This is a genomic window from Fulvimarina uroteuthidis, assembly GCF_034321785.1.
In the GTDB taxonomy this organism is placed as follows: Bacteria; Pseudomonadota; Alphaproteobacteria; order Rhizobiales; family Rhizobiaceae; genus Fulvimarina; species Fulvimarina uroteuthidis.
Genome location: NZ_JAXLPB010000001.1, coordinates 461374 through 575405 on the forward strand (window position 1 = coordinate 461374; position 114032 = coordinate 575405).

A 114032-nucleotide genomic window follows, 5' to 3' on the forward strand; every position below is an offset into this window, starting at 1 on the left:
CTCCAGGCCGCGAACGAATTGGACAGGCTTCTCGATTACGTCATCGCGGCACGAAACGGCGAGGCGGCGGTGTCGGCGACGGCGAAGGTCCCGGTGTTCCTGAAAGTCGCGCCCGACCTCACCCTCACCCAGATCTCCGAAATCTCCGCCATCGCCCTGAAGCGGAAGGTCGACGGGCTGATCGTCTCGAACACGACGCTTTCGCGCGAAGGCGTCGACCGGTTCGTCGAGGCGCACGAAAAGGGTGGCCTGTCCGGCCGGCCGCTCCTCGGCCGTTCGAACGCGGTGCTGGCCAATTTCCGCAGGGCGCTCGGCCCGAATATCGCGCTGATCGGGGTCGGCGGCGTCTTTGATACGGCGAGCCTGGTGCAGAAGATCGAGGCCGGCGCCGATCTCGTGCAGCTCTACACCGCACTCGTCTATGGCGGTCCCGCGCTTCCCGCGCGGATCGTCCGGGGTCTCCTCGACCATGTGCGCGAGCGTGGTCTCGACAGCATCCGCCCGTTGCGCGACACGCGCGTCGAGGAATTTGCCGAAAGCCACGCCCTCGGCGCCTGACGGCGCAGCCTCGGGCAACGAACGGGCGGGCATCGAACGATGCCCCCGGACAATCATCGGCCGTATCAAGACGCCGCGCGTGCGCCGAACCTTCACGCGTCACACCCTCGGAACCTCCACCGTCGGGCGCGACACCGTCAGGCGAAGGCGTCCTGCCTCTCGCGCGCCTTGCGCACCTCGTGACGCTTGTTGAGGAGCGTCGCCACGAGGACGGCGACGGTGACGACGCCGATGAGGATCGTGCACACCGCATTGATCTCCGGCGTCACCCCAAGGCGTACCGCGCTGTAGATCTTCATCGGCAGGGTCGTGGCGGCCGGGCCGGTGGTGAAGCTTGCGACGACGAGATCGTCGAGCGAGAGCGTGAAGGCGAGAAGCCAGCCCGCCGCCACCGCCGGCCAGATGATCGGCAGCGTGATCGAGACGAAGGTGCGCGCCGGCGTCGCCCCCAGATCCATCGCGGCCTCCTCGAGCGAGCGATCGAGGGACAGGAGCTTCGTCTGCACGACGATCGCGACGAAGCACATGGAGAAGGTGATGTGCGCGAGCGTCACGGTCCAGAAGCCGCGGTCGAAATCGATCGCGACGAACAGAAGCAGCAGCGACAGGCCGGTGATCACCTCGGGCATGACGAGCGGCGCGTAGACCATGCCGGTGAACAGCACGCGCCCGCGAAACCGGGTGTAGCGGGTCAGGGCGATCGCCGCGAACGTGCCAAGAAGGGTCGCGACGCTGGCCGACAGGACGCCGACGCGAAGGGTGACCCAGGCCGCATCGATCAGACCCTCATTGCTGGAGAGCTGTCCGTACCATTTGGTCGAGAAGCCCGCCCAGACCGTGACGAGCCGCGATTCGTTGAACGAGAAGATCACGAGGATCAGGATCGGCAGGTAGAGGAAACTGAAGCCCACCACCAGCGACACGATGTTGAATGCGGTCCAGCCCTGTCTCACGTGGTCGCCTCCCGATCCTGGATCCGCTGGAAGATGACGATGGGAACGACGAGGATCAGGAGAAGGATGATCGCCACGGCGGAGGAGACCGGCCAGTCCCGATTGTTGAAGAACTCCATCCACAAGGTCTTGCCGATCATCAGCGTGCTCGAACCGCCCAGGAGATCGGGGATGACGAATTCGCCTACAGCGGGAATGAAGACGAGGAAACAGCCGGCCAAGACGCCGCGGAACGACAGCGGGAAGGTGATCGTCCAGAAGGATTTCAGCGGCGTCGAGCCGAGATCGGCGGCGGCTTCCAGCAGCTGCCTGTCCATGCGGTCGAGATTGGCGAAGATCGGCAGGACCATGAACGGCAGATAGGAATAGACGATGCCGATGAAGATCGCGGTTTCCGTGTTCGTGATGATCAACGGCGCATCGATCAGCCCGAGATACATCAGGAACTGGTTGAGCAGCCCCTCGGGCTTGAGGATGCCGATCCAGGCATAGACGCGGATGAGAAAGCTCGTCCAGAACGGCAGGATCACCAGCATCAAGAGAAACGGCTTCCACCGCGCGGAGGCCTGCGACATCGCGTAAGCCAGCGGATAGCCGATCATAAGTGTCAGCACCGTCGAGATCAGCGCGATCCGCAGGCTGGTCACGTAGGAGTTGATGTAGAGGGAATCGCTGGCGATCCACGTATAGTTGTCGATCGTGAGCTGCTGCAGCCCGCTCCACCATGTCGAGGGATCGCCGAAGGTGGGCGTGTAGGGCGGAATCGCGGTCGCGATCTGCGAAACGGACAGCTTCAGGACGATCAGGAACGGAATGAGGAACAGCGCGCCCAACCAGAGATAGGGCACGCCGATGGTGATGCGCCTGAACATCCCGCTCTTCTGGATCGCCATCCCGCCTCCTCCTCAGCCGGTCAACAGAAGGCCGGCATCCGGCTCGAAGCAGACCCAGGCCCGGTCGTCCCAGGTGAGCTGCATCGGGCTCGATCGCGCGCTGTTGACCATCGAGACCCGGATGATGTTTCCGTCGTCGAGCTTCAGGTGGAAGGAGGTCATGTCGCCGATATAGGCGATTTCCCAGACCTCGCCCGATATCACGTTGGGGCCTTCGAGCGCTTTCGACGAGATCTTCAGTTTCTCCGGCCGCACCGCGTAGGACACGCGGTCTCCGACTGCGGTCCCGACGGCGTTTTCGCCGTTCGCGTCGATCTTGAGAGCGTAGCCACTATCGGTCTCGACCGTCAGCCGGTCGCCGTTCCGGTTCGTGACCTTGCCGTCGAAAATGTTCACCGTTCCAATGAAATCGGCCACGAACCGCGATCTGGGAGCTTCGTAGATTTCCGGCGGCGTGCCGATCTGCAGAATACGGCCGTCGCCCATCACCGCGATCCGGTCGGCCATGGTCATCGCCTCCTCCTGATCGTGGGTGACCATGATGAAGGTCATGCCGAGCTCGTATTGCAGGTCGGTCAGTTCGAACTGGGTTTCCTCGCGCAGCTTCTTGTCGAGCGCGCCCAGCGGCTCGTCGAGAAGCAGCACCTTGGGGCGCTTCACCAGCGAACGCGCCAGCGCGACGCGCTGCTGCTGGCCGCCGGACAATTGATGCGGCTTGCGCTTGCCGTACTTTTCGAGCTTCACGAGTTTCAGGACCTCGGCCACCCGGTCGTCCCGCTCGGACCTGGCGACGCCGTCCTGCTTCAGGCCGAAGGCGATGTTGGCCTCCACGTTCATGTGCGGAAACAGAGCGTAGGACTGGAACATCATGTTGATCGGCCGCCTGTGCGGCGCGATCCCGGTCATGTCCTCGCCATCGAGGATGATCCGGCCGCTTGTCGGGCGCTCGAAACCGGCCAAGAGCCTCAGGAGCGTCGACTTGCCCGAGCCCGACGCCCCCAGGAGTGCGAAGAACTCCCGTTCGAAGACATTGAGGGAAAGATCGTCGATCGCCGCCGTGCCGTCGAAGATCTTCGTCACGCCCTCGAAACGGATGAAGGGCTTTGCTTCGGGATTGGTCCAGGGCGAGAAGCTTCGGCGCACCGATCCGAGGGACTGATTTTTCAAGGGCCGGGTCCTCGAGCGGGAAGGAAGGCCGCATCCGCGAGGGGTTGTCCCCCCCGCGCATGCGGCGGACGGAACTGTCCTTACTGACCGGTCACCACGCGGGTCCACAGGCGCGTCACCAGGCGCTGCTCGCGCGGCCCCTTGCTCAGCACCGCGAACAGGCGCTCACGCGTCTCCGCGTCGGGATAGATGCTCGGATCGTTGAGGATCTCGGGGTCGACGAACTCCTCCGACGCCGCGTTCCCGTTGGCGTAGTTGACCACGTTCGTCGCCTTTGCGATCGGTTCGGGACGCATCATGTAGTTCATGAATTCGAGCGCAGCTTCCGGGTGCGGCGCATCGGCGGGGATCGCCATATTGTCGACCCAGATGACGGCGCCTTCCTTGGGAATGACGTACTGGATATCGACGCCCTGTCCGGCCTCTTCCGCCCGGTCGCGCGCCTGCAGGATATCGCCGGACCATCCGTGCGCGAGGCAGATGTCGCCATTGGCGAGGGCCTGGATATATTCGGACGAATTGAACTTGCGGATATAGGGCTTGACGGAGAGAAGCAGATCCTCCGCCTTCTGAAGATCGTCCGGATCGTTGGAATTGGGATCGAGACCCAGATAGTTCAGCGCCGCCGGGACCACCTCTTCCGACGTGTTCAGCATGTAGATGCCGCAATCGGACAGCTTTTCGGCCAGCGCCGGATCGAACAGCAGATCATAGGTGTTGAGCGGCTGGTCCTCGCCGAGCCGTTCCTTGACCATCTCGGTGTTCAGGCCGAGGCCGGTCGTGCCCCACATGTAGTTGACGGCATGTTCGTTGCCCGGATCGTATCGGGCGAGACGCTTCATCACTTCCGGATCGAGATTGTCCCAGTTGGTCAGCTTCTCCCGATCGAGCTTGGCGAAAACGCCCGCCTTGATCTGGCGCTCCAGGAACGTGCCGGTCGGAACCACGATATCGTAGCCCGAACCGCCTGCCAGAAGCTTGGTCTCGAGAATTTCGTTGGAATCGAAGACATCGTAATTGACCTCGATCCCGGTTTCCTTGGTGAAATCCTCGAGGATCGACTCGTCGATATAGTCCGACCAGTTGTAGACGTTGACGACGCGGTCCTGTGCGTGCGCGGTTCCGGTCATGGTGGCGGCGAGTGCCGCGCCGATGGCGAGAAGAAAAGTCCGGTTCATCAAACAGCTGCCCCGTGTTCGGTCACAAATGGTGGCCCCTCGCGCATGGACTGGTCGCGGGCGCAAGGGCGTTTCGTGCCTTTGTATATGGACCGGAGAAACTGACGTCCATGGCAGCAACGGCGATTTTCGGATGCGACAGCGCCAAAAAGTGGCAATTCGCTATCGCGCAGCTCGTTCGGCGAAGGCTGCAAGGAGAGCCGGAAACGCATCCCTCTCAGGAAATCTCTCGAAGCTGTGGACGGCCGGGGTCTTGGCCCAGGCCAGTCTTTCGGACGTATATGTTTCGATGAACGGCTCGTACGTGTCTGCCGTGTCGAGAAGCGTCGCACGCACATTGACGAGTTCATCCATCCCTTCGATCAGGGTAAAGAGCCAGCTCTTGCAATGGTCGCAGAACTGATGGCGCAGACCGCCATGCAGTCCGCCGATCACGGTCTCGCCCTCGGTCACCTCGAAGGCCGATATCGGATAAAGGGCGCTGAGCGAGAACGCGCTCCCCGTCATCTTCTGGCATCCCGTGCAATGGCAGGCGGACGTCACGAGCGGCTCCCCCCGTACGAGAAAGCGCACGCGTCCACATCGGCATTCGCCATGGGAGAGTTTGTCGGAATTGGTCATCATCGCCTCCGCCGCAGGACTTGCGCTTATCTAGCAAACTTATCGTCCGACTTGCAGCCTCTCAGGGAAGTTTGACCGCGCTCACACCGTCCGAAAGAGCTTCATGGGGGGTGAGCTGGCTGACCATGAATCGAGCGCCCTCGCCAAAGCTGTGCAGTTTCTCGGGGCGAACGAGGTGGCCCGCATCCTCAAATCCGAAGCGGCTCCAGAAAGCGGCTGTTCCATAGACGGACACGAGACACGCCCGACGAAGGCCGGACGCAGACGCGAGCAGCTGCCCGAGCGCGGCGCCGGCAAGCGAACGCCCCCGCATCTCCGGCACGATCGCCACATCATGAACGTAGAACGCGTCGGCATCGGGCGCGAGCCGATCCATGACAGCGCCGAGGGCCGGCGGCTCGGGAAAGCGGATCGGATGGCCGATGGCGTAGCCGGCGATCCCGGCCCCGTCCTCCAGCACGAGCGTTCCCGCCGGCCAAAGGGCGAGACGATTGGCGAACACCTCCGGCGGCTCGGGCAAGGCTGGATGAACCAGATCGGCGATGCGGAGGACCGCGTCGAGATCGCCGCGTCGCATAAGCCGCCATTCGGCCGAACCGGTTCGCGTGGGGTCCGTCATGGCCGGGTCAGGCGTTCGTGGTCTCGCGCGAATGGCGCGACGCCTCGTCGCCGTCGACGCCGACGGCGGTGCGCAGGCCCATCAGGCGCGCCTTGATCGCCTCGATCTCCGCCTGCATCTCGCGCGCTTCCTGCGCACTGGACGGTCCCGTCCGCGATCCCGTCTCGCCGCTCTCGCGCCGTTCCTGCCGAAGCGCGGTCACGGCTTCCGACAGCGAGCGGGCGCGGGGCTTGCCGGCAGCCCCCTCGGCGGCCGCCGGTTGCTCTGCCGGCAATGCGGTCGCGGGCGGCAGGCGCCATTTGCGGCGCGCGGCGGGCATCGTGTCCCGGGCGCCGGCGTCTTCCCGCGCCGCGTCACGCGCGTCCGCGGAGACCTCGGCACGCTGCGTGCGCTGGTCGGGACGATGGTCGCTGCCCGCGCGCATCGCCAGCGCGTACCCGGCGGCGTCGTCGGCGTGCGGAGGTGCCGAAGCGTTGCCCGTCTCGTATCCGCCCGTGGGCAAGACCCGTTCGCCATAGCCTTGACCCTGCGCACCGATCCGGTCCGGCAGGCGCGTATCGCTCTGGCGCAAGGCGCCGAAGCCGGCCGACGACGTCGATCGTGCGGCAATGCGGTAATCGTGCGCGGCCTTTTGCAGCTCCTCGTCGTCGCGCCTTGCATAACCTGCACGATTCTGCGCCATGGCTCGCTTCACCGGGCCCCACAGGGCCCAGATGGTGGCAAGGCCGAGCCCCACGATCAGCCCGGCGAGGAAACCGATCAAAACCATGTTGCGCCGCGACATGCTCGCGGGATCGAGCGGTGCGGTCGCCGCCGAGATCACGCGCACGTTGGCGGTGTTGAGCATTTCCTGCTCGCCGGTCTCGCGGGCCCTCAGGAGAAACGCCTCGTAGATCGCGCGCGACGCCTCGACCTCGCGTTCCAGTTCGCGCAACTTCACGAAGGAGCCGCTGGTCTCGAGCTGCTTGGTCTTCAAGCGGTCGATCTGGCCGGTCAGGTCGCCATCGGTCGATTCGGCCCGGGACAGTTCGGTCTGCGTGGCGGCGACGATCCGGCCGACTTCGGCCCGTATCGCCGTGCGCGCGGCCTCGAGCGCCTGCGCATTGGCGATCATGCGCGGATGCCGCTCGCCGAGCGAGGCCGCGAGAACCGCCTGCTGCTGACTGAGTTCGGCGTAGTTGGTGCGAAGCCGGTTCAGCGCCTCGGAGGTCAGTTCCTCCGGGAACGATCCCTCGACGACGTCGTCGACGCTGGCCGAACGCATCTGCTCGGCCGTGTTGCGCAGGGCCGTGACCTCGCCGCGCGAGCGGGCAAGCTGATCGTTGATCCGCAGGATGTAGTCGTCGTCGACAAGGCGGCCGCCGACGCCGACGAGGCGGTTCTCCACCTTGTATTCCTCGACCGCGCGCTCGGCCCGGCCGACGCTTTCCTTCAGCTCCTCGAGCCGCCCGGACAGGGCGTCGCTCGCGCGCCGCGCCGTCGTCGACTGCACCTCGCCGAGCTCGGCGATGAAGGCCTGGCCGAGAAGATTGGCGAGCTGCGCCGACTTCTGCGCCGACGTCGATCGGACGCTCAGGTGCAGGACGAAGCTCTTCGGCTCGCGGAAGACCTTCATGTGCTCGCGGAAATTGCGCAGCGTCACAAGTTCGATGCGCGACAGGGGCGCGCCCTCGGGCGACGCCGTCGCCTTTTCGGTGAGGCCGAGAAAGTCCTTCACCGAGCCGAGGATGGAAAAGCCGGTTCCGTTATAGTCGGGATCGTTGAGAAGATCGGCCTGGCGGATGACTGACAAAAGGACTTCGTTCGAATGGATGACCGCCGTCTGGCTTTCGATGAGCGCAAGGGTCGCGTCGCTCGGCAGGCCGTTCGGCGTCACCTCGTTCTGGACCACCTTGATATCGCGCGGATCGACGAGGATCTGCGTCGTCGCCTCGTAGAGCTTGGGCGTCACAAGAGCGACCGCCGTCGCAAGGCCCGCGCCGATCAGCCCGCAGAGGAGAATGACATAACGTGCCCGCCAGAGTTTTCCGATGAGAAAGAGCGGGTCGACCAGCGCCCGCCCCGCAAAGGCTTCGGGCGGCTCCTGCGAAGGGCGTGCGCTCGAGGCCGACGGATTGGCGGCAGGATCTGGTTTCGCGGTGAACATGATCGTTATCGGCCCGTCAAAGTTCCGTAAGCGAGACGTACCAAAGCGTTCGGATGGTGCCTCTCGGCAACGATTGTCGCCGCTTATGCTCAAGAAACGGTTAAAACCCGAAAGTCTCAGGCGCCGGCCGCCAGACGCCGTTTCAGGAGCGCCATCCAGTCCTTGGCCTCGTAGTCGCGGGTCAGCGGCAAGGGGCGATGGGGCGTGCCGTCCGAGCGCGGCATCAGGTCCGGGATCCAGGTGTAACGATCGGTGATGCCCCAGGCGACGACCATGGCAGGTGCCTTCCAGGCAAAGACCGCGTCGAGAAGATCGTCCACCAGCCCGTAGGCGATCCGGTCCATCTCGTCCGGCCCGTCGAAGGTTTCCAGATCGATGACGTCGAGCTCCGTGACGAGCAGTTCGATGCCCATCCTGTCGAGTTCGCGATGGAACGCCTCGACCGCGTCCTTGTCGATCGTCCGGCCGGCGTAGAGATGGCCCTGGATCCCGACGCCGTCCACCCGCACGCCGCCATCCTGCAACTGGCGCACCAGATCGAGCATGACGCCGCGTCGCACGTCGTAGAGGTCGCCGACGAATTCCAGATCGTAATCGTTGACGACGAGCCGGGCACCGGGATCGGTCCGCGCCACGGTCCGCAGCGCCAGCGGAATGTGGCGCGGCCCGAGCATTCTCAGCCAGTAGGTATCGCGCAGCGGCCCATCCTCGCGCGGATCGAAGGCCAGCACCTCGTTGACGACGTCCCACCCCGTCAGCTTGCCCTTGTAGCGATCGCTCACCCGTTCGATGTGATCGACGAGGACGCGCTCGGCGTCGCGCGCCGTGTCGATCCGCTCCACCCAGGAAGGCGTCGCGCCCCACCACACGTGGCAGGTACCGCGGCTCGTCTTGCCGTTGGACAGGGCGAGATCGACGATCCGGTCGGCGGGCGCGAAATTCCATTCGTCCCGGGCGGGATGGATCAGGTCGAACTTCAGCTCGTTCATCGGCATCACGAGATCGCAATGCGCGAGGAAGGCGCCGATATAATCGGGATCGCTGTCGAGATATTCGCTCTGGATCGCGCCGCCGAAGGCGACGCTCTTTCCGGCTTGCGCGGCAGCCGGGCCGGCCGGCAGGCCCGCGGCGGAAACGCCGAGCGCGCCGGCGGCACCGAGGCCAGCCTTGAGGACGGAACGACGCGTTAACGCGTGGCGCCTATGCTGACCGAAACGCAAGCCGTTGTTATGTCTGGACTGCGCGAGATCGCCATCGCGTTCACCGGTCATCGACGCCCCTTCGAAGTGACGGAGCCATCTGCCCCATGAGTCGGATCGCAGTTTTACGCCAAACCCTTAAGGGCGACCTAAGCGCGGTGCGCGACTACGCTTCGCTGGTTTCGGGTTCGCTGGGACGCATGATCCTGTCGCTCGGCTATTTCGTGTGCGTGGCGAACGGCCTGACGATCGGCGATTTCGGACTGTTCGCGACCGCCTCCGCCACCGGCGTGATGCTGTCGCGCCTCTGCGGCTTCGGCTTCTATTCGCCCCTCTACCGCACCGCGACCGTCAGGCCACGCCTGATCGGCACCTACACCGCCGGCTATGTCGCCGCTTCGCTGGCGTCCCTGCCGCTCGTCGCGCTCGTCGCGGCCGCGTTCTACCTTGCGGTGTTCGCGGGCGAGATGGGCGCGCTCGCCTTCGCCCTCGTGCTTGGCGCGGAGATCATCGGCTGGCGTTCGCTCGAGATCGTCATCATCGTCAATAACGGCCTCGGCCGGTTCGGGCGCGGCGCGATCCTCACCATCGCCGGCACGGCCATCAAGGCGCTCGCCGCGATCGGCTTCTGGCTCCTGTCGGACGGCTCGCTCCTGACCTGGGCCGCGCTCTATCTCGGCGCGAACATCGTCTCGGCGATCGGGGCGGCCGTGCTGTGCTACCCGCGCCAGCGCCTCCGGTTCCGCCCGAAGCTCTACCTCGCCCGCTGGCGCGACAGCGTTTCGGTCTCGGGCGCCGACGTCGTCTTCTATCTCCAGTCCGATCTCGACAAGCTGCTCGTCCTCGCCTTCGGCGGCCCGGCCGTCGCCGGCATCTACGCCATCATCATGCGGCTGGTGGATCTCACCGCCCTGCCCGTGCGCTCGTTCAACACGCTGATCGTCCAGAAGATCATGAAGACGCCGGCGTTCATCGGCTCGTGGAAGAAGCGGATCGGCATCGAGGCGCTGATCGCGGCCGTCTCGACCGGCGGCATGCTGGCCCTCGGCGGGTTCCTGTGGGTCTTCCCGGCAGCGCTCGGCGCGAACGTCGCCGATGCCGCGCCGCTCATTCTGCTTGCTCTCTTCGTCCCGGCCTTCCGCAACCTCGTGGAATACGAGAACGAGCTTCTCTACGCGACCGGCAAGACCGGCATCCGCGTCTCGCTGCTCGCCGGGCTGGGCGTTGCCAAAGCCGGACTGCTCGCGGTGCTGCTCACCCATTTCGAGGCGACGCGCGACTGGGTTCTGGCGCTCAATGGCTGCTTCGCCATCCTCTGGCTCGGCGCGGCCTTCGTCGCCTACACGGCGCTCGACTGGGAAAGGCGCCGGGCGGCGCGGGCCGGGCCGTTCAGCCTGTCAGGCCTGCAACCCGGCGAATGAGCGCCGTATCGGTGCCGGAAAAGGACTGCACGCCCAGCGCCAGCTCATGCGGCTTCATGGCCTCTACAAATCCTGTCAGGCTCGTCTCGTCGAGGGTCGCATGGTCCCAATAGGTGGCCGCGAACGGACTGTTGGTCTCCACATGACGCATCCCGATGCCCTCGACCTCGTCGACATACCGGCCGAAGATCGTGCACTCGGAAATGCACCGCGTGCCCGCGAGAGCGGTGAAGGCGCTCCTGCCCGTCGTCGCCTCGATCCGCGCGTTCATGGCGCGGACGCTCTCGGTCGCCCAGGTCACCAGATTGAAGATGTAGCCGGTATCGCTCGGCGCGGGGTCCGCCAGTCCGAGTAGCTCGCCGGCCTTGCGCGACCAGGCGTAGTGGACGTCCTGATATTGTCGGAGCGCCTCGCGCACGCCGCCGGGCTTGCGGTAGAAATAGACTTTGCCCGCCTCGTTCTGGAAAATGCTCGTATCGACCGGCTTGAGGAAGACGACGTCGGAATCCACCGTCACCATCGCGGTTTCCGTCAGCTTCGTCCCCAGCACCAGGCGGCGGAGCTGCTGCGTGTGCCAGCCGTGCAGCGGCGGTCCCTTCGGCGACAGCCAGACCCGACGCTTTCCGAGACGCATCGGATCGGGAAACGCGCGCAGCCACCACGGAAACAGGTCGCGCTCGTCGACGATCTCGCGCCGCGAGCCCGCAAGGGTCTTGAAGAGGGCAAGGTCGCGCGGCTCGACGGCAATGATGTGCTTCGAATGGCCGGTGACACGGGCATCGATCGAGTCGCACAGCAGCCGGCAGCGCTCCAGGTCGCCTCGATAGCTCGATGTTACAATGACTTGGGTCACGCAGATAGCCGTCCCGTTGAACTGAAATACACCTCAGGATAGCGATATCCGCCTTGCCCTAGGCAAGTGAATCCTCACGAACCGCCAAGACGGTCCTTGAGGATGCCGGCCAGGAACCTGGGATTGCCGAGAACATAGCGCCTCCAGAGGCGGGACGGCTCGAGCCCCATCCGCCAGACCCATTCCAGGCGGACCTTGCGAACCGCGAGCGGCGCCCGCGCGACATTGCCCGCCAAAAAGTCGAACAGCGCGCCGACGCCGATCAAGATACGGCCGTGCCCGACGTTGAGATGCAGGTTCATGAACAATTCCTGGGCCGGCACGCCCATCGCGACGAGAACGACGTCGAAGCCGCCATCGGCTTCGAGTGTCGACAGGACACGGTCCCGGCCGGCTTCGCCGAAATAGCCGTCCGAGACGGCGACGAAGGCGTGGCGCGGGGTCTGCGCCTTCAGGGTGCGGGCGGCCCGTTCGGCGACGCCCGGCCTGCCGCCGACGAGCGCGACCTTCAGCGGCGTTTCGATCTCGGCAAACAGCCGTGGCACGAAATCGGTGCCGTTGAGATTTTCGACGAAGAATCGCCCATGGATGATGCGCGCGCCAATATCGACGCCGACGCCGTCCGGCAAAACCCGGCAGGAAGCAAGCGCCTCGCGGTAGGCCCGGTCCTGGCGGGCAAGGTTGACGCAGTGCGCGTTGAGAAAGGCCAGCTTGACGGGTTCGCCACGCTCCAGCGCCTGGCCAACCTGCGCAATGATGCGCGCGCCGGTCTCGTTGACCACCTCGATGCCCGCAAGGCGCAGGGTCAGCGGCTGGGCGCCGGCAAAGGGTTCGTCCCGCCGCCTCGCGCCCGTCTGGAGGTCTTCGTACTCGGCCCGCATCAGGCGCTGGCTTTCAGATCTGCTGCATAAGCCCGAAAGTCGCCGGGGCGGATCTGCGCCGTGCGCAGGCGGGCGAGCCCTGCGGCGACCGCCTCGTCCAGGCGGGCGAGCTGCGTACCGGCGAAGACGGCGCCGTCGAGACGGCCGATCCTGCCGGACCGCTCCTTGTCCACCAGATCGATCAGCGCGTTGGCGAAATCGCCGGCCCGGTCGGCCTTGCGCACGTTCGACGGCAGATAGGACACGCCGCGCAGCGCCTGGCCGGTCGCGACCGCCGGCATGCCCTCCTCGAAGGTTTCGAGGGTCTTCAACTGGATGCCGGTGCCGGCTTTTGTCGCGAGCGCCAGCACGCGCGATCCGTGCACGAAATCCTGCGCGCTCTCCACCCGGCCCAGAAACCTGACATTGCCGGCGTGCCGCGGCACGGTGCCATCGAACCGGCCGGCGATCGCGATCTCGAAGTCGAGCGGCACCAGCGGCACGACCTCGTTGAGGAACCAGTCGAGGCCGACGCGGTTCGGCGCCCAGCTCCAGGTTCCGATGAGGCCGATATCGTGCGTGCGCCGGCCATCGTCCTTCACGCTTCTTCGGCCGACGACCAGCGGCAGGTTGATGGCGCGATCGTCCCGCGCGATGCCGAGACCGATCTTGTCGTCTTCCGCCAGCGTGTGGACGACGCGCGCCCATTCGCAGGCATGGGCTTCGGCGCGCTCCAGAAGCTGGGCTTCGCGCCTGTAGAGGACGCGGTCGATGGCGCTGTGCGCATTGTCGGCGTTCTCGATGGCGGACCGGTTCTCGACATTGTGCGCGACGAAGATGCACGGATATTCGCTGAACAGGAACGGGTAGGCCGCCGCCATCGCGATCGAGGAGAACACGATGCCGTCGATCCTGCCGGCGGCCTTGATCACCGTCAGCAATTCGGAATGGGTAAGCCGGGCCACCTTCGCCGCCGTCACGGGAAGCTTGCGGCGCAGCGCGCCTGCGACCCAAGCCGCCTTGCGAAAGCTCGACGCGCCGGCGTTCTCGATCGCCAGATCGCCGAGGCAGATCGCCCCCTCGGGCACGCTCGCGCCCGGCCGCCGGAACCCCATGAGCGTCAGCTGCACGCCCTGTCGCCGATAGGCCTCGAGGATCGCCTGGTTGGCGATCTCGTAGCCGGTGGAGGGGTTACCATCGGGCAGAATGGAGACGATGACGAGAAGATGCATGGGATGCGGCTTTCGGGTCGGGCAGGTCGTGGCGGGTCTGGCCACGATTAAGCCACAAAAGCCTTGATCGAACGCTAAGCTGTTCGCGTCCGATCCTCACGCTTCGGCCGTGCGCATCAAAACCGCGTTATTTTCTCCGGCCGGGTCGCGGGGACGTGCGCTACGTCCGCCAGCGCTCGAACCGCTGCGCGAATGCGGCGGCCCGCATCTCCAGTTCGTCCGAACGGGCTCGCGCCTTCGATTTCACGAGGCAGGCCTCGGATTTGAGAATCGGCCCGTCCGACAGGAGCTTCAGGTGGTTCGCCGTCAACGTCGACCCGGTCGAGGTGATATCGACGATCATGTCGGCCGATCCTGCCGCCGGCGCCCCTTCCGTCGCGCCGAGGCTCTCGACGATGCGATAGCTCTGAATGCCGTGGAGCCGGGTGAAATGGCCCTGCGTCAGCCGCCAGTACTTGGTGGCGATGCGCAGGCGCCTGCCGTGCCGTGCCCGGAACGTGCCGGCGACATCGCCGAGATCGTCCATCGTCTCCACGTCGACCCAACTGTCCGGCACCGCCACGACGACATCGGCATGGCCGAAGCCGAGGCGGGCGACGATCTCGACCCTGGTTTCGTGGTTCGGGATCGATTCGCGGATCAGGTCCTCGCCGGTGACGCCGAAATCGATCGCGCCGTCGCGCAGTTCCCGCGCGATCTCCGAGGCCGAGAGCAGCAGCACTTCCAGACCGTCGAACCCGGACACGCTCGTGCGGTAGGAGCGCGCATTGTCCGCCGATTCCACCGCGATGCCGGCCTTGGACAGCGTCTCGACCGTCTGGTCCTTCAACCGGCCCTTGGAGGGAATACCCAGAACAATGGTCATGGCGCAGCCCTTTCGCGCGCGTTTTCGCGGTGCGCCTCGAGCCGCGCCATCCAAAGCGAGAAGCCGACGGCCGGAATCCGCTCGGCCGCGCCCAGAAGCGTCAGGAGACGGTCGTAGCGGCCGCCGCCGGCCAGCGTGATCGTCTCGCCCCGGGGGCGCAGGTCGAAGACCATGCCGGTATAATAGTCGATCGGACGCCCGAACGCGGCCCGGTAGGTGATGGCCGACAGGTCGACGCCGGCCGCCTGCAGCGCCAGATTGCGCGCCTCGAAGAAGCTGAGGGCGCGGCCGAGATCGAGCCCCGCATTTTCGGCCAGCGACCGCACGGCCCGGGCGGCATCCGACAGGGCGCAGTCGATCTCCAGGAACCTTCGCAGCAGCGCCGTCGAGGCAGGGGTCAGCTTGCCTTCGGCCGTCGCGACCTTTTCGATCAGGCGCTGGGCGACCTCCTGCGGCGAGCGGCCGGAATGGGGCGGCAGGCCGGCTTCCTCCATACGGTCGCGAATGGCGCGGATGAGCGCGCCCTCCTCGCGGGCACGGGCCAGTTCGAGAAGCGGTTCCGGAACATTGTCGATCGACGCCGAACCGGTGTTCGACAACGCCTCCATCATCCGTTCGAGCTTCCGATCCTCGCCGAAGGTGCGGATCAGCCGCCGTTGCCAGCCGTCGGGCAGGCCGAGCGCCGACAAGAACGCCTCGAACAGGCCCTGATCGCCGAGGATCACGTCGATGCCGTCGAGCGGCACCTCCAGCGCCTCGCAGGCGGCCAGCGTATCGGCAAGCGCCCGGGCATCGGCGACGGCCAGATTGGTCTCGCCCAGATCCTCGATGCCCGCCTGCTCCAGTTCGCGCGGCGCGTCCGGATAGCGCGGCTGGCGAAAGACGAGGCCGCGATAGGAATAGCGGTACGGCAGGGGCTGGTTGCGGGCGATATGGTGAAGACAGACCGGAATGGTGAAATCGGGCCGCAGGCAGAGATTTTCGCCCGCCTCGCCGCGCGTCAGATAGATGCGGCGGCGCAGCGCCTCGCCCGCCGTGTCGAGATAGGGCTCGGCCGGCTGGATGATCGGCATCGTCACCGAAATCGCGCCGCGCAGCGCAAACAGGCTTTCCAGCGCATCCAAGGGTGCGGCGGCGGCGCTCATGGGCGGGACGCGCCCGCTTGGCGTGCGAGGATCGCCGTCACCGCCTCGATCATTTCGCTCTCGTCCACCAGCTCCTGGCCGGCGCGGGCCTCGCGCCATTCGGCATTGTCGGTGATCTCGGCCGACATCTCCTTGCCGAGGGCGAGATCCTTGACCTGCACCTTGCCGGCCGCCTTCTCGTCGCCGCCCTGGATGACGACGCAAGGCGAATTGCGCCGATCGGCATATTGCAGCTGCTTGCCGAACTGCTTGGGATTGCCCTGGAAGACCTCGACCGGAACCACGGGGCCGAGGAATTCGCCGTTCCCGTCCTTCGGGTTCAAGGCCTCGCGCAGCTTGGTCGCCATCGCCTGATAGTCGGCCATCCGGTCGCGGTCCATGACCGTGACGACCACCGGCCCGGTGCGTGTCGAGGTTTCGAGCCGCCCGAGATTCTTCAAGGCCGTCATCAGGCGGGAGACGCCGATGGAGAACCCCGTCGCCGGCACCGGCTGGCTCATGAAGCGCGAGACGAGCCCGTCATAGCGACCGCCCCCGCCGACCGAGCCGAACTGGACCTTCTGGCCCTTCTCGTTGACGACGTCGAAGAGGAGCTCGGCTTCGAAGACGGGACCGGTGTAATATTCGAGGCCGCGGACGACGGAGGCACTGAATTCGATCCGACCTGGTCCATATCCAGCACCTCGGCACAACTCTTCAATCGCACTACATTCGTTTACACCTTCGGTTCCGACCAAGGACTCACCGACCGCGTTTCGCCAAAAACCAATGATCGCTCGGTTGTCACGGTATGTCTCTTCGCCCGCAATATTCCCCAAAAGCGCAGGCTCGCCTGTTTTTGCCGATTGCTCTCTGATTTCTTCGTCGTCTATCCTGAAAGAGGTGCCGACATATGAGACTAGAAGACGCTGAATCGCCGCGTCGTCCAGACCCGCTCCTGGCGTAAAGTCACCGCTCTCGTCTTTCCGGCCCTCGCCGAGCAACAGCCGCACACCCTCGACGCCGAACTTGTCCAGCTTGTCGATCGCCCGCAGCACGGTCAGCCGTCGCCCCGCGTTCTCCTCGCCGCCGAGACCGATCGCCTCGAGCACGCCGTCGAGCACCTTCCGATTGTTCACCCGGATGACATATTGCCCGCGCGGAATGCCCAGCGCCTCCATCGTGTCGGCCATCATCATCGCCATCTCGGCGTCGGCCGAGACGTTCGGCGCGCCGACGATATCGGCGTCGAACTGCATGAACTGGCGGAAGCGGCCCGGCCCCGGCTTTTCGTTGCGGAACACGTAACCCGCCCGGTAGGAGCGATAGGGCTTGGGCAGGGTCTCGTAATTCTCGGCGACGAAGCGGGCGAGCGGCGCGGTGAGATCGTAGCGCAGGCTCATCCACTGCTCGTCGTCGTCCTGGAGCGAAAACACGCCCTCGTTCGGGCGGTCGCTATCCGGCAGGAACTTGCCGAGCGCGTCGGTGAATTCGAACACCGGCGTCTCCACCGGCTCGAAACCGTAGGATTCGTAGACCCGGCGAATGGTGGCGAGCATCTTGTCCTGCGTCCGCAGATCGTCCGCCTCGCGATCGACAAAGCCGCGCGGCAGGCGCGGGGTCACACGCTGGGGCTTCTTCACCTTGGCCATCGGTCCTGTCCCGTCCATTCCATTGCGGTTTGCGGCAGGCTCTAGCCGATGGACCGTGGAGGGACAAGTTTCGGCTGATCTTGCGTGAAATCGCGGCTTGGAAAGAGCGCCTTTCGGCTGGAGGACGGGCCGGATCGCTCCCCGCCCCCCTGACCGTCAGACCTTGCGCACGAATTCCGATTTCAGCTTCATGGCGCCGATGCCGTCGATCTTGCAGTCGATATCGTGATCACCACCGACGAGACGAATGTTCTTCACCTTGGTGCCGACCTTGACCACTTGGGATGTGCCCTTGACCTTCAAATCCTTGATCACCGTGATCGTGTCGCCGTCCGCCAGAACGGTGCCATTGGCGTCCCTGATCCCGGAGCCGGTGTCGGCCGCTTGCGCGTCCGGCGACCATTCATGGGCGCATTCGGGGCAGATCAACATCTGGCCGTCCTGATAGGTGAAGGCCGACCCGCATTGGGGGCAATTGGGCAATTCGCTCATAAGATCGTCACTACGCGTTTGCAGCCGAAGGCCGGAAGGGGTGAGGCCCAGCCCTATCAGCCTTCACGATCGGGTGATACCGTTTGGCGTGCTCCTTATGCCGGTATCGTCCGCGGAACGTTTCGGCTCATGGTGTCCCATTCGTCGACACCGGTCTCTTGGCTGGCGAGCATCCTCTGACACCGTCGTCCCGGGGCCTGTCCCGGAGACCTGAGCAAGTTTCAAGATGGCCGATGTCGAGGGTAAACGCCCAAACTCCCCCCGCCTTCCGTCATCCATGCGCCCTTCCCGTCAAACTCACGCCGCCTGTCGGCCCATCTCGCCGATCTCGCGCATCGCCTCGGCGGCGATCACGTAGCTCGTCTTGCGCGCGGCGTGGTCGTGGATCTGGCTGGTGAGGATCATCTCGTCCGGGCGGTAGCGCCGGGCGAGGGCTTCGAGGGACGAACGGACGGTGTCGGGCGAGCCGACCGCGGAGATGCGGAGGGCTTCGTCGACGCCTGCCTTCACGCCCGGATGGGCGGTGCCGGCGAAATCCTCGATCGGGCGCGGCAGCTTGCCGGGATTGCCGGAGCGAAGGTTGGCGAAGGCCTGCTGCATCGAGCTCATCAGGAAGCGGCCCTCCTCGTCCGTCGCAGCCCCGAAGACATTGGCGGCGAGGATGAAATAGGGCTCGGGGAAACGCTCCGACGGGCGGAAGGTGGAGCGGTAGATCTCCACCGCCTGGTCGAGCGCGCCGGGCGCGAAATGCGAGGCGAACGCATAAGGCAGGCCGAGATAGGCGGCGAGCTGCGCGCCGTAGAGGCTGGAGCCCAGAATATAGACCGGCACTTCGGTGCCCTCGCCCGGAATCGCGCGAACCTTGTTCGGGGCGCCCTCGCCGCTGGCGAAATAGCCGATCAGCTCCATCACGTCCTGCGGGAACGTGTCGCCCGCGCTCATGTTGCGGCGCAGCGCCATCGCCGTCGTCTGGTCCGTGCCCGGCGCACGGCCGACGCCGAGATCGACCCGGTTCGGATAGAGCGTCGCCAGCGTGCCGAACGCTTCGGCGACCATCAGCGGCGAATGATTGGGCAGCATCACGCCGCCCGAACCGATGCGGATGGTCTTCGTCCGCGAGGCGACGAAGCCGAGCGCGACCGCCGTCGCGGCACTGGCGATGCCGCTCATATTGTGGTGCTCGGCCATCCAGTAGCGGGTGTAGCCGAGCGCCTCCGCATGGGCGGCGAGATCGGCGGAATTGGCCAGCGCGCGCGCGGCGTCCGATCCTTCCGGGATGGGCGAAAGATCGAGAACGGAATAGGGGATCGTCATGGTTTGCGGCCTCGGATTGGCTGGAACGTGTCGTTCACCGTCATATGGGAAGCCGCTCGCCGCATCGAAAGAACCCCGGCGTGCCCCCTTCCCGTACCACCCCCGCCTTTCCTCCGCCCTCCATCCCGGTTAGAAGCGCGGCTCGATCCTTAACCAATTCTTAACGCCAAGCTCCCGGACCGATCATGCGCCCATCCAAACGTTCCGCCGATTCCATGCGCGAGGTAAGCCTCGAAACCGGCGTCAACCGCCATGCGGAAGGCTCCTGTCTCGTCAAGTTCGGCGAAACCCATGTCCTGTGCCTCGCCTCCCTCGAAGAGCGCGTGCCGCCCTTCCTGCGCAACTCCGGCAAGGGCTGGGTGACGGCGGAATACGGCATGCTGCCCCGCGCCACGGGAGACCGCATGCGCCGCGAGGCGTCCGCCGGCAAGCAGTCGGGCCGCACCCAGGAAATCCAGCGCCTCATCGGCCGCTCCCTGCGGGCCGTCGTCGACATGGGAGCCCTCGGCGAGCGCCAGATCACGGTGGATTGCGACGTCATCCAGGCCGATGGCGGCACCCGCACCGCCGCCATCACCGGCGGTTTCGTCGCTTTGTCCGAATGCCTGAAATGGATGGAAGCGCGCGCCATGGTGAAGCGCGCCGAGGTGCTGAAGACCCATGTGGCGGCGATTTCCTGCGGCATCTACAAGGGCGAGCCGGTGCTCGATCTCGACTATGCCGAGGATTCCACAGCCGAGACGGACGCCAACTTCGTCATGACCGGCGCCGGCGGCATCGTCGAGGTCCAGGGCACGGCGGAAGGTGCGCCGTTTTCGCAGGACGAGTTCCTGAAACTGATGGCGCTCGCCCGCAAGGGCATTGGCGAGCTCGTCGAGGCTCAGACCAGGGCATTGGGAGATTCCTGACCGAGATGGCGCTTCTCAAACCCGAAGACGGCCCCCTCCTCGTCGCCAGCCACAATCGCGGCAAGATCTGGGAGATCCGCGAGCTGATGGAGCCGTTCGGCTTCGAGATCACCTCGGCGGCCGAAAAGAACCTCGTCGATCCCGAGGAGACCGGGACGACCTATGAGGAAAATGCCGAACTGAAGGCCCTCGCCTCCCACGCGGCGACCGGGCTCGCCTGCCTGTCGGACGATTCCGGTATTTCGATCGACGCGCTGAACGGCGATCCGGGCATCTATTCGGCACGCTGGGGCGGCCCCGACCGGGACTTCGCCATGGCCATGCGCAATGTCGAGGAAAAGCTTCAGGCCGCCGGCGCGACGACGCCGGACAGGCGCCGCGCGACCTTCGTCGCGGTCCTGTGCCTTGCCATGCCGTCGGGCGAGACGCATCTGTTCCGCGGCGAGGTGCATGGCCAGATCGTTTGGCCGCCGCGCGGCGATCTCGGCTTCGGCTACGATCCGATCTTCCTGCCGGACGGCCTCGATCGCACCTTCGGCGAGATGATGTCGGCCGAAAAGCATGCCTGGAAGCCCGGCCAGCCGGACGCCCTGTCCCACCGGGCGCGGGCCTTCCAGAAATTTGCGCGCCAAGCGCTGGGAACCGGGTAAACGCGGTGCGGAATGCCATGAGCCTGTTGGATGCGCCACGCCGAAACGTCCTGCCCTTCAAGCCGGTGTCGCCGGACCCCGGGTTCGGCGTCTATGTGCACTGGCCGTTCTGCGCGGCCAAATGCCCCTATTGCGACTTCAACAGCCATGTCCGTTTCAAGCCGATCGATCAGGCGCGCTACGCCGCGGCCTTCGAACGCGAACTCGTCCAGATGGGCCGGCGATCGAAGGGCGAGCGCGTTACCTCCATCTTCCTGGGCGGCGGCACGCCCTCGCTGATGGAGCCAGCGACGGTCGGCATCATCCTCGATGCGATCTCCCGAATCTGGACCGTGGCGGACGATGCCGAGATCACGCTCGAGGCCAATCCCTCCAGCGTCGAGGCCGAGCGCTTTCGCGGCTATCGATCGGCGGGCGTCAACCGGGTCTCGCTCGGGGTCCAGGCCCTCAACGACCGCGACCTGAAGCGGCTCGGGCGCCTCCACAATGTCGACGAGGCCTACCGCGCCATCCGGCTTGCGCGCGAGATCTTTCCGCGGCTTTCCTTCGACCTCATCTATGCGCGGCCCGAGCAGACCGTCGCGGCCTGGGAGGCCGAACTCCACCAGGCGATCGCGCTCGCCGCCGATCATCTCTCGCTCTATCAGCTGACGATCGAGGAAGGCACGCCGTTCCACGCGCTGCACAGGGCCGGCAAGCTGGTGGTGCCGGACGGCGACCTGTCCGCCGATCTCTACGAGGCGACACAGGCCCTGACGGCCGAGCGCGGACTGCCCGCCTACGAGATCTCCAACCATGCGGTGCCGGGGGCCGAAAGCCGGCACAACCTCACCTATTGGCGCTACGGCCTCTATGCAGGCGTCGGGCCGGGAGCCCACGGACGCCTCGCCTTCGACGGCCGCCGCTACGCCACGGCCAACGAGCCGCTGCCGGAGACCTGGCTGCAAATGGTGGAAGACTGGGACCATGGCATGGTGGTCGAGGAAGCGCTGAACACGTCGGAGCAGGCCGACGAGCTGCTTCTCATGGGCCTGCGCCTGACGGAGGGGATCGATCTGAAGCGCTGGAGCCAGCTTTCGGGCCGCAGCATCGATCCGGTCGCAGAGCGCGATCTGACGCAGCACGGCATGATCGAGCGCATCGGCGCCGATCGGCTGCGCTGCACGCCGGCCGGCATGCTGGTTCTCGATGCGGTGGTCGCGGACCTGGCCTGAGCGCGGCCGATCCTCGGCCCGCCGCCGGCCGGTGCTTCCACACCTGTCCGATCGGCCGGCCCTTCCGGGCTCAGCCCGAGGCGTCGCGCTTGGCCTCGGTCATCTGGAGGTGACGTGCGCGCAGGTCCCGCGCCCTCTCGTCCGTGAGCCGGTCGATGCAGTGGGGACAGGACACGCCGGCCTCGAAGCTGTCGGCCTGCGTCTCGTCGCCGGACAGCGGCTGGCCGCAGGCAAAGCACGCGGTCCAGGACCCCGGCGCGAGCCCGTGGCCGACAGCGACGCGCTCGTCGAACACGTAGCACTCGCCGTTCCAGCGCGAGGCGTCCGGCTCGACCTCCTCGAGATATTTCAGGATACCGCCCTTGAGGTGGTAGACCGTCTCGAAACCCTGCGCCAGCATGAAGCTCGAGGCCTTCTCGCAGCGGATTCCGCCGGTGCAGAACATCGCGACCTTGCGGTGCCTCGCCGGATCGAGCGCGGTTTCGACATAGTCCTTGAACTCGGTGAAGCTGTCGATCCGCGGATCGACTGCGCCCTCGAACGTGCCGACCTTGGTCTCGTAGCGATTGCGGGTATCGATCAGGAGAACGTCGGGATCGGACACGAGATCGTTCCATTCGCGCGCGGACACGTACTGCCCCGCTCGGCGCGTCGGATCGGCCTCGGGCGCCCGCATCGTGATGATTTCCGGGCGGATGCGCACCTTCATGCGGGCGAACGGCCAGGTGGCGGCGCTCGAATGCTTCACCTCGCCCTTGAGGAGGCCGCAGATGCCGTCGAGGCTTTCGACAAGCGCAAGGGTGCCCGCGGAAGGTCCCGCCACGGTGCCGTTGATGCCTTCGGGCGCGATCAGGATCGTGCCGCGCAAACCGGCCTTGCGGCAGAACGCCAGAAGCTGCTCGCGCAGGGCCTCGAGCCCTGCGAGCGGCACAAACCGGTAAAAGGCGACGACATCATAGCTCATGGGTCGGCCTCATAACGCCGCCCGCAGTCCAGCGCAAACGGCCGCGCCGCGTTGCCGAACTTTTGACCTGGACCCTCACCTCTTCCCTTCACCGGTTTCGCGCTTCGCGCTATGTCGGGACGAATTGCAGCCTGCCCAATCCGAAAGCCCTCCCATCACCCGACCTTCCCGCCTTTTCAGCGTTGCGCTCCTGGCAACGGCATTCTTCACCATTCTGCGCGACTGGTTCGCGGTGCCCGGCTCGGCAACGCTCGCCGCCTCCTGCGTGGGCCTTCTCCTGCTCGTCGCGGTGCCGAGCGCGTCCTGGTCGCGGCGCATGTTCGTGGCGATCGGCGCAGCGCTGGCGCTCGCCGCGATCGCGACACGGGCCGAATGGCGGACGCTTTTGCTGGACGCGCTCGGACAGGGCGCTTTCATCGCCACGTTCTTCGTCGCGCTCGCCACCTTGCGGGCGCCGGCCGCCGTCTCGCCGGCGATCATGCGCTGCGGCGAATATCTGGCGAGCCAGCCGCCGGGCAAGCGCTACATCGCGTTGACCGGTGGCGGCCATCTCTTCGCGCTGATCCTCAATTACGGGTCGATCCAGCTTCTCGGCGGCCTGACCGAGAGCATTGCCGGGCGCGAACCCAACGAGGAACTGCGCGAGATCCGCAACAGGCGGATGCTGCTCGCGATCCAGCGCGGCTTCTGCTCCTCGCTGCTCTGGTCGCCGCTGGCGTTCGCGATGGCGATCACCACCTCCATCATTCCGGGCGCGAGCTGGTCGGCGGCGGCGGGCTTCGCGCTCGCCAATGCGGCGCTCTTCATGGGGATCGGCTGGGCGCTCGATACGATCGTCAAGCCCGTCTATTCCGGCCCACCGCCGGTTTCGCGGACGGTGAAGGGTTCGATCGCGGATTTGAAGCCGCTTCTCGTCCTCCTGTTCGTGATCTTTCTCGGCGTCGGCCTTCTCGAGCTTGCCACAGGCCTCAGGATCGTATCCGTCGTCATGGTCTTCGTGCCGCTCGCCTCGCTGTCTTGGCTGATCCTCGAAGCGCTCGGCGACGCGGCACCGGCGCGGAAGGTCGCATCCCAGCTGAAGACGCTGGCGTTCCGGGAGCTGCCGTCCTACGGCTCGGAGATCGTCCTGCTCATCATGGCCGGCATCATCGGCTCGCTGGGCGCGGCGCTGGCGGTCCCCATCCTGGAGAAATCGGGGCTCGACCTGTCGGCGCTTCCGGTCTGGCTGATCGTGGCGGCCCCCGTCTGGCTGATCCCGCTCTTCGGCCAGCTCGGCATGAACCCAATCCTGTCCGTCTCGCTGTTCGCGCCGATCCTGCCCGATCCGGGCGCCATCGGGGTCTCGCCGATCGCGATCGTCTGCGCGATCACTGCCGGATGGGCGCTCGCCGGCGCCACCTCACCCTTCACCGCGACCACCATGCTGATCGGGCGACTGGGCCATACGACGGCGTTCCGGGTCGGCGCCGACTGGAACCGCACGTTCTTTCTCGTGGCCGCAAGCGCCCTGACCGTGACGGCCCTGATGATCGCAGGCCTCGCACCGGTCTGACAACACAACCGGCAGAACGCCGCCGCGGACCGGCGCCCGACCGGTCGGCGGCCGCCTTCGGGTAGATCCGGCGAACGGCTGACCATCGTCCCGAAGGACCGGAAGCGGTGTTCAAAAAGTCCGATGCGGGAGACCGACGTGCCGGCCGGACGATCGTCTAAAGCTGGTCCAGAATGTTCTGGGCCGAGGTCTTTTCGGCCTGGCCCGGCGAATCCTCGATCGCGAGCGTTTCGACGACCCCGTCCCTGACGATCATCGAGAAGCGCTTCGAGCGTGTTCCCAGCCCTCCGGCGGACAGGTCGATATCGAGACCCGCGGCCTTGATAAATTCGCCATTGCCGTCGGACAGGAACAGGATCTTGCCGGACGCCGCCTTGGCCTCTTCCCAGGCCCCCATCACGAAGGCATCGTTGACGGCCACGACCGCGATCTCGTCGACGCCCTTGGCGCGGATCTCGTCATTGTGGTCGAGGAAGCCGGGCAGATGGTTCATCGAGCAGGTGGGCGTGAAAGCGCCCGGCACCCCGAACAGGACGACGGTCTTGCCCGCGAAGATGTCGTCGGTCGACAGGTCGTTCATTCCATCCGACGTCTTGGTTCGGAAGGTGGCGTTGGGAAGCTTGTCGCCTGTCGCAATGGTCATGGATTGGCCCCTCAAAATGATCGATCGAACGCCCTGCCCGCCGGACGGCGGATTAGTCGCAGGGTAAATAGGTCGCGGACGAGGCGATGCGAGTCCCGATGTCGGATTGTCCGAACTAGCGGGTCATGGCGCATGATCGGGCGTTCGGTTCGGCGTCGATCATTCCCACGCGAGTGTTCCGAACCAAGCCGTTAGAGCTTACTGCCGAAACGTTGCACGAGTTTTCGGGTAACATCGTCCGTATCAATAATAGCTTAGAGCGCCGCTTCTTCTACCTTTACCTTCCCAGGCGCGTACGCTCGGCGCTTTCGAGCGATTCGATATTGAGCGTGCGGGTCAAAAGGGCACGAAGGACGGCGCGCACACGCTTGTTGACTCCATTGGCCAATTCCTCGTTTTCGTCAACGTCGACCGCGAGCTTGTCATAGAGGGATAGAAGTCTGTTTTGGACGGTTCGGAGGCTGACGCCTTGTCGCAATGCGATCTCCTTGTCTGGGAATCCAAGAGCGAGATCGAGCAGCACGGCGTATTCGCTGTCGGTAAGGCTTGAACCTGCCTCACTCCCGCGCGCCTGTATGCGGTGCATCTCGCGATCGATCGTGATCTGGCCGAGAACCAGGACGGAGCGCAAGGCCAGATGCAGCCGTTCGCTCGAAACAGTCTTGAGGACGTAACCGTAGGCGCAGTCCTCCGGAACGATGCGCGCGATACCGCGCAAATAGGCCTCATCGGCATAATTCGACCAGAACAGGATGCGCGTATGAGGGCGCTCTGACCATATTGTGCGGGCGGCCTCGATCCCGTTGCGGCGCTTCATCTGCAAATCCATGACGACGCCGCCCACGTCGGGCTGGCGTGCCAGATCCTCCGCCTCGGCGCCATCGCCCGCCACGATGATACTTTTTGCCTCGGGAAGCGCCCGCGCGACCTGCTCCTCGAGATAGGCCACGTGGAGAGCGTCGTCTTCGACGAGCAGGATCTTCAAAGTTCACCCGCGCCACAGGCTTGATCGTGTTCGACAACCCTTGAAACCGGAAGACACACGCGAATACGCGTTCCGCCCTCGCAATGGATGGAAAAGTCCGCAGCGATCAGGCGCGCGCGCGTCCGCATGTGAATGAGCCCTCCTGGGGCGGATCGGTCCTCGATCGATGGCAGATGGTCCGGCAACCCCATACCATCGTCGGCGACCGAGACCATAATCGCATCGTCCATGGCGCCGATGTCGACCATGATCGTCTTGGCTCCCGAGTGCCCCGCGGCATTGTTGACCGCTTCCTGCACGATGCGGAAGAGAGCCGTTCGGATCGTCTGGGCGAGTTCGTCTATGGCGCCGCCGGTGCGGTCGTCGAACCGAACCGCGATGCCGCGCCCCGCGACCGCCCGTTCCAGATGAATGCGAACCGCATGGGCAAAGCCGAACATGTCGAGGATGGACGGGACCGCCTCGTCGATGATGCAGCGGAGATCCGAGATTGCGTCGGAGAGGTACAAGATGATCTCGCCGGTATCGATCCGGCTCCCGCCCGCTTCGAGCGTCCGTAACAGCCGGGTGAGGTCGGCGAGGGTCTGGTCGTGAAGATCCATCCCGATCCGTTGCCGCTCCTGCTCCATCGCGCTCGTCAGTTCGAGCGCGCCCTGCCGCAGGCCTTCCTCCCGCGCCATCAATTCGGCGCGCCGAATGGCAGCCAAGCGGGCACGCTCGGAAATGCGCAGTGCGTGAAAATAGGGGGCGATGACGTCGGCGACGTGCCCGATCGCGGCAATGTGGCGAGCGGCGTAGCGTCCCGGACTGAGAGAGGAACAGGACAGGACGCCGATGGTCCGTCCCATCACCATCATGGCGACATTCACGCGGCTCCGCAGCTTGAGATCGAGTATCGGACCGCTGTTCGAGCCTGGAAAGAGGTAACGTTCGTCGCAAAGGGCATCGTCGGTCAGCATGAACCGGATGTCGCCTGTGAGGATCGCGCGAAGGGGCGAACAGGAGACTTTGGTGCTTTCGTGGCTCCAGTGGGTCTCGAAGCCAACTTCGTAGGAGGTGCACCAGGCTTCGGCTTCGTCGAGGAGACAAACGTCCACATGGTCGACGTCGACGATGTCTCCGATTTCCGAGACGATCGCTTCCAATGCGCCGCGAATATCCACTTGACCGGCGAGGTGGCTTGCGATGCGCAGATAGGTGCTGTCGGCAGCGATACTGGACGTCGATGGATGCTCGGCGCGCATGAACGGTTTCCTTCTCGTCGTACCGGTGCAGAGAATGGACATGGATGATGCCGATGCAACCCATTGGCCGATCGGGCTGGATGCGGGAACCCGCACATCGCTTGCGGTCCTCGGTCTTTACAGGGCGCCGGCTATCCTGCGACGATCGGACCGGCTTCGGGAGGACGAAGCCTTTCCGGATAGGGGACGGCCTTGCCCGAACGAAGGCCATGGGAGGAATTATGAAACAACGCGTCATCCTAACGGCGTCCGCTGCCGTCATCCTTTGCCTCGGCGCTGCGGGCGCGAACGCGCAGAGCGCCGGCAAGTCGATCGCGCTCTCCAATAATTATGCCGGCAATTCCTGGCGCCAGGCGATGATCGAAAGCTGGGAAGAGACCACGAGCAAAGCCGTCGAGGAGGGCGTGGTCGGCTCGGCCGACGCCTTCACCACGGCCGAGAACTCGGCCACCGAACAGGCCGCGCAGCTGCAGAACATGATCCTGCAGGGCTACGACGCCATCGTTCTCAACTCCGCCTCGCCGACGGCCCTCAACGGTGCGGTGAAGGAAGCCTGCGACGCGGGGATCACCGTCGTCTCGTTCGACGGGGTGGTCACCGAGCCATGCGCATGGCGCATCGCGGTCGACTTCAAGAAGATGGGCACCGACCAGATCGACTATCTTGCCAAGCGCTACCCGGATGGCGGCAAGCTCTTGGAGATCCGCGGCCTTCCGGGCACTTCCGTCGACGAGGAGATCCATGCCGGTATCGTCGAGGGCGTGAAGAACCATCCGAATTTCGAGGTGGTGCGCGAGGTGCAGGGCGACTGGACCCAGACCGTCGCGCAGAAGTCGGTGGCAAGCGTGCTTCCGAGTCTTCCCGACGTCGTCGGCGTCGTCACGCAGGGCGGCGATGGCTACGGGGCTGCCGAAGCGTTCAAGGCCGCGGGCCGCGAAGTGCCGACCATCATCATGGGCAACCGCAGCGACGAACTCGGCTGGTGGAAAGAGCAAAAGGACGCCAACGGCTACGAAACCTTCTCCCAGTCGATCGCCCCCGGCGTCTCGACGCTCGCCTTCTGGGTCGCCCAGGCGATCCTCGACGGCAAGGATGTGCCGAAGGATCTCGTCGTCCCGACCCTGCGCATCGATCAGGACGGCCTCGCCGAGGGGATCGAGATGACCCCGGACGGTGGCGTCACCAACCAGGAATACACCCGGGAGCAGGCGGCCGAGCTCGTTTCCTCCGCGAAGTGAACGGCTCCTCGCAAGACTGAACCATGACCCTGCCCGCCTCCGGATGGATGCGGCCAGGGTCACGGCACCCGCCCGACGTGCCCGTCGTCGGGCGATGGTCCTCGCTTTACTGCCTGTTTCCTGGAGATGCCGATGTCTGGACCAATCGAGGATGTCGCGCTCGTCGCGCTCTCCGGCGTGACGAAGTCGTTCGGCGCGGTGCGTGCGCTCGCGGGTGTCGATCTTGCCGTGCGGCGGGGCGAATGCGTCGGGCTCGTCGGTCACAACGGGGCCGGCAAGTCGACGCTGATGCAGATCCTTGCCGGAACGCGGACCCCGACGGACGGGCGTTTCGCGCTGGCCGGCAAGGACATACCCATCGCCGACGTGTCGGTTTCGAGGGCGCTAGACGCCGGCATCCGCTGCGTTTTCCAGGAACTGTCCCTTTGTCCGAACCTCACGGCGACGGAAAATGTCCGCGTCCGTCATGCTACGCTTTCGGGCTTTGGATGGCGACGCAAGGCTTCGCGGCTCCTGACGGAGGCGCTCGACTCGATCTTTCCCGGCCACGGCATCGCACCGGCAGCGACCGTCGGCGATCTGAGCCTTGGACGCCGGCAGATGGTGGAGATCGCGATCAACTTTATCGTAACGGATGCCGCGGAGCCGAAGCTCGTCATTCTGGATGAGCCGACCTCCTCGCTCGACCAGAGCGTCGCCTCGCAGCTTCTCGCCTTTGCCCGCCGGTTCGTGGAGCGAGGCGGCAGCGTCATCCTCATCTCCCATATCCTCGGGGACATCTTCTCGACCGCGAACCGCATCGTCGTGATGCGGGACGGAGCCGTCGTCGCGGACCGGCCCGTCGCGGCATTCGATCGGGCGGGGCTCGTCGCGGCGATGGGCCACGTAGCCGAAGACAGGGATGGACGAAGAGAGGCTCCGGCCAAAAGCCTTCGAGAAGGCGAGCCGATGGTGGTCGCGATGCCGCCGCGCCAAGAGGACGAGAGCCGCGTCGCAGTGCATCGCGGCGAGATCGTCGGCCTGGCAGGGCTTGCCGGCCACGGCCAGACCGCGCTCCTCCGCCTCGTGCACCATGCCGTCCATCACCGCTCCCGCTACGCAACGGTCAAGGGGCGCATGGCCTTCGTCGCCGGCGACCGGCAGAGCGACGGCGTCTTTCCGCTGTGGTCGATCGGCGAGAACGTGACGGTCCGGTCGCTGCCGTCCCTGTCCCGGTTCGGCCTCGTCTCCTCCAGGCGCGAGGCTGCGATGGAACGGGAATGGAAGGAGACGTTGAAGATCCGCACGCCAGACATGGACGACAATATTCTGACCCTGTCCGGCGGCAACCAGCAGAAGGCGCTTTTTGCAAGGGCGCTCGGCTCCGATGCAGAGATCATCTCCATGGACGATCCCATGCGCGGCGTCGATGTGGGCACCAAGCGCGAGGTCTATGAGCGCATCCGCCAGGAGGCCGGCAGGGGGCGTAGTTTCCTCTGGTACACAACGGAGTTCGACGAATTGCTGCACTGCGATCACGTCTACGTTTTTCGGGAGGGACGCATCGTCGCCGAACTCGGGCGCGGCGAGTTCGACGAGGAGAAGGTGCTGCAGGCCTCCTTCGAGGAGGCTGCAGCATGATCGGCCATCCCGATCCCAAGCTTCTGCGCGCAGCCGTCCCGGCCCTCTCGCTCGCCCTTCTCCTCGTCGCAATCTTCATCATCCAGCCGCGCACGATGAGCTATTTCGGCTTGAACCTGATGCTGAACCTGGCTTTGCCGATCGCATTCGCGACCATGGCGCAGCTCTTCATCCTGACGGTCAACGATCTCGATCTCTCGATCGGCGGCTTCGTCTCGATGGTCGCCTGCATCGCGGCCACGTGGCTGAACGAGACGCCGCTTCTCGGCATCGCCGCGCTGATCGCCTCGATCGCAGCCTACGCGGCGCTCGGAGCGCTCATTCACCTGCGCAATCTGCCCTCGATCGTCGTGACGCTCGGCATGTCCTTCGTCTGGCTTGGCTGCGCGGTGCTCATCCTACCGAGCCCTGGCGGAGCTGCACCCGCCTGGCTGACGGCGATCGTCAAGTTCCAGATGCCGTTCGTCCCTCTGTCAATCGTCGCTTGCGCTGGGCTGGGGCTCATCGTCCATCTCGGTTTGATGCGCTCGGCGGGTGGCGTCGTCCTGCGCGCCTCCGGCGGCAATCCCCAAGCCGTCGCGCGGGCGGGCTGGTCGCTCCTGAAGCTGAAGGTGACCATGTACGCGCTCGCCGGCACCTTCGGCGTCATTGCCGGCCTCATTCTCGTCGGCACCACGACCTCGGCGGATGCGAATATTGCGCTTCGTTACACACTGCTCTCGATCGCGGGCGTGATTCTCGGCGGCGGCGAGTTCACCGGCGGGCGCGTCTCGCCGATCGGCGCCGTGCTCGGCGCCCTGACACTTGCCCTCGTAGGCTCGCTTCTCTCCTTCCTGCGCATCGCGCCGGAATGGCAGATCGGCGCCCAGGGGCTCATGCTGATCGTGGTCCTCGCACTGCGCTCCCTCGTCAACCAATTCGAGGAGCGAGCCGCATGAGCAATTCCCTCGCACGGCTCCAGTCAGTCTGGCAAAGCGCGCCGTTCGCCTTCGCCTTCGTCGGCGCCGGCATCATCTTCGCGGTGACGCTGGCCGCCAATCAAGGAAGCGGAGCCGGCCAGATCGTTTCGGCCGCGCTCGCCTTCGGCAGTTTCTATGCGCTGGTCGGCATCGGCCAGATGTTCGTCATCACGTCGGGACCCGGTAATATCGACTTGTCGGTGCCGGCGAACATCGCGCTCTCGGGCGCCGTCGCCATGAAGGTCATGGCGGGATCGGATGCCATGATCGCGGTCGGCGTTCTCGCGGCGCTCGGCTGCGGGACCGCCATCGGCACGGCGAACTATGCCCTCATCTCGGTCCTGCGCATTCCGCCGATCATCGCGACTTTGTCGTCGAGCTTCGTCGTCCAGTCGCTTGCCATCGTTTATGGGCGCGGCCTGCGCATCTCGCCGCCGCCCCTGCTCGCCGATATTGCGACGAACCGCGTCGCTGGCCTGCCTATCCTTTCGATCCTCGTCATCGCACTTGCAGCCGTCATGGCGATCGTCCTCCACCGTTCGGTCTATGGACGGTTTCTGACCGCGATCGGCCAGAACATGAACGCGGCGAATCTCGCCGGCATCCAGGTCGGGCTGGTCCGCTACGCAACCTACGTCCTCTGCGCGCTCTTCGCGGCTCTGTGCGGCGTCATGCTTGCGGCCTTCTCCGGAGGCGCTTCCCTGAACATGGGCGAGGAGTATCTCCTCGCTTCGATCGCCGTCGTCGTCATCGGGGGCACGTCGGTCGCCGGCGGCTTTTCCAACGTCTCCGGCGTCTGGGGCGCTGCACTCTTCCTCTATCTCCTCGTCACCATGATGAACACTTTCGGCGTCGGCTCGGGCCTGCGGCAGATCCTGACCGGTCTCATCATCGTCGCGGTCATCACGCTCGCCGGCGGCAAGCGCGGCGCCCGAGACTAGCAAGGCCCCTGACATGCGTATCCGCGAACCCTACGAAATCCGCGACGAGCGGTTCCGCTCGATCTGCCTTGCAAACGTCGACCTCCACCAGATCGACGATACCAGTCACTGGGCCGAGGGACCCGTCTGGTTCGGCGATGCGGATTGCCTCCTGTGGAGCGACATCCCGCAGAACCGCATCATGCGCTGGACGCCGACCGGTGGCGTCTCGATCTATCGGGCAGCCTCGAACTTCGCGAACGGCCACACCCGCGACCGGGAGGGACGCCTCGTCTCCTGCGAACATCTGACGCGCCGTGTCACCCGCACCGAACGGGATGGGCACCTGACGGTTCTCGCGGACCAATTCGAAGGAAAATGCCTCAACTCGCCGAACGACGTCGTCGTGCGGCGCGATGGTACGATCTGGTTCACGGATCCCACCTACGGCATCCTCACAGATTACGAGGGCGACAGGGCTATGCCCGAGCAGACGGCGAACGGGCTCTATCGCCTTGATCCGCAGACCGGGAAGCTCGAACGCATGATTTCGGACTTCGTCCAACCGAACGGCCTTGCCTTCTCGCCCGATGAGCGCACCCTTTACGTCGCCGAATCCGGAGCGTCCCATGATCGGAATGTGCCGCGGATCATTCGTGCCTTCGAGATCGGCGCAGACGGAAACGCCTGGAATGGACGCACCTTTACTGAGATCGACGCCGGCATTCCGGACGGAATCCGCGTCGATACGGAGGGGCGTCTCTGGTCGAGCGCCGCCGACGGCGTCCACTGCTTTGCGCCGGACGGTGCTCTTCTCGGCAAGATCCTTGTGCCGGAAGTCGTCGCGAACCTCTGCTTCGGCGGCATCAAGCGCAACCGTCTTTTCATCGCCGCGACACGCTCAATCTACGCGATCTACGTGAACGCCGAAGGCATTCCGATGACGTAGGTTTCGTTGAAGGGCGTGTCGCAACTTTGCTCCTGAGAGACCGTTTGGGAATGGGTTTTGCCTGGGTCTGATCTGTGATTCACACTCTGGATGTGGACATGACAGACCCGAGCGAGAATGGCTTCGATCGAGCGAAAGACGAAGCGCTATCCGACTGATCTGACGAATGCGGCGTGGACGACGCTCGCGCCGTTTCTCCCGAAGCCGTCGAACTTTCTCGACTTCGTCGTCGAGATCGTGCGCCGGATCGACAAGGAGGAAGGCTTCAAGGTCGTGCCGCGCCGATGGGTGGTCGAGAGAACCTTCGGGTAAATGATCGGCTCGCGACGCCTCGTGCGCGACCATGAACAGCGCATCGACGTCTCGGAAGCTATGATCCACGTCGCCATGGCAAGCTTCCTACCCCAGCGCATCAGCCATTGAGCCCATTCCCAAACGGACTCTTAGACCCGTGCCATCAACGGCATCGACAAGAATGTCGGCCTCAACCGTGCACTCTGGACGCTGGCGGAGGGTATGCAGCGCTTCGACCTGACCTCTCGAACCGCCGTGCGGGACCTCGGCGAAGTGGAGGCCTGGCTTGAAGAACGCCGCAGGGCCTCCAGAGCGAAGACGGCCAAGCGCGCCGGCGGCCGACGCGATGGTCGGGAAGACCCGACCGGTCGCGGGCCAGGCTCCGGGGCTGGAAGGTCCATGGAAGCTGGATAGGGCATCGGGGTGTGCTTCCGGCCGCCGACCCTTGCGTCGATGCGATTGGCCCGTTGCTGCATCATGTGGCGGCGCCAAACGGTCTGCTACCCCGCTTCGCGGCCGTCTTCGGCCCTGGTCAGAATCCACGCGGTCAAGGTGTCGAGCGCACCGGGGGCGAAGGCATACCGTCCCTCGACAAGAAACCGCGCGACTGCAAGCCACGACCAGCCGTCGGTCAGCTGCCAGTTGTAGGCGGAGGACTTCAGAAGGCCGTGCGTGGCGTCCGACCAGATGACAATCCGGCTACGGCCATCCCGCCTTGCGACGAGGTCGCGATAGATCGCGGCATTGCGCTGCGGATCGACATTCAGATCCTCCGCACCCCAGATTGCAAACAGCGGCAGGTCGAGCTTGGAAAGCGCAGCGCGCGCGTCGGCGTCTCGATTGATCCGAATGAAATTCCAGCGATCGGGCGACATCCCGGCAGGCGCTTTCGCCACCTTCGCATCCTGTTTGAAGATGCGGTCGTCTTCGAGGTTCTGATTCGCAATCGCTTGATCGACAGTTCGCGGATCAAGCCCCTCCCGGGCGAGCCGCACGCGCGTGAAATATTCGCCCTGATCCTGCCACGACACCGCGGCGCCGATCAGCACAAGAAAATCCGCGTCGCCGCGCGTCAGATCCGGCAGGACCCATCCGGCCTGCGAAAACCCGACGGCACCGCGCGCAAGACCATCGAAACGACGTGCCAGGACCCGGAGGGCCGCGCGGGTCTCGGCTGTGCGCTCCCCCATGGTTTGGTGCAGCCAGTTTCCCTGTGACGCACCGACGCCGGGCTTGTCCCAGGACGCCACGGCAATACCGCGATCCAGCATGGCGTTGATCATAGGCGCGTATCCGCCCGACGACGTGCGATCCTGCGCCCCGTCCCCATGCACGAAGACAACGGCCGCCCGAGGCGCCTCGTCGGGAAGCCAGAGCGTTCCCGAGATGGAAGCACTCGCGCGGGCGAAGTCGAAACTCTCGCTGTTGCGCCGATCAAGGTCATGGTCGGCCAAGCGCCATAGGAAGAAACCCGCAGCGGCGGCCAGAAGGAGAACGATTGTCAGAACCGGGCGCAATCGCAATTGTATCCCTCTCCATATCATACCATCTGATAGGATATCCATGGAGGCGGTGCAATGGTGACAGATCGTGACATGCTATCGTTTGAGATCGAGGCCGGCTTTCGTCCTGTGCACCGCCAACGCGCGGCACAAGGATACTGGCGCGCATTTTCGCGCAAGCTGCGCTATCCGCTCGGTCCCGAGGGGAAGGCGGTCGATTTCATCAGCCGTGTGATCGATCCCGAACATGCGATCAGTGCGGTGTCGCACGATGGAGACTTCCTTGGCGTAGCCGGCTTCAAGTCGCCGGAAGGGGCGTTCATCGACGGTGGTTTGAGGGATCTCGTCGCGACGTACGGATGGATCGGCGCGGCGTTTCGCGCCCTGTTGATCAGCACTCTGGAGCGAGATTGTGAGCCGGACAGCCTGCTTATGGACGGGATTTTCGTCGAACCGCACGCCAGAGGCAAGGGAGTCGGGAAAGCCCTGTTGAAGGCGATCGAGACGCAAGCCGTATTGATGGGCCTTCGGAAGGTTCGACTTGACGTTATCGACACCAACCCGCGCGCCCGCGCTCTTTACGAAAGGGAAGGCTTCGTCGCGACATCGGTTCTGCCGCTTGGGCCGCTGGGTCCGGTTTTCGGTTTCGCGAGAGCGACACGAATGACGAAGCCGGTCGGGATCTGACAAAAGCGTCATCACGCAAGCGGCCAAGGATCGACGGCGGTTTCCGCCGGTCCGCCCGTCCGTTCACAAGGCTCAACGAGCCGGAACGTGCCGGACTGCGTGTCCGATCGGGGGCGGATGAGGAGGTGTGCCGGTTCCTGTTTCGAAACCGATTCCCCCTGCCCCATCCCATCTCCGTCCGGGCCGGACGCTATGAAGCGCAGCGTCCATATCCTTGTGCGAAGCCCGATGACCCCGCGGTGCATGCCCCAAAGCGGCCTAGGGATTTCGGACCAAACGCGCAGCGCAACCCGTCATTCCCACTCGATCGTGCCGGGGGGTTTGGAGGTGACGTCGTAGACCACGCGGTTGATGCCCTTGACCTCGTTGATGATGCGCGTCGCGGCTTGGCCGAGGAAGTCCATGTCGAAATGGTAGAAGTCGGCGGTCATGCCGTCGACCGACGTGACCGCGCGCAGCGCGCAGACGAATTCGTAGGTGCGCCCGTCGCCCATCACGCCGACGGTCTGCACGGGAAGCAGCACGGCGAAGGCCTGCCAGATCGCGTCGTAGAGCCCCGCCTTGCGGATCTCGTCGAGATAGATCGCGTCGGCTTCGCGCAGGATGCGCAGCTTGTCGCGGGTGATGCCGCCCGGGCAGCGGATGGCGAGCCCCGGCCCGGGGAAGGGCTGGCGACCGACGAAGCGGTCCGGCAGGCCCAGTTCGCGCCCGAGAATGCGCACCTCGTCCTTGAAGAGTTCGCGCAAGGGTTCGACCAGCTGCATGTTCATGCGCTCGGGCAGCCCGCCCACATTGTGGTGCGACTTGATCGTGACCGAGGGCCCGCCGGTGAAGGACACGCTTTCGATGACGTCCGGATAGAGCGTGCCCTGGGCGAGGAAATCGGCGCCGCCGAGCTTCTTGGCCTCGGCCTCGAAGGTCTCGATGAAGAGCCGGCCGATCGTCTTGCGCTTGACCTCGGGATCCATCTCGCCCTCGAGGGCGTCGATGAACAGATCCTCGGCCGCGACGTGGACGAGCGGGATATTGTAGTGGTCGCGGAACATGGTCACGACCTCCTCCGCCTCGTTCATGCGCAACAGCCCATGATCGACGAAGATGCAGGTGAGCTGGTCGCCGATCGCCTCGTGGATGAGAACGGCGGCCACGGACGAATCGACGCCGCCCGAAAGCCCGCAGATCACCTTCCGGTCGCCGACCTTCTGGCGAATGTCGGCGATCGCCTTGTCGCGGAAGGCCGCCATCGTCCAGTCGCCCTTGATGCCGGCGATCTTGTGGACGAAGTTGGACAGAAGCCTTGCCCCATCCGGCGTATGCACGACCTCCGGATGGAACTGGACGCCGTAGATGCGGCGCGCCTCGTCGGCGATCACCGCATAGGGTGCGCCGGCCGAGGCGGCGATGATCTCGAACCCCTCGGGCAGCATCGTCACCCGGTCGCCATGGCTCATCCATACCTGATGGCGCGTGCCCTCGGCCCAGATGCCCTCGAACAGCGGCGAGGCCTTCTGCACCTCGATGAAGGCGCGCCCGAATTCGCGGGTGAGCCCGCCCTCGATCTTGCCGCCGAGCTGCTCGCAAAGCGTCTGCTGGCCGTAGCAGATGCCGAAGATCGGCAGGCCGGAGGACAGGATGGCGTCCGGAATGTCCGGCGCGTTCTCGTCGGTCACCGAGGCCGGCGATCCGGAGAGAATCACCGCCCGCGGCCTCAGCGTCGCGAAGGCCGCCTCGGCGGACTGGAACGGAACGATCTCGGAATAGACGCCAGCCTCGCGCACCCGGCGCGCGATAAGCTGTGTGACCTGGGAGCCGAAATCGACGATAAGAACGGTGTCTGGGTGCGCTGTCATGATTTATGCCATAGTGTTTCCATGAATGCGGTGCAACACGCGCGTCACGGGCCGGCCTGTCGGCGGCTTTGAAATCCATGCTCTTCATTTGGGATACCAGACTTTGTCGACGCGTCTTCCTGCCCTTCTCGCGTTGTCCGCGCTTCTGCCGGCCGTTCTCGCTGGCTGCCAGAGCGAGGGATCGGGCGCGGCCCTTCAGGAAGCGTCGGCCTCCATCCAGCCCGCCGCCCCGCCGGAACCGTTCCAGTACACCTCTGTCACCCAGACGAAGTACAATCCCTTCACCGTGGACTACACGCAGCCGAGCGCGGCGGCCGGCGGGCCGGCGAAATCGTTCGTGCGCGTCTCCTCGCCAGGCATCTCGATCGGCAGCCCGCAGCACGAGGCCGTCGCCCGCGCGGTGGTCGTCGAGGTCGCGAGCGAACGCCTGTGCCAGCCGGGAACCCAGCCGCAGTTCCAGAAGCAGTATGGCCGCGAGGTCTATCTCAACGAACGCGTCCAGAAATGGGGCGCCATCGTCTATTGCGACGCAGCGCCCGCCTATCCGCCCATGAACGGCGGGGCGATGGCCAGCGCTTCGGGATCGATGAACAACGCCGCCGGCGGCTATGGTGGCTCGACCCAGCCGCAATATGGCGGCGCGCCCGCGCCCATGGCCGGCGCGCCGATGCCGCCCCAGCCGATGAGCTCCGTCCAGGATACGCTCATGCCGCTGCCGAACGCCGGCAACTCTCCCCTGCCCCTCTCGATGATGAGTTCGGACGCCTACCGTTAGAACGCGCAATGAAACCGCGATCTCTGAAGGCCTGAGGCGCAGGGGCGTCGCTCCGCGCGTCATCCGCATGTCACCGGGCGGGTGGCATGGTCGGTCCTATCCGTGAAGAACGAAGGACCCGATCCATGACCCGTCCGCTGAGCGCCGGTTTGCTCGTCACCCTCTGCCTGTCCGTCCTGCCGGCCGCCGCGCAATCGGGCGACGGGCGCGAATTTCCCGCAACGCTCGCGGGCCAGGTGGTGCTTGCCGCCGATTCGATCGTGCCCGCTCCGGACGACGCGCCCGACGCGCTGAAGAGCGCGGGGACATTCACCGGCGCGACCCGTCGCCGGACGCTTGAGCCCGGATCGGTTCCCGGCATGGACGGGCTTCGCCCGACCGGGTTCGCCACGCCGATCGAAGGCCAGAGCCTCCAGGGATTTTCCGGCATCAAGGCGATGCAGGACGGGACCTACTGGACGATGTCCGACAATGGCTTCGGCGCCAAGGCGAACTCCGCCGACGCCATGCTGATGCTCCACAATGTCGCTCTCGACTGGGAGACCGGAACGCTCGATCGCCGCGAGACCGTCTTCCTCAGCGATCCGAACGCGGTCGCACCGTTTCCCATCGCCATGGAAGGCACGCCGACGCGCTACCTGACGGGCGCCGACTTCGACGTGGAATCGATCCAGCCGGTGGAGGATGGCTTCTGGGTGGGCGAGGAGTTCGGCCCCTATCTCCTGAAGTTCGACAGGCAGGGCCGCCTCAAGGCCATGCACGACACGATGATCGGCGATACGGCCGTCTCCTCGCCGGACCATCCCGATCTGCGACTCCCCGCCGATCCGGCGAGCCCGATGCCGGCCTTCAACCTGAAGCGCTCGGGCGGGTTCGAGGGCCTGGCGCTCAGCCCCGACGGCGCCAAGCTCTACGGCCTCCTCGAAGGCCCGGTCTTCGTGGACGGACAGGCGGAGGCGACGGATGACGGGCGAGACGCGCTGCGGATCGTCGAGTTCGACGTCGCATCGAACGAATGGACCGGCCGCTCCTGGCTCTACCCGCTGGCCGAGGGCGCGACGGCGATCGGCGACTTCAACATGATCGACGACAGCCACGCGCTGGTGATCGAACGGGACGGCGGGGCGGGCCTGCAGGACCAGGCCTGCGCCGGGGAACCGGCCGCCGACTGCTTTGCGACACCGGCAAAGCTCAAGCGCGTGGCGAAGATCGCGATGAGCGACGAGAGCGTGGGCGGCCCCGTCGCCAAGCTCGGCTATATCGACCTTCTCGCCATCGAGGATCCGGACGCGAAGGCCCGGCAGGGCGGCGCGAACGGGCGCTACACCATGCCCTTCGTCACGATCGAGAATGTCGACCGGGTCGACGAGACCCATATCGTCGTCGGAAACGACAACAATTTTCCGTTCTCCGCAGGCCGGTCGCTCACCAAGGCCGACGACAACGAGTTCGTCCTTCTCGAAGCGGGCGAACTGCTCCGCGCCGAATGACCGCCGACCGTCACGGCAGGGCCCGCCGAACGCGGTCGGCCTTCTTCAGGCCGTGCGGGGATCGAAGGCGCCGCTTTCGATCTCGGCCGCCAACCTGTCGATCGCATCGGCCAGCTTCTCGTCGATGACGTGGAGAAGCTGCGTCCAATCGTCGAAATGGTGAAGGTCGGCGGCCCCGTCGGAAATGCCCCGCAGCCCGATCATCGGCAACTCGAAGCGCTGGCAGGCGCGCAGCACGGCAAAGCTCTCCATGTCCACCATCTCGGCATCAATGCCCGCGTAGGCGGCGCCCGAGACGATGTTCGCGCCGGTCGAAAGCCGCGCCGTCGCAAGGCCTGGAATGGGGGTCGGCAGCGCGGTGTGCACGGGATGGTCGAGGAATGGCGTCACGCCCCTGGTGAAGCCGAGCGGCGAGGCGTCGATGTCGCGCCAAGCAACGGACGAGGCCTGGTAGACGGCGCCCTGTTCCAGGACCCGCGATCCGGCCGAGCCGAGCGAGACGACGAGCCGGGGCAGCCGGCCCCGCGCCTTGAGGCCTTCGAGGGCGATACCGGTCGCGAGCGCCGATTCGATCGGGCCGACGCCGGTCATCAGCGGCGCGATGCGCGCCTTCAGATGCACGCCATATTCGGCGTTCGCCGCCATCACGAACAGGACGGGGACGCCGGAAAGCCCGGCGACTTCAAACTGGTCCCCTACCATCACCGGTTCATCCACCAGATGGCGATGTTCAGGGCGCTCGCATAGCCGGTCCACAAGGCATAGGGCACGAAGAGCAAGGCCGCGATCCGCTCCCTTGCCCATGCCCTTGCGATGAACAGGACGATCAGCACGTCCAGGGCAAGGATCAGAGCGATCGCCAGCGCGAGCGCCTGTGCCGCGAAGAAGACCGGCGGCCACGAAAAGTTCACGACGAGCTGTGCCCACCAGAGCGTCTGCAGGTCCCCGGCGCCGGCGCGCCAGACCCGCCAGCCGGCAATGCCGATACAGATGTAGAGGATGGTCCAGACCACGCCGAACGCCCAGTCGGGCGGATTGAACGAAGGCTTGTCGAGGCCGGCGTACCAGCCGCCGGTTTCGACGGTGAGGCCGATCAGGCCGCCGCCGCCGAGCGCGAGAAGCACGAAGAGGACGAGCGGAAGAACGCGGCCGAGGCTCATGCAGGCCGCTCCATGACGCAGACGAAGAAGCCGTCCGTTCCGGTCTTGAGCGGCGTCATCATCAGGGCGGTTCCGGCGGACAAAGCGAGGCGATGCACCTCGGCGTTCCCTTCCGCGCCGGCCTCCGGCGACGCGCCCGTCGCCATGGCACGCTCCCAGATCCCGCCGAGGTCGAGCGGCACAAAGCCGCCCGCGCCGCCGAGGAAGGCCTCGATGCGCTCGGCATTCTCGTCGGGCAGGACCGAGCAGGTGACGTAGACGAGCCGTCCGCCCGGCTTCACGTACCGGGCGGCCTGGTCGAGAACGGCGTCCTGCTCGGCGATGCGCTTTTCGAGATTGGCCTCCGACAGCCGCCATTTCGCGTCCGGGCGGCGGCGCCAGGTGCCGGTGCCCGAACAGGGCGCATCGACGAAGACGATGTCCATCGCGGCCTCGAGTTCGGCCAGCTCGTCGCGGGGATCGTGAACCTGCACGTTGCGGCAGCCGGCGCGGGCCAGGCGATCGTAGATCGGCGCGAGGCGCTGGCGGTCGCCGTCATAGGCATGGATCTGCCCGGTGTTTTCGAGCGCGGCCGACAGCGCCAGGGTCTTGCCCCCCGCCCCCGCGCAATAATCGAGGATCTGCATGCCGGGCTCGGCGCCCGACAGGAGCGCGGCGAGCTGCGAGCCCTCGTCTTGGATCTCGAACCAGCCCTTGAGGAAGCCGGCCTCCACCTGAACGTTCGGATGGCGGCCATCGCCCTCGATCGGCGCGATGCGGATGCCGGTCGGCGTCAGACCGGACGGCTCGGCATGGAACGGGCTGAGCGCTTCGAGCACCTTGTCGTGGCTGGCTTTCAGCGTGTTGGCACGCAGGTCGAGCGGCGGCCGGTCGGAGAGCGCGGCCGCCTCCTCCACCCAGCTCTCGCCGAACAGGACTTCGAACCGGTCCGCCAGCCAGTCGGGAATGTCGGCGCGCACGGCGCCGGGCGCATCGAGCGCGCGATGCTCGGGGAACGCGCGCAGGGTTTCGGGATCGGGCAGGTCCGGCGCGAATTTGTCGCCGTCGATCGCCTTCGTCAACGCCTCGGCATCCAGCGACAGGCCTTCCATCGCAGCCGCCGCGACGATCGCGTTCGGCGCGTCGCTGCCCATCCGGTGGCCGTAGGAGCGCTTGCGGCGAAGCGCGTCGTAGACAAGATTGCCGATGGCCGACCGGTCCTTGGACCCTGCGAAGCGATGGGAGATGCCCCAGTCCTTCAGGGCCTGCGCGACGGGCCGATGGCGCGTCTCGATGTCGGTCAGGATTTCGATGGCTGCGGACAGCCGGCCGCCAAGGCGCATGGGAAAGCTCTTTTCAAGGATCGATCGGTCTTCGTCGCGGCGCTTCGGGCCGCACGTATCGAACGGCCTGCCGCGTCTTGGACCCGGCGTCAAGCGCGCAGGCGCGTCGGTTTTCGTTCCGCCCCGTCCGTCAGCGCAGTGCCGACGCCCCGACCGCAGGTCTCGTCCGGGCTCGGTCGGCGTCCGTCGCGAGGTCCCGGTCGACGAAGCGATCGGCGATCGCGCCGCCGGCGATCATCGCGGCGAGGCCGAGGAGCGAGGAGATGGCCAGCACCGAGCCGCCGGTAAAGCCCGCCCCGATCGTGCAGCCGACCGCGAGAATGCCGCCGAAGCCCATCAGGACGCCGCCGGCGGTGTAGCGCACGATCGAAGGGGTGCCCGGCTCCGAAAAGGTCTGGATCCGGAAACCGCCGAACAGGACGGATGCGAGGAAAGCGGCGGCGAGCGCGCCGATCAGGACGCCCTGGTCGAGGCCGGGAATGCTTTCGCGTCCCGTCGCGAGCGCTCCGGTCGTTGCGAGCGGGCGGATGAAGGAGAGGCTTTCGGCCTGGATCGGATCGAACAGCTGAAGCGACAGCGTATAGGTGAAATACCAGCCGAGAACGATGCTGAGGCCGACGCCCGCGCCGCCAAGCACGCGCCAGAGCGAAATCCGCGTCTTCGCGATGCCGATCACGGCGAGAAGCACGAGAACGCCACCGATCGCAAGACCGGTTTCCTGGGCAAGACCGAACTGTGCGAGAAGATCGTTGCCGCCGATCGCGGCGGTCGACCAGAGCCCGCCGATCGCATCCCGGAACGGCACGAGAACCCCGGCATAGGTCGCATAGCCGGCCAGCGCGACGACAAGCGCGGTGTAGACCGCGCGCAGGTTTCCCGATGCCGAAAGAACCAGCATACGCGAGACGCAGCCGCGCGACAGCACCATGCCGATGCCGAAGGCGAGACCGCCGACGAGCGCGCCCGACAGGGATTGGGCGGTGGAGAAGAACCGCGTCTCGCGGGCATCGATCAGGCCGTAGGACAGGAGACACTGGACGCCGAGCACCGCAACCGCGAACCCTGTCGTCCATGTCGCGAGCGATCGCAGGTCGCGTCGGCGGGTGACGTCGAGGACGGCGGCCCGGGTGCAGAAGGCGCTGCGCTGGGCCGCGAAGCCGAACAGCGCGCCGACGACGGCGCCGCCGAGAACGGCTGTCGCGGCTTCGCCGATCGCATCGATAAGGGGAACGAAATCCATTGCGTCAGTCGCATCCATCGTTTGGTGTCGCGCCACCACAGGGCAGAACCATGCGGTTCTGCCGATCCATTCCCGACGCGACCGGTTCTTCAGAACGGAAAGCCGTTGTTCAAGGGTGAAGACGCCGATCTACGGCTTGACGATCGTATAGCCGTCCTCGTCGAGACGGATGAGTTCTGCAACGCCCGCCTCGACGACGCTGGCGAAGGGCACGATCTCGGGCCGCTTGCCCTCGCTGCGCTCGATCGTGTCCATCGTGTTGCCGCAGGCGGCGAAGCTCACATTGGGCATGGATTGATCGAACGCGGTCAACCGCTCCATCACCGGCGTCCTGTCCGGGCGCAACATGGCGAGACCGGGGCCGTAGACGACGATGGTGATCTCCACCTCCTCGGCCTTCGCCGTATAGAATCGGGACACGTTCGCCGCGATCTCGAGCGCCGAGCGCATTGCCGCCTCGTCGTCGTCGGAGACCTGTAGCGCGAGCTTGTGGGTCACGAACCCGCCATCGTCCTCGCTTTCGCCCTCCTGCGCGAGCGCCGGACCCGAGGCAAGCCCGACGAGGGTCATGCCGGGTCCGAGCAGGCCGATGCTCAGCACGAGGTGGCTAAGGGCGGATGCGAATGGCGTTGCGGTCATGATGTGACGTCTCCCGGACAGAAGCTCAGACTGGCGTCTGACGCCGTGTCTGGCAAGCATTTCCTCGGACGGTGCGAGGCACAGGTGGCATCCCCTCCCGCAGCCATGGGAGCGGATGCGGACGGACCGGTCATGAGGCGATCTCGACGCTGCGGTTCCTCGTCGGCGTCACGACCGGATGGGCGGCGAGATAGCTCTCGCACACCTCCCAGATCGGCGGTCCTTCGGTGCCCTCGTTCACCGAAGCCCAGCCGGCCACGACATAGTCGCGTGCCGGATCGACCGCCTCTCCGGTTGCAAGAACCGTCATCTTCGAGATGCGCGAGCCGATCGGCTTCGCCGGATCGATGGCGTAGCCCATGCCGCCGACGCGCACCATGTCGCCGCCCTGCTGGTAGTAGGGATCGGGGTTGAAGAGATTGTCGGCGACGTCTTCGAGGATCGCCCGGATCGTCTCGCCGGTCATGGTGGAGCGGTAGGCCGCGGGGTATGTCATGGCGACGGCATTGTGCAGCTGCTCCACCGTGATGTCCTCGCCTGCCGGAAGCGACGTGCCCCAGCGAAAGCCCGGCGAGAGGGCGATCTCGGCATCGCGCTCTTCGAGAAGCGCATCGAGGATGAGATCGTCCCAGGTGCCGTTGAAATTGCCGCGCCGGTAGAGAAGCCCTTCGGTCTGTCCCAGAACGCGGGAAAGCTCGGTTTCGTAGGGCGCGCGCACCGCATCGATCTCGGTCGACATCGCCGCGTCCGGTGCGATGATATCGGAAAACACCGGGATCAGCGTATAGCGGAAATCCTTGAGAGCGCCGCCGGACACGTCGAGATCGAGCCGGCTGACGAACTTGCCGTTCGAACCCGACGCGATCAAAAGGGTCTGGCCCACCAAAACAGGTTCCGGCAGCGCATCGTGGGTGTGGCCGGTGAGGATGATGTCGATGCCCTCGACCTTCGCGGCAAGACGCCGGTCGACGTCGAACCCGTTGTGGGACAGGAGCACCACGAGGTCGGCGCCGGCCGCTCGCGCCTCGCCGACGTGGCGGGCGATCTCTTCGTCGCGAATGCCGAAGGACCATGTCGGGATCAGCCAGGACGGGTTGGCGATCGGCGTATAGGGGAAGGCCTGGCCGATGACGGCGACCCTTGCGCCGCCGCGCTCCAGCATCCGCCATGCCTCGAAGGCCGACTCGTTCCATTCCTTGTCGAAGATGTTGGAGCCGAGGAAGGGAAAGCCGAGCCCTTCGATCGCCTCGTTCACCCGTTCCGTGCCGTAGGTGAACTCCCAATGGCCGGTCATCGCATCGGGCTTCAGCAGCGCCATGGTGCGGATCATGTCCTGGCCGGCGGTGGCATTGGCGGTGTAGCTGCCCTGCCAGGTGTCGCCGCCGTCGAAAAGCAGGACATTGTCTTCGCCGCGCTCGGCCCGTGCCCGCCGCACGATGGTGGCGATGCGATCGAGCCCGCCCATCTTGCCGTATTGCCGGGCAAGCGCCGAATAGTCGTCGGAGGTCAGCGCGTAGGCGTCCCGACTTCCCGGTTCGATTTCGTAAAGCTTCAGAAAATCCGCACCGCTCACGTGCGGCGGCAGGCCCGCCACCGCGCCGACGCCGATATTGACCGCCGGCTCGCGGAAATAGACGGGCTTCAGCTGCGCATGGATATCGGTGACGTGAAGGAGCGTCAGATTGCCGAAATCGGCGGCTCCCAGCAGGTCGTCCTCGCCGACGCGCTGCTGCGCGGCCGCCCTCGACCAGCGCCCGGTGAGGGCCGCCCCGGTCAGGCCCGATAGCGCCACGGTGGCGGTGAGAAATTCGCGGCGTGAGACCATGGGTGAGCTCGTGTGTGATTGCGTATGGTGGTCGGCGTGTGCGCGGGAACCGCATCGGATGCTCAAAGCCGCCCTCCGGCGACTGCCCCCCGATCCCCAACCCCAAACGCCGTCATCCTCGGGCCCCGTCCCGAGGATGACGGCGGGGTGAGATTGTCCTGCCCCCGAAACGACGCCCCGGAATGCCGGACGCCGGCCGTGAAACCTACTGGCGGACCGCCGGCGTCTCGACCGACAGATTCTCGCCGCGCCAGGCGGTGTAGACCTCGAGCGCCATCAGCTCGTCGGAGAACGCGTCCGGAAATTCGGCCCGTGTGTCGCGGATGCAGCCGCGGAAGCGGTTGTGCAACGAGACGAGGTTGCCCTGCTTCAACCGGTAGGTCGGAAAACCGTTGGTGTTGCCCTGCGACAGATGATCGGCGCGGATGTAGCGGCCGTTATAGCCCTCGTGGCAGGTGGCGCAGGACAGGTTCAACTGCCCCGTGCGCAGATAGTAGCGGTCCTTGCCCCGGTTCCACCAGCTCATCATCTCGCCGGCCGCAAGGTCGATCGTCACGGGCACGCCCAGCGACTGGTGCTTCACGTAGGCCGTGAGATCCTTCTGGTCCTGCGCGTCGAACGCGTAGGGCTCGGCCTGCATGTTCTCGGCGCGGCACCGGTTGATCTGCAGCTCGACATTGATCGGCTTGCCGGTCGCCTCGCTCCACTTCGGGAAGGTCGCGCCGACGCCCTGCATGGTCTCGCTTGCATCCTCGTGGCAGGACGCACACGACTTGCCGGCCTCGCCCTCGACCGTGTTCCAGATCTCCTCGCCGCGCTCGACGTTCAGCATGCCGGGATTTTCGAAGCTGTCGGCCTCCATCGCCCTGGTGTCGGGCTCGCGGTAGAGCCAGCCGGACTTCACCTCCTCGAAGGGATGGCCCTCGGGCTGGCTCGGCGCGGGCGCGACCGTGGTGATCGCAACGCCGTCGATCTCGAGCGTCTCGTCCACCGGATCGGCGAAGGCCCGGGTGCCGAGCGTCGCGCCGGCGAGCACGATCGCGGCCGAGAGCAGGAATGCTGATGTCTTCACGCGGGGGCTCCTCCCAATGTTCCATGAATGTCCGGCGGCGGTGCGGAGCCCTGAAGACACCCTTACCCGCACCGGCCTCTGCCGCAAGCCTCAGGCGACCTCGATCGTTTTCTCGTCGGTGTAGGTCGCGCCATTGTCGTCCTTCCAGGTGAAGGTGAACGTGCCGCTCTCGGGGACCTTGGCCGAAAATTCGAAATAGGGATTGGCCGCGACCGCCGGGTCGAGATCGCACTCGAAGACCTTGGTGCCGTTGAACGAGCAGGTGAAGGTGTTGATGATCTCGCGCGGGATCAAATTGCCTTCCTTGTCCTTGCGCTGGCCCGATTCCATGTCGTGGCTGATCAGGGTCTTGATCGTGATGACCTCGCCGGCGGCGGCGGTCTTGGGCACTTTCACGCGGGGTTTGGGCGTTGCCATGTCGTGTCTCTCCTTGAAGGCGCTGCGAACCGGCACGAAGGGCCGGCGAGCGCTAGAAATGTCCAGCTGTTCGGGGTTGTCCGGCGAAAAGGCTTGCGCCTCAGCCGCCGCAGCCGCCGATGGTGACCTTCACTTCCTTCGAATCGGAATAGGTCGCGCCATCGCTCATCTTGGCGACCGCGACGACGGTCTGGGTCTTGGCGAGGCGAATGCGGGTGGTCGCTTCCGCCTTGCCGCTCATGGGCGTGAAATGGAACGTGGCGACCTCCGGATTCGGATTGCCTTCGGCCATCACCGTGACGGATTCGACGTAATCGTCCTCGCTCATCGGGCTTTCGACGGAGATCGAGATCGGCACGGTGTTGCCGTTCTCCGCGATCTCGGGCGCCGTCAGGCTGATCCGGCCGGTTTGCGGGCTCGTGCCGCCGGTGAATTCGGCGATCGCTTCCCTGGCCGCTTCCGGCGTCGCGAGGGCGGCCCGCGGCACAAGACCGGCAAGGCCGAGCGTTCCGGCGCCCGCGGCCAGCGTGAAGAGCTTGCGTCGGTTGAGTTGCGTCATGAGATTACTCGTCCTTGAGCGTTGTGAGATAGGCGACGACGTCTTCGACCTGACCGGCCGACAGGATCGTCCGGCCCTTGAATTCCTCCGCGACATCCACCCCCACATCGAGCGTGTAGAAGCCCGGCATGATGGTGTCCGGACCGAACACGGCCTTGGCGTTGGCAAGGATCGCGCGGAGCTGCGCCGCGCTCCAGCGGTCGGCGACACCGTCCATCGACGGCCCGACATTGCCGGGGAACTGGGCGTCGGCGATCTCGGAATTGGCGTGGCAGGCAAGGCAGTTGCCGAGCCCCCGGTCGGCGAAGACTTCGCGGCCCGCGACCGGATCGCCGGGCTCGCTCGACAACGGCGTTTCGACCGACATGTCGGAGAACGCGACGTCGCCGGGCGCGATATCGGCGGCGAAAGCCCCGGCCGGAGCGGCCAGAAGCGCCACGCCGAGACCCGATGCGAGCATGTGGACGCGTTTCATGTTCAAGACATTCCTCCGTTCGTCGGCCTTGTTTGACCGATCTTGGGTCCGTTTGGAAGCAATCCTGCCCTGGCGGAACGAGGAATTGCAGCATATTATTTCCGCGCGGGCAAAGCGCCGGTCGTATCGTCCGCCCGCATGGCAGGCGCTTCGACGGGCCGGCCGTCCCCCTGTTGCGCTGGCACGATGGTCTCGCGCAATGGTGATGAGACCGACCGCCTTGCTCCCGGCAGAGCGGCGTACGATATCCACGCCATACGCACGATCGTTCGTCTGGATGACAACAGAATGCCCATAGCATCCCGCACGAAAAAAATCCCGCACGGCGCAAGAGGCATCGCCGTTTCGGCGTGGGTGGCAGCGTTCGGCTTTCTCTGTTCCTTCGCGAACGACGCGCGGGCTGCCGAACTGATCATGCTGGAACAGCCGGGCTGCGTCTGGTGCAAGGCCTTCGACGAAGAGATCGCACCGGCCTATGCCAGATCCGGCGAAAGCCAGATCGCGCCCCTGCGCCGTGTCGACATCACGCAGGACTGGCCGGCGGATCTTGAGGACGTGCGCAAGGAACGGCTGACCCCGACCTTCGTCCTCCTCGACGATGGCGGGACGGAGGTCGACCGGATGCGCGGCTATCCGGGCGACGAATTCTTCTGGGGGCTGCTCGGCGAGATGCTGGCGAAGCTTCCCGCCGCCGGCGCGGCACCCGGCCCGGACGCGCCTCGCCGAGACTGACGTCACCGCGCCGTCGCCGACGGGGAACACACCGGCCTGCCCCGCGAGCTCTTGCGGGAAGACAGACATGGCCGGGGTCGCTATACCGATCGCACGAAGGACCGAAGACCGGCCCGCCCCAGACGAAGCCACGCAGCGGAAGGACCAGCACCGATGGCAAGCACACTCGACCAGCTCAGAGACATGACGACCGTGGTCGCCGATACCGGCGACATGGCCGCGATCAAGGCATTGAGGCCGATCGACTGCACGACCAATCCGAGCATTCTCCTCAAGGTCATCCAGTCGCCGGCCTCCGAAGAGCTGGTGGCCCGCGAGATCGAAGCGGGCAAGGCGCATGGCAGGACACCGCTTCAGGTCGCCGACGCGCTGACCATCGGGGTGGGAGCCCAACTCGCCCAGCTCGTTCCCGGGCGCGTCTCGACGGAGGTCGACGCCGACCTGTCCTTCGACCGGGCACGGTCGCTCGAAAAGGCGCGCGACATCGTCAGGGCCTACGCGGAAAAGGGCGTTCCGCGCGACCGGATCCTGATCAAGCTCGCCTCCACCTGGGAAGGCATCCGTGCTGCCGAAATCCTCGAGGCCGAAGGCATCCAGTGCAATCTCACCCTCCTGTTCTGCCTGGAACAGGCGGTCGCCTGCGCCGAGGCCGGCGTCTTCCTGATCTCGCCCTTCGTCGGTCGGATCACCGACTATTACGCAAAGGCGGAAGGCAGGACATTCTCGGCGGAGGAGGATCCGGGCGTCCTCTCGGTCAAGCGGATCTACGACTATTACAAGTCGAACGGCGTGCAGACGATCGTGATGGGCGCCTCGTTCCGCAACACCGGACAGATCACGGCGCTGGCAGGTTGCGACCGGCTGACGATCTCGCCGGCGCTCCTGCACGAGCTGGCCGGCGACGAGAGCGAACTGACGCGCCGGCTCTCGCCGGACACGGCCCGCCCCATGGACAGACTGCCGATGGACGAAGCAAGTTTCCGCTGGGGTCTCAACGCCGACCCGATGGCGACGGAAAAGCTTGCCGATGGCATCCGCAATTTCGACGCGGATCACAAGAAGCTTCTGGCGCTCCTGGCCGACAAGCTTGCGGCCTGACGCGCGCCGCGCACATGACCGTCCGGTCGCGCCGCGCAAGGCAAGACCGGACGTCGATCACGCGTGAGCACGAAGCGCCCTGGAGGTCGGTACCGGACACCATCGGCCGGATCGGGCGCCGGGAGCGGCGAAAGCGCTGCGGCCGCCGGCCCGCTCACCGGCCAGGCTTGCCTCCGTCGACTTCGTCGTGTGGAAACGGCAAGGCGCGCTCAGCACCGCGCGGCCTGGCCCGATTGCCGGAACGGCCCGATGATGCGTTCGTACTCGACCTCCGGCATGCCGTACGCCCCGCCGGTCAACCGTTGCAATTTCTCGCGCTGGACGATGGTAATCCGGCCGCGCTGGGCGCGGATCAGCCCGGCGCCCTCCAGATGATGTGTCGCGAGCGTCACGGTGGAGCGCCTGACCGAAAGCATGGTGCCCAGGAAATCATGGGTGAGTTCGATCTCGTTCCCGTCGATCCGGTCATGGCACATCAGCAGCCACCGCGCGAGGCGCTCTTCCACCGTGTAATTGGCGTTCGCGAGCGCGGTCTGGATCGCCTGCGTCGCCAGCACGTGCTGGAACCGCGAGATCAGCCGGTTGACCTCGGGACGCCGGTCACAGATGTCGCGGAGAATCTCCGCACTGATCGTCAGGCAGGTTCCCGGCACCTGCATGAGGCTGGAATGGGGAAGCGTGTCGACGCCGAAGGCCGCCGCCCCGCCGACGACGCCTTCCCGCCCGACAATGCCGATTTCCGCGCTTCTGCCGTCGTTGGACGTCAAAACGAGCGAGCAGATGCCGCTTTCGGGAAACCAGACATGTTCGATGTGCGTGGAGGCCGAGATCACCGTGTCTCCACGCGCGCGGTCGATCCGTTCGAGATGGGGCCGCAAGACCTCGAAATCCGGTTCTTTTAGCTGGCTAATTAATAGGTTTCGACAATTTTCTAGCGAAAGTTTCAACATTGCCTCCCTCGTCGCCAATGTGTTGCGAGGCGGAAGGCACGCGGCGCTGATGTCCGCTGTCGCCCGATGCATTCCCCGGTCATGTCTGGTTGGTCTTAGGCAGTGGTTCAAGAAAAAAAAAGCAAGTGTTCGATTCCACACCAAAGGTCTCGATTGGAGCGCGGTGGGAAAACCGGAAACGACGTCACATGCCGGTGACCATTTACGGTGAACGAAAAGCAAACCCTGCCTTCAAGACATAATGATCGATTAATAAATTACGATGCCTGGAGACTATGTCTCGAATTTTTTCTGTTCTCGGCGAGCAGAATGACCCCATTTTCGAGCATAAACGTCTTTCAGCGAAGGCGTTCGGACACTCGCGGATCGCCATCCGCACGTCGAGATAGAATCCGTTAAATCGAAAGGTGCACGAATCCGGTTCGATAGCGCGATCGTGCGAACAAGCTCACGGGTGATCTTGACGCTTCCCGATTCCCTTCTGGGCGGAATGCGATGGGGAACCGATCGGACGGACCGCGCGAATCATGCCCGGTCGGGCGATCGGGACAAGCGCCGCGACGCCCTGCCGGCAGCGCGCGCCGGACCTGGAGGATCGTGCGTCTGTTCAGACGCAGGATGCTGCAGCGGTTTTTTCGGTCTCGCGCAGAGGGCTTTCCGACAATCGCTTCCGATGTTCGGGCCGGTGTTTCAGGACCAGAAGCTCGGTATCGTCTCGCTCAAACGGCCGCCAACGCGCAGCGGTTCGACCCGTTCGGCAAGGCCCGTGCGGTCCGAGATCTCGACGGCGAGCCCGCAGACGGTCGCAGGTCCCTGTGCGGCCTCGAAACGCCCCTTCGGGATCTTGCTGACGAAGCGGTTGAGCGGTTCTTCCTTTTCCATCCCGAGGGAGGAATCGTAATCGCCGCACATACCCGCATCGGACTGGAAGGCCGTGCCGTGGGCGAGAATCTGATGGTCGGCGGTCGGAACATGCGTATGGGTTCCAACGACGACGCTCGCCTGCCCGTCCAGAAAATGGCCCATGGACTGTTTCTCGCTCGTTGCCTCGGCGTGGAAATCCAGAATGATCGCATCGGACTGTTCCCCCAACGGGCAGGATGCGATGAGGTCGCCCGCACAGGCGAAGGGATCGTCGAGCTCGGGCGACATGAAGACCCGGCCCATGATGTTGGCGACGAGGACGCGCGCCCCGTTGCGCGCCTCGAACAGGCCCGACCCGTTGCCCGGCGCGCCCTTGGGATAGTTGAGGGGTCTCAGGAACTGCGGCTCCTGGGGTGCGAACTGCAGGGCCTCGCGCTGATCCCACACATGGTTGCCGGTCGTCACCACATTGGCGCCGGCATCGATCGTGTCGATGAAGATCTGCCGCGTAATGCCGAACCCGCCTGCGGCGTTCTCGCCGTTCACGACGACGAAATCGAGCCGGAAATCGGAAATCAGTCCGGGCAGGCGATCGGTGACGGCGGTCCGACCGGACCGGCCGACCATGTCGCCGAGAAAGAGAAAGCGCATCGAGAAGATCCGTCGCGAGGAACAGGCGGGCGGCGCGTGTCGGCGTGCCTTGCCGGCAGCGCGGCGCAGCCCTTGTCATGTCATGGTGCCTGATGGCGTCAGCCGTGGCGGGCTTTGGCATCCTGCAGCTTTTCGAGGGCGGAGCGGACCGCCGGGCGCTGGCCGATCCGCTCGACCCATCCCGCCAGCGCATCGTAGCCTTCGGCGCCGTGGCCGGAGAGTTCCCGCAGGCCGGCGCGCGCCCAGCTGTAATTGATCATGTCGGCGATCGAATAGTCGCCCGCAAGCCAATGGTTCGTCCGCAGGTGCTTGTCGAGGACGCCGAGGACGCGCACCGACTCGGTGCGATAGCGCTTGATCGCATAGTCGATCGTCTCGTCCGCGGCATCGTTGAAGTGGTGATATTGGCCGATCATCGGCCCGGTATTGGCGACCTGGAAGAAGGTCCATGACAGGCACTTGCTGCGGGCCGGCGACGAACGCGGCAGGAACTGGCCCTTCAGCTCGGCCAGATAGATCATGATCGCACCCGACTCGAAGATCGTTTCGGAATGCCCGCCGCGCGACCGGTCGACGAGAACGGGAATCTTCTCGTTGAGATTGAGACCCTTGAACCGATCGGAATGCTGCTCGCCGGCGCCGATGTCCACCATATGCAGGTCGTAGGCCATGCCGCACTCTTCCAGCATGATGATCGGCTTCTCGCCGTTCGGCGTCGTCCACGTATAAAGTTCGATCATGAGCCTGCCCTTAAATTGCCGCGTGCCGATGTCCAATAGGTCACGATAATAGGACAGAAGCGGCGGGAAGAAACAGGGCGACCTTTTGCCGATCCCCCAATGCGCGACGAGGCCGACGGGAATGCTCCAGAAAACACGGATGTTTTGTATCGCCATCATGGGCGTGCTCGGGCTTGGGCTCGCCGGGTGCGCGGGTTCGCCGGGATCGGTGGACGTATCCGGCACGCAGGCGATGCAGGTCGATCGCGGCTATGCCCTGGCGAGCGTCAACCAGTTCCGCGCACAGAACGGGCTTGGACCCTTGCGCTATTCGGCAAAGCTCGACCAGGCCTCCACCCGGCAGGCCAGGGCCATGGCGGCGGAAGATCGCATGAGCCATTCGGTCGAAGGCAAATTGTCGAGCCGGGTGTCCCAATACGGTTACAGCTGGGGCTCGATCGCGGAAAACATCGCCTACGGATATCCCGACACGGCGCGCGCCATGACCGGGTGGAAGAATTCGGCCGGACACCGCAAGAACATCCTCAATCCGCGCGTCACCGAAATGGGCTTTGCCATGGCCGCCGGCCCGAACGGCATTCCCTACTGGGCGATGATCTTCGGCACCGAAAACAAGCGGATGCTGGTCGACCGATAGAGCCGCGAAGCGATCATGCGACCGGCGCGGCAGTGCGTCCGGTCTCGATCACGCCGGCCTCGGTGAGGATCGCATGGAGATGGCGATCGTGCTCGGCCATCGGTGCGGCCGCGATCTCCTGGCAGGCGAACGCGGTGCCGACGAGGCGCGGCGCGATGCCTTTTTCCGTGATGCGCTGGATCGCCCTGTCGTAGAAGCCGCCGCCATAGCCGATGCGCCCGCCGCGCCTGTCGAAGGCCGATAGGGGCACCAGCATCAGCGAGGGATCGAGGACGGCCGCATCCGCCCCGGGCGCGACCGTTCCGAAGCCCTGCGACACGAGTTCGGCGCCGCGCTTCAACTCGCGAAACTCCAGATTGCCGGCAAGGATCGCCGGCACGCAGAGCCGCGCGCCGCGATCGGCCAGACGCATCATGAGGGGACGCAGATCGACCTCGGAGCGGATCGGCAGGAAACCGGAGACGATCGTTCCAGGTTCGAGGTCGCGAAGATAGTCATCGCCGTGCTCGGCAAGGCGAAGGGACGCCTCGATGCGATCCGCCTCGTCCATCTTATCGCGAAGCGCGAGCGCCCGAAGGCGCAACGCCTTCTTGTCCTCTTTGAAATCCGTCATCCCCCGGTCCCTTCGACAGTCTGCCCGCTGGCATCATCTAGGGCGCCGGACACCTGGCTTAAACGCCCGCACGCATGACGTCGGGCGTATCGCCAAGCGCAGCATCCCGCGACCCGTTTCGCAGGGGCCGTCGGAAGATCGTGTGAATGGGGGAGAAAGGCGGCGAGCCAACCGGCCGATGGTCGAAGTCGATCCCGGGAACCTACAAAGTAGGTGGGCGCCATATGCCCTGGCCCACGAGCCAAGGCAGGGACAGCTCCCAAAGGAATGACTAAGGCCCCGGGGAATAGTTACGCCTGTCGAACCGGGCAGCCCGCCTGCAACAGATATAGGCTATGGACGCCCTCAGCGAAAGGGCTAACGACACCGATATTCTCCGCCCTCGCATTCCCGAAGCGAACCGGGGCATCGCCGCCTGTGGCGGTCGCCCCGCCGCCGGCGATCGCCAATCTTGAACCCGTTCGTGCGACGCGGTAGGGAGCGCGGACCAGAACGCCGGGTCAACGGCGCTGGGATCGGGAAAGCACAAAGCATGACCCTCCTGCGGCTCGCGGCGTACGAGCAGACGATGAAATGGTTCGCCGTCCTTCTCGGAATCCTCAGTACGATATGTCTGGTTCAGGGCTGGCCGCTGGCCGCCATGATCCTCAACCTGCCCTTCTGCCTGATCTGGGCCTATTGCGGCTGGCTCCATACCGAACCGCAACTGAAATATCTCAACATCTTGTTTTCCGCCCTCTACGTCTACGGGATCGGCCGCGCCGTTCTGACGATGGTCTAGATCCGCGCCGAAGCCATCTCGTCCAACGCCGTCTCGCATCGCGGCGGCCACGGCAACAGCGCCCATCACCGCCTCGCCCGTGCCGCCGAACCGATGGTATGGGGGCCGGCCGGCCTTTGGCGCCCGGACCAAGCCGCGGGTTTTCACCGGCTGCGCCATCGCGATGCCCGCTCCGGGGCGGGCCCAACTTCCTATCCGGGCGTTGCCTCCCCACATGGGCGGACATGACGAACGAAGCGGTCTCACGCCTCGCACACTACGAAACACGGAAAACGACAGACATGATGGACAGCCACAAGCCCGATCAGATGTACGGAACCACCATCGTCACCGTCCGCAAGGGCGGCAAGGTGGTGATCGCGGGAGACGGCCAGGTTTCCCTCGGCAATACGATGATCAAGGGCAATGCGCGCAAGGTGCGCCGGATCGGCAAGAGCGGCCAGGTGATCGCCGGGTTTGCCGGAGCGACCGCCGATGCCTTCACCCTCCTGGAACGGCTCGAGGCCAAGCTCGAGCAATATCCCGACCAGCTGATGCGCGCCTGCGTGGAGCTTGCCAAGGACTGGCGCACGGACCGCTATCTGCGCCGCCTCGAAGCCATGATGATCGTCGCCGACAAGTCCGTGACGCTGACGCTGACCGGCAATGGCGACGTTCTGGAGCCCGAGGAAGGCGTGATGGCGATCGGCTCGGGCGGCAATTTCGCGCTCGCGGCCGCCAAGGCGCTCGCCGAGACCGATTTTCCGGCCGAGGAGATCGCCCGCCGCGCGATGAAGATCGCCTCCGACATCTGCATCTACACCAATGCCAACGTCATCGTGGAAACCATCGACGAATGAGGCCTGCGTCCGGTCGCATCAAGCGATCGGACGGCGCCGGCCTCAGCGGTCGGACGGCGAAACCTTGCGGCCTTGCCCGGCCGCGCCCAGTCAGGCGGTTTCGGGCGCTCTCACATAAGGGAGCGCCCACCAGGGCGTCCACGGCGATGTGTGATGTTCATGGTGATAGCCGAAGTGGAAGCAGGTGAAGAGCGAGGCGATGTAGCCGAACTGCGTCGACCGCGTGTTGTGCTCGTCGACGAAACCGCCCGCCGCCTCGTGCCGATGCGGCCGATAGGTGCCGAAATAGAAGAGCTGCAGCGACGAAAGCAGCGACGGCATGCCGTAGAACAGGACGACGTTCTCCACCCGGACGCCGAAGACCAGAAGATAGGCCGAAACGACCGTCGAAACGAAGAGAACCGAGCGAACGCCGAAATAGCGCGAGAAGAAGGTCCTGAACCAGGGCCAGAAATTCTCCGGATCGCCGACGAAGAAATCGGGATCGCTCTCGGTGCCCGGCGCGTCGTGATGGGCGAAGTGCGCGTCGCGCACCTTGCGCCAGGCGAACCCGGCATAGACGAACAGGATGAACGCGCCGATGGCGGCGTTCAGTTTCGCGTGCCCGGGGGCGAGAGAGCCGTGCATCGCGTCGTGCGCCACGATGAACAGTCCCACCGTCAGCCAGCACTGGAACGCAGTGATCAGCGGAACGAAAATCAGCGTCCCCCAGGTCACCTCGAAGAAGAACACCGCGCCGATATGGATGGCGAACCAGGCCGCGATCACCGCGACACACAAGGTCAGCCCGATCGCCGCCTGAAACGGCCGCACCTTGGGGCGGACCGGTCCGCGCGGGGCGTCGGGCGCTCGGGGGTCATGCTGCGAGGGTGTCGAGATCGTGCTCATGACATGGCAGATAGTTCACGGGGACGATGATCGGAATCGTTCGCCGCCGTTTTTGCCGCGTCAAAACGTCTTTCGATCGGCCGCCCGACAGTGCGCGCGATCAGATCGTCGATGAGGTCGGCGGCCCGCTCCGTCCCACCCGCACTCTCGATCTCGGCACGGATGGGCGCGATCCGGCGGGCATAGTCGGCGCGGTGCGCCAGGAGATCGGTCAGCGCCTCGGAAAAATTGCCGGGGCGCACGCGGCGGCCCGCGATCGTTCGGCCGATCCGGTGATGGGCGATGCGGGCGCCGATGCCGGGCTGGTCGAAGCTGATCGGCAGCGCCAGCATGGGGGTCGACGATGCGAGGCAGTCGAGCACCGTGTTGAGGCCAGCATGGGTCACGCAAAGATCGGCCCGCTGCAGGATCGCCTGCTGGTCCACGAAATCCACCACCCAGTCCGCATCCAGCCGTTCGGACTGCGCCCGGCTCAGCCCCCCGCAATGGGCGATCATCAGCTGGACGTCGAACCGGGCGCAGGCGGCGGCGATCGTCTGGAAGAGATCGAACCGATGGCCCTGCACCGTGCCGAGCGAGGCGAAGACGAAGGGCCTGTCGGGCGCGATCGCGAACGGCAGATCGGCGCCGGTGCGCGCCGTGGCCGGCGCCCGCACCGGTCCGACCGGCGTCAGCCTCGCATCCGAGGGCCGGGGAAAATCGAATCCCGGAACCGTCTGCGACAGGCGCAAGGCGGGAGACAGGCAGGCGACATCGTCGGCGCGGATGCCAAGACCGAAGCGTTGCGACCAGCGCCTGATGACGGCGCGCTGGCGCGCCATGAACAGGCCCCCGACCAGTTCGCCGCCGCGATTGCGCGAAAGCCCCGCCTCGCTCGCATCGTACGGCCAGTCGAGAAACGGCAGCGGCATCGCCGGGTCGCGTTCGATCGGCAGCGCGCATGCGAGGGAGACATGGGCAAGTCCCAGGCAGGAGGCGACGAGGCCGGCACCCGGCTCGAGTTCGTCGGCGACGATCGCCTCGATGCCCTCCTGTCGGAAGAGACCGGGTGCAAGACGGCAGAAACGATCGGTGTTGGCCGCCTGCTCGCCGACAGCCTTCAGGATTCCCGACACGCCCGTGATGCCCGAAGCCCGGCCGATCAGGGCGCGAACCCGCGAGACGGGCTCGTGCGGCAGGAGGATGGTGGCCGGCGATGCGTGTTCCAGCATCGTCTCGGCGCCCTCGGGCAAGACGTAGACCGGCATGTGGCCCAAGGCCGAAAGCCGCTGACCCAGCGCCTCGAACGCTCGCAGATGACTGTAATAGGCCGGGCAGACGAGGGCAATGCGCGCCAAATTGAACAAATCCTTCGGGGAGCGGAGCGAATCGCCAGCAAACGGGACGATCGGCAATGCGCGCCTTATCTTAGTCAAATCCGATCGTCGGCGGACAGGGCAAGCCGAACCGCCCCGCCCCGATGCCTTCCGTTCCTGCCCTAAATGTCCTCTTTCTCGCTTTCCTCAACGACCATAATCCACCGCCGGCGACGACCCTCGATGATTGACCACAGTAAACCCGAGATCGTCAGCGCACGCTACCGCGTGCCGGCGGCGATCGCCTGCATCCTTCTCCTCAACGCCGCCCTTGCCTCCTATCTCGCCTTGACCGGCCGTCCGCTCCTGACGCCCGACCATCCGTTCCAGCTCTGGAGCACGGCGCTCGGCGCGGGCGACAACTCGCTCCATCTGACCGATCCCTATTCGCTCTCCCACGCCTTGTTCGGCATCGGGCTGTTCTTTCTCGTCGACGGGCTGAAGCCCGGCTGGCCGCTGGCGCCCAAGCTGGTCGTCGCCGTCGCCGGAAGCACGGTGTGGGAACTGGTCGAGAACACGCCCTTCGTCATCGACCTCTTCAACGATGCGAGCAAGGAAGGCGCCTACCAGGGCGACAGCATCGCCAATGCGCTCGGCGACACCGCGTTCGTGATGCTCGGCTTCCTGTTCGCCGCGCGCGTTCCCGTTGTCGTCGCCCTCGCCGCCGGGCTCGGGCTCGAAATCGCGGTCGGCGTGCTGATCGACGACGGGCTTCTCATCGGAACGCTGAAGTTGCTGGGTCTTTATCCCTGATCAACGGCGCGGCTTTTGCGCGCTCCCGATTGCAAAACCCCTGTCTTGCCCGCGCGGAAACGTTATAGTCGGAAGGCAACTGGACCAATGATGACCGAAGCCGCGCAGCCATGACGATCAGCACCCTCTATTACGTCGCCATCACCCTCGTCACCGTGGGCCTCATGGAGGTTTATGCCTGGTGGGCTCACAAGTTCATCATGCACGGGAATTTCGGCTGGGGCTGGCACAAGTCCCATCACGAGGAGACCGAAGGCTGGTTCGAGAAGAACGATCTCTACGCGGTGGTCTTCGCCGGCTTCGCGATCGCCCTGTTCACGGTCGGCCACTATCTGTCGCCGACCCTGCTTGCGATCGGCTGGGGCATCACGCTCTACGGCCTGTTGTACTTCGTCGCCCATGACGGGCTCGTCCACCAGCGCTGGCCGTTCAACTACGTGCCGCATCGCGGCTATGCCAAGCGTCTCGTCCAGGCCCACCGCCTCCACCATGCGGTCGAGGGCCGCGAGCACTGCGTGTCGTTCGGCTTTCTCTACGCGCCGCCGATCGACGTCCTGAAGCGCAAGCTGCGCGAATCGGGCGTTCTGGAGCGCGAGCGGATCGAGCGCTCGATCACCGAACAGGGCTCGTCCCACGCGCCGGTGCGCAACTGAGCTTCGGCCCGCGCGCTCCGGGCCACCCGTTCCGCCTTCAGTGGAGAGCGGCCAGAAGCGCCGCCACCCGTTCTCCGATCCAGCCTGTGACGCCCCTGTCCTCGTCCGTCTCCGTCCCGATGATGACGGACACCGTCTGGCCGGCGATCAGCGGAACGTCGTTCGGACGCTCCAGAATGTCGATCTGGACGGGAATGCGCTGGGCGAGCCTGATCCACTGGAACGAGGGCTCGGGCGCCTCGAGAAGCGCCGACGAATTGGCCTCGGCCCGGTAGATGCCGCGCGCGATCCCCTGCACCCGTCCCTTCAGCACATGATCGCTCGCCATCAGGCGGATGCGCGCGTTCGCACCTTCGCGGATCTGCGGCAGCTTGGTCTCCATGAAATAGGCGTCGACCCGGAACGAGGTCTCGTCGATGACCGCCAGGAACGGGTTTCCCGCCGACACGAAGTCGCCGGTGTCGGCGGTGAGATTGGCGACATAGCCGTCGGCCGGGGCGCGGATCGTCGTGCGCGCGACATCGAGTTCGGCGGCCCGCAATTGCTGCCGCGCGGCCTCGAGGGCGGCCTGCGCCGCCGACGTCCGAAGCCGGGCGTTGGCGACGTTGACGTTGGCCACCGCCGCCTGATCGCGTGTTTCGAGTTCGGTGAGGCGGGCAGCCTGTTGTCGCTGGAGCTCGTATTCGGCGTCCGCTTTCGCGACCTGGGCCCTTGCCCGCTCCACCGCCGTCTCGTAGCCCTTGCGATCCACCTGGACGAGCAGATCACCCTTCTTCACGCGCTGATTGTTGACGACGTTCAACTGCGTCAGCACTCCCGGAACGTAGCTCGCGATCTCGATGACGTCGGCGCGCACATAGGCGTCGCGCGTCCACGGATCCTCGAAATAGGTCGTCCAGACATAGGTGATGCCGAACACGGCGCCGACGACGATCGCGGCGGTCAGGAGAAGGCGAAGGATGATCATGTGGATACCGGTCCCCGGTCAGAAATCGGGATAGAGCGCCGAAACGGCGCCGAAGAGAACGAAGTAGAGGGCCAGCCGGGCGAGCGGCGGGTGCCAGAAGAAGCGCCAGAGCGCGCCTTTCAGCATCAGCCAGTCGGCCAGGAACCAGAGGGCCGCCGCCAGGAGGGCGCACAGGACGAGGGACGGCGCGTAGACACCGAGCAGGGACAGTTCGTGCCTCATCGGCTCCTCTCCGCAGGAAGGGCGATACGGCCCTGGACGATCACCGTTCGCAAGAGCGCGAGCGCGAGCGCGTAGCGCAGCATCGCCGTCCGCATCACGCTCGGCCCCTCGAAGAGCGCCAGCGCCGCCGCCGCCCGCCCGCGAGCCTCGTCGAGCGCTTCGACCTCGCGCGCGGGATCGGCGACGCCGCGCTTCTTCACCGCCGACACCACCGCCGCGCGCACCGTCGCGATGTCGCCCGCCAGCGCCTCCGGCAGGTGTCCGGTGCGCGACAGGCGGTCGATCGCGATCATCTCGTGGCCCGCATGGGCGACCGCCTTGACCCGGTTGACGAGCTGCGCGTCCGCTTCGTCGTCCATGTCGAGATCGCCGCCATAATCGGCAACGACGTCGATGGCCTTGGCGATGAAGCTGTCCTCGTTCTTCACGTCGCCATCGGCGGCCGCACGCATCAGCGAAGTGCCCGCCCGTGCCAGATGGCGGCGCAGCCAGGGCTTGTCCTCGGGCAGGACGATGAGCATGGCGGACACGAACGCCGCCGGCATGATCGACAGGGTGACGACGATGTTGAACAGGCGGACCGCGTCATAGGTCTGGTCGTTCGCCGGCTGGAGCGCGATCGCGATCATGATCGTCGCCCCGAGCGCGATGGCGCGGTTCGGCCCCTTGCAGACGTAGAAGGTGACGAAGATCGTCGGCAGGAACAAAGCGAGGAACCCGGTGAAGCCGTTCATGTGCGGCAGGAGCAACAGGAGCATGAACGCCAGCGCCCCGCCCGCCATGAAACCGAGAAAGATCTTGATGCCGGCCGTGGCAAGGATCGCGCGCGGCAGGATCGTCGGGATCAGAAGCGAGAGCGCGCCGGTGATCAGGGCAAGGATCGCGCCGTTGCCCGAACCGGAGAAAATCCAGAACATGGACACGGCGAAGAACGCCACGGCCGGGCGAAAGCCCCGCTGGATCGCCGCGCTGCGGTCGGCATAGCGACTGTCGAACGCGCGGTCCGGCAAAGGCGCCCGCTTCGGATCGGCGACGATGACGGCCGCATCGAGATAGTCGGCGAGCGCGGCGGCCGTCTCGCGCATCCGATAGGTCAGCAGGCCCTCGATCCGCTCCGGCTCGCCCGACCCGAGCGCGGCCTTCGCCATTGCTTGGCCGCGCTCCAACTCGTCGGCAAAGCCGCGAAGGTCCGCAATGCGCGCAAGGCTCGCCGCGATGTCATCGCTCGGTTTCGGCAGATCGGCGACCAGCCCTTCGAGCCGGCGCCGCTTCGCCTCCAGATCGCCGATGAGGATCGCGTGGTGAGCGGCCCGCGAGACCGTCGCCGACAGCCCGCCCGAATCGATGAAGACACGGTTGAGCCGCACCGTCGCCGACCGCAGGCGGGCGAAATCCGGTCCGACATGGTTGCGTTCGAGCTTCTGGGCCCGCAGCAGCGTGTAGAGGCCGGTGAGGCTCGTCGCGGCGCCGAGCCGCGCCTTGGCGCCCTGCTCCTCATTCAACGCGGCCGCGTCGCGCACGAGATCGAACACCCTGGTCGTCGCATCGTCGAAGCTTGCGACGAGGTCGTCGCGCACCGATCGCGGAAAGAGGGTCAGCAGCACCACGAAGCTCGCGATCACCGCGATGATCGTCTCGGTGGTGCGCCAATAGGCGAAGCTGAACGCCATATCCGCGTTCGCGCCGGTATCGATGCACACCACGAGCGCCGTCAGGCCGGCGGTTCCGTAGGCATAGCCGTCGAAGCCGAGCTGGGAGCGGGCATTGTAGCCGCAGCCGAAGATCCAGAGCGCCAGGCAAGCGATCATGACGAGACCGTTCTGGGCGAACATGCCGACGAAGGCGAGCCCGGCGACCGCGCCCACCAGCGTGCCGCCGACGCGCGCGGCGCTGCGCCACACCGTCATGCCCGATTGCGGCGTGACGACGAGCGGCAGGGTGAGAAGCGCCCAGTAGGTGTAGGGAAGATCGATGAGGAAGGCGAGGAACATGGTGAGGCCGGCCGCGGTCGTCACCTTGAACGCGTAGAGCGCCTGCTCGCCGTCGAGGCCCGCCGCGCCAAGGACGTGCGTGAGCCGCGCCTCCCAGCTCGCATGCCCCGAAAGGATGGAGGCCTCACGCATCAGGGGTCTCGATCCTCACGAGGATGCATTCGAAGATGTCCGGTGCGGGGCGAACCGCATGTCTGCGGCGCGTGCTTTCAACGTGTAACCGGGCCGGAACGATTTGCCAGGTGGCCGGAGAGGGATCTTTCGACCGATCGATCCCCGACGAGAAAAACCCGGCTGGCGTGGCGCCTGCCGGGTCGAAACCTGAAAACACACAGCTCGGGAAGCCGCGTCCTAGATGCCGAGGCCTTCATAGCGCTTCTTGAAGCGCGAGACGCGGCCGCCGCGGTCCAGCATCTGCTGGTTGCCGCCGGTCCAGGCCGGGTGGCTGGTCGGGTCGATGTCGAGGTTCATCTTGTCGCCTTCCGAACCCCAGGTCGAACGCGTCTCGTATTCCGTGCCATTCGTCATGACCACGGTGATCGCGTGGTAGTCGGGATGCAGATCTTTTTTCATAACCATCGTCCTTGGCTGCGCCTTGATCCCCGTCCATAAAGCCTCAAGGCGGGAAATCGCCTGAAAACCCTGGATATGGCGGGGACGAGAAAGCCGTTCAGAGCTTTCAAATTCAGGGGCGAGCCTATACACAAGCCCCGCGTCCGGCACAAGACCGTGCGCCGCGCGATGTCGCACCAAACTTGATTCGCGTCATCTGGGAACGGACATAGAGCCCGCAAGGGAAAGGCGTGACGGTGAGTTCGATCAGACAGACCAAGCCCGCGGACGACAAGAAACGGCGCAATCTGCGTCCGCTGAACCGTCTCGTTCCCTATGTGAGGAATCATCGCGGCATGGTCGCCGGCGCCGTCGTGTTCCTGACGCTCGCGGCGCTGACGACGCTGTCGCTGCCGCTGGCGGTGCGGCGCGTCATCGACGAGGGCTTCACCGGGGCGAGCACCCAGTTCATCGACGCCTATTTCGCGATGCTGCTCGCGCTGGCCGCTCTCCTCGCCGTGTCCAGCGCATGCCGCTACTATTTCGTCATCAGCCTCGGCGAGCGCGTCGTCGCGGACCTTCGCAAGGATGTCTTCGCGCACCTGACCAAGCTGTCCCCGAGCTTCTACGACCGGTCGTTGTCGGGCGAGATCGTCTCGCGCCTCACCGCGGACACGACCCAGATCAAGTCCGTCGTCGGTTCGACGGCCTCGATCTTCCTGCGCAACGCGATCCTCTTCATCGGCGCGCTCGCCATGATGATCATCACGAGCGCCAGCCTTTCGCTGATCGTGATCTCCGCCATCCCCTTCATCGTCCTCCCCCTCGTCGCCTTCGGACGGGGCGTGCGCCGTCGCTCGCGCGAGGCGCAGGACACGCTCGCCGACGCCACCGCCTACGCCTCGGAGGCCATCGGCGCGATGCGCACCGTGCAGGCCTTCACCAGCGAGGGCGCGGTCTCGAACCGCTACGGCAGCGCGGTGGACCGTGCCTTCGGGGCCGCCCGCGCCTCCATCAAGGCGCGCTCGTTTCTCACCGCCTTCGCCATCTTCCTGATCTTCGCCTCGGTGGTCGCCGTCCTGTGGATCGGCGCGAGCCGCGTGGCGCTCGGCACCCTGTCGCCCGGCACGCTCGGCCAGTTCCTGCTCTACGCCGTGTTCGCCGCCGGCGCGCTCGGCCAGCTCTCCGAAGTCTGGGGGGAACTGGCGCTTGCGGCGGGGGCCGCGGAGCGCCTTGGCGAACTTCTGGCGGAGGAGCCGCAGATCGAGGCACCGACGAGCCCCGTGCCCCTCCCCTTGCCCGCAGAAGGGCGCATCGCCTTCGACCGCGTGACGTTCGCTTATCCGAGCCGGCCCGATCTCGCGACGGTCGACGAACTGAGCTTCGACATCGCGCCCGGCGAGACGGTCGCGATCGTCGGCGCGTCGGGCTCCGGCAAGTCGACCATCTTCGGCCTCATCGAACGCTTCTACGACCCGACCGCCGGCCGGATCGTCGTCGACGGCATCGACATCGCCCATGCCGATCCTGCGGAACTGCGCGCACGCATCGCATTCGTGCCGCAGGACACGATGATCTTCGCCGCATCCGTGATCGACAACATCGCGTTCGGAAAGCCCGGCGCGCACGAGAACGACATTCGTGCGGCGGCGCAGTCGGCGCTGGCGACCGGGTTCATCCAGGCGCTCGAACACCAGTACGAGACCCGGCTCGGCGAGCGCGGCGTGACCTTGTCGGGCGGCCAGCGCCAGCGGATCGCGATCGCCCGCGCGATCCTGCGCGATGCGCCGATCCTGCTTCTCGACGAGGCGACCAGCGCGCTCGACGCCGAAAGCGAGGTCCTCGTCCAGCAGGCGCTCGACAAGCTGATGGTGGGCCGCACGACGCTCGTCATCGCGCACCGCCTCGCCACGGTCCTCAAGGCCGACCGCATCCTGGTCCTCGACGGCGGCCGGATCGTCGAGGAAGGCACGCACCAGACGCTGATCGAGAAAGGCGGCATCTATGCGCGCCTCGCCCGCCTGCAGTTCGAGGCGGGACATATCAGCGAAGCGGCCGAGTAGGGAACGTTTGCGCGGCATCGAACGTGCGCCGCGCCGCGCGAACGGCCCCTGTTGGGCGGGCCTTCGGACGGATGGGAAGACGCAGCACCCGACAGGCGGGGCGCGCGTCTGTCCTCACCGAAGGGCAAGGCGGGCACCAGGCGCGATAACGGCCACGTGATCGTGCGAAACCATCGAACGATCGTGATCGTATCTTCCTCGAACATCAACGTTCACCAATCGGAGGATGACTTCATGACACGTACATTGATCGCACTTCTTGCCAGCGCAGGCTTCGCAACGGCAGCGTTCGCCCAGTCCGACATGGCGCCGGGCGTCACCTCGATGGATCAGGACGTCTCGGGCGGCACCGTCTCGGCATCGTCCGTGACGGCACCGGAAAAGGGCTGGCTCGTCGTCCACCGCACGGATGCCGACATGAAGCCCGGCCCGGTCGTCGGTCATGCGCCGCTTGAAGCCGGCGTCAACGAGAACGTCTCGGTCGAACTCGGCGAGGACGTCGCCAGCGGCGACATGCTGATGCTGATGGTCCACTCCGAGGCCGGCGGCAACGAGGAAGGCGTGTTCGAATATACGCTCGGCGCCACCGAGGACGGTCCGATCCGCGTCGATGGCGAACTCGTCACGCAGACCATTACCGCGCAGTAGGACGAGGCTCGGCAGTCCGCTTCGCGGGAGCGGGTCTCCGCTTTCGTGAAGCGCTGCAGAGCGCCTGGCGAATGCGTCCGGCGGTCGGCGCCGGACCCATGCTTTCGGGCATTTCGCAGAACTGATGCCAAGGAAAGGGCTGCCCCGGGGCGGCCCTTTTTCGTATCCCGCAACGGGGCCGAAGCCCGGTCGCGGAACGGAGACCTCATCGCAGCCGGCGGTGCCGGTGCCCTCCGCGCTTTTCCTCTCGACACTTTCGCCCTGAACGACCTATTCGGCGGGCGGCGTCGCGGTGATTTCGATGGCGGCATACCAGGCGGCGAGATCGGCGATCTCCTCGTCGCTCAGTCCCTCGGCGATGATCGACATCTGCTGGTGCTGGCGCGCGCCGGACTTGAAGGCCTTCAACTGTGCCGCGGTGTAGATCGGACTCATGCCGGCAAGGTTCGGCGCATCCGGCGCGACCGCGATTCCGTTCTGGCCGTGGCACGTCGCGCACATCCCGGCCGCGGCCCGGCCCGCCGAAACACTGGCGGCGGTGGCGGGCCCGGAGGCGAGGATAAGAATTGCGAGCACGGAACGGGCGGCCGAACGCGAGGTGATCATGATCTGGACTTTCGAGCGTTGAGGACGGGAACGGCGGTGCGTGCCATCGGCCGCACCGCCGCGCCTTTCAGCGGACCGTTCCCGCCGCGATGGCGACGGAAACGCTCCGGAGCGGTGGCTTACTTGTCGTAGGAGATCCGGTAGAGGGCTCCGGCAAGATCGTCGGAGACCAGCATGGAGCCGTCCTTCATGACCGCGACGTCGACGGGGCGGCCGAGATATTCACCCGAATCGGTCAACCAGCCATCGGCGAAGACTTCGGTTTCGCCCGCAGTGCCCTCTTCGGTCAGCGGCGTGAACATGATCCGCGCGCCGACCGGCTCGGTGCGGTTCCACGAGCCGTGCTGGGCCGAGAAGATGCCGCCCTGATATTTCGCCGGGAAGCTGTCCGCGCCGTAGAAGTCCATGCCGAGATCGGCGGCGTGGGCAGCCATCTCGACCTGCGGCATCACGACGTCGGCGGGAATCTCCTCGGACTTGAACTCCTCGGTGCGCACGTCGCCGCCACCGTAATAGGGAAAGCCGAAATTCTCGCCCGCCTTCGAGGCCATGTTCAGTTCGCCCGGCGGAATGTCGTCGCCCATGCCGTCGACCTGGTTGTCGGTGAACCACAGCTTGCCGTCGTCCGGGTTGAACTGCATGCCGACGGAATTGCGCACGCCGGTGGCATAGACCTTCCGGTCGGACCCGTCGCGGTTCATCGAGATGATGCCGCCGATGCCTTCCTTGTTGTAGAGATCGAGCTTTTCGGCCGGCGGGACGTTGTAGGGCTGGCCGAGCGAGATGTAGAGCCGGTCGTCCGGACCGATGCGGCAGACGCGGGCGGTGTGGTTGAAGCTTTCTTCCGACGTCGGAACCAGCTCGCCCTGGTCGACGACGACGCCGACTGCGACGTCCGGGCTCTCGTAGAAGAACTCGGCGGCCGGCAGCACGAGCACGCGGTTCTGCTCGGCGATGTAGAGGAAGCCGTCCTTGGAGAAGCAGACGCCGTTGGGGATCGCGAACTCGATCGAGGGCGCGAATTCCTTCACCTCGTCGCCGACGCGGTTTTTGTCGCGATCGGTCACCACCCAGACGTTCTGCTTGCGGGTTCCCACGAAGGTCGCGACGCCTTGCGGGCCGACGGCGATGTGGCGCGCATCGGGCACGACCGCGTAGAGCTCGATCTTGAAGCCGTCGGGCAGGTTGATGTTTTCGAGGTTCTTCTTGAGCTGATCGGCATATTCCCCGGTCTGCTCCACGGTCCTGAAGTCCATCGAGGTGCCGGTCGACTGCATGCCCTGCAGCTTCTTCATGTTGTCGGTGGCGTCCTGCGCGCTCGCACCGGACGCGACCATCAGGCCGAGCGTTGCCACCGAGGCCAAAAGCCAGGTTTTCATGTATATCCTCCCGTGCCGAACTTTTCGGCGATTGAAGCGGCTCCCAACCGCTCCCCCGCAATGCTGACGTCCAACCTCCCCTACGTCAATCAGCTGTTGCGTGCAGGCGACACGCCACCCGGACGGAAGTCCGTTCCGGCCCCGCCGATCCCTGATGCCGCCCGAATTTGCGGCAGGCGCGGGCGTGCCGTCGTTCCGGTCGACAGGCACAGCGCATGTTCGGAAACAGGGTGCATCGACGGGGGTGCCTGCCATGGCGACAGCGGTCTACCGCTCGGTGAGCTTGAACTCGATGCGGCGGTTGCGGCGGCGGACCTCCGGTGTCGAGCCCTCTTCGATGGGCTGGAACTGGCCGAAGCCTGTGGCGGCGAGATGTTCCGCCGGAACGCCTTGGCTCACCAGATATTTGACGACGGCGCTCGCGCGCGAGACCGACAACTCCCAATTGTCCGCGAACGAGCCCGTCCCGGACAGGGGAACATTGTCGGTGTGGCCGTCGACGCGTACGATCCAGTTGATGTCGGAGGGGATTTCGGCGGCAAGCTCCTTGATCGCGGCCGCCATCTGGTCGAGTTCGCCGGTCCCCGCATTTTGCAGGTTCGCGCTTCCGGATGGAAACAGCACTTCGGACTGGAAGACGAACCGGTCGCCGACGATCCTCACATTCTCGCGGTCGGCGAGAATCTCGCGCAGGCGCCCGAAAAAGTCCGAGCGATAGCGGTTCAGCTCTTGGACGCGCTGGGCGAGCGCGACGTTGAGGCGGCTTCCGAGATCGGCGATCTTGGTCTGGCTTTCCCGGTCGCGGCTCTCGGAGGCCTCCAGCGCCGATTCGAGCGCGGAGATCTGCTGGCGCAGCGCCGAGAGCTGCTGGTTGAGAAGCTCGACCTGGGATCTGGCTCGCTGCGAGATGGATTCCTCGTCCGCAAGGCTTTCGGTCAGGGCGCCGATCGCCGCGCTCTGCGCCGCCGCGTTGCCGCCATTGGATTCCAGGGCCGCCTGAAGCCGGGATCGATCCTCCTCCAGCGCACCGAGCGAGGCGCGCAGGGACGCGATCTGGTCCTCGCTGTCCTGCGCGTTGGACTGCTCGAGGGCGAGGAGCTGGGTGAGTTCGGCGATCTGCCCGTTCAGCCGGTCGAGCACGGCGTCCTTGCCGGAAATCTCGCGGCTGAGAAGAAACTGCGCGAGGACGAAGACCGACAGGAGAAACATGATGGCCAGAAGCAACGTCGACAGCGCGTCGACGAAGCCCGGCCAGTAATCGGCATTCCCGCCGCCGCCACGCCTGTTGCGGGAAAGCGCCATGGGTCAGTCCTCCCGCGGGGCGAGCGTGCCGCTGCGCGATAGCCGATCGAGAACCTGACGCAGCTGGCGCTGCTCGTCGGCCTGGGTCTCGACGAAATCGCGCATGATCTGCTGCTCGGAGCGCATGTGCTGCACGAGGCCCTGAATGCTCTCGGCCAGATTGGCCATGGCCGCGCTCGTCTTCGGCGAGGAGGCCTGGTCCTGGATCAGCCGGTCGAGCCGCTCGGTCAGACGCCTGAACTCCTCCGTGCCGCTCGCCGCGACCGGCGCGCCCGCCGTGGGCGGCAGCACCATGTCCGAGCCGACGTCGGTGACGGAGGAAAGCCAGTTCTCGAGTTCGGTGTAGAAGCGGTTCTGCGCCCTGCCGATCTGGAGGTCGAGAAAGCCGAGCACCAGCGATCCCGACAGGCCGAACAGGGAGGAGGAAAACGCGGTGCCCATGCCGGCGAGCGGCGCGGCAAGCCCGGCCTTGAGCGAATCGAGCACGCCCGCCGCATCGCCGCCGGTCGGATCGAGACCCTGGATGGTGGCGCCGATCGAGCCGATGGTGCGCAACAGGCCCCAGAACGTTCCAAGCAGGCCGAGAAAGATCAGGAGACCGATGAGGTAGCGGGCGATGTCGCGGGTTTCGTCGAGCCGCGTCGCGATCGAATCGAGGATCGAGCGCATGGAGGTGGTCGAAAGGGAGATCGTGCGGCGCGAACCGATCAGCGCCCGCATGGGCGCCAGCAACACCGGATCCTTCATCGCGCCGAAATTCTTGTCGCCGTCGCGGTAAGCGTTGACCCAGCGCACCTCGCGCGAGAGCCGCCAGACCTGGAGGAGCGCCAGAACGACACCGACGCCGAGCACCCCCACGATCAGTCCGTTGAGGCCCGGATTGGTCGCGAACGCCTGTGCGACCTGCCGGCCGAGGATGAGCACCACGAACCCGACCAGGGCCAGGAAGACGAGCATCGACCACAGGAACACCATCGGGCTGGAGAGCCGCGTCGGATCGTAGGCCCTCGGTCGTGCGTCCGTCTCGGTCTTCGACTTGAAGAACTTCATCCTGCCCCGCTGATTTGCCGTCTACGCCGTCTCCATGAGCGTCCGAACGATTTCCGGATTTTCGAAACACGAAGGACGTGCGGCATCGTCATGCCCCCGACAATAGGCAATTGCGCCGGCATTTGAAACCGCCGGCCCGCCCCGGACGCCTGCCCCGCCCGATTCTCGCAAGCCTGGCGAAAGTCATCATGCCGCGCTGTTCGGATCGACCTCGCCGGTCTCGCGGGACTCGCCTGCCCTACGCGCCGCCTGGCGCTTGCCGGACGCCTGTTTCAACTGGCCGATCAGGAGCTTGTGGATAAATTCGTTGCCGCAGGCGATATCGCCGCGAATATGGTCGAATGCCTCGCCCTCGAGCCCGGTGACGAAGCCGCCGGCTTCCTTCACCAGCAAGGAGCCGGCCGCCAGATCCCATGGCTTCAGCGTCCGTTCCCAGAAACCGTCGAGACGGCCCGCCGCCACGAAGGCAAGGTCGAGCGAGGCGGCGCCATAGCGCCGGATGCCCGCGCTTTCGCCCATCAGCTGGCGCAGTTCGTAGAGAAAGCCGGGATGGTCGCCTATTCCCAGGAACGGGATGCCGGTGCCGAAGAGCGCCTCGGGCAGGCTCTTTCGCGCGGCGACGCGAATGCGTCGATCGTTCAGATAGGCCCCACCGCCCTTTTCGGCCGTGTACATCTCGTCGAGCGCCGGATTGAAGACCACGGCCGCGACGATCTCGCCGTCGCGCTCCAGCGCGATCGAGACCGCGAACATGGGCAGGCCATGCAGGAAGTTCGTCGTGCCGTCGAGCGGATCGACGATCCAGCGATGCTGCGGGTCGCGGCCCTCGACCGCGCCGCGCTCCTCCATCAGGAAGCCCCAGTCGGGCCGCACCCTGGAAAGCTCCTTGAAGACGACGTCTTCCGCCTTGCGGTCCGCCGACGAGACGAAATCCGCCGGACCCTTCATCGACACCTGCAGATGCTGAACCTCGCCGAAATCACGAACGAGCCCGCGGCCCGCCTTGGTCGCGGCCTGGGACATGACGTTGAGTAGCGCGGAACGGGCCATGGGATTCCTGTCTGTATCGAAGGCGAAGGCACGCCTGTCGGCGTCCCTTCGAGAAAGAAGACGGGCGCAGCGCGATGAGATCGCCGCCGTCCGTCGAGAAGTGGAACGCCGCGATCCTATTCGGCGCGGCGCAGATAGGTGATCTCGTTGGTGTCCACCAGGATCCGCTCGCCGGCGGAGATGAAGGGAGGCACCATGACGCGCACGCCGTTCTCCATGAGGGCGGGCTTGTAGGACGAGGTCGCGGTCTGGCCCTTGACGACCGGATCGGCCTCGGTGATCTCGAGCACGACCTGGTCGGGAAGCTGGATGCCGATCGCCTTTTCCTCGTAGAGCTCGACCGTGACCGTCATGCCGTCCTGAAGAAATGCGGCGCGATCGCCGACGAAATCCTTCATCAGTTCGAGCTGCTCATAGGTTTCGGAATCCATGAAGACCAGCATTTCGCCTTCGGCATAGAGGAACTGGTATTCCTTCTGCTCGAGGCGGACCTTCTCGACCGTCTCGGCGGCGCGGAAACGCTCGTTGAGCTTCGTGCCGTCGATCAGGTTCTTCAGCTCCACCTGTGCGAAGGCGCCGCCCTTGCCCGGCTTGACGTGCTGGGTCTTGACGGCGGCCCACAGGCCACCCTTGTGCTCGATGACGTTGCCGGCGCGGATTTCGTTTCCGTTGATCTTCATGTCTGTCTCAAAACCATTTCGCTTGGACGACCGGTGGCGCCTGTTTCGTGGATCGCGGCCCGATCGGGAAAAATCTCTCGCGGCCAACGGATCGATCCCGTTCGCCACCTTTCGTCCGCTCAACACCACAAATCCGGTTCTGCATCAAGCTGGCCGCCCGATTTGCAGGACGAACGGATGCGTCGAGGCCCGGCCCGGCGTTGACGCCACCTGCGTGCCTCACGTCACCGAGAGGATCGCGCGGGCGGGGAGAAGGCCCGCCGCCCGCACCGGCCGAAGCGTTTGTCAGCCGGTGCGGAAGCGATTGGCCTCTTCGAGGGCGGCTTTCTGAGCCTCGTCGCTCAGGCCCTTGAAGAAGTCGTCGAGCACCGGATCGCTGTTGTCGAGACGTTTGGCGATCACCGCCCATTTCGCCGCCTCGGCGATGTCGGGCTTGGTGCCGAGGCCGTCCTTGTAGAGATGGGCGACACGGTTGATGGCGATCGCATTGCCATCGAGGGCGGCCTTGCGAAGAAAGTCGAACCCCTCCTCCGACCGCTTCGGCCCGCCGCGGCCGTTGAGAAGCCAGATACCATATTCGATCTCGGCGATGCCGAAGCCGTTGACGGCGGCGCGGCGCAGCCAGTCGCGCGCGTCCGTCTCGCTCTTCTCGATCCCCTGGCCGGACGCAAGAAGCTGCGACATGGCATATTGGGCGTCGGCGATGCCGGCATTGCCGGCGGAGCGGAAATAGGGAACCGCCGCGGCAAAGCCGCTGGCCGGCGAGGTCTGCACCAGAAGCTGGGCATAGTTGAATTCGGCGAGCGGCAGCTTGGCGTCGGCCGCCTGCTTCAGGAGTTCGAGCGCGCGGGCCTCGTCCCGGGCGATGCCGGTGCCCGACAGGAGCAGCATGGCGAAACTGAACTGGGCCGCGGGGTCGCCGCTCTCTGCCGCCGCCTCGAACCAGCGCGCGGCCTGATCGACGTCGACGGGAACGCCGAGACCGTTTTCGTAGATCTCGCCGAGCAGGGCCTGGGCGGCCGGGTCGCCGAGCTTGGCGAGCGGCTCGGCGATCTCCATGGCGCTGAGATAATAGCCGCGCTGGAACGCGGCGTAGGCGCTGGCGCTCGAACCCTGGCGGTTCGCGGCGCCCCGATCCGGGATCGCCGCGCCCGCATTCTCATCCTCGCCGGCCTCGGGCGCGAGCGAGGGCCGAAGGTCCGGCACGGGAAGCGTCTGGTCGGGGCGCGCGGCGTCCGGCGTCATCGGCTCGTTCTGCGCAAGGACCGGCCCGGCCGCCGCGGCGGCGAGAAGTCCCGACAGGAGAGCGGCGCGCGGCGCCCATCGCCCGGCGTCGAACCTGATCACGCAGTTTCCCTCATGCGCGCTTTTTCCTTTTCCCGCTGGAAGCGATCCTCCAGAATGGCGTTCACCTCGGCCACCCGATCGGCTTCCCGCCCGGGCTCGTCGAAGATGGCCGAGGACAGCGCGATGAACTCCGCTCCGGTCTCCGCGACGATCTCGACGGCCTCGATCGCGTTCGAACCGAGCGCGATGCAGGGCAGTTCCACCATGTCCGCCCACCATTCGGCCATGGCGAGGGTCTTGGGATGCGGCTCGGGGACGTTGTCCTGACCGAGGCGCCCGAAGAAGAGGTAATCCGGCAAGGCCTCGCCCGCGACGAGGGCTTCGTGGCGTGTCTTGAAGCCGGAAGCGCCGATGATCATGCGCGGCGCATGGGCCTCGATCGCCTCGCGCAGCGCGTCGATCTTGCCGGCCGTCAGATGAACGCCGTCGGCGCGGACACGCCCCGCGCATTGTGTATCGTCGACGACGAGCGCCGCCGCGCCCGCCTCCTGCGCGAGCCTGACGAGCGGTTCGGCATAGTCCTGGAACGCTGCATGCTCGCGGCCCGCCGGATCGATCAGGACGGAGGCGACGTCCCCGCCCGACAGGGCGCGGCCCAGAGCCGTTGCGGCCGTGTCGTCGGCGAGGCAGGAGGTCAGGAGGACCAGGCGCTGGCGGATGGGATCGTCGGAGGTCATGGGAGGGTCTGTCCTGATGAAGATGTCACGCTGTCGCCACGCTTAGGCCCATCACAGTGTGATGAAAACCATGGCAGTTCAAGATCGGTCCGGATCCGTCCCGATTTTCCCGCCGGTCCGGGCAAACAGCCGTGCGGCGGCGACGAACCGTCCGGATCAATCGCCGGTGTCGGCCTCGGCGAGATCGGACAGCAGGATCTCGACCTCCGCATCCTCTCCGGCCTTGACCGTGAACGTCCGCTGATACGTCGTGTCGCGGTTGCGCGCGATCGCCGTGTAGTCGCCCTCGTTCAGCACCATCGAGGCGAAGGCGCCCGCGCTCTTGCGCAGAATGTCGCCGGACGTGCTGGCGATCGTCCATGCGGTGCCGGCGATCGCCTCTCCCCCCTTCTCGCGCACGAGCTTCAGGGTCTGCTGGGACGCGTGGTGCTGAAGCGTCGCTTCCGTCAGCTTGCCGGCTTCCACTTTGATGTCGCCCTGGGTCTGGGCGTTCACCGACCCGTAGGTCGAGACGACGTGGTAGAGCCCGGCATTGAGGCGCACCGTCTCTCCCGCCGCAACGCCGCTCGCGATCAGTTCGCGGTCGCTTTCCAGCTCCGGGTCCGAATAGATATCGAATCGGAGACGCGATTTCGGAACCTCGGCTCCGTCCGCGGACGCGGTCGCGTTGAGCTTCAGACCGCCGGCACCCAGAACGATGACCTCCTTCGCGCTCACCCCGGAAAAGTCGATCCGCTTGACGATCCCGGCCCGTCCGAAGATCGCGTGGACGATGTAGGCGCCGGGCGGCACGTCGAAGCTGGGCTGCGCCTCCTTCGACGTCGCGATCAGCGCGGAGCGCCCGTCGAGTTGCGGGACGGCGGAAAACAGACGCCAGACCAGCCCGTTCGGTACGGGTTCGCCGTCGTCGACCAGCCGCGCCTCGAGAACCAGCTCGGCGTTCGGCCGGAAGGCCTTGGGCTCGACGTTGAGTTGCGGGGCGTAGGCGGGAAGGTTCGGCAGGTCGAGCGCGGAGGTGCCGCGCGGGCTCGCTCGCTCCGGCAGTGCGATCGGGTCGAAGGTTTTCAGGGACCGGTTCTGCGGCACGCCCACATCGGCCGCATCCGGCAGGAGTTCGATGGCCGAGGGCGAGACATAGACGTTCGGACCCGGCTTCTCGTCGCCGCCGAAGAGCCCTTCCAGACCCCCGAAGCCGCCACCACCGAACAGACCGCCGCCGCCTTTGCCGGCATCCTGCGCAAGCGCCGGCCCGAGGGCGACGCCCAGGGCGAGCAGCGCCATGCCGAGGAAGCTTGCGGCGGCGCGAACGAAGGCGCCAGGACGCGACACGATACTCATCACTACCCCCTTACGCTCGAACGGCACGCGAATCGGACGATCGACCTCGTCGTGCGGAACCCTTGGCGCGCGATCATGGCAAAGTCGCGCCGAACCGATCGCGGCATCGCCTTTGAAACGGACGTCGCGCGCCTTATAGCCTTTTCGTGGACTTCGAGCCACAGGGCGGCGGGCCATGTCCAACGCCCAACCTTCATGTCAGTCGACCGAAAGACCCGCCGTGCCAGATCTTCTCGCCCACCTTACGACCCGTCGCTCCCTGCCGCTGCCGGCGCTCGTCGAACCCGGCCCCTCGACGGAGCAACTGAACGACATGCTGACGATCGCGGTGCGGGTTCCCGATCACGGCAAACTTGCGCCCTGGCGATTCATTCTCTTCAGCGGCGATGGAGCGGTGAAGGCGGGCGCAGCGCTCGGCGCGCTCGTGGCCCGCCGCGAAGGCCCGCTCAGCGAGACGCGCCAGCGCGTCGAGGACACCCGCTTCACCCGCGCGCCGCTCGTCGTCGCCGTCGTCTCCACGGCCGCCGACCACGTGAAGATCCCGATCTGGGAGCAGCAACTGTCGGCCGGGGCCGTGTGCCTCAACCTCATTCACGGGGCCAATGCCAAGGGCTTTGCCGCCACATGGCTGACCGAATGGCCCGCCTACGACATCGAGGCGAAAGCGCTCCTCGGCATTGCCCCGCACGAGGCCGTCGCCGGCTTCATCCATATCGGCACGCCGGGCGAGCCCCCGTCCGAGCGTCCCCGCCCGGCGCTGGCGGATCTCGTCTCGGTCTACGACGGGGGAACGGCCTGATGTTCTACCGCACGGACACGAACGATCACGGGCTTGCGCACGATCCGTTCAAGGCGATCGTCTCGCCGCGGCCGATCGGCTGGATCTCGACGCTGTCGGCGGACGGCATCGCCAATCTCGCCCCTTACAGCTTCTTCACCGCGATCGGCGATTCGCCCAAGCTGGTCATGGTCTCGTCCTCCGGTCTGAAGGACATGGCGCGGACCGCGATCGAGACCGGCGAGTTCGTCTGCAACCTGGCGACGCGCGCGCTCGCAAGGCAGGTGGTGCGGACGTCGGCGCAAGCGCCCTCGCATGTCGACGAGTTCGAGATGACGGGCCTGACCAAGGCCGACTGCCGCATCGTCAAGGCGCCAAGGGTCGCGGAAAGTCCCGCCGCGCTCGAATGCGTCGTCACCCAGAGCTTTCATCCCAAAACGCAGGCCGGCCATTCGAACAATCTCGTCATCATCGGCGAAGTCGTCGGCATTCATCTCGACGAGGCGATCCTGAAGGACGGGCGGATCGACATGGCCCTCGCCGCCCCGCTGGCGCGGCTCGGCTATCTCGATTACTCCGTGTCCGACGAGGTGTTCGCCATTCCCCGGCCCCGCACGCCGGACGGAAGCGACATCTGACCCGGCGCCCGTCGACGATTTCGGGCGGAACCGCCGGTGTGCCGCAATGCGGGCACGCAGACGCCCGATGCGATCGGCGGCCTGCCCCACACCATCCCGTGACGGACGGCAGGTTTGATTCAACTTTAACAAACATGGTGAACCGAACCTTAAGGCTTTTGTCCCAGACTGCGTAACCAGAATGGTCACAGCGTCTGGAGTTTTGCCCGATGGCTCAGGAAACAGCAGCGAGCTGGTGCGACGCCGCCCCTGCCGGGCAGCGCGCGGAATGGGCCGGACGGTTGGCACGCGCCCTGATCGACGGCATGACGCCAAAGGCCGACCGGGACGACATCGAGGCGATTCTGTTCCAGATCGCAGGTGACCCCGCCGCCTCGGTTCGCCGGTCACTCGCGGTGGCGGTGGCCGAAGCGCCCGACGTCCCGAAGCGGCTGATCAAGCAGCTCGCCCGCGACACCGACAGCGTTGCGGCGCCGGTCATCATGGGCTCCAGCCATCTCGACGATACGGATCTCATCGAACTCGTCCTGACCGCGCGCGAGAAGCCGCTGCAGGCGGTTCTAAGGCGCGCAACGCTTTCCTGCGCGGTCTGTGCGGCGATCGCGGGCCTCGGGACGAATGCGCTGATCCTCGATCTTCTCGACCATCCCCATGCCGATATCGGCCCCGACACCTTGCGCGGCATCGCCGAGGCGTTCGGCCACGTCGCCGAGATCCGCGGCGCACTCTTCGATCGGGCCGATCTTCCCGCGACCATTCGCCAGGCGCTCATGAAGACGGCAAGCCAGGCCGTCGCCGCCTCGCCGCTGGCGCAACTGGCGCTCGGCGCACGTCAGAGCGCACGGGTCGGCGAGGAAGCCTGCCACCGGGGCACGGCGGCGATCGTCGGCAATGCGCCGCGCGGCGAACGCGCACGGCTCATCGACGACCTCGTCGCGGCCGATCAGCTCTCGCCCGCCGTGATGCTCCGCCTTGCCTGTTCGGGCTTGCTGGAAGCCCTGACGGAAGCCCTGTCGCGGCTTTCGGGCGTTGCGCCCAGACGGGTACGTGCGGTGCTGGTGGAAGGCCGGCGCATTCCGTTCGTCGCCCTTTGCGCGCGAGCCGGCCTGCCGGACGCCTCGGTGCCGATCCTCTTTCACGCCGTCGACGTCTGGCGCCTCGCCGACGAACGGGGCGAGCCGCTGCACGCGGCGGAGGTCGCCGCGCGGGTGATGGGACGCATGCGCGACGACCTGTCTGACGGCGAGACGCGCACCTTGGAGCCGGCGCTTGCCTTCCTGCGCGGTCTTGCCCGCGAAATGGCCTCGCCCGTCGCACCTCTGGACAGCGCACCGGCGATCGCGGCCTGATCCGTCAGGCGCCTGCGACGATGCCGTGGCGATTCCTCAGATATTCTGCATTGAGCGTTTGCATTGAGCGTTCGGAAGATCGATTCCGACCTGCGGGCAAACGCTCTGGCCGGCGGACCCGGGGCCGGAGGTTTCGTCGGGCCTTGGAGCCGGCGCGTCGTTCGCAGCCCTCGAAATGGCATCGCGAACCCGATCGTTCAGGCTTATGTTCTCCGCCTTCGCCTTCACGACGGCAGCATGGTGGAGGTCAGGATCGAGCCGGACGTTGAACTTGCCCGAAGAGTGCCGAAAGGGCTCCAGACCCCGCTCGGCGCCCATGTCGAGGAACACCTTGAGCGACATACGCCCCTCGGCCTCCAGATCGGCAAGGCTCGACGCGTAGAAATCCGCGCCGCCGTTCAGCCCGACAAACTCTCCGCGCAACATGGCGATCTCGCGATCCTAGGAAATGACGGCCTTCCGGCCATCGATGTCCATCAGGTTTTGGGTCATGGGGCAGTTCCGTTGCTTTCCACCCATTTACGAATGCTGGCGACCGCGCCCTCGTCGGTGTCGCGCGAGGGATGCGGACGGTGGAAATCCCGTACCGCCTCGAAAAGCCACACACCGATGCGCGAGCCGTCCCGCTCGTCGGCCGCGAAAAGACGGACTGAAGCGTTCGCAAGCTTCTTTCCTGCATGACTCCAAGCACTATACAGCGGTACCAATTCCGAGACCCGCCCGGCTCATGCCTTGACGCTCTCCACCGCCTGCAGCACCCGTTCCGGCGTCGCGGGGGCGTCGAGATCGGGGAAGCGCCGGCCGCCGCCGGCCGCCAGCACCGCGTCCGAGAGGGCGCAGAACACCGAGATCGCCAGCATGAAGGGCGGCTCGCCGACGGCCTTGGAGCGATAGATGGTCTCGGAAAGGTTCTCGCCCTTGTCCCAGATCGCGATCCGCAGATCGTCGGGCCGGTCGTTGGCGGTGGGGATCTTGTAGGTGGAGGGCGCGTGGGTCTTCAGATGACCCTTGGCGTCCCACCACAACTCCTCCATCGTAAGCCAGCCCATGCCCTGGATGAAGCCGCCCTCGATCTGGCCGCGATCGATCGCCGGGTTCAGCGACTGGCCGCAATCGTGCAGGATATCGGCGCGCAGGAGCCGGTGTTCGCCGGTCAGCGTGTCGACGAGAACCTCCGAACAGGCCGCGCCGTAGGCGAAATAGTAAAACGGCGTGCCCGATGCGCGCTCCCGGTCGTAGGCGACGCCGGGCGTTGCGTAGAAGCCGGTCGAGGAGAGCGGGACGCGGGCGAGATAGGCCTCGCCGACGAGGTCCGAGAAGCGTTTTTCGGTCTCGCCGATGACGACGCGGTTCGCCTTGAAGGCGATGGCCTCCTTCGGAACGCGATAGCGCGCCGATGCGAAATCGACGAGCCGCCGCCTGATGGTGCGGGCGGCGGCCTGCGCCGCCATGCCGTTGAGATCTGAGCCTGAGGAGGCGGCGGTGGCCGAGGTGTTGGGGACCTTGGCGGTGGACGTCGCGGTGATCTTCACCCGTTCGAGATCGATCTGGAATTCCTCGGCGACGACCTGCGCGACCTTGGTGAACAGCCCCTGCCCCATCTCCGTGCCGCCATGATTGAGATGGACCGAGCCATCCTTGTAGACATGGACGAGCGCGCCCGCCTGGTTGAGATGGCTGGTCGTGAACGAGATGCCGAACTTCACCGGCGTGAGCGCCAGTCCCTTCTTCAGGATCGCGCTCGAGGCATTGAATTCCGACACCGCCTTGCGGCGCGCGCGGTAATCCGAAGACGCCTCCAACTCGTCGACGATCTCGGAGATGACGCAATCGGTGACCGCCATATGATAGGGCGTCGTGCCCGGCGTCTGACCCGGAGGGGCATAGAAATTGGCCTTGCGCACATCCAGCGGATCGCGGCCCGTCAGGTGGGCGACCCTGTCCAGCGCCCGTTCGATGCCGACCATGCCCTGCGGGCCGCCGAACCCGCGAAACGCGGTGTTGGAGACCGTGTTGGTCTTCACCCGGCGCGAGTGGATGCGGGCCGCCTTCAGATCGTAGGCATTGTCGGCGTGAAACATCGCCCGGTCGGCGATGGCGCCCGACAGGTCCTTGGAGGCCCCGCAGCGCACGACATGGGCAAAATCCGCGCCGGCGATCCGGCCGTCAGCGTCGAAGCCGAGCCGGTAGTCGATGCGCACCTCGTGGCGCTTGCCGGTCATCACCATGTCGTCGTCGCGGTCCAGCCGGCACTTGGCCGGGCGTCCCGTCTTCACCGCGACGAGGGCGGCAAGACAGGCGAACAGCGCCGGCTGGCTTTCCTTGCCGCCGAATCCGCCGCCCATGCGCCGCACCTCGACGGTGACGGCATGGTCCGGCACGCCCAGCATCTTGGCGACATTGTGCTGAACCTCGGACGGGTGCTGGGTGGAGGAGCGCACGAAGACGTCGCCGTCTTCGAGGGGGGCGGCGGTCGCGATCTGGCCTTCCAGATAGAAATGATCCTGCCCGCCGACCTCGATGCGGCCGTCGATCGAACAGGCGGCGGACGCGATCGCCGCGTTCCAGTCCCCAAGCTGCATGGTATGGGCCGGCAGCAGATCCTCGTTCGCGAGATCCGAGGCCCGGATCGCCTCGTCGATAAGGATCGCGTGCGGCAGCACCTCGTATTCGACGATGCCGAGCATGGCGGCCCTGCGGGCCAGATCGCGGCTGGTGGCGGCCACCGCGAAGACCGGCTGACCGATGCAATGCACCTCGTCTTCGGCCAGAATGGGATCGTCGCCGAACACGGGCGAATAATCGTTCTGGCCGGGAATGTCGTCCGCCGTCAGGACGCAGGCGACGCCCGGCGCCTCGCGCACCTTCGCAACGTCCAGCGACACGATCCTCGCATGGGCATGGATGCTCTGTGCGATGTAGATGTGGAGCGTGCCCGGCAGTTCCGGCTCGTCGTCGGTGTAGCGCGCGGTGCCGCGCACATGCATCGCGCCGCTGTCATGGGGGCGCGGCGTCCTGACGCCGCCGCTGATCGCGGCTTGCCGGGTCGGCGCCGTCTCTTCGAGATCGGCGATGCTGGGCTCGCCGGCACCGGAGCGATCCTGGATCCGGGTTTCGTCCATCTAGGCAACTCCTCGCGTCCGGGGTCCCGTCTCGAAGGCCGACAGCCGCGCAGGCGCGCCGTCCCCGAGCTCCAGCCGAAACCGCTCGACGAGGTTCTGCGCCGTCTTCAGGCGATAGGCGCTCGAGGCCCGCATATCCGACAGAGGCTGGAAATCGTCGGCCAGCGCGACCTGCGCGGCCCGCACCGCGCCCTCGTCGAAGGGCCTGCCCAGAAGCGCGGCCTCCGCGGCCTCCGCCCGCTTCGGGGTTCCGGCCATGCCGCCGAACGCCAGCCGCGCCTCGGTGACGAGGTCGCCGTCGAAGGTCAGGCGGAACGCGGCCATGACCGCGGAGATATCGGAATCGAAGCGCTTGGAGATCTTGTGCGCGAAGAACCGCTGGTTGGCATCGAGACGCGGCGTCTCGATCGCGACGACGAACTCGCCGGGCGCGCGGTCCTGCCTGCCATAATCGAGAAAGAAATCCTCCAGGTCGATGGCCCGGATATCGTCGGCCTTTCGCAGATAGACGCGGCTCGCCAGCGCGATCAGGCAGGGCGGCAGGTCGCCGATCGGCGAGCCGTTGGCGATGTTGCCGCCCATGGTTCCGGCATTGCGGGTCTGCGCGCCGGCAAAGCGCCGCATCGTCTCGCCGAGGTCGCGATGGATGTCGGCGAGCGTCGCGAAGGCTTCGGCATGGGTCACGGCGGCGCCGAAATAGACGACGTTGAGGCGTTCCTCGATCATCTGCAGATCCTGCACCTTCGACAGGTCGATGAGGATCGGAAGATCGCGGTGCTGCTTGGTCACCCAGAGACCGACATCGGTCGCACCGGCGACGAGGGTCGCGTCCGGATGCGCGGCGTAGAGATCGGCGAGATCATCGACATTCTCCGGCGCGAACCAGAGCTGGCGGCCAGCGGGACCGTCCGCCTCGTAGCGGAAGACCGCGCCGTTCTGGATTTGCGAGAGCTGCCGGGCGAGCGCCAGGTCCTCGCCGAGCACGTCGGCGCGCGGCACCTGCGCAAGCGCTTCGCCGGCCTCGACGATCGGGCCGTAGCCGGTACAACGGCAGAGATTGCCGGAGATCTGATCCTTCACCGACTGGCGATCCGAAAGCTTGCCGGCGTCCCAGGCGGCGAAAAGCTGGACGACGAAGCCGGGCGTGCAGAACCCGCACTGGCTGGCGTGCATGTCGACCATGGCGTCGCGCAAGCTAGCCGCGCCCGCCGCGCCGCGATGGGCGCCGAGCTTCTCCACGGTCTCGACAGCCCGCCCGTTCATGGCCGGCAGAAACTGAATGCAGGAATTGAGCGCGCGGCGCTTCAGCCCGCCGGACGCGTCGGCCTCCGACACGAGCACCGTGCAGGCGCCGCAATCGCCTTCCGCGCAGCCCTCCTTGGTGCCGGTCAGATGCTCGCTCTCGCGCAAGTACTGGAGCAGCGTCGTCGTCGCGGCGACGCCCGAAACCGCGCGCGGCTCGCCGTTGAGAAGAAAGCGGATCGTCCCCGTGCCCGTGTCGCTCATCAGCTTCCCCGATAGGTCGAGTAGCCGAAGGGCGAGATCAGGAGCGGCACGTGATAATGCGTCGGCTCGTCCATGCCGAACCGGATCACGACCTCGTCCAGGAATTTCGGATCGGGAAGATCGAGCCCCATGCGATCGAAATAGCGTCCGGCGCCGAAGACAAGTTCGTAGCGCCCGGCCTGGAAATCGTCCCCCCCCAGGATCGGGGCGTCGCAACGACCATCCTGGTTCGTCTCGACGTCCGCCAGCGTCTCGCGCGAACCGTCGGCCGACAGCCGATGAAGCACGATCCGAAGCCCGCCGGCCGGCCGGCCGGTCGCCGTGTCGAGAACATGGGTCGTCAGAAACCCGCCATCCTGGTTCGCCATGAAGCGCCTCGCATTCGTTTGCCGCCCGGATGATGCACCGCAACCCCCCGCACCCGCAAGGGATCTACCCGCAATGACCCGAGTGTCCCGCAAAGTGCGTGCCGCGCACGAACGAGAAACGGGCGCCCGAAGGACGCCCGCTCGTTCATGCCGTCAGGCCTGCCCGGTTCAGCGGACGATGTAGACGATCTGACGGGTGGTCGGATCGACCAGCACCTGCTGGCCGTTCACATTGGCGTACTGATACTCGTATTCCGGGATCGCAGCGAGCGATACGTTCTCGGGAATGCCCGCACCGACGACGGTCTCGCCTTCCAGATAGACCGGATCGACGGGGTTCGAGCGCACATATTCGATGCGCGGCTCCGGCGGATTGGCTGCGGCACCAGCCACGAGGCCGATACCACCGCCGACCGCGGCGCCGACGGGGCCGCCGACGAGCGCACCGATGGTCGCGCCGGTCGCGGCGCCGGCAAGTTCGCCCGCCCCGCCCTCGTCTTCATAGGTGACGACCGGGATCGATTCCGGTGCGGCCTGGCGGCGCTGCACCACGACGACGGTCTCGCCTTCCACTTCGGTCGTCAGATATTGCGCCGACGCCCAGCCCTGCGTGCCCTCGACGGTGACGCGGCACCAATCGCCGGCATCGTTGCAGCCGTCGAGCGTTGCGGCATCGCCGGTCGGCAGCACGCCGACGATCGGGAAGTTCGAGCCGGGTCCCGCACGGACGTTGAGGTCGGTGGTCGACGAGATAGCGGTCTGCGCCAGCGACGGCGAGACGGACAGGGCGGCGAACGAGGCGCCGGCTGCGGCGAGAATCATGAAGCGTTTCATAGGTGAACTCCCAAGTTGATGTCCGCCGTCATTGGCGATCGGCGCGATGGGGGAACAAGCCGCTGAACGGGTGTTCGGTTCCCGTTTTTCTTCTGAATACAATGTATAGACGTCATTCATCCTGCGTTCATGTCCGAACGATACCTCGCACAGGCGATGTTTCAGGCATGACCGAACCATCGCCAAGTGCCACTCCAAGTAAAACCACCGCTTCATCTTGTTTCAGGACGGGCTTCGAGAGCGGTTCCGGAGGGCCGGCCGGGCGCGCCACCGCAGTTTGCGGCGCTTTCTGGTGCACCGCACGCATCCGCGTTGCCCGACCGCGATCGCGTGGGCTAGAAAGGGGGATATCCCAGCGCTTGGACGGCCCATGACGAACCCTTCCTATCCCCGCGATCTCAAAGGCTACGGCCAGATCCCGCCCGATCCGAACTGGCCGAACCCGAACGGCACCGGCCCGGCGAAGATCTGCGTCCAGTTCGTCGTCAATTACGAGGAAGGCGGCGAGAACGCGGTCCTGCACGGCGATGCCGCGTCCGAGGCGTTCCTCTCGGAAATCGTCGGCGCCAGCGCCTGGCCGGGCCAGCGCCACATGAACATGGAATCGATCTACGAATACGGATCGCGCGCCGGCTTCTGGCGGCTGCACCGCATGTTCACCGAGCGCGCAATGCCGGTCACGGTCTACGGCGTCGCAACGGCGCTCGCCCGCAATCCGGACGCCGTATCGGCCATGCGGGCCGCCGGATGGGAGATCGCGTCGCACGGGCTGAAATGGATCGAGTACAAGGATTTCTCCAAGGAAGCCGAGCGCGAGCACATGGAGGCGGCGATCCTTTTGCACGAGGCGGTGACCGGCGAGAGCCCGAAAGGCTGGTATACGGGCCGATCCTCGCCGCACACGCTGGAACTGGCGGCGGAAAACGGCACGTTCGCCTACGCCTCCGACGCCTATGCCGACGATCTGCCCTACTGGCAGGAGACGGCAACGAACCCGCTTCTCGTCATCCCCTATACGCTCGACACCAACGACATGCGCTTTGCCACGCCGCAGGGGTTCAATTCGGGCGACCAGTATTTCACGTTCCTGAAGGACGCCTTCGACACGCTTTATGCCGAAGGCGAAGCGGGCGCGCCGAAGATGCTGAACATCGGGCTGCACTGCCGTCTGGTGGGCCGGCCCTCCCGCGCCGCCGCGCTGACGCGATTCCTCGACCATGTCCAGTCGAAGCCCGACGTCTGGATCGCGCGGCGCATCGAGATCGCCGAACATTGGCGCGCGCACTTTCCCTACAGGGCGGAATTTCGCCCGAGCCGTCTGAGCCGCGCAGCGTTCCTCGGCCTTTTCGGCGGCACATATGAGCACTCGCCCTTCATCGCCGAGCGTTGCTTCGATTTCGGCCTTTCGCCCGCCTTCGACACGGCGGAGACCCTTGCCGCCGGCATGGCGCGGGAGTTTCGGCTTGCCAGCGAAGCCGAGCGGCTCGGCATCTTGAAAGCCCATCCCGATCTTGCCGGCAAGCTCGCCCTTGCAGGCGGGCTGACGGAGGAATCAAGAGCCGAACAGGCCGGTGCCGGCCTCGATCGCCTGTCGAGCGCCGAGTTCGAGCGCTTCACGGCGCTCAACGCCGCCTATCAGGCCAGGTTCGGCTTCCCGTTCATCATCGCGGTGAAGGGCAAGACCAGGGACGATATTCTGACCGCCTTCGAAACCCGCCTCACCCATGATCGCGATACCGAATTCCGGGCGGCCTGCGCCGAGGTCGAGCAGATCGCCGCTCTGCGCATCGCCGCGATCTTCGCCAACAATGCCGCCATGACACCGAAAGACTGAAAATCATGAGTTCCGAACGTTTCATCCCGTCCGTGCCGCTTGCCGAAGAACCCGATCTCCTGCGCGCCTTCGTCGATCTCGCCCATCCGCGCCTCGGCACCGAGGTGACGCATGCGAGCGACGATTTCTTTGCCGACAAGTCGCGCATGATCGCGCCGGAGCCTCCGGTCTTCTATCCCGACCGCTTCGACGATCATGGCAAGTGGATGGATGGCTGGGAATCGCGCCGCAAGCGGGAGCCCGGCCATGACTGGGCGATCGTGAAGCTCGGCCAGCGCGGGCGGATCGCGGCGATCGACATCGACACCTCCTTCTTCACCGGCAACTATCCGCCCGAAGCCATGATCGAGGCCGCCGATACCGTCGGGGAACCGAAGGATGGCGACTGGTACCCGCTCGTCCCCAAGCGGGCGCTCGACGGCAATGGGCACAATCTCGTCAGGCTCCCCGAACCCGTGCCGGCGCGCTGGCTGAAGCTGCACATCTTTCCCGACGGGGGCGTTGCGCGCCTGCGCGTCTACGGCCGGATCGAGAAGGACTGGAGCGAGGTCGGCGCGGACGAGACCGTCGATCTGGCGGCGCTCGTCAATGGCGGCGCGGCGATCGCCTGGAACGATGCCCATTACGGCTCGCCGGCCAACATGCTGGCCCCGGGGCGCGCACCGGTCATGGCCGATGGCTGGGAGACCGCGCGGCGGCGCCGGCCCGGCAACGACTGGTGCGTCCTGAAACTTGGAACGCCCGGCACGATCGAGCGCATCCTCGTCGACACCCGCCACTTCAAGGGCAACTATCCCGATCGCTTGACCCTGCGCGGGGCCAAGCTCTCCGAACATCCGGTCGAAAGCGAGATCGAGGCCCTGTCGTCGCTCTGGCCTGAGATCGTGACATCGACCAAGCTCGAGGCCGATGCGGAACTCGAGATCGCCGATATCGTGCCTCACGGCGCGATCAGCCATGTGCGCCTCGACATCTTCCCCGACGGCGGCATCTCCCGCCTGCGGCTTTACGGCAGGAAGGCGTCATGAACACCCTCGACACCCGGCCCCTCACCGCCGATGCGTTTCGCCCGTTCGGCGAGGTCGTCGAAACCGACAATGCGTCCGAGATCCGGCTGATCAACAAGGGCACCACGACCCGCTATCACGACATCGCCCCGGTGGACGTGACGGCCGAGGGCGGCACGGCGCTGATCTCCATCTTCCGGGGCAAGCCGTTCGCGTTTCCGGTGACAATCACGATGATGGAGCGCCATCCGCTCGGCTCCCAGGCCTTCGTGCCCCTCTCCGGGCGGCCCTATCTGGTGGTGGTGGCGGCCGACGAGGGCGGCCGCCCGGGCGAGCCGGTCGCGTTTCTGGCAAGGCCCGACCAGGGCGTCTCCTACCATCGCAACGTCTGGCACCATCCGCTGATCTCGCTCGAGGACGTGTCGGATTTTCTCGTGGTCGACCGGGGTGGCGGGGGAGAAAACCTTCAGGAAGCGGACTTCGCCGCGCCGTTCGAGATCGGCCGATAGGCGCAGGGCGGGCAGCGTCTCACCTGCGATAGAACAAGCCTTCCCCGCACCGTGCGCGCAGAGCGCGAAAGATCGATAAGTGCCTTTGACGTTCTCGTCAGCGTGCTGTTAGATCGCCCCGACACGACGATTCGACTTTGGGAGGAGTTTGATTTGCCGAGCGCCGATTACGCCATCGAGACGCGTAATTTAACCAAGACGTTCAAAGGTTTCACGGCGGTCGACGACGTTTCCCTGAAGGTCGAACGCGGAACCATTCACGCCCTGATCGGCCCGAACGGGGCCGGCAAGTCGACGATGTTCAACCTGATCACGAAGTTTCTCGAGCCGACGAGCGGCGCGATCCTCCTGAACGGCAAGGACATCACCCGGGAGAAACCGGCACAGATCGCACGCCGCGGCGCGGTGCGCTCGTTCCAGATCTCCTCGGTGTTCCCGCATCTCACGCTTCTGGAGAACATTCGCGTCGCCCTGCAGCGCCGGATGCACAATTCCTACCATTTCTGGAAGCCGGAATCGCGGCTCGACGTCCTCAACGAGGACGCCCGCAAGATCCTGCGGCAGGTCGATCTGGAGGATTCCGAACATGTCCTCGCGACAGAGCTTCCCTATGGCCGCAAGCGGCTTCTGGAGCTTGCGACGACGCTGGCGCTGGAGCCCCAGGTGATGCTCCTCGACGAGCCGATGGCGGGCATGGGCACGGGCGACGTCTCGCGCGTCGCCGACATCATCCGGCGCGTGGCCGAGGGGCGGACCGTGCTGATGGTCGAGCACAATCTGAACGTCGTCGCCGACCTTTCCCACAGGATCACGGTGCTGCAGCTCGGCGCGGTGCTGGCCGAAGGGACCTACGACGAAGTCAGCCGGAACAAGCAGGTCCGATCGGCCTATATGGGCGAGACCGATGACTGAGACCCTTCTCGATATCAAGAATTTGCAGGCCTGGTACGGCGAGAGCCACATCCTGCACGGGGTGAATTTCGAAGTGCCGAAAGGCCGGATCGTCACCCTTCTGGGGCGAAACGGCGCCGGCAAGACGACGACGCTTCGCTCCATCATGGGGCTCGTCAGGAAACGCACCGGATCGGTCGCCCACGACGGCACCGAAACCATCAGGCTCTCGGCCAACCAGATCGCCCGCACCGGCATCGCCTACTGCCCGGAAGAGCGCGGCATCTTCTCCTCGCTCAACGTGAAGGAAAACCTGATGCTGCCGCCGATCATCCGCGACGGCGGCATGAGCGAGGAGCGCATCTACGAGCTTTTCCCGATCCTGAAGACGCGCGGCAGCAGCCAGGGCACGAAGCTGTCGGGCGGCGAGCAGCAGATGCTGGCGATCGCGCGCATCCTGCGCAGCGGCGCGCAGCTCCTGCTCCTCGACGAGCCGACCGAGGGGCTTGCCCCGGTCATCGTCCAGCATATCGGCGAGATCATCAAGCGCCTGAAGGCGGAGGGCTTCACCATCCTCCTGGTCGAGCAGAACTTCCGCTTCGCCGAGAAGCTCGGCGACGTCCACTACGTCGTCGAGCATGGCGAGGTGATCGACCGGTTCGAGCGAGAGGAGATCGCGTCCAACCGGGACAAGATCACCGGCTATCTCGGGGTCTGACGCGATGACGGCGTTCGGGGCGCAGCCCTTTCGCAAGGGCGGCGTGACCCGCCGCCGATCCCTGCCCCATCCGGCGCGGCGAACCGGTTTGCCGCGTTGCCTTTCAACCTGACACGCATCGCCCGCGACGAACGAAGAAGCACGAAGAACACGAACCCGCGGCGCGGCATTAGAGGGAACACGAAGCGAATGGACTTTCTCGGGGTCCCCTTTCCCGTCTTTGCGGGACAATTGCTGATCGGGCTGATCAACGGCGCCTTCTACGCGGTTCTCAGCCTCGGGCTGGCGCTGATCTTCGGCCTTCTCAACATCGTCAACTTCGCCCATGGCGCCCTCTACATGGTGGGCGCCTTCGTCGCTTTCCTGCTGCTCGACATTCTCGGCATCGGCTACTGGCCGGCGCTGATCATCTCGCCGATCATCGTCGGCTGCTTCGGGATGCTGATCGAGCGCTTTCTCCTGCGGCCCATCGCCGATCTCGACCATCTCTACGGCCTTTTGCTGACGTTCGGCCTTGCGCTCCTTCTCGAAGGCGCGTTCCGTCAGGTCTACGGCGCATCGGGCGAGACCTACGCCATTCCGGCCGCGCTGCAGGGCGGCTTCAATCTCGGCTTCATGTTCCTTCCCACCTACCGGGCCTGGGTCATCGTCGCCGCCGCCGTCGTGTGTGGCGCGACCTGGTTCCTGATCGAGCGCACACGGCTCGGGGCGACCATGCGCGCGGCGGTCGAGAACGCCGATCTCGTCCGGGCCTTCGGGGTCAACGTGCCGTTGCTCGTCACACTCACCTACGGGCTCGGCGTGGCGCTCGCGGCGTTCGCAGGCGTCCTGGCGGCCCCGATCTATTCGGTGAACCCGCTGATGGGCTCGAACATCATCATCGTCGTGTTCGCGATCGTCGTCATCGGCGGCCTCGGCTCGATCAAGGGCGCGATCCTGTCCGGCTTCATGCTGGGCGTCTTCGAGGGGCTGACGCGGGTCTATTATCCCGAAGCCTCGAACATCGTCATCTTCGTCGTCATGGCGATCGTCCTCGTCGTGCGCCCGGCGGGACTGTTTGGAAAGACGGCATGAGCGATATGAGCAAGACCGACAGCATGGCAAAACCCGCGAGCGCTGCCGGCACGGCTCCGCCGCCCAAGGCCGGCATTCTGGGCGATGTGCGCCTGTGGGCCGCCATCGGCCTCGTCGCCCTCCTGATCATGCCGCATTACGTCTATCCCGTCATGATCGCGAAGGTCCTGTGCTTCGCGCTGTTCGCGGCGGCCTTCAACCTCCTGCTCGGCTTTGCCGGGCTCCTGTCCTTCGGGCACGCCGCCTTCTTCGGCATGTCGGCCTACGTCACCGGCTACTGCCTGCAATCGCTCGGGCTGACGGCCGAGCTCGGCATCCTGGCCGGCACGGCGACCGGCGCGCTGCTCGGCCTCCTGATGGGTCTCCTCGCGATCCGCCGGCAGGGCATCTATTTCGCGATGATCACGCTCGCCCTGTCCCAGATGGTCTATTTCGTCGCGCTGCAGGCGCCCTTCACCGGCGGCGAGGACGGGCTGCAGGGCGTTCCCCGCCGTCCGCTGTTCGGCGTCGTCGACATGACGAGCAACATGAACGTCTACTATCTGACCCTCGCCATCTTCTGCCTCGGCCTCTTCATCGTCTACCGGACCGTGCATTCCCCGTTCGGCCAAGTGCTGAAATCGATCCGCGAGAACGAGCCGCGCGCGATTTCCCTCGGCTACGATGCGGACCGCTACAAGCTGATGGCCTTCGTCATCTCGGCCGCGCTCGCGGGCCTTGCCGGCTCCACCAAGGTGATGATCTTCCAGCTCGCCTCGCTCACCGACATCCAGTGGCAGATGAGCGGCGAGGTCGTTCTCATGGCGGTTCTGGGCGGCATCGGCACGATGCTGGGACCGATCGTCGGGGCGACGATCATCATCACGCTTCAGAACGAGCTCGCCCAGGTCGGCTCGGTGTCGACCATCGTCCAGGGCGCCGTCTTCGTCTTCTGCGTGCTCGCCTTCCGGCGCGGCATCGTCGGCGAGATCTCCCACTGGATTGCCCGCTGGCGCGGCAGGTCCTGAATGCGCATCATTCCTTCTTACGGCAGGGGCCCCGCACGATGACCCCGTTCGCATTCCATACGCCCCCTTCGATCGTCTTTCGCGACGGCGCGGCGCGCACTCTGGCGGAGATTGTCGGCGCGCGTCTGGGGCCCCGCATCCTCCTCGTCACCGATCCCGGTCTGCGCCGGCTCGGGCTCTGCGATCCGGCGATCGCGTCGATCAAGACCTGCGGGATCGCGGTCACGATCTTCGCCGAGGTCGAGGCCGACCCGTCCGAAGCGACCCTCGAACGGGCGGTCGCGGCAGGCCAGGAGGCGGGCGTCACCGGCGTCATCGGCATGGGCGGCGGATCGTCGCTCGACATCGCCAAGCTCGCCGCGCTGCTGCTGGGCTCCAACGAGGCGCTCGAAGAGGCCTGGGGCGTTGCCAACGCCAAAGGTCCGCGCCTGCCGCTGGTGCTCGTTCCCACCACCGCCGGCACCGGATCGGAGGTCACGCCGATCTCGATCATCACCGTCGGCGAAAACGAGAAGCGCGGCGTGTCGAGCCCTCTGATCATCCCGGACATCGCGGTTCTCGATCCCGACCTCACCCTCGGACTGCCACCGCAGATCACCGCGGCGACCGGCATCGACGCCATGGTTCACGCGATCGAGGCCTATGCCTCGGCAAGCCCGAACAACAATCCGCTCTCCCGCAATCTGGCGCGCGAGGCCCTTCGGCTGCTTGGGGCCCATATCGAGACGGCGGTGAAGGAGGGCGGCGACCGGACGGCGCGCGGCGCGATGCTTCTGGGCTCGATGCTGGCGGGACAGGCCTTCGCCAATTCTCCCGTCGCCGCGGTGCATGCCCTCGCCTATCCGATCGGCGGCATCTTCCACGTCCCGCACGGCCTGTCGAACGCCCTGGTTCTGCCGGCGGTGCTGCGCTTCAACATGCGCGAGGCCGCCGCGAGCTATGGCGAGATCGCCGCCGATGCGTTCCCGCATCTGGACGAGATCGGCACGCAGGCGCGCGGCGAGGCTTTCGCCGAAGCGTTGGAGGCCCTGCGCGAGCGGCTCGGCATGCCGACACGCCTCAGGGACGTCGACATTCCGCGCGACGCGCTCCCCCGCATGGCGTCGGAGGCGATGAAGCAGACCCGGCTTCTCGTCAACAATCCGCGCGCGGTGACGCAGTCGGACGCGCTCGCCATCTACGAGGAAGCCTGGTGACGAAGACGCCTGGCGACGAAGCCAAGAAGTGACGGGGCGCCGCCCCCGCCGCCTCGATCAGGCGGCGCGGGCCTTCCGGCTCGTCTCGGCCAGCTTCACCGTGTCCATCAGCTCGGCGATATTGTCCATCACGTGATCGCGCAGGTCCGCGCGCGCCAGCGCGAAGGCGACGTTCGCCTCGATGAAGCCCTCCTTCGAACCGCAGTCGAAGGTGCGGCCGGCGAACGGAAACGCCGAGAAGGTCTGCGTTTCCATGAGCTTCGCCATGGCGTCGGTCAGTTGGATCTCACCGCCGGCACCTGCTTCCTGGGTCTTCAGAATATCGAAGATCTCGGGCTGCAGAATGTACCGGCCCGAGATATAGGCGTTCGAGGGGGCGTCCTGCGGCGCCGGCTTCTCGACCATCGCATTGATCTCGAACCCGTCGCCGACGGCCCGCCCCTTGCCGACAATGCCGTATTTGTGGGTCTGCGACGGATCGCAGGTCTCGACGGCCACGACATTTCCGCCGCTCTTCCCGTAGAGCGACATCATCGAGGCGAGACATCCCGTCTCCGCCTGCATGATCATGTCGGGAAGGAGAAGCGCGAAGGGCTCGTCGCCCACCAGTTCGCGCGCGCACCACACCGCATGACCAAGGCCGAGGGGTGCCTGCTGCCGCGTGAAGCTCGTCGTTCCGGGGGCAGGCTGCAGTTCGTTGAGCAGCGCCAGCTGGTCCAGCTTGCGCCGCATGGCAAGCGTGTTGGACAGTTCGAGCTGGATATCGAAATAGTCCTCGATGACACCCTTGTTGCGTCCCGTGACGAAGATCAGGTGCTCGATGCCCGCCTCGCGCGCCTCGTCGACCACGTACTGGATCACCGGGCGATCGACGACCGTCAGCATCTCCTTGGGAACCGACTTCGTGGCGGGGAGAAAGCGGGTCCCGAGACCTGCGACGGGAAAGACGGCTTTGCGGACGCGACGCATGACGGTGACTCCAGAACTTCGAAAAACGGCCAAGCTCTCAATGCGGAACCCTCTGCGAAGTTCCGATCGATGGACGTGGGCCGCTTATAGAAGCAAACGGACCGATTTTGCATGACGCTGCCGGACTATCCGCAAAGACGATTAATTCTCCAGGAACAAGATTTTCCGGATTTGGACCATTCGAACGTGGCGTGAACCATCACGGACAGGTGAACGACGAATTTTCCGCTGCGGCATGCGCAGGATCCCGCCGCGCTCGACCAGCCCGACCGGACGCCTCGTTGCCCATCGAAATCGCGCCGGACGGCCCGCGATACGGGATATCGCTGGCTCCCGACGTCGACGCCGCGAACGAGAGCACAAACGCAAAAGGCCGCCTCCTTGCGGAAGCGGCCCCGTGATTTTCGAGCCGGCAGAGCCATCGACGCGCGATGAAACCCGGTCGTAAATCCTCAGACGAAACGAAGAGGCTGCTCTCCGCGCACTGTAAGATTCAAAGACCCAACCAGCTGCTGATAACCACTCGACATTGGATCACCTCCTTTCGTTTCGTTAAACACAAGGCGGAATATGCGGGCTATCCAATTGGCATGCAAGGGTAAATTTTCGGCACCAACTGGTCGTTTTCGCCGCAGGCCGGCTATGCGCCCGGGCCCGGGTCGCATGATGCCGCGTCCCGCCCGAGCCGGCGGACCTGCCTCACCTGTCCTGCGCGGACGACGCGACCGGCATCGCCCGCAAGGCGGACAGGATCTCGCGAACCCTCCTGCGTGCGGGCTCGAGGCCCTGCGCGGTGTCGATGACGAAATCGGCCCGCGCGCGCTTTTGCGCGTCCGGAAGCTGTGAGGCGAGAATGGCGTCGAATGCCGCCTCGCTCATGCCGGGCCGGGCAAGGACACGGGCACGCTGCACGGCTGGCGGCGCCGAGACGACGAGCACCTTGTCGCAGCGCGTCTCCGCGCCGGTCTCGAAAAGCAGGGGAATGTCGAGAACGACCATGTCGGCGCCCGACCTGCGGGCCGCGTCGATGAACGTTTCCTCTTCCTCGCGCACCAGCGGATGGACGATCGCCTCGAGCCGCCGCATCGCCTCGCGATTTCCCACGACGGCCGCCCCGAGGCGGCGGCGGTCGACGACGCCTGCGGTCACCGTGCCGGGAAACGCAGCTTCGATCAGTGGCGCGGCAAGCCCCGCATAGAGCCGGTGCACCGCCGCGTCCGCCGAATGGACCGGCACGCCTTCGTCCGCGAACATCTCAGCCGTGGTGGACTTGCCCATGCCGATGGAGCCGGTGAGCCCGAGAACGATCATCGCGCCGGCATCCGGGCCGTCATGGCGAGACGCCGAGGTCGCGCAGCACGAGCGTGCGCAGTTCCTCCGTCACGTCCGGCCGTGCCCCGAACCAGCGTTCGAAGCCCGGCACGGCCTGATGAAGGAGCATGCCCAGCCCGTCGCAATGCCGCAGCCCGGCCTTCTCGGCGCCGAGAAGCGTCGGCGTCATCAGAGGCGAGTAGACGATGTCCGTCACCATCGCGTCCGGCTTCATCATGGATAGATCGGGCAGCTTGACGGGAAACCAGTCGGGCACCTCCGGGTCCTTTTCGGGAACCGGGGCCGTGTTGACCAGAAGATCGGCGATCGCCAACAGATCGTCGCGCTCGTCCTCGCCGTGGGCCGAAAGCTTCGGTCCGAAATCGCGGACGAGATTTTCCGCGCGCGAAACGGTGCGGTTGACGACGAAGACATGGCCCACCCCGCGCTCGAGAAGCGCGTGTATGACCGCGCGGGCCGCGCCCCCCGCGCCGATGACGACGGCATTCCCGGCCTTGTCCCAGCCTTCGAGCCGTTCGTCGAGATTGGCGGCGAAGCCGTAGGCGTCCGTGTTGCCGCCGACCATGACGCCGTCCTCGAACCAGATCGTGTTGACGGCGCCGATCGCCTCGGCCGCGCCATCGCGCCGTTCGACCCCCCGGAAGGCGGCCTCCTTGTGCGGGATCGTGACATTGCCGCCGGCGAAACCGCCGTCACGCAGGGCATCCAGAAACGCCGCGAACTCCTCCGGCGGAATGCCTTGCCGGATGTAGGCGCCGTCGATCCCAAGCGTCTTCAGCCAGTGGCCGTGGACGAGCGGGGAGCGCGAATGCCAGACCGGCCAGCCGGTGATGAAGGCCTTGGGACCTTCGACCTTCGGCTTGTTCAGATTGGGGTCGAACACCGAATTGTCGCCGCGCACGCGGGCCTCGCCGCTCACATAGGGCTTCGGCGTCCATTCGGCGTCACGCTCGGAAATCGTCTTGCCGCCCGATCCCGCCTTCGTTTCGTCAACCATCGATTTCACCCCGGGCTCGCAGTTCCTTCAGAAGCGGCAGCAACGGCAGGCCGATGATGGTGAAATAGTCCCCGTCGATCGCCTCCATCAGCTGGATGCCCTCCCGCTCGATCTGGTAGCCGCCGACGCTCGTCAGGGCCTTCTGGCCGGCATGGGCGAGATAGCGGCCGATGAAGCCGGGATCGAGCTTGCGCATGGTCAGCGCGGCGATCGATGTATGGCGCCAGATGACCGCGCCGTCGAGAACCAGAACGACCGCGCTGTTGAGATGGTGGGTCTGGCCGGACAGGCTCAGAAGCGCACGGCGCGCCTCTTCCATGTTGGCCGGCTTGTGAAACACCTGGTCGCCCAGCGACAGGGTCTGGTCCGCGCCGATGACGAGGTGGCCGGGATGGCGTTCCGACACGTCCACCGCCTTTGCTTCGGCGAGAATCTGCGCGATCTCGTCGGGGGAAACGCCGCTGCCCTTCAGCGGCGCCTCGACATCGCGCTCGTCGATGTCGGAGGCTTCGGCGGTAAAGTCGACTCCCGCATTCTTCAAAAGTTCGCGGCGATGGACGCTCGACGATGCGAGCACGATGCCTTTCGACATGGGATGGTTTCCTTCCCCAAAATCTTTGCCGGTCGTTTCGCGGTGCCGACCGGTCGTTCTCAAGCGGTTCGGCCGATCCCTGCGAACCGGCGGGCGTCGAAGTCCCCTCGATCGCGGCACGGACCCGCAGACGCCGGCCGGCCGGTTCGATCGGGCGGCGCCCGTTCCTCGTTTCGCTTGTCCCGATTTTCTGAAGAAGGCGCAAGGGGCGGCTTCACCCTTGCATTCCCTTCTGATTTCCTGCGCCATGTTCGATAGACGGGATCATGACACGCGGCGCGGTGCGCCGTTGGCGACGAAGGAATGGCAGGAATGGCGGACGGGTCTGGGGCAAACGGGGTCTACGATTTCTGGATCGATCGCGGCGGCACGTTCACCGACGTCATCGCGAAAGCGCCGGACGGCACGCTGAGCCCGCTCAAGCTCCTGTCGGAGAACCCGGACGCCTACGACGATGCGGCGCTGGAAGGCATCCGGCGCGCCCTCGGGCTTGCGGCGAGCGACGCGATCCCGCCCGGACGCGTCGGCACGGTGCGGATGGGAACGACGGTCGCCACCAACGCACTGCTGGAGCGCAAGGGCGACCGCACGCTTCTTCTCATCACGCGCGGCTTTCGCGATGCGCTGAAGATCGCCTATCAGGCCCGGCCCGACATCTTCGCCAAGGAGATCCTCTTGCCCGAGCAGCTCTACGAGCGGGTGGCGGAGATCCCGGAGCGGGTGCTGGCCGACGGGACCGTCGAGACCGGCTTCGACGAGGCCGCGGCGCGCGAAGCGCTCGGTGCGGCGAAGGCCGACGGCATCGACGCGGTGGCGATCTGCTTCATGCACTCCTGGCGCTACCCCGCGCACGAGAAACGGGCCAGGGCGCTGGCCGAGGAAGCGGGATTCAGCCAAGTCTCCACCGGCCACGAGGTCTCGCCGCTGGTCAAGCTCGTCGGCCGCGGCGATACGGCGGTCGTCGACGCCTATCTCACGCCGATCCTGCGCCGCTACGTCGACAAGGTCGCCTCGGCGCTCGGCGCCCAGACCGGGGACGACACGGCGCCCTCGCTCCAGTTCATGATGTCGTCGGGCGGGCTGACGGCGGCCGAAATGTTCGACGGCAAGGATGCGATTCTGTCCGGCCCGGCCGGCGGCGTCGTCGGCATGGCGGAGACCGGAAAGGCGGCCGGCTTCGAGAAGATCATCGGCTTCGACATGGGCGGCACGTCCACCGACGTCACCCACTATGCCGGAAGCTTCGAGCGGGCACTGGATTCGGAAGTTGCGGGCGTGCGCATCCGCGCGCCGATGATGCGCATTCACACGGTTGCGGCGGGGGGCGGCTCGATCCTTGCCCTCGATCAGGGACGCTTTCAGGTGGGGCCCGCCTCCGCGGGCGCAAATCCCGGCCCCGCCGCCTACGGCAAGGGCGGCCCGCTCACCGTGACGGACGCCAACGTCATGCTGGGCAAGCTGCAGCCCCATCTCTTTCCCGCCGTCTTCGGCCGGAACCAGGACCAGCCCCTCGACGCGGGCGCGGTTCGGGAGAAGTTCGAGGCGTTGCGTCGCCAGATCGGCGGCCAGCGCAGCCTCGAGGAGATCGCCGAAGGCTTCCTCACCATCGCCGTCGAGAACATGGCGAACGCGGTGAAGAAGATCTCCGTCCAGCGTGGCTACGACGTCTCGACCTACCTCCTGAATTCGTTCGGCGGTGCCGGCGGCCAGCATGCCTGCCTCGTCGCCGACGCGCTGGCGATGGAAACGGTTCTGATCCATCCGATGTCCGGGCTCCTGTCCGCCTACGGCATCGGGCTCTCCTCGCTCTTCGCCAGCCGCTCGCAGGCGCTGGTGGCAGAGCTCGGCGTGCCCGCCCGCGGCCAGATCGACGCGCTCGAACAGCGCCTCACCGAAGCAGCGACGGCGGAGCTGACGAGCCAGGGCCTCGGCACCGATCGCATTGCCGTCCGGACGATCCTGCAGCTTCGCTACGACGGCACGGACACGACGCTTCCCGTGGTCTGGACGAAGGACTTCGATGCGGCGCGCCAGGCGTTCGAGGCCGCCCACCGCGCCCAGTTCGGCTTTGTCTATGACGGGCGTGCGATCACGGTGGAGACGGTTTCGCTGGAAGCCTCCGAACTGCGCGATGCCGAGGAGACGCGCCCCCGCGAGGCCGCATCCGGCAACGCTGCGCGATCGTCGGAGACGATCGCGATCTTCACCGGGGGCACGTGGCGCGACGCCGGCGTCTACCGCTCGGACGAACTCGGGGCGACGACCAGCCTCGCCGGTCCCGCCCTGATCATCGAGCCGAACCAGACCATCGTCGTGGAACCGGGATGGCGCGCCGAAAAGACGGAAGGCGGCGACATCCTGATGCGGCGCACCGAAAAGAAGCCGCGGCTGGCCGCCCTCGGCACGGGCACCGGGTCCGGCGAGGACGGCGCGGACCCCATCCTTCTGGAGGTCTTCAACAATCTCTTCATGTCGATCGCCGAACAGATGGGCGTCACGCTGCAGAACACCGCCTCCTCGGTCAACATCAAGGAGCGGCTGGACTTTTCCTGCGCCGTCTTCGACGCCTCCGGCGCGCTCGTCGCCAACGCGCCGCACATGCCGGTGCATCTGGGCTCCATGGACCGTTCGGTGGAAGCGATCATCAAGGCGAACGAGGGCCGGATCCGCCCCGGTGACGTCTATGCGCTGAACGCGCCCTACAATGGCGGCACCCATTTGCCGGACATCACGGTGGTGACGCCCGTCTTCGACGCCGACAAAACGGCCATCCTGTTCTACGTCGCCTCGCGCGGCCACCATGCCGATGTCGGCGGCATCGCGCCGGGCTCGATGACGCCGCGCGCGACGCGGGTCGACGAGGAAGGCGTCCTGTTCGACAATCTGAAGCTCGTCTCGGAAGGCGTGTTCCAGGAGGAGACCGTGCGCGCCGTCCTCACCGACCACCCCTATCCGGCGCGCAATCCCAACCAGAACATCGCCGACCTGAAAGCCCAGATCGCCGCCAACGAGAAGGGCGTGGCGGAACTGCGCCGCATGGTCGAGAATTTCGGGCTTGGAACGGTCGAGGCCTATATGGGCCATGTCCAGGACAATGCGGCGGAAGCCGTGCGCGAGCTGATCGCGCAGCTCGACGATTGCGCATGCGACTATCCGACCGACACCGGCCAGACGATTCGCGTCAAGATCACGATCGACAAGGCGAAGCGCACGGCGACGGTCGACTTCACCGGCACCTCGGCCAGCACCGACAACAATTTCAACGCGCCCGAGCCGGTCACCCGCGCCGCCGTCCTCTATGCGTTCCGGGTGATGGTCGAAAAGCCGATCCCGATGAATGCCGGCTGCCTGAGACCCGTCGAGATCGTGGTGCCGGACGGTTCGATGCTGAAGCCGGTCTATCCGGCGGCGGTGGTCGCCGGCAATGTCGAGACCTCCCAGCACGTCACCAATGCCCTCTTCCAGGCATTCGGCGCGCTGTCCAACCATCAGGGCACGATGAACAACCTGACCTATGGCAATGCGACCCATCAATATTACGAGACGATCTGCGCCGGCTCGCCCGCCGGCCGGATGAACGACGGCACGAGCTTCGCGGGCACGTCCGGCGTCCATTGCCACATGACGAATTCCCGCCTGACGGACCCGGAAATCCTCGAAATGCGCTATCCGGTGGTGCTGGAGGATTTCCATATCCGCAGCGGCTCCGGCGGGGACGGCGCCCGGCGCGGCGGGGACGGCACGCAACGCACCGTCCGGTTCCTGGAAAGGATGGATTGCGCCATTCTCTCCTCCCACCGCACCCGCCCGCCCGAGGGGATCGAAGGCGGCGGACCAGGCGAGAAGGGCGCGACCTTCGTCCGCCGCCTTTCGGGCGAGATGGAAGAGCTGCGCCCCTGCGACCAGACGGTGGTCGAGGCCGGCGAGGCGGTGATCGTGCGAACGCCGACATCCGGCGGTTTCGGCAAGGCGACCTGAAGGACAAAGGACGCGGCTCCCATGAGCGACGGCAAACTGCGGTGGGCGATCATCGGCACCGGGCATATCGCGCGCAAATTCGCCTCCGATCTTCGGTTCTCGAAAACCGGGCGCCTTGCGGCCGTCGGCTCCCGTCGGGCCGCGCGCGCCACGGCCTTCGCCGAGGCGATGGGCGGCGGCGTCACCGGCGGCGAGACGGCCGCCGTCCTCGGCCGCGACGACGTGGATGTGGTCTATGTCGCAACGCCCAATGGCGACCATGTGAACGTCGCGCTTCAGGTGATCGCGGCGGGCAAGCCGGTTCTCATCGAAAAGCCCGTCGCGGTTTCTGCGGACGAGGCCCGCACGATCCGCGAGGCGGCTGCGGCAGCCGAGCTGCTGGCAATGGAAGCGATGTGGATCCTCTTCACGCCGGGAATCGTGCGTCTGCGCAGCCTCCTTGCCGAAGGCCGCATTGGCGACCCGTCGAATTTCAACGCAAGCCTTTCCTATGCGCGGCCCTACCGCGAGGGCGACAAGCTGTTCGATCCCCGGTCGGGCGGCGCGCTTCTCGATCTCGGCGTCTATCCGATCGCGCTCGCCCAGAACCTTTTCGGCGCGCCGGACGACACATCCGGCATCGCGCAGAGGCTCGGCAATGGCAGCGTTCGGCAGGCGGCTCTCTCTTTGCGGTTCGCAGACAGATTGGCCACGATTGCCTGCGGCTTCGAGGCCGAGGGGCCGAACCAGGCGGTGGTCATGGGCACCCGCGGCTTCATCACGACGAAGGGGCCGCTGCTTTGCCCGCCCGCCCTCGCGATCCGGGCGAAATCTCCCCCCGGCCCTTATGTTCCCGCAGACGACGGGCAGGTCGAACCGCTGGAGAAACCTTCACGCCTGGCTGCCCTGTCGAACCTTCGCAAGCTCGCCTCCGCCTACCGCGAACGACTGGTGATGACCCCGTTCGTCGGGACCGGGCTGCAATATCAGGCCGACCATTTCGCCGAATGCCTGCGAGACGGACTGACGGAAAGTCCGGTTCATCCGATGGCGGCGAGCGAGGCCGTGCTGAGAACGATCGAGGTTGTCGGAAGGCGGGGCTGAGGGGACGCTGTCTGAGGTGGTGCTTGAGTATCGGATCGGCGGGGCATTCGACGGGCGATCGCTGGCATTCCGGATCCTCGGGACGGGGCCCGAGGATGACGACCTTGGGCGGGTGATGGGGCTTGATCACGCCGCTCGGTCCACGCTGTTCTGTCAAACTGCGCGGCCAAAGCCAGGAGCCAGGAGCCAGGAGCCAGGAGCCAGGAGCCAGGAGCCAGGAGCCAGGAGCCAGGAGCCAGGAGCCAGGAGCCAGGAAAAGCGCCTGAAGTCACGGAAAGAATCGAGCCTTTCCGTCCTCCTCGGGCGCCGACCCGAGGATCCGGCCATGGCGGCGTCAAAACCGCTCCGAACGCGTTGAGCACCAATCCTGCAAAACGGCCGGCTCAAGACCGAGCCCCCTTCACCTCGCCCGCGCAAAACTCGACTTCGGCCTATAGGGCATCGGCGTCCTGTCCGCGTTCTGGATCATCAGGGCCAGTTCGGTGACGTGCAGCGCAAAATCCGCGCCGAATTCGAGTGGTTTGCCCGCCTTTGCCGCGGCCGCGATGGCGGCGGGACCACGCGAGAAATCCATCTTCGAGTTCGTGGCCGGCAGCTTGCCGCCCGACCGCTCCGTCTTGACGCGAGCGCCGAACCAGTGGCGCGCGGGAAGCTTCGCCTGCAGCCGTTTCAGCACCTTGCCGAGGATCGCCGGCGTACTGTTCCAGTGCCCGAGGACATCGCGCCGATAGATCGGCGAACGATAGTCCCAGCCGTCGGAGACCGAGAGCATGCCGTTCGTGCCGACGACGTGGAACGAGCGGTCCTTGGGCGCGGCCAGCCCGCAGGTCAGGCGCGCGGTCACGCCGTTCTCGAACGTCATCACGGCGACGGAGAAATCGTTGGCCAGGGTCTCGGGCGCCTGCCCCGTGCCCTTGTCGGGAAAGGTCAGCGCGGCGAACGCCGTCAGCTGGCGGACGGGGCCGAAGAACGCGCAAAGCCAGGTGAGATAGTAGCCCGCATGTTCGAGGGTCGCGCCGATCTCGAACTCGTGCGCGGCAGGCCAGGGCGCGCCGGACGGGCTTCGCCACAGATGGTAGCGATCGCGAAACACCATCGCGTCCTCCATCTCGGCATAGACGAGCCTCGGCTCGCCGATCGCGCCGGATCTGATTTCGGCATCGAGCGACCGCGCCGCCTCGCCGAGATGGGAACAGGGCGCGGCCGCCAGCATCAGCGCCTTTTCCCGCGACAGTGCGACCAGCGCCTCGGCATCGGCGAGCGTCATGGCCAGCGGCTTTTCCGAATAGACGTGATGGCCGGCCTCGAGCGCGGCCCGGCTGATCTCGTAGTGACTTTCCGGCGTCGTCAGATTGAGGACGAGTTCTAGACCGGGGGCTTCAAGCAGCGCCTCGAAGCTCTCGAACATCGGGACCTTGAAATGGGCGGTGAACCGCTGCGCGGCCGCCGGATCGCGGTCGTAGGCGCCGATCAGCTCGAGGTCGGGATGGTTGGCGAGCGTCAGCATGTAATAGTCGGCCACATAGCCGCAGCCGACGATCGCAATTTTCATGAAAGGTCCTTCACGCTTCCGGGCGCCCCCAAGTTTAATCGGACGCGTTGAAGAAAGCGTGAAGTCTTGATCGGTCGAACGGTGAGAGGGGGGCGCCCCGGTCGCGCCGCCCTCAGGCTTCAGGCCCCCATCGGATAGTTCGGGCTTTCGCGGGTGATCGTCACGTCGTGGGCGTGGCTTTCCTTGAGGCCGGCGTTCGAGATGCGCACGAACTCGGCCTTGTTGCGGAAATCCTCGAGATTCTTTGCCCCGACATAGCCCATGGCCGCGCGAAGGCCGCCGGTGAGCTGATGCAGCACCTGCGAGACCGGGCCCTTGTAGGCGACCTGGCCCTCGATGCCTTCGGGCACGAGCTTCAATTCGTCGCGCACCTCGGCCTGAAAATAGCGGTCGGCCGAACCGCGCGCCATCGCGCTGACCGAACCCATGCCGCGATAGGCCTTGAAGGAGCGACCCTGGTAGAGATAGACCTCGCCCGGGCTTTCGTCCGTGCCGGCCAGCAGCGAGCCGACCATGACGCCGGCCGCGCCCGCCGCGAGCGCCTTGGCCAGATCGCCGGAGAACTTGATGCCGCCGTCGGCGATCACCGGAACGCCCTGCTTGGCCGCTTCTTCGGCCGCGCCCAGAACCGCGGCGAGCTGCGGCATGCCGACGCCGGCCACGATGCGCGTGGTGCAGATCGAGCCCGGTCCGATACCCACCTTCACACCGTCCGCACCCGCATCGATCAGCGCCCTGGTGCCTGCGGGCGTCGCCACGTTGCCGGCGATGATCTGGACGCTGTTCGACAGCTTCTTGACGCGGGTGACCATATCGAGCACCCGCTGGGAATGGCCGTGCGCGGTGTCGATGACGAGAAGGTCGATGCCGGCATCGATCAGCCGCTCGGCCCGCTCGAAGCCGTCTTCGCCGACGCTCGTTGCGGCCGCCGCGAGCAGCCGGCCCTGCGAATCCTTGGCCGCCTGCGGGTTGAGCTGGGACTTCTCCATGTCCTTGACCGTGATCAGGCCGATGCAATAGCCGGCCGCGTCCGTGACGAGGAGTTTCTCGATCCGGTGATGGTGGAGGAGCCGCTTGGCCTCGTCCTGCGTCACGTTCTCGTTGACCGTCACGAGGTTCTCGTGGGTCATCAGCTGGTGGACCGGCTCGCGGTCGTCGGAAGCGAACCGCACGTCCCGGTTCGTCAGGATGCCGACGAGCTTGCCGCGCGCGGCCCCGTCGTCATTGCCCTTGTCGACCACGGGGATGCCGGAGATGCGGTGGCGGGCCATCAAGGCGCGGGCGTCGCCGAGGGTCTCGTCGGGCCCGATCGTCACCGGATTGACGACCATGCCGCTCTCGAACTTCTTGACCTGACGCACCTGTTCGGCCTGCTCGCTTGGCGTCAGATTCCTGTGGATGACACCGATGCCGCCGGCCTGGGCCACGGCGATCGCGAGACCCGATTCGGTCACCGTGTCCATGGCCGCCGAAAGAATGGGGATGTTCAGCGCGATTTCGCGGGTGATCCGCGTCTTCACATCGACCTCGCCGGGCATCACTTCCGAGTGGCCGGGAAGAAGCAGGACGTCGTCGAATGTGAGAGCGGTGCCGCCTGAAGCGGTTTCGATGATGCGGGCCATGCCAGTCCTTTCGAAGTACCCATGACCGCCCCGCGGGCGACCCGCGTGCGGTGCAAAAGGATGGCGCTGACGGCTAGCACGCCTCCATGTCGTTTGGAAGATCGCCGCGAACGCGAAAGCTCGGACGCTCCGCTTGGAAAGCGTGCCGCGCGCATCGTTCAAAAGGTCGGCCGGCTGCGTCGGGCGGACCGTTCTCTGCGCCTAGCCATCGCCGCGCGGCTTCGCTAACAGGGACGAAACCTTCATGCGCCCATCGTTGGGCGGACGCGGCCTCGCCCGGCGACAAGGAACAGGATCTCCATGGCTGAATACGACCTTCTGTGCATCGGCAACGCCATCGTCGATGTGATCTCCCCGTGCGAGGAGGAGTTCCTCGTGGAGAACGCGATCCAGAAAGGCGGCATGACGCTGATCGATACGGAACGGGCCGAGGCGCTTTATGCCGCGATGTCGCCGGGCACCGAGGCTTCGGGCGGCAGCGCCGCCAACACCATCGCCTGCTTCGCCAGCCTCGGCGGCAAGGGCGCCTTCATCGGCAAGGTCGCGGACGACCAGCTCGGCACGATCTTCAACCACGACATCCACGCCACCGGGATCACGTTCGAGACCGCGCCGAACGCCGGCGACGGCGCACCGACGGCGCGCTGCCTGATCCTCGTGACCCCGGACGGCGAGCGATCCATGAACACCTTCCTCGGCGCCTGCACGGAACTTGGGCCGCAGGACATCGACGAAGACCTCGTGAAGGCGTCCAAGGTCACCTATTTCGAGGGCTATCTCTGGGATCCGCCCAAGGCCAAGGAAGCCATCGTCAAGGCGGCGCACGCGGCGCATGCGGCGGGCCGCCAGGTCGCGATGACCCTGTCGGACGATTTCTGCGTCGCGCGCTACCGCAACGAATTTCTCGATCTTCTGCGCTCGGGCACCGTCGATATCGTCTTCGCCAACGAAACCGAGGCCCTGGCCCTCTACGAGACCGACAATCTCGACGAGGCGCTCGACCGGCTCGGCCGCGACGCGCCCAAGCTCGCCATCGTCACCCGCGGCGAGAAAGGCTGCATCATCGTCGAGGGTCAGGCGCGCACCGTCGTTCCCGCGAGCCCGGTCGACAAGGTGGTGGACGCGACGGGCGCGGGCGACGCCTTCGCCGGCGGCTATCTGATGGGTCATATCGCCGGCATGCCGCGCGAGATCTGCGGACGCCTCGCGGTGGAATCGGCCGCTCACGTCATCGCGAAGATCGGCGCGCGCCCGCAGAGGCCCCTGAAGGATCTTCCCGCGATCGCGGAGATCCTCGCCAGCTGATCTACGCCCACCGGTCATCCTCGCGGCGTCCTGACAATGCCCGATCGCCGGACGAATGGCCCGTCATCGTTTCGACGTTTCCGTGAAGCACCTGAGCCGGCACGACTTGCGACACGCCGCGTCCCGATGGGCTCGGCCGAAGCGCCCACGGGCTTCGTCGCGGCATTGAGAAACGAGGCGGATCATGAACGTCATGAAGATTTTGCGGGTTCTGTCGCGGACCGCGCTGGCTTGCGGCGCGCTTGCCGCGGCGGGTGGACCGGCCGTTGGGCAACCGGCTGCCAAGACCCTTTTTTCCGAGGCCAGCACGCCGGCCCCGTTGCCCGCCGAAAGCCTCGGCTTCTACTCCAAGGGGTGCCTTGCCGGCGCGGTGCAACTGCCGGCCGACGCGGACGCCTTCCAGGCGATGCGGCTTTCGCGCGACCGGCGCTGGGGCCATCCGGTGATGGTGGACTATCTCGAAAGGTTCGCCAGCGAGGTGAAGCGTCGGGGCATCTGGCCGGGCGTTCTCTTCGGCGACATCTCCATGGTGCGCGGCGGGCCGATGCCGTCTGGGCATTCCTCCCACCAGATCGGCCTCGATGCCGATGTCTGGCTGCGGCCGATGCCGCGGGAGCGGCTGAGCACGCAGGCGCGCGAGGATTTCCCCTTCCGCTCCGTCCTGAAGGAGGGCGGCGTCACCGCCGACGACCGGATCTGGGACGACAGCTACCGCGAGCTCATCAAGCTGGCGGCGAGCGACGCGAAGGTCCAGCGCATCCTCGTCCATCCGGGCATCAAGAAGAAGCTCTGCGAGACGGCGGGCGGCGACCGGGACTGGCTCAACAAGGTGCGTCCCTATTACGGGCACGACAGCCATTTCCACATCCGCCTCTTCTGCCAGGAGGGATCGCCGAACTGCGAACCCCAGCGCTCGACCGGCAAGGGCGACGGCTGCGGCGATCTCGACTACTGGTTCGACGTGGCGCTGCAGCCGCCGCCGCCTGATGCCAAGCCCTACAAGAAGAAGCCGGATCTGACGATGGCGGACCTTCCGGCCAGTTGCCGCAAGGTTCTGACCATCGGCGAAGGCGGCGGCGAGGCGCTGGCCGCCATGGCCACCCCTCCTGGCGACGTGCCGCGCCCCAGGCCCCGCCCGGCGCGCTGAACGGGGCCGCCGCGCCGGCCGGCCTTGATCCCCGGCGTTTCCGGCCTGCCCGCGAAGATTGCACCTTCGCCATGCCCGATCTTCGCCGCGCCCGCTTTGCCTTTGCCGGCGGCGCGGCTAAGTGTCGGGGAGGCGAATCCGGAGGGGAAGACAGACCAATGGCAGCACGGCGTCAGCCCGACACGTTTCTGAAGTTCCCGATCCTGATCGGCGACATCGGCGGCACCAACGCACGGTTCGCGATCCTCAAGGACGCGTTCGCCGAGCCGAAATTCTTCGAGACGGCCGAGACCGAGACATTCCGGACCATCGACGAAGCGATCCAGGTCCACGTTCTCGACCAGACCTCGATCCAGCCCAAGAGCGCCGTTCTGGCGATCGCCGGCCCCATCGACGGCGACGAAATCGACCTGACGAACTGCCATTGGGTGATCCATCCTCGGCGGATGATCGCCGAACTCGGCCTCGACGAAGTGGTCGTCATCAATGATTTCGAAGCCCAGGCGCTCGCCATCTCCTCGCTCGGCGACGGCGCGCGCGAGGAGATCGGGCGCGGCGTCCACCGCGAGGGCGCCAGCCGCGCCGTGCTCGGGCCCGGCACCGGTCTCGGGGTCGCGGGCCTCGTGCGGGCACGCAACATGTGGATTCCGGTCGCGGGCGAAGGCGGCCATATCGATCTGGGCGCGCGGACCGATCGCGACCGGATGATCTGGCCTCACCTGAAGACGATCGAGGGGCGCGTTTCAGGCGAGCAGATCCTGTGCGGGCGCGGTCTCGTCAACCTCTACCAGGCGATCTGCAAGGCCGACGGCGAGACGCCCCGCTTCACCAAACCCGCAGAGATCACCCAGGCGACCGAGACCGGCGGCGACGCTCACGCGCGCGAGGCGATCGACCTCTTCTCGATCTATCTCGGCCGGCTCGCCGGCGACATCGCGCTGGTCTTCATCGCCCGCGGCGGCGTCTACATCGCGGGCGGCATCTTCAAGCGGATCCTGCCGCTGATCGACCGGACACGGATGCGCGAGGCTTTCGAGGACAAGGCGCCGCATTCGGCGCTGATGCGGGAAATCCCGCTCTACGTCATCACGGAAGAGCAGCCGGCGCTGGCCGGTCTTGCCGCCTTCGCCCGCTCGCCGCGCTTCTTCGGTCTCGAGACGACCGGCCGTCACTGGAAGAGGTGAGAGCCGGCCCATGCTGCCTTGGATTCATCTTGCGAGCGCGCCCGCCCCGGACGGCGAGACGTTGAGGCTCCTGCGGCGGGGAGACGAGTTCTCGATCCAGATCTCGCAAGGCAACGAGCTGATGAACAGCCGCCTCGGCGGCTCGGAAGAGGCGCTCGCGACGCTCGCCCTGGCAAGACTGGGAGGGTGCAAGGCCCCCCGGGTGCTGATCGGCGGGCTCGGCATGGGCTTCACGCTTCGCGCAGCGCTCGACTGCACGAACGCGGACGCCCGTATCACCGTCAGCGAGATCGTGCCGGCGCTTTGCGACTGGGCGCGCGGCGACATGGCGGCGGTGTTCGGCACCTGCCTCGACGATCCGCGCGTGCGCATCGAGATCGGCGATGTCGTCCGACATATCGGCGAGGCGGAAGCCGGCTACGACGCGATCCTCCTCGACGTGGACAATGGCCCGGACGGCCTCACCCGCGAGGGCAACGACGCGCTCTATTCGCTCGCGGGCCTCGGGGCCGCGCGCCGGGCGCTGAAGCCGGGCGGCGTCCTCGCCGTCTGGTCGGCCCATGGCGATGCGGGTTTCACCCGGCGGCTTTCGGCGGCGGGTTTTTCGACATCCGTCGAGACCGTTCGCGCCGGGCGGACCAGACGCGGCGCCAAGCACACGATCTGGCTCGCCGCGAAACCGCGGTGACAAGAGCCCGGCCGCAACCGCCGGGCGATCGAGTGTCGCAAGACCTCGCCGCGCGGCATCGTCAGGCCCCTGCGGCGTGTTACGGGAGAAGGCCCGTCAGGCCGCTCCCCCCATGCGGTTGTAGGCGTCGAGAGCGGCGATCTTGTAGGCTTCCGCGAGCGTTGGATAGTTGAAGGTGTTCTCGACGAAATAATCGAGCGTGCCCTTGAGGTTCAGCACCGCTTGGCCGATGTGGATCAGCTCGGTGGCGCCCTCGCCGACGATGTGACAGCCCAGAAGCCGGCGCGTCTTCAGGGAAAACAGCATTTTCAGCATGCCGTTGTCGATGCCCATGATGTGACCGCGCGAGGTTTCGCGAAGCCGCGCGACACCCACCTCGTAGGCGATGTCGCGGTCCTGCACTTCCTTTTCCGTCATGCCGACCGTCGAGATCTCCGGCACCGAATAGATGCCGTAGGGAAAGAACTCCGGCGGCTGATGGGTCGGCGCCTCGAGCGCGTGGCAGGCCGCGATGCGCCCCTGTTCCATGGAGGTGGAGGCAAGGCTCGGAAAGCCGATCACGTCGCCGGCGGCGTAGATGTGCGGCACTTCGGTCTGCAGCGTCTTCGGATTGACGGAAAGCCGCCCGCGATGATCGGCCGTCAGCCCGCAGGCATCGAGATTGAGGGTTGCCGTCGAGCCGATGCGCCCGGCCGCGAACAGGACCATCTGCGAGCGCACGGTGCGCCCGCCCTCGAAGCGGATCTCGCAACCATCGCCGATGCGCGAGACCGCCGTCACCTTCTGGCCGAACCGCATGGCCATGCCGCGGTCGCGCAGATCGTAGGTGAAATCATCGAGAATGTCGGCGTCGATGAAGTCGAGCATGGTGTGACGCGGCTCGACCAGCGTCACCTTCACGTCGAGCGCGTTGAAGATCGAGGCATATTCGACGCCGATGACGCCGGCCCCGATCACCGCCATGGAGCGCGGCAGTTCGGGAAGGTCCAGGATCTCGTCGCTGTCGAAGACATGGGTGCCGTCGAAGGGAACGTAGTCGGGGCGGAACGGCTGTGTGCCGACCGCGATCATGAACCTGTCGGCGGTGAACGTCCTGATGTCGCCGTCGTCGCCGGCGACCTCGACGGTGTGGCGATCGAGAAACCGCCCTTCGCCGCGCAGGATCGACACCTTGTTGCGGGCGAACTGGTGTTCGAGCACTTCGATCTCGTGATTCAGCGTCTTGTGCAGCCGCTCGCGCAGATCGTGCGCGGTGATATCCTTCTTTACCCGATAGGAGCGACCGTAAAAGCCGCGCTCGCGCCAGCCGGACAGGTTCAGGGCGGTCTCGCGGATGGTCTTGGACGGGATGGTTCCGGTATGCACCGACACGCCGCCGACGCGGCGTCCGCGCTCGACGACGAGGACGCTCCGATTGAGCTTGGCGGCCTGGATCGCGGCACGCCGGCCCGACGGCCCCGAGCCGATGACCAGAAGATCGAAATGGTTCAATGCACTTCCCTCGAGCTTCGATGAACGACGCCTCCCGCCACTCGCTTGTTCGACGGGAAAGGCCGAATTACACGGCGAAGGGCCCTTGAACCTTGACGCCCCATTGCCACCGGAAGCTCTGGGCCTTACCTCGGCTGTCAAACAGGCGGCCCGCACGAAGGATGGTGTCCATGTCTCTCAAAGTCGCGGTTCAGATGGACCATGTCTCCTCGATCTCGATCCGGGGCGACTCGACCTTCGCGATCGGCATCGAAGCGCAACGGCGCGGATACGAACTCTGGCACTACACCCCCGACCGGCTCTCCATGCGCGGCGCCACCGTGACCGCACGGGCCGAGAAGATGGAACTGCGCGAGAGCGAGGGCGATCATTTCACCCTGCGGGCGACCGAAACGATCGACCTTGCCGAGATGGACGTCGTGCTCCTGCGGCAGGACCCGCCGTTCGACATGGCCTACATCACCTCGACCCACATGCTGGAGCGGGTGCACCCCGGAACCCTCGTCGTCAACGACCCGGCCTCGGTGCGCAATGCGCCCGAAAAGATCTTCGTGACGGAATTTCCCGACCTGATGCCGGAAACCCTGATCACCCGGGATCCGGAAGCGGTGAAGGCGTTCCGCGCCGAATTCGGCGAGATGATCATGAAGCCGCTCTACGGCAATGGCGGCGCCGGCGTGTTCCACGTCACCCGGGACGACAAGAACCTTTCATCCTTCGTCGAGATGTTCGGCCAGCTCTCCCGCGAGCCCTTCATCTGCCAGCGCTACCTGCCCGATGTCAGGCAGGGCGACAAGCGCATCATCCTCGTCGATGGCGAGATCGCGGGGGCGATCAACCGGGTTCCGGCCGAAACCGACACCCGCTCCAACATGCATGTGGGCGGCAAGGCCGTGGCGACGCAGCTGACGGAGCGCGAGCGCGAGATCTGCGCCCGGATCGCGCCGGCACTGAAGGAACGGGGCCTGATCTTCGTCGGCATCGACGTGATCGGCGACATGATGACCGAGATCAACGTCACCTCCCCGACCGGCATTCGGGAGGTCAAGCGCTTCGGCGGCAACGATATCGCCGCTCTGTTGTGGGACGCGATCGAGAACCGGCTGGGCTGAGACGCGAGCCGGGCAGCGCGCGCGTGTCGGCCCTGTCGATTTGCGACGGCCGCGATGCCCGCGAACGCGGAAACACGTTCAGGTCCCGGGTGGGTGTGAAGCCGGGAACGATCTGAAGGCGAGACCGTCTGCCGGTGGTCCCGCGTTCTTTTCGTTCTTGTTTTATTCCCGCAATCATGCTTACCTTGAGTGGCAATTGATCGACCCTTGGCATGGAAACGGGTCGCCTCGGTCAGGGGAAGCTCGCCATGGTCGCGCGCGTCAGGACGGTCGCATTTCAGGGTATCGAGGCGCGGCCCGTCGATGTTCAGGTGATGGTCGCGCCCGGCAAGATGGGGATCCAGATCGTCGGACTGCCGGACAAGGCGGTCGCCGAAAGCCGCGAACGGGTTCAGGCCGCCCTTCATGCCTCGGGCCTGTCCATGCCGCCCAAGCGGGTCACCGTCAACCTGGCGCCCGCCGACCTGCCCAAGGAGGGCAGCCACTACGATCTGCCGATCGCCCTCGCCCTCATGGCGGCGCTCGGCGCTCTACCGGCGGACGCGGTGGCCGACTACATGGTCCTCGGCGAACTCTCGCTCGACGGCGCCATCACCTCCGTCACCGGTGTGTTGCCTGCTGCCATGGGGGCGAACGGCCTCGGCCTCGGTCTCATCTGCCCGGCGGAATGCGGGCCGGAGGCCGCCTGGGCGGACCCCGACATGCCGATCATCGCCGCAAGGAGCCTGATCCAGATCGCGAACCATTTTCGCGGAACCCAGGTCGTCGCCCGTCCCGAACCGGCCGTCCGGGCGCTGCCCGCCAACGTGCCGGATCTTGCCGAGATCAAGGGCCAGATCGTCGCCAAGCGCGCCCTCGAGATCGCGGCGGCCGGAGGGCACAATCTCCTGATGGTGTGTGCTATATAACCTGATCCCTTCTGGCGTTCATCAGGTGTGACAATGCCCTTAGCCTACAGCTACATTCGCTTCAGCACTCCTGACCAACTTGCAGGAGACAGCCTTCGACGGCAAACAGATGCTACCTCAGATTATTGTAGTCGAAAGGGCCTACAGTTAGCCGAAGAAAACTATGCTGATCTTGGCGTTTCAGGCTTCTCTGGAAAGAACCTACAGGAGGGTTACGGCCTAAACGCCTTCCTAGAGGCTGTTAAATCAGGAGCAATTCCTTCCGGTTCGTATCTACTTATCGAGGCTCTAGACAGACTTACGCGCCTCAATCCCCTTGATGCTCTCGATCTCCTCCGTCGCATTTTAGAGAGCGGGGTAAATGTGGTCACGCTACAGGACGAACGGGAATACACGCATTCATCCCTCATGGGGGATATGTCGCAACTCATGATGTCCCTGATGTCTTTGTTCGTAGGACACGAAGAATCCAAGCGAAAGAGTCTGCGACTCTCTCAGGTTTGGGATCAGAAGAGGAAAAACGCCGACACGAAGATTGCACTACCGTTCTGGCTTACACGCGGAGAAAATGGCCAGCTCGTTGAAATAGCTAAGGAAGCAAAAGTCGTGCGCTTGATTTTTGCACTTGCTGTTGACGAGGGCTTGGGTGCGAGAGCCATAGCCCGGCATCTCAATGATCATCGATATCTGCCACCACGAGGGACCCGCTGGCAACATAGCTCCGTGGCGAGAATCCTCCAGAACCAATCTGTGATCGGAGTTTATCAGCCTCATCAGGGTTCTAGGGGCGTGAACCGGAAGCCGATAGGACAGCCAATAAAGGATTTCTATCCAATGGTCGTGGATGAGCTTTCATTCATCAAAGCCAACCGGACTAGACGTTCCTCAGGCCCAAAACCAGCAGCGACGGGACCTCGAAATCTGTTCTCCAGCTTAGCGTACTGTTCATGCGGCTCTTCGCTACATTTCAAACGGTTGTCCATCAGGGACAAAGAAGACCGATTAGTTTGCGCTGTTCGTTGCGGCGAACCGTCATTGAAGTACGGAATCACTGAAGCACTTTTCATCAATGGTTTCAGCGAGTTGCTAGATCAGATACACAATCGTAGCTCTGATAATTCGAAAGACATCGCAGAGATAGAGCTTGCCATCGAGAGTAAGAGAAAAGCCATTACAAACATCGTTGCTGCAATTGAGCAGGGCCTTGAAATCCCCGATCTTATTCAGAGGGCAAAGGCGCTCCAGGTAGAGGAGCAAGAACTTCAGGCTACTATTGATGAAATGCGTGTCAGTCAGTCCACATTTTCAGGCTCCAAAAATCCGATTGTGGATTTCTGGATGGAGGCAAACAATCCGATCTACAGGAGAAGGCTCTCAGCGGAACTGACACGATGGGTAGAGCGAATTGACCTCTGCAATAAGGAAACCCCGCGCTCCTTTGCGGTCCATCTGAAACCTGCAATTCGCTCACGGCTTTACGAGGATGCGTCGGGACGTGAAGCTCAGCATGACGGG

The 114032-nt window shown here is 65.8% G+C and carries 106 protein-coding genes, 1 other RNA gene and 2 pseudogenes (2 of these 109 only partly in view); 45 read left to right on the forward strand and 64 right to left on the reverse strand.

Going from position 1 to position 114032, the window contains the following annotated elements; all coding sequences use genetic code 11:
• On the forward strand, window positions 1-558 hold the 3' portion of the coding sequence (locus U0C82_RS02075) for a quinone-dependent dihydroorotate dehydrogenase (protein WP_322185393.1). The gene continues 543 nt to the left of window position 1, outside the view; the window shows 558 of its 1101 coding nt (coding positions 544-1101); its start codon lies off the left edge, out of view; its stop codon occupies window positions 556-558.
• Window positions 559-695: 137 nt separating this feature from the next.
• On the opposite strand, the gene U0C82_RS02080 is transcribed toward U0C82_RS02075, so the two are convergent.
• From U0C82_RS02080 to U0C82_RS02115, 8 genes are all read right to left on the reverse strand, one after another.
• Window positions 696-1511, reverse strand: coding sequence for an ABC transporter permease (locus tag U0C82_RS02080; RefSeq protein ID WP_322185394.1), 816 nt, complete (start codon window positions 1509-1511; stop codon window positions 696-698).
• Entirely contained in the window at window positions 1508-2404 is an 897-nt protein-coding gene (locus U0C82_RS02085) for an ABC transporter permease subunit (RefSeq protein WP_322185395.1), read from the reverse strand. Before U0C82_RS02085 ends, U0C82_RS02080 begins: the two co-directional genes overlap by 4 nt.
• A 12-nt stretch (window positions 2405-2416) precedes the next feature.
• Window positions 2417-3571: an ABC transporter ATP-binding protein gene (locus U0C82_RS02090; RefSeq protein WP_322185396.1), complete on the reverse strand. Its 1155-nt coding sequence runs from the start codon at window positions 3569-3571 to the stop codon at window positions 2417-2419.
• An 80-nt stretch (window positions 3572-3651) separates the two neighbouring features.
• Entirely contained in the window at window positions 3652-4749 is a 1098-nt protein-coding gene (locus U0C82_RS02095) for a polyamine ABC transporter substrate-binding protein (RefSeq protein WP_322185397.1), read from the reverse strand.
• Between the two features lie 162 nt (window positions 4750-4911).
• Entirely contained in the window at window positions 4912-5370 is a 459-nt protein-coding gene (locus U0C82_RS02100) for a GFA family protein (protein WP_322185398.1), read from the reverse strand.
• Between the two features lie 61 nt (window positions 5371-5431).
• A complete protein-coding gene (locus U0C82_RS02105) occupies window positions 5432-5989 on the reverse strand; it encodes a GNAT family N-acetyltransferase (RefSeq protein ID WP_322185399.1) in 558 nt (185 codons plus the stop codon).
• A 7-nt stretch (window positions 5990-5996) separates the two neighbouring features.
• Window positions 5997-8135 carry a GumC family protein gene (locus U0C82_RS02110; protein WP_322185400.1) on the reverse strand — a complete coding sequence of 713 codons (2139 nt, stop codon included), beginning with the start codon at window positions 8133-8135 and terminating at the stop codon, window positions 5997-5999.
• Window positions 8136-8251: 116 nt separating this feature from the next.
• Complete coding sequence (locus U0C82_RS02115) at window positions 8252-9406, reverse strand: endo-1,4-beta-xylanase (protein ID WP_322185401.1); 1155 nt, start codon at window positions 9404-9406, stop codon at window positions 8252-8254.
• A gap of 35 nt (window positions 9407-9441) precedes the next feature.
• Between U0C82_RS02115 and U0C82_RS02120 the strand changes: the two genes are divergently transcribed.
• Window positions 9442-10755 carry a lipopolysaccharide biosynthesis protein gene (locus U0C82_RS02120; RefSeq protein WP_322185402.1) on the forward strand — a complete coding sequence of 438 codons (1314 nt, stop codon included), beginning with the start codon at window positions 9442-9444 and terminating at the stop codon, window positions 10753-10755.
• Here the strand turns inward: U0C82_RS02120 and U0C82_RS02125 are convergent.
• The 8 genes from U0C82_RS02125 to U0C82_RS02160 form a co-directional block, all read right to left on the reverse strand.
• Window positions 10724-11608: a DUF6492 family protein gene (locus U0C82_RS02125; RefSeq protein ID WP_322185403.1), complete on the reverse strand. Its 885-nt coding sequence runs from the start codon at window positions 11606-11608 to the stop codon at window positions 10724-10726. The two genes, U0C82_RS02120 and U0C82_RS02125, sit on opposite strands and share 32 nt — an antisense overlap.
• Window positions 11609-11682: 74 nt before the next feature.
• Window positions 11683-12489, reverse strand: a complete 807-nt coding sequence (locus U0C82_RS02130; protein ID WP_322185404.1) for a WecB/TagA/CpsF family glycosyltransferase — start codon at window positions 12487-12489, stop codon at window positions 11683-11685.
• Window positions 12489-13700, reverse strand: coding sequence for a glycosyltransferase family 4 protein (locus U0C82_RS02135; protein WP_322185405.1), 1212 nt, complete (start codon window positions 13698-13700; stop codon window positions 12489-12491). Before U0C82_RS02135 ends, U0C82_RS02130 begins: the two co-directional genes overlap by 1 nt.
• Before the next feature lie 160 nt (window positions 13701-13860).
• Window positions 13861-14565: an ATP phosphoribosyltransferase gene (hisG, locus tag U0C82_RS02140; protein WP_322185406.1), complete on the reverse strand. Its 705-nt coding sequence runs from the start codon at window positions 14563-14565 to the stop codon at window positions 13861-13863.
• A complete protein-coding gene (locus tag U0C82_RS02145; RefSeq protein WP_322185407.1) occupies window positions 14562-15710 on the reverse strand; it encodes an ATP phosphoribosyltransferase regulatory subunit in 1149 nt (382 codons plus the stop codon). Before U0C82_RS02145 ends, hisG begins: the two co-directional genes overlap by 4 nt.
• Window positions 15707-17341: a histidine--tRNA ligase gene (gene hisS / locus U0C82_RS02150; protein WP_322185408.1), complete on the reverse strand. Its 1635-nt coding sequence runs from the start codon at window positions 17339-17341 to the stop codon at window positions 15707-15709. The genes U0C82_RS02145 and hisS overlap by 4 nt, the downstream gene beginning before the upstream one ends.
• Window positions 17342-17497: 156 nt before the next feature.
• Entirely contained in the window at window positions 17498-17833 is a 336-nt protein-coding gene (locus tag U0C82_RS02155) for a zinc ribbon domain-containing protein YjdM (protein WP_322185409.1), read from the reverse strand.
• Between the two features lie 297 nt (window positions 17834-18130).
• Window positions 18131-19147: an LLM class flavin-dependent oxidoreductase gene (locus U0C82_RS02160; RefSeq protein WP_322185410.1), complete on the reverse strand. Its 1017-nt coding sequence runs from the start codon at window positions 19145-19147 to the stop codon at window positions 18131-18133.
• A 185-nt stretch (window positions 19148-19332) separates the two neighbouring features.
• Between U0C82_RS02160 and rph the strand changes: the two genes are divergently transcribed.
• Genes rph through hemW form a run of 3 tightly spaced genes read left to right on the forward strand, consistent with a single transcriptional unit; the run spans window position 19333 to window position 21919 of the window.
• Window positions 19333-20055: a ribonuclease PH gene (rph, locus tag U0C82_RS02165; RefSeq protein WP_322185411.1), complete on the forward strand. Its 723-nt coding sequence runs from the start codon at window positions 19333-19335 to the stop codon at window positions 20053-20055.
• A gap of 5 nt (window positions 20056-20060) precedes the next feature.
• Window positions 20061-20705 (forward strand): RdgB/HAM1 family non-canonical purine NTP pyrophosphatase, encoded by a 645-nt coding sequence (gene rdgB, locus U0C82_RS02170; protein ID WP_322185412.1) that lies wholly within the window; start codon window positions 20061-20063, stop codon window positions 20703-20705.
• Between the two features lie 17 nt (window positions 20706-20722).
• Entirely contained in the window at window positions 20723-21919 is a 1197-nt protein-coding gene (gene hemW, locus U0C82_RS02175; protein WP_322185413.1) for a radical SAM family heme chaperone HemW, read from the forward strand.
• Between the two features lie 70 nt (window positions 21920-21989).
• Here the strand turns inward: hemW and trhO are convergent, their stop codons facing one another.
• Entirely contained in the window at window positions 21990-22883 is an 894-nt protein-coding gene (gene trhO, locus U0C82_RS02180) for an oxygen-dependent tRNA uridine(34) hydroxylase TrhO (protein WP_322185414.1), read from the reverse strand.
• Between the two features lie 124 nt (window positions 22884-23007).
• Here trhO and U0C82_RS02185 point away from each other — a divergent pair, with 124 nt between their 5' ends.
• The gene (locus tag U0C82_RS02185) at window positions 23008-24435 is read left to right on the forward strand and encodes a hypothetical protein (RefSeq protein ID WP_322185415.1); all 1428 of its coding nucleotides are present in this window, start codon (window positions 23008-23010) and stop codon (window positions 24433-24435) included.
• Window positions 24436-24592: 157 nt separating this feature from the next.
• Here the strand turns inward: U0C82_RS02185 and U0C82_RS02190 are convergent, their stop codons facing one another.
• The 3 genes from U0C82_RS02190 to U0C82_RS02200 form a co-directional block, all read right to left on the reverse strand.
• On the reverse strand, window positions 24593-25078 hold the full coding sequence (locus U0C82_RS02190; RefSeq protein WP_322185416.1) for a peroxiredoxin: 486 nt from the start codon (window positions 25076-25078) through the stop codon (window positions 24593-24595).
• A 277-nt stretch (window positions 25079-25355) separates the two neighbouring features.
• Window positions 25356-26063, reverse strand: coding sequence for a response regulator transcription factor (locus tag U0C82_RS02195; RefSeq protein ID WP_322185417.1), 708 nt, complete (start codon window positions 26061-26063; stop codon window positions 25356-25358).
• Window positions 26060-27307: a sensor histidine kinase gene (locus U0C82_RS02200; protein WP_322185418.1), complete on the reverse strand. Its 1248-nt coding sequence runs from the start codon at window positions 27305-27307 to the stop codon at window positions 26060-26062. The genes U0C82_RS02195 and U0C82_RS02200 overlap by 4 nt, the downstream gene beginning before the upstream one ends.
• Before the next feature lie 221 nt (window positions 27308-27528).
• Here U0C82_RS02200 and U0C82_RS02205 point away from each other — a divergent pair, with 221 nt between their 5' ends.
• The 6 genes and pseudogenes from U0C82_RS02205 to U0C82_RS02230 form a co-directional block, all read left to right on the forward strand.
• A complete protein-coding gene (locus U0C82_RS02205; protein ID WP_322185419.1) occupies window positions 27529-28545 on the forward strand; it encodes an ABC transporter substrate-binding protein in 1017 nt (338 codons plus the stop codon).
• A gap of 132 nt (window positions 28546-28677) precedes the next feature.
• Complete coding sequence (locus tag U0C82_RS02210) at window positions 28678-30165, forward strand: sugar ABC transporter ATP-binding protein (RefSeq protein WP_322185420.1); 1488 nt, start codon at window positions 28678-28680, stop codon at window positions 30163-30165.
• Complete coding sequence (locus tag U0C82_RS02215; RefSeq protein WP_322185421.1) at window positions 30162-31103, forward strand: ABC transporter permease; 942 nt, start codon at window positions 30162-30164, stop codon at window positions 31101-31103. The genes U0C82_RS02210 and U0C82_RS02215 overlap by 4 nt, the downstream gene beginning before the upstream one ends.
• Window positions 31100-32065 (forward strand): ABC transporter permease, encoded by a 966-nt coding sequence (locus U0C82_RS02220; protein ID WP_322185422.1) that lies wholly within the window; start codon window positions 31100-31102, stop codon window positions 32063-32065. The genes U0C82_RS02215 and U0C82_RS02220 overlap by 4 nt, the downstream gene beginning before the upstream one ends.
• A 13-nt stretch (window positions 32066-32078) precedes the next feature.
• A complete protein-coding gene (locus tag U0C82_RS02225) occupies window positions 32079-32993 on the forward strand; it encodes an SMP-30/gluconolactonase/LRE family protein (RefSeq protein WP_322185423.1) in 915 nt (304 codons plus the stop codon).
• 213 nt (window positions 32994-33206) lie between these two features.
• A pseudogene (locus U0C82_RS02230) lies at window positions 33207-33416 on the forward strand (transposase); the annotation flags it as partial.
• 371 nt (window positions 33417-33787) lie between these two features.
• On the opposite strand, the gene U0C82_RS02235 reads toward U0C82_RS02230, so the two are convergent.
• Window positions 33788-34804, reverse strand: coding sequence for an alpha/beta hydrolase (locus tag U0C82_RS02235; RefSeq protein ID WP_322185424.1), 1017 nt, complete (start codon window positions 34802-34804; stop codon window positions 33788-33790).
• Between the two features lie 78 nt (window positions 34805-34882).
• Between U0C82_RS02235 and U0C82_RS02240 the strand changes: the two genes are divergently transcribed.
• A complete protein-coding gene (locus U0C82_RS02240; protein WP_322185425.1) occupies window positions 34883-35476 on the forward strand; it encodes a GNAT family N-acetyltransferase in 594 nt (197 codons plus the stop codon).
• A gap of 293 nt (window positions 35477-35769) precedes the next feature.
• Here U0C82_RS02240 and guaA read toward each other — a convergent pair whose 3' ends face one another.
• Window positions 35770-37326, reverse strand: a complete 1557-nt coding sequence (guaA, locus tag U0C82_RS02245; protein WP_322185426.1) for a glutamine-hydrolyzing GMP synthase — start codon at window positions 37324-37326, stop codon at window positions 35770-35772.
• Window positions 37327-37429: 103 nt separating this feature from the next.
• Here guaA and U0C82_RS02250 point away from each other — a divergent pair, with 103 nt between their 5' ends.
• Both U0C82_RS02250 and U0C82_RS02255 read left to right on the forward strand, forming a co-directional pair.
• Complete coding sequence (locus U0C82_RS02250) at window positions 37430-38101, forward strand: hypothetical protein (protein WP_322185427.1); 672 nt, start codon at window positions 37430-37432, stop codon at window positions 38099-38101.
• Between the two features lie 137 nt (window positions 38102-38238).
• Window positions 38239-39591, forward strand: a complete 1353-nt coding sequence (locus U0C82_RS02255; RefSeq protein WP_322185962.1) for an esterase-like activity of phytase family protein — start codon at window positions 38239-38241, stop codon at window positions 39589-39591.
• Window positions 39592-39636: 45 nt separating this feature from the next.
• On the opposite strand, the gene U0C82_RS02260 is transcribed toward U0C82_RS02255, so the two are convergent.
• The 10 genes from U0C82_RS02260 to soxX all read right to left on the reverse strand — a co-directional run bounded on the left by U0C82_RS02260 (window position 39637) and on the right by soxX (window position 48300).
• Window positions 39637-40293, reverse strand: coding sequence for a 5'-methylthioadenosine/S-adenosylhomocysteine nucleosidase (locus tag U0C82_RS02260; protein ID WP_322185428.1), 657 nt, complete (start codon window positions 40291-40293; stop codon window positions 39637-39639).
• A complete protein-coding gene (locus U0C82_RS02265) occupies window positions 40293-40751 on the reverse strand; it encodes a TspO/MBR family protein (RefSeq protein WP_322185429.1) in 459 nt (152 codons plus the stop codon). The genes U0C82_RS02260 and U0C82_RS02265 overlap by 1 nt, the downstream gene beginning before the upstream one ends.
• A complete protein-coding gene (locus tag U0C82_RS02270) occupies window positions 40748-42073 on the reverse strand; it encodes an RsmB/NOP family class I SAM-dependent RNA methyltransferase (protein WP_322185430.1) in 1326 nt (441 codons plus the stop codon). Before U0C82_RS02270 ends, U0C82_RS02265 begins: the two co-directional genes overlap by 4 nt.
• A gap of 130 nt (window positions 42074-42203) precedes the next feature.
• Window positions 42204-43313, reverse strand: coding sequence for a YeeE/YedE family protein (locus tag U0C82_RS02275; protein ID WP_322185431.1), 1110 nt, complete (start codon window positions 43311-43313; stop codon window positions 42204-42206).
• A gap of 129 nt (window positions 43314-43442) precedes the next feature.
• Complete coding sequence (locus U0C82_RS02280; protein ID WP_322185432.1) at window positions 43443-43952, reverse strand: DsrE family protein; 510 nt, start codon at window positions 43950-43952, stop codon at window positions 43443-43445.
• A gap of 130 nt (window positions 43953-44082) precedes the next feature.
• Complete coding sequence (gene soxB, locus U0C82_RS02285; protein ID WP_322185433.1) at window positions 44083-45777, reverse strand: thiosulfohydrolase SoxB; 1695 nt, start codon at window positions 45775-45777, stop codon at window positions 44083-44085.
• A gap of 205 nt (window positions 45778-45982) precedes the next feature.
• Window positions 45983-46849: a sulfur oxidation c-type cytochrome SoxA gene (gene soxA / locus U0C82_RS02290; RefSeq protein WP_416186604.1), complete on the reverse strand. Its 867-nt coding sequence runs from the start codon at window positions 46847-46849 to the stop codon at window positions 45983-45985.
• A 90-nt stretch (window positions 46850-46939) separates the two neighbouring features.
• Window positions 46940-47266 (reverse strand): thiosulfate oxidation carrier complex protein SoxZ, encoded by a 327-nt coding sequence (gene soxZ, locus U0C82_RS02295; RefSeq protein WP_322185434.1) that lies wholly within the window; start codon window positions 47264-47266, stop codon window positions 46940-46942.
• 100 nt (window positions 47267-47366) lie between these two features.
• Window positions 47367-47825, reverse strand: coding sequence for a thiosulfate oxidation carrier protein SoxY (gene soxY, locus U0C82_RS02300; RefSeq protein ID WP_322185435.1), 459 nt, complete (start codon window positions 47823-47825; stop codon window positions 47367-47369).
• A gap of 4 nt (window positions 47826-47829) precedes the next feature.
• The gene (gene soxX / locus U0C82_RS02305; RefSeq protein ID WP_322185436.1) at window positions 47830-48300 is read right to left on the reverse strand and encodes a sulfur oxidation c-type cytochrome SoxX; all 471 of its coding nucleotides are present in this window, start codon (window positions 48298-48300) and stop codon (window positions 47830-47832) included.
• A gap of 288 nt (window positions 48301-48588) precedes the next feature.
• Here soxX and U0C82_RS02310 point away from each other — a divergent pair, with 288 nt between their 5' ends.
• Window positions 48589-49032, forward strand: coding sequence for a transcriptional regulator (locus tag U0C82_RS02310; RefSeq protein WP_322185437.1), 444 nt, complete (start codon window positions 48589-48591; stop codon window positions 49030-49032).
• A gap of 153 nt (window positions 49033-49185) precedes the next feature.
• Window positions 49186-50130 (forward strand): transaldolase, encoded by a 945-nt coding sequence (tal, locus tag U0C82_RS02315; protein ID WP_322185438.1) that lies wholly within the window; start codon window positions 49186-49188, stop codon window positions 50128-50130.
• Window positions 50131-50339: 209 nt separating this feature from the next.
• Here tal and U0C82_RS02320 read toward each other — a convergent pair whose 3' ends face one another.
• The 3 genes from U0C82_RS02320 to U0C82_RS02330 form a co-directional block, all read right to left on the reverse strand.
• On the reverse strand, window positions 50340-51008 hold the full coding sequence (locus tag U0C82_RS02320) for a Crp/Fnr family transcriptional regulator (RefSeq protein WP_322185439.1): 669 nt from the start codon (window positions 51006-51008) through the stop codon (window positions 50340-50342).
• A 762-nt stretch (window positions 51009-51770) separates the two neighbouring features.
• On the reverse strand, window positions 51771-52595 hold the full coding sequence (locus U0C82_RS02325; RefSeq protein WP_322185440.1) for a TIGR00282 family metallophosphoesterase: 825 nt from the start codon (window positions 52593-52595) through the stop codon (window positions 51771-51773).
• Window positions 52596-52693: 98 nt separating this feature from the next.
• Window positions 52694-53335, reverse strand: coding sequence for a glutathione binding-like protein (locus U0C82_RS02330; RefSeq protein WP_322185441.1), 642 nt, complete (start codon window positions 53333-53335; stop codon window positions 52694-52696).
• A 139-nt stretch (window positions 53336-53474) separates the two neighbouring features.
• Here U0C82_RS02330 and U0C82_RS02335 point away from each other — a divergent pair, with 139 nt between their 5' ends.
• A complete protein-coding gene (locus U0C82_RS02335; RefSeq protein ID WP_322185442.1) occupies window positions 53475-53972 on the forward strand; it encodes a CAP domain-containing protein in 498 nt (165 codons plus the stop codon).
• A gap of 13 nt (window positions 53973-53985) precedes the next feature.
• Here U0C82_RS02335 and U0C82_RS02340 read toward each other — a convergent pair whose 3' ends face one another.
• Window positions 53986-54585: a 5-formyltetrahydrofolate cyclo-ligase gene (locus U0C82_RS02340; RefSeq protein ID WP_322185443.1), complete on the reverse strand. Its 600-nt coding sequence runs from the start codon at window positions 54583-54585 to the stop codon at window positions 53986-53988.
• Between the two features lie 160 nt (window positions 54586-54745).
• A non-coding RNA gene (gene ssrS / locus U0C82_RS02345) (6S RNA) lies at window positions 54746-54903 on the reverse strand.
• 214 nt (window positions 54904-55117) lie between these two features.
• On the opposite strand from ssrS, the gene U0C82_RS02350 reads away from it, so the two are divergent.
• Together U0C82_RS02350 and hslV are read left to right on the forward strand one after the other, a co-directional pair.
• Window positions 55118-55366 carry a peptidase gene (locus U0C82_RS02350; RefSeq protein ID WP_322185444.1) on the forward strand — a complete coding sequence of 83 codons (249 nt, stop codon included), beginning with the start codon at window positions 55118-55120 and terminating at the stop codon, window positions 55364-55366.
• Between the two features lie 284 nt (window positions 55367-55650).
• Window positions 55651-56205 (forward strand): ATP-dependent protease subunit HslV, encoded by a 555-nt coding sequence (gene hslV, locus U0C82_RS02355; protein WP_322185964.1) that lies wholly within the window; start codon window positions 55651-55653, stop codon window positions 56203-56205.
• A gap of 90 nt (window positions 56206-56295) precedes the next feature.
• Here the strand turns inward: hslV and U0C82_RS02360 are convergent, their stop codons facing one another.
• Window positions 56296-57018, reverse strand: coding sequence for a fatty acid desaturase (locus tag U0C82_RS02360; protein ID WP_322185445.1), 723 nt, complete (start codon window positions 57016-57018; stop codon window positions 56296-56298).
• Between the two features lie 71 nt (window positions 57019-57089).
• The gene (locus tag U0C82_RS02365; protein ID WP_322185446.1) at window positions 57090-58430 is read right to left on the reverse strand and encodes a glycosyltransferase; all 1341 of its coding nucleotides are present in this window, start codon (window positions 58428-58430) and stop codon (window positions 57090-57092) included.
• Between the two features lie 201 nt (window positions 58431-58631).
• Between U0C82_RS02365 and U0C82_RS02370 the strand changes: the two genes are divergently transcribed.
• A complete protein-coding gene (locus U0C82_RS02370) occupies window positions 58632-59201 on the forward strand; it encodes a DUF2585 family protein (RefSeq protein WP_322185447.1) in 570 nt (189 codons plus the stop codon).
• A gap of 110 nt (window positions 59202-59311) precedes the next feature.
• Complete coding sequence (locus U0C82_RS02375) at window positions 59312-59854, forward strand: sterol desaturase family protein (protein WP_322185448.1); 543 nt, start codon at window positions 59312-59314, stop codon at window positions 59852-59854.
• A gap of 37 nt (window positions 59855-59891) precedes the next feature.
• On the opposite strand, the gene U0C82_RS02380 is transcribed toward U0C82_RS02375, so the two are convergent.
• From U0C82_RS02380 to rpmE, 4 genes are all read right to left on the reverse strand, one after another.
• Window positions 59892-60821, reverse strand: coding sequence for an HlyD family secretion protein (locus tag U0C82_RS02380; RefSeq protein ID WP_322185449.1), 930 nt, complete (start codon window positions 60819-60821; stop codon window positions 59892-59894).
• 18 nt (window positions 60822-60839) lie between these two features.
• Window positions 60840-61043 (reverse strand): DUF1656 domain-containing protein, encoded by a 204-nt coding sequence (locus tag U0C82_RS02385; RefSeq protein ID WP_322185450.1) that lies wholly within the window; start codon window positions 61041-61043, stop codon window positions 60840-60842.
• A complete protein-coding gene (locus U0C82_RS02390; RefSeq protein WP_322185451.1) occupies window positions 61040-63166 on the reverse strand; it encodes an FUSC family protein in 2127 nt (708 codons plus the stop codon). Before U0C82_RS02390 ends, U0C82_RS02385 begins: the two co-directional genes overlap by 4 nt.
• 219 nt (window positions 63167-63385) lie before the next feature.
• Window positions 63386-63607 (reverse strand): 50S ribosomal protein L31, encoded by a 222-nt coding sequence (rpmE, locus tag U0C82_RS02395; RefSeq protein ID WP_322185452.1) that lies wholly within the window; start codon window positions 63605-63607, stop codon window positions 63386-63388.
• Window positions 63608-63852: 245 nt separating this feature from the next.
• Between rpmE and U0C82_RS02400 the strand changes: the two genes are divergently transcribed.
• A complete protein-coding gene (locus tag U0C82_RS02400; protein WP_322185965.1) occupies window positions 63853-65649 on the forward strand; it encodes an ABC transporter transmembrane domain-containing protein in 1797 nt (598 codons plus the stop codon).
• Window positions 65650-65883: 234 nt separating this feature from the next.
• Window positions 65884-66297 (forward strand): DUF7282 domain-containing protein, encoded by a 414-nt coding sequence (locus tag U0C82_RS02405; protein ID WP_322185453.1) that lies wholly within the window; start codon window positions 65884-65886, stop codon window positions 66295-66297.
• A gap of 270 nt (window positions 66298-66567) precedes the next feature.
• Here U0C82_RS02405 and U0C82_RS02410 read toward each other — a convergent pair whose 3' ends face one another.
• The 9 genes from U0C82_RS02410 to U0C82_RS02450 all read right to left on the reverse strand — a co-directional run bounded on the left by U0C82_RS02410 (window position 66568) and on the right by U0C82_RS02450 (window position 75726).
• Window positions 66568-66903, reverse strand: a complete 336-nt coding sequence (locus U0C82_RS02410; protein ID WP_322185454.1) for a c-type cytochrome — start codon at window positions 66901-66903, stop codon at window positions 66568-66570.
• A 119-nt stretch (window positions 66904-67022) separates the two neighbouring features.
• Window positions 67023-68282, reverse strand: a complete 1260-nt coding sequence (locus U0C82_RS02415) for a PQQ-dependent sugar dehydrogenase (protein ID WP_322185455.1) — start codon at window positions 68280-68282, stop codon at window positions 67023-67025.
• 267 nt (window positions 68283-68549) lie between these two features.
• The gene (locus tag U0C82_RS02420; RefSeq protein ID WP_322185456.1) at window positions 68550-69584 is read right to left on the reverse strand and encodes a peptidoglycan -binding protein; all 1035 of its coding nucleotides are present in this window, start codon (window positions 69582-69584) and stop codon (window positions 68550-68552) included.
• Between the two features lie 3 nt (window positions 69585-69587).
• A complete protein-coding gene (locus U0C82_RS02425) occupies window positions 69588-70634 on the reverse strand; it encodes a MotA/TolQ/ExbB proton channel family protein (protein WP_322185457.1) in 1047 nt (348 codons plus the stop codon).
• Window positions 70635-70820: 186 nt separating this feature from the next.
• The gene (locus U0C82_RS02430; protein WP_322185458.1) at window positions 70821-71684 is read right to left on the reverse strand and encodes an inositol monophosphatase family protein; all 864 of its coding nucleotides are present in this window, start codon (window positions 71682-71684) and stop codon (window positions 70821-70823) included.
• 116 nt (window positions 71685-71800) lie between these two features.
• On the reverse strand, window positions 71801-72364 hold the full coding sequence (gene efp / locus U0C82_RS02435) for an elongation factor P (protein WP_322185459.1): 564 nt from the start codon (window positions 72362-72364) through the stop codon (window positions 71801-71803).
• A gap of 285 nt (window positions 72365-72649) precedes the next feature.
• Entirely contained in the window at window positions 72650-73711 is a 1062-nt protein-coding gene (locus tag U0C82_RS02440; protein WP_322185460.1) for a tetratricopeptide repeat protein, read from the reverse strand.
• On the reverse strand, window positions 73708-74388 hold the full coding sequence (locus U0C82_RS02445) for a thiamine phosphate synthase (RefSeq protein ID WP_322185461.1): 681 nt from the start codon (window positions 74386-74388) through the stop codon (window positions 73708-73710). Before U0C82_RS02445 ends, U0C82_RS02440 begins: the two co-directional genes overlap by 4 nt.
• Window positions 74389-74544: 156 nt before the next feature.
• Window positions 74545-75726 (reverse strand): hypothetical protein, encoded by a 1182-nt coding sequence (locus U0C82_RS02450; RefSeq protein WP_322185462.1) that lies wholly within the window; start codon window positions 75724-75726, stop codon window positions 74545-74547.
• A gap of 175 nt (window positions 75727-75901) precedes the next feature.
• Here U0C82_RS02450 and U0C82_RS02455 point away from each other — a divergent pair, with 175 nt between their 5' ends.
• The 3 genes from U0C82_RS02455 (at window position 75902) to U0C82_RS02465 (ending at window position 78491) form a co-directional block, all read left to right on the forward strand.
• Window positions 75902-76525, forward strand: a complete 624-nt coding sequence (locus U0C82_RS02455; protein ID WP_416186605.1) for a nitroreductase family protein — start codon at window positions 75902-75904, stop codon at window positions 76523-76525.
• A complete protein-coding gene (locus U0C82_RS02460) occupies window positions 76525-77142 on the forward strand; it encodes a flavin reductase family protein (protein WP_322185464.1) in 618 nt (205 codons plus the stop codon). Before U0C82_RS02455 ends, U0C82_RS02460 begins: the two co-directional genes overlap by 1 nt.
• A gap of 209 nt (window positions 77143-77351) precedes the next feature.
• The gene (locus tag U0C82_RS02465; RefSeq protein ID WP_322185465.1) at window positions 77352-78491 is read left to right on the forward strand and encodes a DUF2336 domain-containing protein; all 1140 of its coding nucleotides are present in this window, start codon (window positions 77352-77354) and stop codon (window positions 78489-78491) included.
• A 36-nt stretch (window positions 78492-78527) separates the two neighbouring features.
• On the opposite strand, the gene U0C82_RS02470 is transcribed toward U0C82_RS02465, so the two are convergent.
• On the reverse strand, window positions 78528-78833 hold the full coding sequence (locus tag U0C82_RS02470) for a type II toxin-antitoxin system HicB family antitoxin (RefSeq protein WP_322185966.1): 306 nt from the start codon (window positions 78831-78833) through the stop codon (window positions 78528-78530).
• Between U0C82_RS02470 and U0C82_RS02475 the strand changes: the two genes are divergently transcribed.
• Complete coding sequence (locus U0C82_RS02475; RefSeq protein WP_322185983.1) at window positions 78729-79172, forward strand: hypothetical protein; 444 nt, start codon at window positions 78729-78731, stop codon at window positions 79170-79172. The genes U0C82_RS02470 and U0C82_RS02475 overlap by 105 nt on opposite strands.
• 44 nt (window positions 79173-79216) lie before the next feature.
• Here the strand turns inward: U0C82_RS02475 and xdhB are convergent, their stop codons facing one another.
• The 4 genes from xdhB to U0C82_RS02495 form a co-directional block, all read right to left on the reverse strand.
• On the reverse strand, window positions 79217-81613 hold the full coding sequence (gene xdhB, locus U0C82_RS02480) for a xanthine dehydrogenase molybdopterin binding subunit (RefSeq protein ID WP_322185466.1): 2397 nt from the start codon (window positions 81611-81613) through the stop codon (window positions 79217-79219).
• Entirely contained in the window at window positions 81614-83119 is a 1506-nt protein-coding gene (xdhA, locus tag U0C82_RS02485) for a xanthine dehydrogenase small subunit (protein WP_322185467.1), read from the reverse strand. It lies immediately after the preceding gene.
• Window positions 83119-83487, reverse strand: coding sequence for a hydroxyisourate hydrolase (gene uraH / locus U0C82_RS02490; protein WP_322185468.1), 369 nt, complete (start codon window positions 83485-83487; stop codon window positions 83119-83121). The genes xdhA and uraH overlap by 1 nt, the downstream gene beginning before the upstream one ends.
• Before the next feature lie 168 nt (window positions 83488-83655).
• Complete coding sequence (locus tag U0C82_RS02495; RefSeq protein WP_322185469.1) at window positions 83656-84321, reverse strand: DUF1236 domain-containing protein; 666 nt, start codon at window positions 84319-84321, stop codon at window positions 83656-83658.
• Between the two features lie 370 nt (window positions 84322-84691).
• Between U0C82_RS02495 and puuE the strand changes: the two genes are divergently transcribed.
• The 8 genes from puuE to U0C82_RS02535 all read left to right on the forward strand — a co-directional run bounded on the left by puuE (window position 84692) and on the right by U0C82_RS02535 (window position 92557).
• Window positions 84692-86155: an allantoinase PuuE gene (puuE, locus tag U0C82_RS02500; protein WP_322185470.1), complete on the forward strand. Its 1464-nt coding sequence runs from the start codon at window positions 84692-84694 to the stop codon at window positions 86153-86155.
• A gap of 5 nt (window positions 86156-86160) precedes the next feature.
• Window positions 86161-87183, forward strand: coding sequence for an allantoicase (alc, locus tag U0C82_RS02505; protein WP_322185471.1), 1023 nt, complete (start codon window positions 86161-86163; stop codon window positions 87181-87183).
• On the forward strand, window positions 87180-87671 hold the full coding sequence (locus U0C82_RS02510; protein ID WP_322185472.1) for an ureidoglycolate lyase: 492 nt from the start codon (window positions 87180-87182) through the stop codon (window positions 87669-87671). The genes alc and U0C82_RS02510 overlap by 4 nt, the downstream gene beginning before the upstream one ends.
• 153 nt (window positions 87672-87824) lie before the next feature.
• On the forward strand, window positions 87825-88583 hold the full coding sequence (locus tag U0C82_RS02515; RefSeq protein ID WP_322185473.1) for an ABC transporter ATP-binding protein: 759 nt from the start codon (window positions 87825-87827) through the stop codon (window positions 88581-88583).
• Entirely contained in the window at window positions 88576-89280 is a 705-nt protein-coding gene (locus U0C82_RS02520) for an ABC transporter ATP-binding protein (protein WP_322185474.1), read from the forward strand. The genes U0C82_RS02515 and U0C82_RS02520 overlap by 8 nt, the downstream gene beginning before the upstream one ends.
• 189 nt (window positions 89281-89469) lie before the next feature.
• Window positions 89470-90354, forward strand: a complete 885-nt coding sequence (locus tag U0C82_RS02525; protein WP_322185475.1) for a branched-chain amino acid ABC transporter permease — start codon at window positions 89470-89472, stop codon at window positions 90352-90354.
• Complete coding sequence (locus tag U0C82_RS02530) at window positions 90351-91361, forward strand: branched-chain amino acid ABC transporter permease (RefSeq protein ID WP_322185476.1); 1011 nt, start codon at window positions 90351-90353, stop codon at window positions 91359-91361. The genes U0C82_RS02525 and U0C82_RS02530 overlap by 4 nt, the downstream gene beginning before the upstream one ends.
• A 38-nt stretch (window positions 91362-91399) precedes the next feature.
• Window positions 91400-92557 carry an iron-containing alcohol dehydrogenase gene (locus U0C82_RS02535; RefSeq protein WP_322185477.1) on the forward strand — a complete coding sequence of 386 codons (1158 nt, stop codon included), beginning with the start codon at window positions 91400-91402 and terminating at the stop codon, window positions 92555-92557.
• A gap of 57 nt (window positions 92558-92614) precedes the next feature.
• Here the strand turns inward: U0C82_RS02535 and galU are convergent, their stop codons facing one another.
• The 4 genes from galU to U0C82_RS02555 form a co-directional block, all read right to left on the reverse strand.
• On the reverse strand, window positions 92615-93526 hold the full coding sequence (galU, locus tag U0C82_RS02540) for a UTP--glucose-1-phosphate uridylyltransferase GalU (RefSeq protein ID WP_322185478.1): 912 nt from the start codon (window positions 93524-93526) through the stop codon (window positions 92615-92617).
• Window positions 93527-94225: 699 nt separating this feature from the next.
• On the reverse strand, window positions 94226-94837 hold the full coding sequence (gene coaE / locus U0C82_RS02545; protein ID WP_322185479.1) for a dephospho-CoA kinase: 612 nt from the start codon (window positions 94835-94837) through the stop codon (window positions 94226-94228).
• Window positions 94838-94856: 19 nt separating this feature from the next.
• A complete protein-coding gene (locus tag U0C82_RS02550) occupies window positions 94857-95855 on the reverse strand; it encodes a shikimate dehydrogenase (RefSeq protein ID WP_322185480.1) in 999 nt (332 codons plus the stop codon).
• On the reverse strand, window positions 95848-96447 hold the full coding sequence (locus tag U0C82_RS02555) for a Maf-like protein (protein ID WP_322185481.1): 600 nt from the start codon (window positions 96445-96447) through the stop codon (window positions 95848-95850). Before U0C82_RS02555 ends, U0C82_RS02550 begins: the two co-directional genes overlap by 8 nt.
• Before the next feature lie 312 nt (window positions 96448-96759).
• Here U0C82_RS02555 and U0C82_RS02560 point away from each other — a divergent pair, with 312 nt between their 5' ends.
• Together U0C82_RS02560 and U0C82_RS02565 are read left to right on the forward strand one after the other, a co-directional pair.
• Window positions 96760-100425, forward strand: coding sequence for a hydantoinase B/oxoprolinase family protein (locus U0C82_RS02560; RefSeq protein ID WP_416186606.1), 3666 nt, complete (start codon window positions 96760-96762; stop codon window positions 100423-100425).
• Window positions 100426-100446: 21 nt separating this feature from the next.
• On the forward strand, window positions 100447-101508 hold the full coding sequence (locus U0C82_RS02565) for a Gfo/Idh/MocA family protein (protein ID WP_322185483.1): 1062 nt from the start codon (window positions 100447-100449) through the stop codon (window positions 101506-101508).
• A 400-nt stretch (window positions 101509-101908) separates the two neighbouring features.
• Here U0C82_RS02565 and U0C82_RS02570 read toward each other — a convergent pair whose 3' ends face one another.
• Together U0C82_RS02570 and guaB are read right to left on the reverse strand one after the other, a co-directional pair.
• The gene (locus tag U0C82_RS02570; protein ID WP_322185484.1) at window positions 101909-103060 is read right to left on the reverse strand and encodes a Gfo/Idh/MocA family protein; all 1152 of its coding nucleotides are present in this window, start codon (window positions 103058-103060) and stop codon (window positions 101909-101911) included.
• A 119-nt stretch (window positions 103061-103179) separates the two neighbouring features.
• Window positions 103180-104682 (reverse strand): IMP dehydrogenase, encoded by a 1503-nt coding sequence (gene guaB / locus U0C82_RS02575; RefSeq protein ID WP_322185485.1) that lies wholly within the window; start codon window positions 104680-104682, stop codon window positions 103180-103182.
• A 300-nt stretch (window positions 104683-104982) separates the two neighbouring features.
• On the opposite strand from guaB, the gene U0C82_RS02580 reads away from it, so the two are divergent.
• The 4 genes from U0C82_RS02580 (at window position 104983) to U0C82_RS02595 (ending at window position 109006) form a co-directional block, all read left to right on the forward strand.
• Window positions 104983-105987 carry an adenosine kinase gene (locus tag U0C82_RS02580; RefSeq protein ID WP_322185486.1) on the forward strand — a complete coding sequence of 335 codons (1005 nt, stop codon included), beginning with the start codon at window positions 104983-104985 and terminating at the stop codon, window positions 105985-105987.
• Window positions 105988-106171: 184 nt separating this feature from the next.
• Window positions 106172-107134, forward strand: coding sequence for a penicillin-insensitive murein endopeptidase (gene mepA, locus U0C82_RS02585; protein WP_322185487.1), 963 nt, complete (start codon window positions 106172-106174; stop codon window positions 107132-107134).
• Window positions 107135-107292: 158 nt separating this feature from the next.
• On the forward strand, window positions 107293-108318 hold the full coding sequence (locus tag U0C82_RS02590; RefSeq protein ID WP_322185488.1) for a glucokinase: 1026 nt from the start codon (window positions 107293-107295) through the stop codon (window positions 108316-108318).
• Between the two features lie 10 nt (window positions 108319-108328).
• Window positions 108329-109006: a spermidine synthase gene (locus U0C82_RS02595; RefSeq protein ID WP_322185489.1), complete on the forward strand. Its 678-nt coding sequence runs from the start codon at window positions 108329-108331 to the stop codon at window positions 109004-109006.
• A 96-nt stretch (window positions 109007-109102) separates the two neighbouring features.
• On the opposite strand, the gene sthA is transcribed toward U0C82_RS02595, so the two are convergent.
• Window positions 109103-110497 (reverse strand): Si-specific NAD(P)(+) transhydrogenase, encoded by a 1395-nt coding sequence (gene sthA / locus U0C82_RS02600; protein WP_322185490.1) that lies wholly within the window; start codon window positions 110495-110497, stop codon window positions 109103-109105.
• A gap of 170 nt (window positions 110498-110667) precedes the next feature.
• Between sthA and gshB the strand changes: the two genes are divergently transcribed.
• The 3 genes and pseudogenes from gshB to U0C82_RS02615 form a co-directional block, all read left to right on the forward strand.
• Window positions 110668-111609, forward strand: coding sequence for a glutathione synthase (gene gshB, locus U0C82_RS02605; protein ID WP_322185491.1), 942 nt, complete (start codon window positions 110668-110670; stop codon window positions 111607-111609).
• A gap of 248 nt (window positions 111610-111857) precedes the next feature.
• A pseudogene (locus U0C82_RS02610) lies at window positions 111858-112505 on the forward strand (magnesium chelatase domain-containing protein); the annotation flags it as partial.
• Between the two features lie 45 nt (window positions 112506-112550).
• A protein-coding gene (locus tag U0C82_RS02615) for a recombinase family protein (protein ID WP_322185492.1) crosses the window boundary here: on the forward strand, window positions 112551-114032 show its 5' portion. The gene runs 27 nt beyond the window's last position; 1482 of the gene's 1509 nt are visible here — the first part of the coding sequence; it begins with the start codon at window positions 112551-112553; its stop codon lies beyond the right edge, outside the window.

Coding starts and splice junctions, on each gene's coding strand:
- U0C82_RS02325 (WP_322185440.1), bottom strand. CDS start 52,595: ATGCGCTTTCTCTTTCTCGGCGACATGGTCGGCCGGTCCGGTCGGACC.
- U0C82_RS02200 (WP_322185418.1), bottom strand. CDS start 27,307: ATGCGCGCCGAGCATCCATCGACGTCCAGTATCGCTGCCGACAGCACC.
- soxZ (WP_322185434.1), bottom strand. CDS start 47,266: ATGGCAACGCCCAAACCCCGCGTGAAAGTGCCCAAGACCGCCGCCGCC.
- alc (WP_322185471.1), top strand. CDS start 86,161: ATGAGTTCCGAACGTTTCATCCCGTCCGTGCCGCTTGCCGAAGAACCC.
- U0C82_RS02380 (WP_322185449.1), bottom strand. CDS start 60,821: ATGATCATCCTTCGCCTTCTCCTGACCGCCGCGATCGTCGTCGGCGCC.
- U0C82_RS02425 (WP_322185457.1), bottom strand. CDS start 70,634: ATGAAGTTCTTCAAGTCGAAGACCGAGACGGACGCACGACCGAGGGCC.
- U0C82_RS02210 (WP_322185420.1), top strand. CDS start 28,678: ATGTCTGGACCAATCGAGGATGTCGCGCTCGTCGCGCTCTCCGGCGTG.
- soxX (WP_322185436.1), bottom strand. CDS start 48,300: ATGAAACGCGTCCACATGCTCGCATCGGGTCTCGGCGTGGCGCTTCTG.
- U0C82_RS02280 (WP_322185432.1), bottom strand. CDS start 43,952: ATGACCGCAACGCCATTCGCATCCGCCCTTAGCCACCTCGTGCTGAGC.
- U0C82_RS02470 (WP_322185966.1), bottom strand. CDS start 78,833: ATGTCGCTCAAGGTGTTCCTCGACATGGGCGCCGAGCGGGGTCTGGAG.
- hslV (WP_322185964.1), top strand. CDS start 55,651: ATGGACAGCCACAAGCCCGATCAGATGTACGGAACCACCATCGTCACC.
- U0C82_RS02085 (WP_322185395.1), bottom strand. CDS start 2,404: ATGGCGATCCAGAAGAGCGGGATGTTCAGGCGCATCACCATCGGCGTG.
- uraH (WP_322185468.1), bottom strand. CDS start 83,487: ATGGCGAACCAGGATGGCGGGTTTCTGACGACCCATGTTCTCGACACG.
- U0C82_RS02530 (WP_322185476.1), top strand. CDS start 90,351: ATGAGCGATATGAGCAAGACCGACAGCATGGCAAAACCCGCGAGCGCT.
- U0C82_RS02430 (WP_322185458.1), bottom strand. CDS start 71,684: ATGGCCCGTTCCGCGCTACTCAACGTCATGTCCCAGGCCGCGACCAAG.
- U0C82_RS02145 (WP_322185407.1), bottom strand. CDS start 15,710: ATGAGCGCCGCCGCCGCACCCTTGGATGCGCTGGAAAGCCTGTTTGCG.
- trhO (WP_322185414.1), bottom strand. CDS start 22,883: ATGAGCTATGATGTCGTCGCCTTTTACCGGTTTGTGCCGCTCGCAGGG.
- coaE (WP_322185479.1), bottom strand. CDS start 94,837: ATGATCGTTCTCGGGCTCACCGGCTCCATCGGCATGGGCAAGTCCACC.
- guaA (WP_322185426.1), bottom strand. CDS start 37,326: ATGACAGCGCACCCAGACACCGTTCTTATCGTCGATTTCGGCTCCCAG.
- soxY (WP_322185435.1), bottom strand. CDS start 47,825: ATGACGCAACTCAACCGACGCAAGCTCTTCACGCTGGCCGCGGGCGCC.
- U0C82_RS02525 (WP_322185475.1), top strand. CDS start 89,470: ATGGACTTTCTCGGGGTCCCCTTTCCCGTCTTTGCGGGACAATTGCTG.
- U0C82_RS02310 (WP_322185437.1), top strand. CDS start 48,589: ATGCCCATAGCATCCCGCACGAAAAAAATCCCGCACGGCGCAAGAGGC.
- U0C82_RS02465 (WP_322185465.1), top strand. CDS start 77,352: ATGGCTCAGGAAACAGCAGCGAGCTGGTGCGACGCCGCCCCTGCCGGG.
- U0C82_RS02590 (WP_322185488.1), top strand. CDS start 107,293: ATGGCAGCACGGCGTCAGCCCGACACGTTTCTGAAGTTCCCGATCCTG.
- U0C82_RS02390 (WP_322185451.1), bottom strand. CDS start 63,166: ATGCGTGAGGCCTCCATCCTTTCGGGGCATGCGAGCTGGGAGGCGCGG.
- U0C82_RS02100 (WP_322185398.1), bottom strand. CDS start 5,370: ATGACCAATTCCGACAAACTCTCCCATGGCGAATGCCGATGTGGACGC.
- U0C82_RS02330 (WP_322185441.1), bottom strand. CDS start 53,335: ATGATCGAACTTTATACGTGGACGACGCCGAACGGCGAGAAGCCGATC.
- U0C82_RS02595 (WP_322185489.1), top strand. CDS start 108,329: ATGCTGCCTTGGATTCATCTTGCGAGCGCGCCCGCCCCGGACGGCGAG.
- U0C82_RS02550 (WP_322185480.1), bottom strand. CDS start 95,855: ATGGTTGACGAAACGAAGGCGGGATCGGGCGGCAAGACGATTTCCGAG.
- U0C82_RS02385 (WP_322185450.1), bottom strand. CDS start 61,043: ATGAGGCACGAACTGTCCCTGCTCGGTGTCTACGCGCCGTCCCTCGTC.
- U0C82_RS02450 (WP_322185462.1), bottom strand. CDS start 75,726: ATGAGTATCGTGTCGCGTCCTGGCGCCTTCGTTCGCGCCGCCGCAAGC.
- mepA (WP_322185487.1), top strand. CDS start 106,172: ATGAACGTCATGAAGATTTTGCGGGTTCTGTCGCGGACCGCGCTGGCT.
- rpmE (WP_322185452.1), bottom strand. CDS start 63,607: ATGAAAAAAGATCTGCATCCCGACTACCACGCGATCACCGTGGTCATG.
- galU (WP_322185478.1), bottom strand. CDS start 93,526: ATGCGTCGCGTCCGCAAAGCCGTCTTTCCCGTCGCAGGTCTCGGGACC.
- U0C82_RS02135 (WP_322185405.1), bottom strand. CDS start 13,700: ATGCATCTTCTCGTCATCGTCTCCATTCTGCCCGATGGTAACCCCTCC.
- U0C82_RS02520 (WP_322185474.1), top strand. CDS start 88,576: ATGACTGAGACCCTTCTCGATATCAAGAATTTGCAGGCCTGGTACGGC.
- U0C82_RS02120 (WP_322185402.1), top strand. CDS start 9,442: ATGAGTCGGATCGCAGTTTTACGCCAAACCCTTAAGGGCGACCTAAGC.
- rph (WP_322185411.1), top strand. CDS start 19,333: ATGCGCCCATCCAAACGTTCCGCCGATTCCATGCGCGAGGTAAGCCTC.
- xdhB (WP_322185466.1), bottom strand. CDS start 81,613: ATGGACGAAACCCGGATCCAGGATCGCTCCGGTGCCGGCGAGCCCAGC.
- U0C82_RS02560 (WP_416186606.1), top strand. CDS start 96,760: ATGGCGGACGGGTCTGGGGCAAACGGGGTCTACGATTTCTGGATCGAT.
- U0C82_RS02580 (WP_322185486.1), top strand. CDS start 104,983: ATGGCTGAATACGACCTTCTGTGCATCGGCAACGCCATCGTCGATGTG.
- U0C82_RS02510 (WP_322185472.1), top strand. CDS start 87,180: ATGAACACCCTCGACACCCGGCCCCTCACCGCCGATGCGTTTCGCCCG.
- U0C82_RS02455 (WP_416186605.1), top strand. CDS start 75,902: ATGTCCAACGCCCAACCTTCATGTCAGTCGACCGAAAGACCCGCCGTG.
- U0C82_RS02220 (WP_322185422.1), top strand. CDS start 31,100: ATGAGCAATTCCCTCGCACGGCTCCAGTCAGTCTGGCAAAGCGCGCCG.
- rdgB (WP_322185412.1), top strand. CDS start 20,061: ATGGCGCTTCTCAAACCCGAAGACGGCCCCCTCCTCGTCGCCAGCCAC.
- U0C82_RS02190 (WP_322185416.1), bottom strand. CDS start 25,078: ATGACCATTGCGACAGGCGACAAGCTTCCCAACGCCACCTTCCGAACC.
- hisG (WP_322185406.1), bottom strand. CDS start 14,565: ATGACCATTGTTCTGGGTATTCCCTCCAAGGGCCGGTTGAAGGACCAG.
- U0C82_RS02535 (WP_322185477.1), top strand. CDS start 91,400: ATGACCCCGTTCGCATTCCATACGCCCCCTTCGATCGTCTTTCGCGAC.
- hisS (WP_322185408.1), bottom strand. CDS start 17,341: ATGGCCAAGGTGAAGAAGCCCCAGCGTGTGACCCCGCGCCTGCCGCGC.
- U0C82_RS02495 (WP_322185469.1), bottom strand. CDS start 84,321: ATGAAACGCTTCATGATTCTCGCCGCAGCCGGCGCCTCGTTCGCCGCC.
- U0C82_RS02375 (WP_322185448.1), top strand. CDS start 59,312: ATGACGATCAGCACCCTCTATTACGTCGCCATCACCCTCGTCACCGTG.
- U0C82_RS02370 (WP_322185447.1), top strand. CDS start 58,632: ATGATTGACCACAGTAAACCCGAGATCGTCAGCGCACGCTACCGCGTG.
- U0C82_RS02260 (WP_322185428.1), bottom strand. CDS start 40,293: ATGGTAGGGGACCAGTTTGAAGTCGCCGGGCTTTCCGGCGTCCCCGTC.
- U0C82_RS02335 (WP_322185442.1), top strand. CDS start 53,475: ATGTTTTGTATCGCCATCATGGGCGTGCTCGGGCTTGGGCTCGCCGGG.
- U0C82_RS02205 (WP_322185419.1), top strand. CDS start 27,529: ATGAAACAACGCGTCATCCTAACGGCGTCCGCTGCCGTCATCCTTTGC.
- U0C82_RS02445 (WP_322185461.1), bottom strand. CDS start 74,388: ATGACCTCCGACGATCCCATCCGCCAGCGCCTGGTCCTCCTGACCTCC.
- efp (WP_322185459.1), bottom strand. CDS start 72,364: ATGAAGATCAACGGAAACGAAATCCGCGCCGGCAACGTCATCGAGCAC.
- U0C82_RS02240 (WP_322185425.1), top strand. CDS start 34,883: ATGCTATCGTTTGAGATCGAGGCCGGCTTTCGTCCTGTGCACCGCCAA.
- U0C82_RS02460 (WP_322185464.1), top strand. CDS start 76,525: ATGTTCTACCGCACGGACACGAACGATCACGGGCTTGCGCACGATCCG.
- U0C82_RS02415 (WP_322185455.1), bottom strand. CDS start 68,282: ATGAAAACCTGGCTTTTGGCCTCGGTGGCAACGCTCGGCCTGATGGTC.
- U0C82_RS02565 (WP_322185483.1), top strand. CDS start 100,447: ATGAGCGACGGCAAACTGCGGTGGGCGATCATCGGCACCGGGCATATC.
- puuE (WP_322185470.1), top strand. CDS start 84,692: ATGACGAACCCTTCCTATCCCCGCGATCTCAAAGGCTACGGCCAGATC.
- U0C82_RS02270 (WP_322185430.1), bottom strand. CDS start 42,073: ATGCGCCTTGGCGGCCGGCTGTCCGCAGCCATCGAAATCCTGACCGAC.
- tal (WP_322185438.1), top strand. CDS start 49,186: ATGGCAAGCACACTCGACCAGCTCAGAGACATGACGACCGTGGTCGCC.
- U0C82_RS02555 (WP_322185481.1), bottom strand. CDS start 96,447: ATGTCGAAAGGCATCGTGCTCGCATCGTCGAGCGTCCATCGCCGCGAA.
- xdhA (WP_322185467.1), bottom strand. CDS start 83,119: ATGAGCGACACGGGCACGGGGACGATCCGCTTTCTTCTCAACGGCGAG.
- U0C82_RS02155 (WP_322185409.1), bottom strand. CDS start 17,833: ATGAGCGAATTGCCCAATTGCCCCCAATGCGGGTCGGCCTTCACCTAT.
- U0C82_RS02160 (WP_322185410.1), bottom strand. CDS start 19,147: ATGACGATCCCCTATTCCGTTCTCGATCTTTCGCCCATCCCGGAAGGA.
- U0C82_RS02110 (WP_322185400.1), bottom strand. CDS start 8,135: ATGTTCACCGCGAAACCAGATCCTGCCGCCAATCCGTCGGCCTCGAGC.
- U0C82_RS02130 (WP_322185404.1), bottom strand. CDS start 12,489: ATGCGGGCCGAGTACGAAGACCTCCAGACGGGCGCGAGGCGGCGGGAC.
- hemW (WP_322185413.1), top strand. CDS start 20,723: ATGAGCCTGTTGGATGCGCCACGCCGAAACGTCCTGCCCTTCAAGCCG.
- soxB (WP_322185433.1), bottom strand. CDS start 45,777: ATGGTCTCACGCCGCGAATTTCTCACCGCCACCGTGGCGCTATCGGGC.
- U0C82_RS02105 (WP_322185399.1), bottom strand. CDS start 5,989: ATGACGGACCCCACGCGAACCGGTTCGGCCGAATGGCGGCTTATGCGA.
- U0C82_RS02340 (WP_322185443.1), bottom strand. CDS start 54,585: ATGACGGATTTCAAAGAGGACAAGAAGGCGTTGCGCCTTCGGGCGCTC.
- U0C82_RS02410 (WP_322185454.1), bottom strand. CDS start 66,903: ATGATCACCTCGCGTTCGGCCGCCCGTTCCGTGCTCGCAATTCTTATC.
- U0C82_RS02475 (WP_322185983.1), top strand. CDS start 78,729: ATGGTGGAGGTCAGGATCGAGCCGGACGTTGAACTTGCCCGAAGAGTG.
- gshB (WP_322185491.1), top strand. CDS start 110,668: ATGTCTCTCAAAGTCGCGGTTCAGATGGACCATGTCTCCTCGATCTCG.
- U0C82_RS02350 (WP_322185444.1), top strand. CDS start 55,118: ATGACCCTCCTGCGGCTCGCGGCGTACGAGCAGACGATGAAATGGTTC.
- U0C82_RS02115 (WP_322185401.1), bottom strand. CDS start 9,406: ATGACCGGTGAACGCGATGGCGATCTCGCGCAGTCCAGACATAACAAC.
- U0C82_RS02215 (WP_322185421.1), top strand. CDS start 30,162: ATGATCGGCCATCCCGATCCCAAGCTTCTGCGCGCAGCCGTCCCGGCC.
- U0C82_RS02275 (WP_322185431.1), bottom strand. CDS start 43,313: ATGGATTTCGTTCCCCTTATCGATGCGATCGGCGAAGCCGCGACAGCC.
- U0C82_RS02095 (WP_322185397.1), bottom strand. CDS start 4,749: ATGAACCGGACTTTTCTTCTCGCCATCGGCGCGGCACTCGCCGCCACC.
- U0C82_RS02405 (WP_322185453.1), top strand. CDS start 65,884: ATGACACGTACATTGATCGCACTTCTTGCCAGCGCAGGCTTCGCAACG.
- U0C82_RS02570 (WP_322185484.1), bottom strand. CDS start 103,060: ATGAAAATTGCGATCGTCGGCTGCGGCTATGTGGCCGACTATTACATG.
- guaB (WP_322185485.1), bottom strand. CDS start 104,682: ATGGCCCGCATCATCGAAACCGCTTCAGGCGGCACCGCTCTCACATTC.
- U0C82_RS02265 (WP_322185429.1), bottom strand. CDS start 40,751: ATGAGCCTCGGCCGCGTTCTTCCGCTCGTCCTCTTCGTGCTTCTCGCG.
- U0C82_RS02420 (WP_322185456.1), bottom strand. CDS start 69,584: ATGGCGCTTTCCCGCAACAGGCGTGGCGGCGGCGGGAATGCCGATTAC.
- U0C82_RS02225 (WP_322185423.1), top strand. CDS start 32,079: ATGCGTATCCGCGAACCCTACGAAATCCGCGACGAGCGGTTCCGCTCG.